Origin of the sequence: Streptomyces sp. ACA25 (assembly GCF_028200735.1) — a bacterium.
GTDB lineage: Bacteria > Actinomycetota > Actinomycetes > Streptomycetales > Streptomycetaceae > Streptomyces.
In genome coordinates this window covers 1-115343 of sequence record NZ_JAQKPV010000011.1, presented here as the reverse complement: position 1 = coordinate 115343, position 115343 = coordinate 1, and the positions used below count along the sequence as shown (strand labels likewise).

Below are 115343 nucleotides of genomic sequence, written 5' to 3'. Positions count from 1 at the left end.
CGTTCCCGGTGGAACGCGATGAGCTCGGTCAGGTCGAAGTCGGTGAGCGCGTCGCCGGAGATGACGAGGAAGGAATCGTCCTTCAGCGCCTCCTCTGCGTTTTTCACACTTCCCGCCGTGCCCAGCGGCTTCTCCTCATTCGCGTACGTCAGGTCCATCCCGAGCTCTTCGCCGTCCCCGAAGTAGTTCTTGACGAGGGAGGCGAGGAACTGCACGGTGACCACGGTCTCGGTGAGACCGTGGCGCTTCAGCAGCCGGAGCACGTGTTCCATGATCGGGCGGTTCACCACGGGCAGCAGTGGCTTGGGCATGCTCGATGTCATCGGGCGGAGCCGGGTGCCTTCGCCACCGGCCATCACGACGGCCTTCATATCGGAAGTGTCCTCCTTGCAGAGTCGACAGTCATGCCGACCGCGCCCGTCCGGAGGTCCCGGGCATTACGGGTCACGCGGCATGTGGACGCCAGGCCTCTGCGACGCTGCCAGGAGGCGGGCTCAGTCGGCCGTGGCGTCCGCCTTGAGCAAACGGCGGACCTGGACCACGTACAGAATCCCTGCCCACCAGTACAACGCTGTACCCCATCCGGCGAACGCCCATCCGAAAATAGCAGCCAGTGACGACACGGTTCCCGTGCCCTCACTCAGCAGGAGGAGCGGGAAGGCGTACATCAGATTGAAGGTCGCGGCCTTGCCGAGGAAGTTGACCTGTGGCGGCGCGTAGCCCTTGCGGTCGAGCAGCCACACCGTGACCAGCAGCAGCAGTTCCCGGGCCACCAGCAGGACGGGGAGCCACAGCGGGAGGATCTCCCGCCAGGTCAGGCCGATGAGGGTGGCCAGGATGTACAGCCGGTCCGCGGCGGGATCGAGCAGCCGCCCGAGGTCGCTGACCTGATTCCAGCGGCGGGCGAGCTTGCCGTCGAGGTAGTCGCTCACTCCGCCGGCGGCAAGCACCAGCAGCGCCCAGCCGTCACGGTTGGGCCCGTCGAACACGGGTGACAGAACCAGCCAGAGGAACACCGGCACGCCGAGGAGGCGGGCCATGCTCAGGATGTTGGGGATGGTGAAGACCCGATTCGTCTGGACGCGCGTCTCCTGGAGCTCCACCCGGACATCCTCCTGTTCTCATGTTCGGCTGTTCGGCTGTTCGGCTGTTCCGCTGTCCGTTCCGGTGCACCGCGGGGCCGCTTCTGACCCTACCGGCCGCCGCCCGGCAGGCACGGGGCGGGCCGCAGAGCGGTGTTTCCGACCGGACCGGAAGGTTCTTATGACTTACGCTCTTGTATGGCACGTCGTCCGGAAAGTGACGACTCACGGTGTGATCGTCTGCCTGGAAGGGCTGCTCATGACCACTGTCTCCTCACCTCTGGCCGGACGGGCCATCGGGCTTGACTGCGTTCCCGACCCGGTGTTCTCCGTGGGAATGGTGGGGCCGGGCACGGCGGTCGATCCGGTGCGGGAACCATGCGACGCGGTTGCCCCGGTCGACGGCGTCCTTGTCTCGTTCCACCCGCACGCCTTCGTGATCGTTGACGGGAAGGGCCCGGGGATCCTGACGCACCTGGGCATCGACACCGTGCAGCTCGGCGGTGCGGGCTTCGAACTGCTGGCGGCGAAGGGCGACACGGTGCGGCGTGGCCAGGCCCTCGTCCACTGGAATCCGGCAGCCGTGCGAGCAGCCGGGAAGTCCCCGGTGGTGCCGGTAGTGGCGCTGGAGACCCCCGCCGCCGGGCTGTCGGAGGTGGCCCGGGACACGGATGTCAAGGCGGGCGACAGGCTGTTCCTCCTCTGACATCGCACGGTGAACGGCCACTGCACGGACGGCGCGAGCACCGCGAACGGGTGGCTCCGCGCCACCGGGCAAGGGATCGACATGTCCCGCCGGCTCACTCCGGCGGTCCCCCGCGAAGGAGTTGCCGATGGACACCACGCTTCGAGGAGTCGGGGTAAGCCACGGGGTGGCGATCGGCGAGGTCCGGCACATGGGCACGGCCGCTCTCGAGCCCCCGACACACCGGATCGCCCCGCAGGACGCACCCCGGGAACAGGCCCGGGCGCGGCAGGCGGTCGAGGCGGTCGCCGCCGATCTGGTCGCGCGGGGCAACCTGGCGGGCGGCGAGGCACAGGCCGTACTGGAAGCCCAGGCCATGATGGCCCGGGACCCTGAGCTGCGATCCGACGTGGAACGCCGGATCGCTGTCGGCAGCACAGCCGAACGCGCCGTCTACGACGCACTCTCCGCCTACCGGGCACTGCTCGCCGGGGCGGGAGAGTACCTCGCCGGACGGGTGGCCGACCTGGACGACGTGCGGAACCGCATCGTGGCCCGGCTGCTCGGGGTGCCGATGCCCGGCGTCCCGGACAGCGACCAGCCCTACGTACTCGTCGCCCGGGATCTCGCCCCCGCCGACACCGCCCTGCTCGACCCGGCCCTCGTCCTCGGCTTCGTCACCGAGGAAGGTGGCCCGACCAGCCACAGCGCCATCCTGGCGCGGGCCCTGGGCGTTCCCGCGGTGGTGGCCCTGCCGGGCGCCGGGAAACTGGCCGAGGGCATCGTGGTGGCGGTGGACGGCAGCTCGGGCGAAGTCATGGTGGCGCCGGACGCGGACGAGCAGGCGGCGCTGGCCCGGGCCGCCGAGGAGCGCCGGGCCGCGCTCTCGGCCACCATCGGTCCGGGGGCGACCTCCGACGGACACAAGGTGCCGCTGCTGGCCAATATCGGAGGGCCCGAGGACGTGCCGGCCGCGATCGAGGCGGGCGCTGAGGGCGTCGGCCTGTTCCGCACGGAGTTCCTGTTTCTCGACAGCGGCGGCGCGGCTCCCTCGCGGGAACGGCAGACCCGGACCTACCGCGAAGTCCTCCAGGCCTTTCCCGAGAGCCGCGTGGTGGTCCGGGTACTGGACGCGGGCGCGGACAAGCCGCTGAGCTTCCTCGGCCAGGCCGAGGAACCGAATCCGGCGCTGGGTGTCCGCGGGCTGCGCACCCTGCTCCAGCACCCCGACGTGCTGCACGGCCAGCTGGCCGCTCTGGCCGAGGCAGCCGAGGGCCTGCCGGTCTATCTCGAGGTCATGGCCCCGATGGTGGCCGACCGGACGGACGCCCGGGCATTCGCGGAGGCCTGCCGGGAAGCAGGGCTGCAGGCGAAGTGCGGCGCCATGGTGGAAATCCCCTCCGCCGCGCTGCGGGCCCGCTCCGTACTGCAGGAGGTGGAGTTCCTCTCCGTCGGGACGAACGACCTGGCGCAGTACACCTTCGCCGCCGACCGGCAGGCGGGAGCGCTCTCCAGGCTGCAGGACCCGTGGCAGCCGGCGCTGCTCGACCTGGTGGCCCTGGCCGCCGAAGCGGGCAAGGCCGAGGGGAAGAGCTGCGGGGTGTGCGGCGAAGCTGCCTCCGATCCGCTGCTCGCCTGTGTGCTGACCGGCCTCGGAGTGACCAGCCTGTCGATGGGCGCGCCCGCAATTCCCTATGTGCGCAGCGCACTGGCCCAGCACACTCTGGCTCAGTGCGAGCGCGCCGCCGCCGCCGCGAGGGCGGCGGACAGCGCGGAGCAGGCCCGCGCGGCCGCCACCGGGGTGCTCTCCGGCGAGTGACCGCCGCCGGTCGCCCCGGTCAGCCGCACGGGTAGGGCGGGAGGCCGGTGCCCGGACGGTGGACGACTCCGGCCTCCGGTGGCACCGGCTCACCCGTCTGCGGATCTGTGCAGTAGGCCGCGAAGACCTCCGCCTCACTCAGTGCGCGCAGCCGGCCCCGCGTCAGACTCCAGCCGCGGACCGTCTCCCTCCCCGGGCCGGTACCCGGAACGGGACCGGACCTCAGGACCAGGCCGCCTGCGGCGCTGCTCGCCAGTCCTGCGGCCAGGACAGTGCAGAACACCAGCGCGTGCCGGTCGGGAACGAGCGGTGCCCCTTCCTCGGGAACCTCGGCGTGCAGGGCCGCGGTCAGTGGCTCCTCGCCGTGAAGGACCGTGCACACCGCGTGGTGCAGGCCGGGGCCGGCGCTGCCGACCGCGGCCGTCAGCACCCGGGTGGCGTGATCGAAGAGGCAGACGGCCCGCGACCGTCCGCACCCTGCGCACAGCCCGGCCCCGGCGAGCTCGGCCGAGGCGGACTCCCAGGCCAGCTGCCGGTCGTGCTCGGCGAGCAGCCCCGGGATCAGCCGGCCGATCCGCTGGCCTCGGTAGCGCACCGCAGCTCCGCGGTGGGCAGTCTCCGCGGTGTACCGGGCACGGCTCTCCGCCGAGTCGGGATCCAGCCGGAACTCCGCACAGTAGTCCGCGTAGTCGCCGGGGTCGAGCAGCACCACTCCGGTGTGTCCGCCGTGTGCGGTGAGCGCGCGCAGGTGAGCCTCCACATGGCGCAGGTACTCCGGGTGGTCGGTGAAGCGGAAGGAGCGGTAGCCGCGCATGCGGGCGAACCCGGCCTCATCAGCGACCACTGCCACCGTGCACGCTGTCTCCCGGAGCATCCTCCGGAGCGCCGGCGGACGGCGTCCCCCGCGTCTTCTTCCGTGACCCCGGCCGGCCGGCCCTGCGGTGCGTGCCATGGCGCCTCCCTGGAGCGAGCGGTGATCGATGAGCACTCACCGTAGTGACAGGTACTGACAGCCGCTCACGCTCCCGTTCGCCTCTCCCTGCAGGCACCTCCCGGGACCGGTGAACACCGCGTTGCGTGTGCATACTTAACCGTGGAAGCACACCGCCTACGGAGGGGAGCAGAGGGCATGGAGTTCATCTTCTTCATGACGCTGCCAGGCCTTGTCATCCTGTTGACGGCGGTGGCCTTCACCGAACAGCTGCTGCTGCGCGCCGGACGTGCCGGAATCATCCCGTGGCGGGGGAACGCGGACCGCGGCCAGCTGTCGGCGACCGGTTTCGAGATGCTGCACGTGAGCCTGCTTCCGGGCAAGGAAACCGAGCTGGCGCAGCGAGAGGTCACCCGGATGCTCAAGGACGAGGAGGGGGACGGGGCTCCGCCGCGGTCCCGGGTGGATCTGGACCTGGGCACCGCGGTGATCCGGCTGCGGGGCGGCGGCTGACCGGACCACCGCCCCGGACCGGGCCCTGCGTTCAGGAGGTGCGTGCGCGGCCCAGCCGCTCGAAGTGCCGCAGCAGCTCCAGGTCGTCCACGGAACCGGGATTGACGGCACGTTCCATCGGCACGCCCTGCAGCAGCCGCTTCACGGGAACCTCGATGCGCTTGCCCGTGAGGGTGTGCGGGACACCCTGGATTTCGAGGATCTCGTCGGGTACGTGGCGGGGCGAGAGCTCCGCCCTGATCGTGCGCCGGATGCGGTCCCGCAGGGAGTCGTCCAGGACCGCGCCCGCCGCCAGATGGACGAACAGCGGCATCCAGTAGCCCCCGTCCGGCTCCTCCACCCCGATGACCAGGGACTCGCGGACTTCCGGAAGCCGCTCCACCGCCTCGTAGATGTCGGCGGACCCCATCCGGACGCCCTGCCGGTTGAGCGTGGAGTCCGACCGCCCGTGGATGATGACACTGCCGCGCGAGGTCACGGTGGTCCAGTCGCCGTGCCGCCACACCCCTGGGTACATGTCGAAGTAGCTGTCCCGGTAGCGGGAGCCGTCCGGGTCGTTCCAGAACCGGACCGGCATGGACGGCATGGGGGTGGTGACGACCAGTTCACCCACTTCGTCGACGAGCGGGCGTCCCTGCGGGTCCCAGGCCTGCAGGTCGGTCCCCAGACCGGGGGCCTGAAGCTCACCGATGTGGACCGGCAGGGTGGGCACGGCCCCGGCGAAACAGCTGCAGACGTCCGTTCCCCCACTGACCGAGGCGATCCACAGGTCCTGGGCCACCTCGTCGTGCAGCCAGCGGAAGCCGTCCGGGGGCAGAGGGGAACCGGTGGTGGCCACGCACCGGGTGTGCGACAGGTCGAAGTCACGTCCGGGGTGCACGTCCGCCTTCGCACACGCCATCACATAGGCGGCCGAGGTGCCGAAGAGCGTGGGGCGGGTCAGCTCGGCCACCCGCCACTGCGCGGCGGTGTCCGGGTAGCCGGGACTCCCGTCGTGGAGCACGACGGTGGAGCCGACCAGCAGCCCGGAGACCAGGAAGTTCCACATCATCCAGCCGGTTGAGGTGTACCAGAAGATCCGGTCACCGGGGCCCAGGTCACAGTGCAGGCCGAGCTGCTTGAGGTGCTCGACGAGGATGCCGCCCTGGGACTGGACGATCGCCTTGGGGAGTCCGGTGGTCCCGGAGGAGTACAGGACCCACAACGGGTGGTCGAAGGGGACGTGCGTGAACTCCGGCTCGCGGCTGCCGGAGATGAGCGCCGCCCACTCCAGCGCTCCCCCGGGCGGCGGCGTGCCCAGCAAGGGGACGTGGACAACGGCACGCAGGCTGGGCAGGGCGCCCCGCAGCTCCGCCACGGTGGCGGTGCGGTCGTGCTCCTTGCCGCCGTACCGGTAGCCGTCGACGGTGAACAGCACGACGGGTTCGACCTGCTGGAAGCGGTCCAGCACGCTGCGGGCCCCGAAGTCCGGCGCACAGGAGGTCCAGACGGCCCCGACCGCGGCGGTGGCGAGCAGCGCGACGACCGCCTCCGGGATGTTCGGAAGGTAGCCGCTGACCCGGTCACCGGGTTGCACGCCCAGCTTCCGGAGCTCCTCGGCCAGGGAGCCCACTTGTCCCCGCAGCTCGGCCCAGGTCACTGCCCGGGGCTCCTGCCGCTCGTCCACGCACAGCAGCGCGGGTGAACCGGCCCGCTCCGGGTCCAGGCCTGCCCGGAGAGCATGCTCGGCGTAGTTGAGGGTGGCGCCGGGAAACCAGCGGGCGCCCGGCATGGACCGGTCTGCCAGCACGTCCTCGGGCGGGGTCGCGAAGGACACCCCGAACCAGGAGGTGACCGACTGCCAGAAGGTGTCGAGCGCGGTGACGGACCAGTGGTGCAGCGCCGCGTAACTCGCCCCGGGGTCGCCCGGCACCGGGGACGGGGCACCGTGCGTCTCCGCCGCCCAGGAGTGGAACCGGGTCAGCCCGGCCGCGGCGATCCGGTCCGGCCCGGGCTCCCACAGGGGCGTCGGTCCGGAGGGTGATGCGGCGTGCGCTGCGGTCATGGCGGCTCCCGGAAGGTACGCGTGGGTGTGCGTCATCTCCGCGCACGTGCGGGATGTGCGCGTGACGCGGCTCTGCGAGACGATGCCATGCCGGGCGCACGGGCACCAGGGTGGACCGCCCATATGCGCGGGTCCCGGCACGTGCGGCCGCCACACGCCGGAAGCGGCGAGCGGCGGAGGGGAGCAGCGGCGGTGCCGGGGCCACCCCCGTGGGTTCCGGACCGCCGCTGTCACTGCACTGGACGCCGCCCTCCGGGGGGCGGTTCGTCCCGGATCCGGCTGTCACGGGTTCGGTACACGGACAGGACACGCCGCGGGAAGCCGCGGCCGATCAGCGGGGGGCGGGGTCCGGCCGGGCCGAGCGGCTCAGCGCGTGTTCCACCAGGGCCACCAGAGCATTGCGGGCGGACGACCGCTGGCGGGCGTCGCAGAGCACCACGGGGACGTCGGCATCGAGGTCGAGCGCCTGCCGGACGGTCTCCGGCGGGTGCCGTTCGGCTCCTTCGAAACAGTTGACGGCCACGGCGAAGGGCAGCCGGCGGTGCTCGAAGTAGTCCACCGCGGCGAAGCTGTCCGTCAGGCGCCGGGTGTCGGCCAGAACCACCGCGCCCAGGGCTCCGCGCGCCAGTTCGTCCCAGAGGAACCAGAAGCGCTCCTGCCCGGGTGTCCCGAAGAGGTAGAGCACCAGCCGCTCGCTGAGGGTGATGCGCCCGAAGTCCATGGCCACGGTGGTGGAGCGCTTCTGCTCGACGCCGTGGAGGTCGTCGACCGGCCTGCCCGCCTCGGTCAGCAGCTCCTCGGTGCGCAGGGTCTTGATCTCACTGACCGCCCCGACCATCGTCGTCTTCCCCACGCCGAAGCCTCCGGCGACAAGGATCTTCAGCGCGATGGGGTCCGAGGGGGGCGGTGCGTCGCTGTCAGAGCGCACGGAGACCATCGATCACCTCTCGGAGTATGTTCTCGTCCGGCAGCCGGGCAGGGGGTACGGGGCGGCTGACCCGCACCAGACCGGCGTCGAGCAGGTCGCTGACCAGAACCCGCACCACGCCGACCGGAAGGTCGAGGCCGGTGGCCAGCTCGGCCACTGATTCGGAGGTCCGGCGGCACCGGCGCAGGATCTCCGCATGCTCAGGCACCGGGGCCCGGCCGGCCAGCACGGCCTCCGGAGCCTCCGGATCCTGACCGGCCGGTTCAGCGGTGACCAGTGCGATGAGATCCAGCGGCTCCCCCGTGCTTGCCCGGGTGCGGCCACGCGTCATGGCGTACGGCCGCACCACCGGCCCCGCGTCGTCGTCGAACCAGCCCTCGGTCATGGTGGCGCGCCTGGGGATCAGAGGCCGGCCGGGCCGTTGCGCGGGGCGGTACCGAGGTGGACGCCGACGCGCTTCACGAGCAGCGTCATCTCGTAGGCGACCATGCCGACATCGGACTCGGCGTCGGCAAGGACTGCCAGGCAACTGCCGGAGCCGGCCGCGGCCACGAAGAGGAAGGCGTCATCCAGCTCCACCAGCGTCTGCCGGACGGCACCGGCCTCGAAGTGCCGCCCGACGCCTTTGGCGAGGCTGTGGAAGCCCGAGGCCACGGCGGCGAGGTGCTCGCCGTCCTCCCGGCCGAGCGCTTTGGAGGTACCGCGGACCAGCCCGTCGCCGGAGAGCACCAGGGCGTGGCGTACCGGGGTGACCCGGGCCACCAGGTCGTCCAGCAGCCAGTCCAGCTCGCCGGACTTCCGTGCGGGAACCCCGTGCGGGGCTGCCTGCGATGCGGTCATGATTGCGTCTCCTCCGGTGTTGGTCCTGGCGGGCTGGGTTCCGACAGGCTGGTGGTCTGCTGCCGTCCACGCTGCCAGCCGCGCTGCAGCGAGGCCATGCGGGCACGGACCGCCTCCGGGTCCGGTTCGCTGCCCCGTCCCGGACCGGTCCCTCCGGCGGGGCCGGTGCCGCCCGGGGGTGCGGGGGTGTCGTCGGTCCGGTCGGGGCCTTGCTTGAGCTGCGGGGCCAGCCGGGCCTGCCGGACCCGACGTGGCAGACCCGCGACCGTGGTGGGCGGGGACGGCGGACCGGGGAGGTGATCCTCTGGAACGGTGCCGGGATCCGGGTCCGGTGCCCGCCCGACGGGCCGGCCGTGGTCGGCGACCAGCACGGGAGTGCGGCGGCGCGCCGGCAGGGGGCCGCGGTCCGTCTCCTCCCCGTCTTCCGGGCCGGCCGGGCGGGCCGGGTACTCCTCGGACCGGGCGTCACGGTTGTGCCGGTCCGCCGTCTCGTACCGGTCGTCCCGGTGGCGCGGGTTCACGGGTGCCTCGAGCTCCACCGGGCCGTCCACGGGGCCGTTCAGCAGGGCCGGCGGAGCGGGCCGGTCAGGCAGCGGGGAACGCTCCTGCGGCCCGTCGGCGGCTTCGCTGAGCAGCTCGTTGGGCAGGAGCGCGACCGCCGTCGTGCCGCCGTAGGGCGAGGCCCGCAGGGAGACCCGCACCTGCTGGCGGCGGGCGAGGCGGGAGACCACGAAGAGGCCGAGCCGGTCGGTGTCGGAAAGGTCGAACTCGGGACTCTCGGCCAGCTTGCGGTTCGCGTCCTCCATCGCCTGCGGTGCCATGCCCAGCCCACGGTCGTGGATTTCCAGCGAGAAGCCGTGCGGCACGCGTTCCCCGTGAACCTGGACTGCGGTGTGCGGCGGGGAGAACAGGGTGGCGTTCTCCAGCAGCTCGGCGATGAGGTGGGTGAGGTCGGCGACGGCGCCGCCGGCAACGGCGAGCGGCGGCATCCTCCGCACCTCGATGCGTTCGTAGTCCTCGACCTCGGCGACTGCCGCCCTCACCACGTCCATCAGCCGCACCGGCTTGCGCCACTGCCTGGCCGGGGTGGCCCCCGAGAGAATGACCAGCCCTTCGGCGTGCCGCCGCATACGGGTGGTCAGGTGGTCGATCCGGAAGAGGTCGGCGAGCTCGTCGGCGTCCTCGGTGCGGCGCTCCATGGTGTCGAGCAGATTGAGCTGACGGTGCAGGAGGACCTGATTGCGGCGGGCGAGGTTCACGAAGACGTCCGACACACCGCGGCGCAGGTCGGACTGCTCGACCGCGGCACCCACGGCAGCCCGCTGCAGAGTGTTGAGGGCCTGCCCGACCTGGCCCACCTCGTCCCGGCCGTAGCTCAGCCGGGGCGCTTCGGTTTCGACGTCGACCCGGTCGCCGTCGGCAAGGCGCCGCATGACGTCCGGCAGCCGGACCTCTGCGACTTCCCGTGCGTCGCGGGCCAGTCCGCGGAGCTCGCGCACCAGCCCTCGGCCGACCCGCAGCGAGACGATCACGGACAGGAGTACGGCGAGCAGCCCGAGAATGCCGGCGGCACCGGCCCGCAGCAGGACGGCGGTGGCTGCCGGGTCGACCTCCTTCTGGTACCGGTCCCCCGCCGCGGCCGCCAGGGCCCGCAGTTCGGTCATGGCGAGGGTGGTGGTCTCCTCCCAGTGATCGGGCCGGACGGCGGCGGTGCCGCCCTCCATGACACTCTCCTCGACCGTCTCCAGTTCCTGGCCGGTGCCGCTCTGCCAGAAGGCGTCATGGGCCTGCCGGTCCTCCCCCGGGAGGTCGGCGAGGTGCAGGCCGTAGGCGAGCCGGCGTTCGGCCAGCCGGTCGCCGAGCGAGCGGCGCTCCTTGTCCGTCATCCGTCCGGCCGCGAGCGTTCCGGCGACCAGCGCGTCGGAGCGCGACAGGTACTCGGCGGACTGGCTCAGGCCCACGACGGCCCGCCCGTGGCGGTCCAGTTCGACGTTCTCCACCAGGTGGAGCGCGGAAAGGAAGCGCAGACCGGGATCGATGACGCTGTTGTAGGAGTCCAGCGCGCCGCTGCGGGTGATGGTGTAGGACTCGATCCTGTGACGCAGCTGCCCGACCCGGCCGAGCCCTTCGAGAAGGGCGTCCAGCCGGGCCCGGGCACTGCTGTTCAGGTCGTTGCGGCTGCGGCCCGCCGCGTTCTCCCGGATCCGCGCCGCGGCCTCGTCGGTGGCCTCCCGGGTGCGTTGCAGCTCCGCCAGCGCGTCCGACCGCCTGGGGTCGGCCAGATGGACCAGGGTCTGTCTGCGCTCCTCCTGCAGGGCGTGCACGACCGCCTCGGCCGGCTTGCCCAGATTGCCGGAGACGGCGGAGACACCGAGCAACTGCCGGGCCTCGTGCGCGGTGATGGCGGTGGCGAACGCCCAGATGGACACGAGCGAGAACAGCGGCACCAGCAGCAGCACGACGATTTTCCGTCGGATCGACTTCCCGCGAAAGCGCATGCCCTCCCCTATGCCGTCCCGCCCCGCGCGGGTACCTCCCGGTTCCCCGGCACGGGCCCGGACTCCGGACACCCGTACGAACTACCGTGGTGACCGGCACCGGGCGTGGTCGTGCCGGAGCGCCCTCATCCTGATGCGTTCCCTACCGGCACGCAAGGCGTTCTACGATGGCCGCCAAGGACAAAACTGTCATGTCACCCTGCGCAGGGAGCTTCAGCGGTGTATGCCAGGCCCCGCATGCCCGATCCGGTGCGCGCCGCCGCGGTGCGCGCCGTCATCATTCTGGCACTGACCCTGGTGCAGCTCGTCGTCGTCCTGCTGTGCTCGCTGGCCGGCTCCTGGCTGGCCTACCCCATGCTGCTGAGCACTCTGGGGAGCACGGTCGTGGCCACCTGGGCGGTGCTGGACATCTGGGTGACGCGGCAGATATGGCGGCAGCGCAACGGCGTCGTCTCCCTGCCGAGCAGCGCGGCCCGGGACCGGCCGCGGCTGATCCGCCGTCACTGACCCGGGGCGTCCCCCGGGCGGCGGAACATGCGGGTCGAGGTGATCTCGCCGTGCACGGGCTCGGTGGCGGGGTCCTGCTGTGGCAGCCCGGGCCGCAGGTGTTCCTCCACGCGGATGTACTTGAGACCGGCTCGCAGGTCGGCGTCGTTGCGCAACCGGATGACCAGCGGGAACTCGGCGAGGGCCGTGGTGTCGAACAGGCCCGTGGTGTAGAGCAGCTGCACGCCGAGTGCGTCCGCGACGGCCCGCTGGAGCTCGAGCAGATAGGTGGCGTTGGCCCGGCCGATAGGATTGTCCAGGAACAGCGTCCCGGCGTGGCGGTGGCTGTCGCGTCCCCGGTCGTTGCCGCGGAGCGCGGCCATGGTGCAGTACAGGGCAATGGCGGCGGTCAGCAGTTGTCCACCGGAGAAGACGTCTCCCATCTGTCCGACCGGCACCCGTTCGGCGCGCAGCACAGCGTCCGGTTTGAGAATCTCCACGGACACTCCGCGGGGGCGGAGCGCGGCGTGCACGCCGCGCAGGAGCAGGGTCATGCCGTCGCGCCGGAGATCGGTGTTTCTCCGCAGGGCCGCGCGGGTGGTCTCGTCGATGACCTCACCGAGGGCGTCGGCGAGGGTCGCCGGGTCCGGTGCCTCGAACCGGATGCGCACGAACTCCTGCCCCGACCACTCCCCCAGCCCTTCGGGGAGCCTGGACAGCCGCTGCGCCGAGCGCAGGGTGGCGAGTGCCGCGTCCACGAGACCGCGCAGCCGGTCCACGATGCCGTCCCGGTTGCGCTCGAGCTGTTCGAGCTCGTCGCTGAGGACCCGGAGCCGGGGAGCGAAAGCCTCGGCCCAGGCGACGGCGTGCTCGGGCAGGGCTGCGGCGGGCAGCTCCCGGATCTGCTGGCGGGCGGGGGTGCGGACGTGCTCGAAGCGGACGGCGTTGGCGTGCCGGACGAGCTGGTCCGCGGACTCCCGGACCGCGGCGTCGGCCGTCGCGAGCTCACCGGCACAGCCGCGCAGGCTCCGGCGGACCTCGGCCGCGGACTCCCGGGCGTCGGCGGGGGACCCCTGGTACGGCTCCGCTGCCTCCTCGCCGCCGTCGGGCCCCGCCGCTTGGGGGTCGCGGAGCAGGTCCCGCAGGTGGGTGGCGGTTTCCTCCAGTGCGGTCGCGGTGTCCTCCGCGACGCGATGGTCCCGCAGCAGGTCCTCGTGCGCGGTGCGCGCCGCCGCCAGGGTCTCGGTTCGGGCGGCCAGTTCACCGGTGGCGGTCCGCAGCAGGCTCCTGGCCTGGCCGGCGTCGGAGGGCCGCAGGTGTGCGGGCAGCTCGGTGTGGACGTCCGTTCCCTCCGGGGCGAGCCGCTCAGCGTCGCCGCGGAGCCGGCCGAGCTGTTCGCTGGCGCCGGAGGCCCGGCCTTCCAGCAGCTGGACGTGTGCCTCGGCACGCGCGGCGGCGGCCTGCCGGGCCGGTCCGTCGGCGCCCTCCGCTCCTTCGAGGAGCCGGGCCGCACGGGTGCGCACCTTCGCCCCGATCCGGTCTAGTGCGGCCCGGGCGGCACTCTCGTCGCCCTCGGCGCGGGCCTGTTCGGCCCGCAGGTCGGCGCCGACGCCGACCTTCTCGTAAAGCTGGGAAGCGGCCCGGTAGGCCTCCCGGAGCGCGGGCAGCGGGGTGTCGGGGGCAGGGCCGCCGGGGAGATCCTCCGGAACCCCCGCGATCTCGGCACGCTCGGCGAGCAGGGCTCGCGCGGTGCGCCGCGCGTCGTCGGCGGCACGCTGCGCGGAGCGCCGGTCCTCATCGGCGGCCCGGGCGCCGGCGAGCAGCTCGGCGGCCCGGGCCTCGTGGTCCGTCGCCTCCTCGGCGAGCTCCCGGAGGCGGGACCGCCAGCGGGCGCGTTCCCGCAGCCGGAACGCCAGCCCGGCGAGCGCGTCGGCCGCACGGCGGGCCCGTTGAGCGGCCTCCTGCCGGTCGTCACGGATCCGTGATGCCTCTGCGGCGGCCTTCTCGGCCTCCGCGCGGACCGCGTCGGTCCCGGCGAGCCGCTGCTGCGCATCGGCCGCGGCAGCGCGGGTCTCCGCGGCGGCAGCTGCCAGCTCTCCCAGCCGGCCGGCCGGGCAGCCGGTGCGCCAGGAGGCCAGCCGGGCGGCGAGTGAACGGTCACCGGCGATCCGGGCCGCCAGCGCACTGATCTCCTCCTCGCGGGCAGTGGCCCGGCCGCGCAGGGCCTGGCGTTCGTCCTCGGCGGCCCCTTCGTCATGCATCGCCGGGTTCGGCGGGACCAGGAAGACGCCGCTCTCCGGGCCGCCGGGCGGCGGGGTGGGAGCCAGCAGGGCGGCGGCGGTGCCGACAGCGACGGCCGAGCGGGGCAGCAGCGCTGCTTCGGCCAGCACCTGCCGGGCCCGGGCGTGGCTCTCGGGATCGGTGATGACGACGCCGTCGACGAGCTCGGGCCTGGCGGCAAGCACCGCCGCGTGGTCGGCGGGCGCCACGGAGTGGGCGAGGTAGCGCCAGCCGGGCAGGGCGGGGACGCCGTGTTCGCCCAGGTACTCCACGGTGGCCAGCACGTCGGGCCCGGGCGGGAGCAGCCCGCCGTCGCCGAGGGCCGCGAGAATGCGCGCGTCGTCCGCGGAGGCCGTGCGCAGGCCGAACAGCCGGCGCTCGGCTCCGGCTACCCGCTCCTCGAGAAGCCCGGTCAGGGTGTCGGCGTTGCGGTCCAGGTCCTCCGCCGGGAGCGGCTCCCCGGCCGGGAGGGCGAGCAGTTCGGCGAGGCGCTGTTCCCCGCCGAGGGACTGTGCGGTGCGGTGCTCGGCGGCGTGCGCGTCCGACGCCGCGCGGGCCGCGTCGGCTGCCCGGGCGGCGGCCAGCTCGGCCCGGCTGTGCTCCCCGGCCGCGTCCGTGGCGCGCTCGGCCGCGCGCCGGGCCGATTCCCGGGCGGCGTCCAGGGCGTCCACGGCCGCCTGTTCCGCGTCGCTCGCGGCCAGTGCGGCCCTGGCGGGGTCCGCGTCGGGCACGGAGTCGTCCAGCCATCCGGCGCGCACCGCCTCGGCGGTCTCCTGCTCGACCTCGGCGAGGCGCTGACGCAGGTGGTCTGCCTCGCTGCGGGCCCGCTGCGCCTCCGTGGCGGCTGTGGTGGCGTCCCGCTGGGCGGCCTCCGCTTCCGCCTGGAGGGCGGTGGAGCTCTCCTCGTGGGCGGCGGCGGTGCGTTCGCCCTCCCCTGCGGCGGCGTGCAGGGCGCGGACGAGTTCGGCCGCGGCTCTGCTGCGGGCGGCCAGGGCGGGAGCGGCGTCGCGTTCCGCCTCCCGGATGGCGTCGGCCACCCGGGCCGCACGATCGGCGGCGGCGCGGTGCTGCAGCACCGTCTCGGCCGCCTGCCAGGCGGCGTGCAGGGTGCGGGCCTCGCTCAATTCGCGACGCTGGGCGGCAGCGGACTTCTCAGCGGCGGCCAGGGCGAGGGAAGCATGCCGGTAGGCCAGTTCGGAGGTGGTCAGAGCCGCGTGTGCGCGGGCCCGCTCGGCCTCGTCAACGGTCTGAGCTGCTGCGGCGACCCGCTCGGCGAGGCCGGTGACCCGGTCACGTTCGCCGGTCGTGCGGGCGGTGAGGCGGCGGGCCAGCGTCCGTGCCCGCCGCTCGGCCGCGGCGTGCACGGCCCGGGCCTCTGCGCGCCGCCGGGCGGCCTCGGCGATGCGTCTCAGCAGCTCCAGGGAGCCCGCGGTGAAGTCGCGTTCCGCGGTGAGCTCGGCACGGCGGCCCAGTTTGTGGGCGAAACCGTGCACCAGGGCGGCGAGCCCGTCGGTGTCGCGGGTGTCGGTGACGGCCCGCAGCAGGAGGTCGGTGAAGTCGGAGTCGTTCTTGACCGCGAACAGCCCGGCTGCCTCTCCTTCGTCGGCGTTCATCTCGCGCTGGTAGCGGAAGAGTTCCGGGTCCAGGCCGAGCGCGCCGAGGTGCTCGATCCAGCGTTCGTGGGTTTCCTCCCAGACGATGTCCAGGTTGGTGTACGCCCGGCCGGTTTCGGTCAGGATGTCCCGGAAGCCCTTCATCGTGCGCCGTCGGCCGCGTGCGCCGGAGACACCTTCCGCAGCGCTCCCCGGGGGGAGGCGGGGCCGCATCGCGGTGGACTCGGCGACCGGGAGGGAGTCCAGGCTCATGCCGGGCCCCGGGCGGAAGGAGTACCAGGCCTCGGCGAACTTCCGGGGGTCGCTGGAGACCTGCCGGCCGCGCCATTCGCAGACCTTGCCGACCACGACACTCTCCCCTGTGAGGGTGTGCTGCCACTCCAGGGCAACGTGTCCGCAGTCGTCGGCGAGCAGGAACTTGCGCAGAACCCCGGAGCTCGCACCGCCCAGGGTGTTGCGGTGGCCCGGCAGCATGACGGAGAAGATCAGCTTGAGGAGCACGGACTTGCCGCCCCCGTTCTCCAGGAACAGCACCCCGGCGGGCGCGGGACGGCGCGGCGGCCCGGTCGGCTCGTCCTCGAAGAAGTCCGCCTGCGCGGGCGCCGGGTCGGGCACCGGCTCACCGACTCCGCGCAGGTCCAGCACGGTGTCGGCGTAGCGCGCGCCGGCGGGCCCGATGGAGTAGAGGCGGACACGGGACAGCTCGTACATGGCGGACTCTCGTTGCTTGCGTGGCGGAGGCGGAGGCGGAGGCGGGGGTCGGTCAGCTGTGGAACGGCAGCCCGGCGCCCTCCACCAGCCCGGTATCCGCCGCGGGGAGCAGGCTGCCCGCGCCGTCGGGGACCGGGACGACCCCGAGAGCGGTCAGCTCGGACAGGGCGGCGCTGCCTGCCATGTCGCGCACCTGGAGCTGGTATCGCGCGGTGGTGCGGTACGTCCCGCCGGCGTCGTCCCCGGTGCGCTGGAGGAAGCCGGAATCGACGAGGAAGGCGACTGCCTTGCCGATGATGCCGGTGGTGGAGCCCGCCAGCCTGCGGGCGTCCTTGGTGGCTCCCGTGGCACTGCGTCTGCTGTACACCCGCCAGGCGGCTTCCAGCCCGGGAGCGGCACTGGCCGGGTCGGTGTTCTCGCCCTGTTCCGCGGCACGCTCCTCGAGCCGGCCGCACAGCTGCCGGACGAAGGAGTCCACACCGTTGACGGTGAGGCGCCCGATGTAGCCGTCGTCGGCGAGGTCCTGCGGGCGGGGGAAGGCAAGCACCGCGACCGCGAGGTGCGCCAGGCCGTGCAGGAACCGGTCGGCGGAGTCCGCGGTGGTCCGGCGGGCGTAGTCGCCCATGCGGACCGCGAAGAGGGAGTCCTCGGCTGCCGTGACCACCATGCCTGCCCGGGCGGACACCTCCAGGACCACGAGCCCGAGCCCGGTGGCCACCGCGTCGGCGAGCCGGCCGAAGCCGGGGTCCTCCTGGTGGCGGCGCAGCAGCCCGGCGTACTCGCTGTCCCGGGCCGGGGAGAGCTTGGGCTGGAGCCCGAAGGCGACCAGCCGGGCGGCGTCGGCGGCGTCGGCCGGGCTGAGGGGAGGCCCGGCCGCCCGTCCGGGGGTGGCGGAGTCCGGGGCGGGCTCCGCGCCGTAGTCGTCCACGGCTGCTGCTCCTGAGGGCGAAGAGGGTGAGGCGGCAGTCACCGTGCCGCCTCCGGACGTGACATGCCGGTGCCGGGGATGTCCAGCAGGGCGGTCCCGACGATGAGGTCGGCGCCTCCGAACTCGGGGTCGTCCAGCTCGGTGCCGTCGTCGACGGCGAACAGCAGGCGTTCTTCGCCCTGCCGGTGGGCGGTACCGACCGGGGGGCTCGCTGCGTGCACGGCCAGCAGCGCAACGAGGTACGGCAGGTCCGGGTCGCGGCGGCGGGCGTCCGCGAGCAGCCCGGACAGGCGTCGCGGGGCGTCCGGGGGAAGTCCGAGCAGGTCGGTGGCCGCGGCCAGCTGCGCCTCGCTGAAGCGGCTGTCGTCAGGGGTGGTGACGAGGTCGGGCTCGGGCAGCTCGGCGCCGAGGTGTTCGCGCGGGGCGGGCGGCGCGAGCAGCAGGCCGGTGAGGTCTCCGAGCCGTACGGAACCGGGGGTCCGCAGTCCGGTGCCGCGGGCGAAGAAGGCATCGGTGACGCGGGAGGCCTGCGCCACCGGAAGTGGCAGGACGGGGGCGAGCAGCTGGCCGTGGAGGTCGAAGCCGGCCCGGGCGGCGGGCGGGGCGAAGGCCTGCCGGTCCTGTTCGGCGCGGAACAGTGGGCCGGCCTCCAGGAGCCGGGACTGCAGGAGGGTGTGCCGGCGGATGCAGTCCTTGACGATGTCGACAAGCTCGGCGGCCCGCAGCTTGTGGTCGGTGCCCTTTGCCTCGTCACGGGCCCGGCGGATGTTGCTGAGAATGGCGTTCTCGTGCCGGTACCGGTCGGCGATGTGGTCCAGCGCCTCGGTGATCATGTCCGGGACGGTCCGCAGCCAGTCGACGGAACGGACATTGCGCCGGGTGGCCTCCAGGGTGCGGCGCAGCGCCTCGGAGTACTGCACGGTGCGGTAGCGGGCCTGCTCGGCGGCGAGCTGGGCATCGGCCAGCCGGCCGCGGCGGATGAGCACCTCGAGCTTGACCTCGGCGGCGATCTGGGCACTCGTCACGTCGGTGTCCAAGGCACCTACGAGTACATTGACCGCCTCGTCGGTGGTACGCAGGCAGACACCGCCGCCCGGCCCCGGGACCTCCTCGATGAGCTTGAAGTCGTAGTCCCGCCGCAGGTACGCGCCGTCGGGCCCGAAGGTGCCGTAGACGGCCCGGAAACCGCGGTCGACGCTGCCGACATTGATCAGACTCTCCAGCACCCAGCGGGCGACCCGCTCGTGCTCGGCGGCCCGGCGGTCCGGGGCCTGGGCGGCAACCCGTGGCAGCAGCCGGGTGATCACCAGCTCGTGGTCGGCACCGGTGTCGAAGTCCATGCTGAGGGTGATGAGGTCGATGGCCGCCAGGGCGACCTCGGCCATCGCGTACGTGCTGTACTCCCCCGCCAGGTTGGCCTTGCGGACGTCCAGGTCGTGCAGCGGGGCGGTGCAGGCGAGCGCGCGGAGCCGCCGGGCGAGCCCTTCGTCGCCGGCCGGCCCCGGGGCGGGCCGCGCCCCGGCAGGAGGCCGTCCGGCGGGAGTGGGCGGGCTGGTCGCCCGGGCTTGCTCGGTCACGACGCATACATTAGGCGGTGGTGACGACATCGGCCGAAATGGCCCGGATGCAGCCGCCTGGCACCGGTCACTCCGGCGGCGGCTCCGTGGTACCGGTCCCGTGGCTGCGCGCCAGGAGCAGGGCGACATCGTCCTGCGGCATCCGGTGCAGGGCTTCGAGCACGGCGTCACACATGTTCTCCAAGGGCCGATGGCCGTCTCCCAGCAGGCCGAGCAGCGTGCTCAGGCCGATATCGAGGGATTCCTGGCGGCTCTCCACCAGCCCGTCGGTGAAGAGGGCGACGGTGGTGCCCGGGGGCATGGGCCGCAGGCGCGCGGCGAAGGGCACGCCGCCCACGCCCAGGGGCACGGCGATGGGCAGATCCACGAACGCGGCTCTGCCGTCAGGGCCGACCATGACGGGTGGCAGGTGACCGGCGCTGGCGAACTCGACCAGCTGCCGGGCAGGGTCACAGACTGCGTAGACGCAGGTGGCGAGGGTGTCCCCGAGGGAGGACACGATCTCGTCGAGGTAGCTCAGCAGCCGGGCGGGAGGCAGGCCGAGCCGGGCGAACGCCCGTGTCGCGGTGCGCAATTGGCCCATGACCGCCGCCGCCCGGACGCCCTTGCCCATCACGTCGCCGACGATGAGTCCCACCCTGTCCTGCCGCAGCGGGAGGACGTCGAACCAGTCGCCGCCGACCTCACTGACCGCGGGCAGGTATCGCGAGGCGATGTCCACTCCCGAGCAGCCCGTCGGAGGAGCGGGGAGGAGGCTGCGCTGGAGAGTGAGCGCGGCACCGCGCTCCCTGCTGTACAGGCGGGCGTTGTCCACGCTGATGGCGGCCCGCGAGGCAAGCTCCACGGCGAGCGTGAGGTCCTCCTCCTCGAAGGGGCGGGAGGGGTGTGCCCGCAGGAGGCTGAGGGTGCCCAGCACGTCCCCGCGGGCGACCAGCGGCACCGCGATGTAGGAGTGTGCCCCCGCCCGGCGGAGGAGGGCTGCCGCCTCCTCGTTTCTGGCGATGCGCCGCATCATGGCGTCATCGATCCGGGGGAGGAGGATCGGGCGGGCTTCCCTGACGCACTGGGTGATCAGGCGCGCGGGCCCGTAGGAGGCCAGCTCTCCCACCCGGTCCGCGGCGGCGGCGGCCTCCCGGTTGTCCCCGGTGATCACGGCGAGGGCCCGGAAGCGGGCGGAGCCGTCGGACCTCACCGGCGCAGCCGTCCCGGTGAGCACGGAGTCCAGGACGTCCACCGCCACGAAGTCGGCAAGCCGGGGCATGACGACCTCGGCGAGTTCCTGGGCGGTCTGCTGAAGATCCAGGGTGGTTCCGATGCGGGCCCCGGCATCGGCGATGACCGCCAGGCGTTCGCGCGCCTCGGCCACCTCGACACCCGCCCGGTGGCGTTCGGTCACATCGACGATGGACGCGGCCATCCCCAGCGGGTGCCCGCGCGGGCCCTCCACCCGGTAGTAGGAGACGGACCAGACATGATCGTGATCGGGGTCGGCGGGGGTCCGGCCCCGGGTCATCTGGTCCAGCAGCGGCTCACCCGTCCGCACGACATGGCGCAGCGCGTTCTCGACGGAACGCACGTCCACGGCCGGCATCATCTCTTGGAGGCGACGGCCCAGCATCTCCTCGCCGGACAGGCCGTTGATGCGTTCCAGGGCGGGGTTGATGCGCAGCCAGCGCAGGTCGGTGTCGAACAGCGCCATGCCGACCGGTGACTGATTGATCAGGCTGTGCGAGAGAGCGAGGTCCGTCTCGAGTGTGCGGACGGTCTCCGCGTCGGCCGCCAGACCCAGGACGTGCAGGGCTCCGTGCACGTCGTGCAGCCGAATGTGGCGGAACTCCGCGGCGCGGGTCGTGCCGTCCTTGCGCAGCACCGGGAACACGCCCGCCCAGCTCGCTCCTTCCCTGACCTGGTCGAACAGCCCCTGCACCAGGGCCAGGTTCTCCTTGGCGACCAGGAGCCGGCCGCCGAGGCTGCCCAGTGCCTCCTCGGCCGGGTAGCCGAACAGCCGTTCGGCCTCGGGGCTCCACATCACCACGCGGCCCTCCTCATCGAGCACGAAGGCGGCGACCCGGAGCAGGTCGAGGAGGCCGCCCGGTGCGGCGCTGATGCCGTCTCCGTCCCGGCCGCCCACCAGGTCCGGGGACTCGTCGTCGTCCATGACAGACGCTCCCTTCCCTAGAAAGCTTCCGGTTCCGCTTCCAGCAGCTGTTCGGTCCAGATGGTCTTGCCCGAGTGGGTGTAGCGGCTGCCCCACCGGTGGGTGAGCTGGGCGATGAGGAAGAGGCCGCGTCCTCCTTCGTCGGTGGGCTGGGCCCGGCGAAGATGCGGCTGGGTCTGGCTGGGGTCGGACACCTCGCAGATCAGGGTCTCGTCCCTGATCAGACGCAGGACGACCGGTCCGCCGGCATGGCGGATGGAGTTGGTGACAAGTTCGCTGGCGATCAGTTCCGTGGTGAACGCCAGCTGAGGCAGGTCCCACTCGGCCAGCTGGGACGTGACCAGGCTGCGGGTCCGGGCGACGACAGCGGGATCGGCCGGGAACTCCCAGGTGGCGACGGTACCGGCCGGCATGGCGCGCACGCGGGCCACCAGGAGGGCCACCTCGTTGGCCGGAGGCTCCCCGGGAAGCAGGTCCTCGAGCACCATCCTGCCGATCTCGGCCGGGGTGCGGTCGTCCCGGGCGACAGCGGCCGCCTGGTCCCGCAACCGGATCATCCCCCGCTCAGGGCTCTCGCCGGCGTGCGCCATTGCTTCGTCGGTACCGAACACCAGGAGACTGCCTGGGTCCAGGGGCACCTCGGCGGATTCGAAGGGCAGCCCGCCCACTCCCAGGGGCGGACCGGGCTTGAGCGGGGCGAAGTCCGCGGCCCGCCGGGCGGCAAGCACGATGGGGGACGGCCGCCCGGCGCTGGCCATCGTGCAGCGCCCGGAGACCGGGTCATACACGCAGTACAGGCAGGTCGCCCCGAGGACACCACTGCCGGTCCCGGGGTCGTTCCGGGGTTCCGCGTCGGCCAGCCGTCCGGCGAGGTCGTCCAGCCGGGTGAGCAGCTCCTCCGGCGCCAGGTCGAGGTCCGCCAGGGTCAGCACCGCGGTGCGGAGTCTGCCCATGGCCGCCGTCGCCGTGAGGCCGTGCGCGGCCATGTCGCCGACCACGAAGGCCACCCGGCACGAGGACAGCGGGATGACGTCGAACCAGCTGCCGCCCGTGCCCGCGGCCGTCGCGGCCGGCACATAGGTCCCGGCCGTCTCCGCCGCGCTGAGGTCGACCACCGGCTGGGGCAGCAGACTGCGCTGCAGGGTCTCGACCGTGCGGTGCTCGCGGGCGTACCGCCGGGCGTTGTCCACGCTGAGCGCGGCGCGGGAGACAATCTCCTCGGCCAGGACGGTGTCGTCGGGCCCGAAGGACGGACGTTCCCCGACGCGCCAGAGGCCGACGGCTCCGAGTACCAGCCCACGGGCCCGGACCGGCACGATCATCAGGGAGGTGGCGGCGTGCGGGAGCGCGAGCCGGGACCGCCCGGGGTACTGGGCGAACTGACCGCGGACCCAGGTCAGGTCCGCCACCACGGCAGCGGAGTCGGTGCTCAGCGTCTCTCTCTCCACGTCCTGGATCCGGAAGGTCTCCCCCACCGAGTACACCTCCGGCGGCCAGCGGCCGTCGAATGCGGCGGTGGCGACCCGGCGCAGTTCGGAGTCCGCGCCGAAGAAGGCACCGGGTTCCTCTCCGGCGACCACTTCCGCGGTGAGATCCACCGAAGCGAGGTCCGCGAGATCGGGTACCAGGACCCGGGCCAGCTCCTCGGTGTTGGCGATGACGTCCAGCGTGCGCCCGAGCCTCGTGGAGGCGGCATGCAGCAGCTCCAGTCGGCGGCGGTTCAGGAACTGGTCGGTGACGTCGGCCGCGAACACGGCCACCCCCATGACCCCGCCTTCTTCCTTGTGCAGCCGGAAAGCCGAGTAGGCCACCCTCCGCTCCCGTTCCCTGGTCGTCACCAGGCGCGCCGACTGCTCCCAGTCGACCAGCGGCTCACCGGTTTCCGCCACCCGCCGCAGCTGCTCCTCCAGTCGGGCGGCGTCCTCCGGCACCATGAAGTCACCGACTCGCGCTCCCGGGCGCACCTGCGCGTACGACGTGCCGGGCGGCAGTTCGAGGCTGGGGATCATGTTGACCCGGATCATCCTCAGCTCGGTGTCGTGAATGGCCAGCCGGAAGCGGGTCTGGGAGAAGAGCGCGCGTACCAGGGCCTGGTCCTCCTCGCGGAGCCGCGCGGCGGAGGCGGGTGTGAGCATCACCAGCGCCCGGCAATCGCTCCCGGGGGAGAGCGGGAGCACGGTCAGCCGTACCTCGGCCGGCTCCCCGTCGGGTCCGCGAAGGGTGACGTTCCCGCCCGGGGGCATGCCCGCGGAGCCGGGGGCTTCCCCGGAGCCCCCGGCGAGAAGGTCCGCCATACGGTACCCGCGCAGTTCTTCCGCGCGGAGTCCGGTGAGCTCCTCCACCTCGCCGGTGCAGGTCAGAACGGTGCCACGGGCATCGAGCAGCACGATCGCCGCGGTTCCGTCCGGCAGGCGGCCGCTGTCCGAGGGATGCATGCTCGCACTCACCGTTCTCCTTCGCACCGGAGCCGTCGCAGCGTGCTGTTCCATTCAAACCCCGCAGGCCCGCGGGCGCACCCGCTGCCGTCCATCGGGGGCGGGGCCCGCCGCCCGTGCCATGGCCGCGTGTGACCCGGCCGTGATCCACGGGAAAGTTTGGTCCTTTCGGGCAGCGGAGACTCGGCACGGACAGATCAGTACGAGCCGGACCACCGGAGGGACTGTCATGTCCATTCCCCGTTTCCTCGCGGGCTTCGACTCGGCTTCGGCCATGCTGCGGGCCAACGCCGCGTTCCTGCGCGGGGAGGCGTTCCCCGCGCTGGGCGAGTCCCCGTCCTTGCGTCCCCTGGTGAAGGCCACCCGGGTCCTGCCTCCCGCACTGCGTGAGAAGGTCTTCATCGCCAGCGGTGCCACCGAGACGATCAGTCCGCGACGGGTCGGACGGATCGATACCGAGGACATCTCCCGGTGGGCCGACGAGGAGTACCCGAGGCGCCGCTATCCGGCCGTCGCCGTCGGGTCCGCCAGCGGAGCCCTCACCCACCTCTGGACCGCGATGGGCATCCCCTGGCTGCCCCAGACCTTCTTCATCCCGGTACGGCAGCATGTGCATCCGGACGACCCGGCCGGAGCGATGATCAAGGGCATTGAACCCGGCCGGGACCTGCTGCAGGCCAATCCGGACATTCAGCTGCACCACATGCACGATGCCAACCAGGACCGGCTGATGGTCCGGGCCCTCACCTACTTCCGCATCAAGCGGCGGACTCTGGGGCCCGGCTACGAACGGTTTCTCACCGAACGGCTGGAGCCCGGCGGAACGATCGTCATCCCCGAGTGCACCCGCAGCTGGGGCACCACCACTCTCGGTCCGCGCCATGTCTTCCAGCACGGGGCGGTGGGCGGCGCCACCGAGGAGGAGTTCCACCACGGCGGTGAGCGGGTCGCGGAGTACCTGGAGCGCTACCGGTCCCCCGTGCGCCGCTGGTACGGCCCCGAACCGGACAGCACGTCACCGGAGTCGGAGTGGGGTTTCGAGCCCGCCCTGCGCGAGGACATCGAGCGCTTCGCGCAGGAGAACGGCTACCGGGTCCGCCGGGTGGTCCACGACGAGCCCGACTCCCCCAGTCCGCTGGTCGCCGACCTGTACCGCTGGTGGTACGCCCGGCGCGGGATCGAGAGCACCCGCCTGTTCGTGGCCTCCTTCATCGTGATGGAACCCTGGTGGGTGCTGCGAACGGGCTCCGTGCCGTTCTGGATGACCTTCAACACCGATACCTCCTACCGGGAGCTGGAGAACTACCTGGAGGAGCGCGGGCCCTTCGACGAGATTCTGCTGACGCTGTTCCAGAACGGCGTCGAGGCGGTGGGGCTTCCCACCGTCGGGGACTGGCGGCGGCTGCTCGGCAAGGCCCGGGTCAGCGGCAGCTTCGCCGGACTGAAGGCGGAGGACCACCCCCGGGATCTCGCCCATTACGCGGGGTACGACAAGGCGCTGCGCAAGGTCCCGGAGCGCCACCCCATGCCCGATCCGCTGTCCCTGCGGGAGCTGGACGAGTTCCTCGCCGGTGCGGGCTCCTACCCGGGCGTCCGCTGGGAGTGATCCGGAAAACCCGCCGATCGGGGCCGGCGTACGCGCGCCGGCCTTCGCGCGTACGCCGGTAACCGGAGAGGGCGGCACCCGGTCAGCCGGGCGGGGGACCGTAGCCGCCGCCGCCCGGGGTGTGCACGACCAGGGTGTCGCCGGCGGCGACCTGCGCGGTGTCACAGCCGGCCAGCGGCTCGAGCCTGCCGTCCGCACGTTCGACGGCATTGCTGCCGAGTGCGCCCGGTGACCCGCCGGCCATCCCGTACGGGGGCACCCGCCGGTGGCCGGTCAGCAGAGTGACGGTCATCGGCTTCAGGAAGGTGATGCGGCGGCTGACGCCGTCCCCGCCCGGCCAGCGGCCGGCACCCCCACTGCCGGCGCGGATCCGGAAGTCCTGGACCCGGACCGGAAAGCGCCACTCCAGGATCTCGGGATCGGTGAGCCGGGAGTTGGTCATGTGGGTCTGGACAGCGGGAGTTCCCGCGAATCCCTCGCCCGCGCCTGACCCGCTGGCCACCGTCTCGTAGTACTGGACGTGGTCGTCGCCGAAGGTGATGTTGTTCATCGTGCCGGAGCCCTCGGCCTGGACTCCGAGGGCCGCGTACAGTGCCCCGGTGACCGCCTGGGAGGTCTCGACGTTGCCCGCCACGGTGGCGGACGGGTGGGCGGGGGCCAGCATCGACCCCTCGGGGATGCGGACCTCCAGCGGCTTCAGGCAGCCGCTGTTCAGCGGGATGTCATCGGCGACCAGGGTCCGGAAGACGTAGAGCACCGCCGCCAGGACGACGGAGCTGGGGGCGTTGGTGTTGCCGGGCTGCTGCCCCGAGGTGCCGGTGAAGTCCACCACGGCGCTGCGGGCCGAGCGGTCGACGCTGAAACGGACCCGGATGACCGCGCCGTTGTCGGTCTCGTAGCGGCAGGAGCCGTCCGTCAGGCCGGCGATGATCCGGCGCACCGACTCCTCTGCGTTGTCCTGTACGTGCCGCATGTAGGCCTGCACCACCTCCAGACCGAACTGGTCAATCAACGCGCGCAGTTCGGCGATGCCCTTCTCGTTGGCGGCGATCTGGGCCCGCAGGTCGGCGAGATTGGCGTGGGGATTGCGTGAGGGGTGGACCGCCCCCGTGAGCAGGGCGCGGGTCTCGGTCTCCCGCAGCCGGCCGTCCCGCACCAGCAGCCAGTTGTCGAAGAGCACACCCTCCTCCTCGATCGTCCGGCTGAAGGCGGGCATCGAACCCGGGGTGATGCCGCCGATCTCCGCGTGATGGCCACGGGAGGCGACCAGGAAGAGCAGCCGGCTGCCGTTCTCGGAGAAGACAGGGGTGACGACCGTGACGTCCGGAAGGTGAGTGCCCCCGTGGTAGGGGTCGTTGATCGCGTAGATGTCGCCGGGGCGCATGGTCCCCGCGTTCCGGCGCAGCACCTCCTTGATGGACTCCCCCATGGAGCCCAGGTGCACCGGGATGTGCGGGGCGTTGGCGATGAGGTTGCCGTCGGCGTCGAACAGCGCACAGGAGAAGTCCAGCCGCTCCTTGATGTTGACGGAGTGGGCGGTGTTCTCCAGGCGGACGCCCATCTGCTCGGCGACCGCCATGAAGAGGTTGTTGAAGACCTCCAGCTTGACCGGATCGACCTCGGTGCCCACCGCCACGGCGCCCGGGAGGGGGCGCACACGGGTGAGGAGCAGATGTCCGCGCTCCCCCACCAGGGCCTGCCAGCCGGGGGCCACGACCGTCGTCGCGTCGGCTTCGGCCACGATCGCCGGACCCTCGACGGTGGCCCCGGCCGGCAGGTCACTTCGCCGGTGCAGACAGGTCTCCTGCCAGCGCCCCTCGGCGTACATCCGCACCCGTCCGGGCGGTCGCGCCGGGGCGGCCCCGGCGCTTGCGAGAGGGGCGGGGGCGCCGTGCGGCCCGGCGGCACCCGCCGCCTCGACGGCGGCGGTGGCGACCACGAGCGGCTTGTCCATCAGGAAGCCGTACCGGGCGCGGTGGGCCCGCTCGAACTCGGCGGTCATGGCCTCCCGGCCGGCGAGCGCGACGGCCAGCACTGAGTCCGTGTCCGCGTAGCGCAGATGCAGCCGGGCCACGGTGCGGATGGCGGTGTCCGGAAGACCGTCGGCGCGCAGTTCTGCGCGGGTGCGTGCGGCCAGCCGGTCGCACACCTCGCGGATGTCGGGCAGGTCCTCCTCCGTCAGTTCGGTCTCGACGGACTGTTCCCGCAGGGCGGTGGCCTCCGCGACGCCGATCCCGTAGGCCGACAGCACTCCGGCCAGCGGCGGCGTGATGACGGTCCGGATGCCCAGCGCGTCGGCGACCGCGCAGGCATGCTGACCGCCCGCCCCGCCGAAGGCGGCCAGTGCGTAGCGGGTGATGTCGTGGCCGCGCTGTACGGAGATCTTCTTGACGGCATTGGCCATGTTGAGCACGGCGATCTCCAGGAATCCCGCCGCCACCTCCTCGGGGCTGCGGGTGTCCCCGGTCGCCCCGGCGATCTCCTCGGCGAGCCGCCCGAACCCTTCGCGCACGGTCTCCGCGTCCAGCGGCTGGTCGCCGCCGGGACCGAAGACGTGCGGGAAGTGGGCGGGCTGCACCCGGCCCAGCATCACGTTCGCGTCGGTGACGGTCAGCGGGCCTCCCCGCCGGTAACAGGCCGGCCCGGGGACGGCACCGGCGGAGTCCGGGCCCACCCGGTACCGGGCCCCGTCGAAGTGCAGGACGGATCCGCCGCCGGCGGCCACGGTGTGGATGTCCATCATCGGAGCACGCATCCGCACCCCGGCCACCTCGGTTCCGAAAACCCGCTCCAGTTCGCCGGAGCAGTGCGACACATCGGTGGAGGTCCCACCCATGTCGAAGCCGATGACCCGGTGATGACCGGCCTGCGCACAGCTGCGGACCATCCCGACCACTCCCCCGGCCGGCCCGGAGAGCACGGCGTCCTTGCCCCGGAAGTGACCGGCCTCCCGCAGACCTCCGTTGGACTGCATGAACATCAGCCGCACGTGCCGCAACTCGGTGGCGACCTGGTCGACGTAGCGGCGCAGCACGGGTGAGAGGTAGGCGTCCACCACCGTGGTGTCGCCGCGTGGCACCAGCTTGATCAGCGGGCTCACCTCGTGCGAGCTGCTGACCTGGGTGAAGCCGGATTCCCGGGCGATCCGGGCGACTTCCTGCTCGTGCGCGGGATGGCGGTAGCCGTGCAGCAGGACGACGGCCGCGCTGCGGAAGCCGTCCCGGTGGGCGGCGCGCAGGGAAGCGGCCGTCGCTTCCCGGTCGAGCTCGCGCACCTTCTCCCCGTGGGCTCCGACGCGCTCGGGAACCTCGACGACCCGCTCGTACAGGCTCTCCGGGAGGACGATCCGCCGGTCGAAGAGGTGGGGCCGATTCTGGTAGGCGATGCGCAGGGCGTCCCCGAATCCCGCGGTGGTGACCAGGACCGTGGGTTCGCCCCGGCGTTCCAGCAGGGCGTTGGTGGCAACTGTGGTGCCCATCTTCACGATACTGATCCGGTCGGCCGGTACCGGCTCCCCCGCGGGCGTGCCGAGCATCCGGCGGATACCGGCCACCGCGGCGTCCCGGTAGCGGCCGGGGTCGTGCGAGAGCAGTTTGTCGGTCACCAGTTCCCCGTCGGGCCTCCGGCCCACGATGTCGGTGAAGGTGCCGCCTCGGTCGATCCAGAATTCCCAGCGCCCGCTCATGCCGTCATCGTGCCAGCCCGGCACCGCCGCCGACAGTGACCCCGCGGTCCATCCGCGCCGGGCACGCCCGGCGCCCCAGGGGTCAGTCGCCGGCCGCCGGCCCGGCGAGGCGGCCGCGGACCGCGGTCTGCACCCCGTCCTCCTCCGCCGGATCGGCGGCCAGCCGGCGGAGCCGCTCCAGGACGCGGGCGTCGCCGGTGGTGGCGGACTGGGCGGCGACCTCCCGGGTGGACTCCTCGCAGTCCCAGAGGCATTCGATGGCGAAACCGGCCGCGAACGTCGGGTCGGTGGCTGCCAGCGCCCGCGCGGCGCGGCCACGCAGCTGGGAGGAAGCGGTCTCACGGTAGATGTGGCGGAGCACGGGGGCTGCGGACGTCACGGCGAGCCGTCCGGTGCCCTCCACCAGGGGCCAGAGCTCCTCGGCGTCGGTGCCCTGGAGCCGCACGGTTCGGCGCAGCGCGGCCAGCACCCCGGGGGAGTCTCCCGGATCACCCCGCTGAGCCAGCACCGCTGCGGCCGTGGAGCCGAGGCCGTCGTCACGGCGGGCCCAGCGGCGGGCGGCGGCGAGGGCGTCGGAACCGCCCATCCGGCGGAATGCGGTCAGCGCACAGCGCGCGACATCCTCGTCCGGGCCGGTGGCGGCAGCCTGTATGTGGTCCAGGATCTCGGCATCGCGCCGCTCGGCGAGGAACCTCAGGGCCGCCGCACGCGCTGCCGGCGGCCCTGAGGCGGCGGCGGCGAGCAGCTCTGTCCGGTTCTCCGGGCCCGCGACGGCACCGAGGCAGCGGGCAGCCGGCGCCTCCCGCCACTGCCGGGGCAGCTGTTCGTATCCTTGCTGCGCCCAGTCGAGCACCGCCCGCACGCTCCAGCCGGGCTGGGTCCGGACCGGCCGCAGCTGCCTCTGCCAGCTGTCGAAGGAGCCGTCCTCCCTCGCCCGGTCCAGCCGGGCACGCTGGCCGGGCCGGGCCGGGTCCTCGGCCCAGATCCGCCACGGGCGGGGTTCGTAGGAGTCACGGACAGCGGCCTTGAGCGCCTCGTCCCCGGCAGGGGTGCGGGGGAAGCGCGCAAGGATCTCCGGACCGAGCTCCCGGAGGCCGGCGTCGTCGTCGCGGACCGCCAGTTCGTCGAGCGCCCAGCGCCAGTTCGCACCGGTGACCGCGTAGCGGCGCAGCAGCCGCAGCGCCTCGGCATCTCCGTAGGACACGAGGTGGCCGAGCACCGACAGAGTGAGCCCGGTGCGTTCCTCGTCAGGAGTCTCCTCCGCCGCGGTTCCGCCGCGGTGCAGGTCGTCGGGGTGGAAGAGATGCGCCGCGAGGGCCTGCAGTCCTGCGTCGAGGTCCCGGTGGAGCCGGGCGTAGTACAGGGAGCGGTGCTCCAGCTGCCAGTCCCTGCGGGGGTCGTGGAGGATGCAGTGGTCCAGCGCGGCACGGGCTTCCGCACGGGGCACCGCGAGAGCGAGCAGTGCCCCGTCACCGCGGCCGCGCTGGAGCAGCCCCAGCAGGGTGCCGCTGGGCGCTATGTCTGTTTCGACGGGACTGGCGAACATATGAGTCAGCATCCGGGGGCAGGGGTTCCGGTGGCAACGGGATTTCCGCTGGCGGGCATCCTTGCCGAGCACAGCGTTTCTACACTGCCCGGTTCCCGCCCCGCCGGGCGGGCCGGTCTCCCGGACCGGCCGAAACCCTGCCGCTCCGTACCCGGCTGTGCGAGAGTCTGTAGTCGTCCGAGCCGCCCGCACCGCCGGGCCCGCCCGATCCGCGCCGCATCCGGGGACCAGTGATGCTCTCCTCCCAGCAACCGGAAGACCACTCCGACGACCGGCCCGGCCCGGGGACGGCGGAGGATCTCGTCCTGCTCGCCCGCCGGCTGCGGGACGGGGTTGCCGCTGTCTCCCAGGCGGAGGAGGCGGGCCCGGCGGGACCGCCCGGTCCGCTGCGGCGAGCCGCCTGGGAGCTCGCCTCCCGCAGGCTCGAGGAGGCCGGTGAGCAATTGGAGCGGCTTCGCGGGCCGCTTCTCCCCGACGGAAGGACAGCACCCGGGGAGTGCTCCGGCCGTGCGGAGTGGAGCCTGCTGACGGACGAGGCGCTCTGGTCCGAGGAGGTCTTCCGGATCCTCGGCAGGGCGGCCGGTGAAGGGCCGCTGACGCTCGACCAGCTGCCGTCGTGTCTGGTTCCCGAGGATCAGCCGGTGCTCACCTCCGCGGTCACGCGCATGCTGATCGACGGCAGGCCGGCCGAGTGCGAGTTCCGGGTCGTCCGGCACGGGGCGCGGCGGACGGTGCGGATGGCGGGCGAGCCGGTGCTGGACGAGAGGGGCAGCACGGTGGCGCTGCGCGCGGTGGTCCGGGAGGCCGACGAGCCGCCCGGGGCCGGTCCGGCAGGGGGCCGGGACGGGGAGCGGGCGTGCACGGGGGCCGGCGGCAGCCGGCCCGTGGCGGACCAGCGGGTACACCGAGCACTCCCCTGGCCGGCTCCGGGACAGGGCGGCGGCCGGACCGGTCCGGGGTCGCTGGATCTAGCGGCCGGTTGTCTGCCCGTCGGCGGATGCTCCCCCGGGGACGGCAAGTGGTACGACGCGATGGAGCTCCCCGACGGGAGCACGGTGCTGAGTGTGGGGGACGTCTCCGGGGGCGGCACCGCGGCGGCCGGGAATTCCGTGGCTCTCCGGGGTGCCCTGCGCGGGATCTGCCTGACCGGGGTGGGCCCGGCTGCCCTGCTGTCCCACCTGAACGAGCTCCTTGAGCACCACGCGTATCCGGTCCTGGCCGGGCTCGTCTGCTGTCGGTACCGGGCGGCGGACCGGACCCTGGTCTGGGCGCAGGCCGGTCACCCGGCCCCGGTTCTCTGCGGGCGGGAGGCGGGGCGCAGCGTGCCCCGGCCTGAAGGCACGCTGCTGGGTGCTTTCCCGGACGCCGTCTACGAGGAGCGGACCGACCGGCTGGCGCCCGGGGAGGTGCTGGTGCTGCACACCGACGGGCTGTTCCCGCCGGCTCCGGTGGTCCGCCCGGCCACCCGCGACCGGGCGGACCACCGGCTGGTGACGCTCGCTCCCCGGATCGCCGCCGCCGGCACTGCCCGGGGCGGACTGCGGCTGATCGTGGACGCCGGCAACGTCCTTCCCCGGGAGGACGATGCCTGTGTGCTCGTCGCCCGGGTGCGGTGAGGCCGGGGCCGCAGCCGCCCGCAGATCAGGCGGGAGCGTGCCCCGTGCGGACAGCGGGCAGCGCCAGCTCGATGTCGGTGCGGAGGCTCTCGACCCTGCCGTACCCGGCGTAGCGCCCGGTGAGGCGGTACATCTGGCGCAGCCGGTCCCACGTGCGGTGCGAGGAGGTCTCGCCGATGCTGACCAGGGCGAGCCGGGCGGAGCTCACCGCCTGTTCCGGCTCGTCCCCCAGGAAGCAGGCCGAGGCGAGGGAGAGGTGGTCGAAGATGCACGACCGCTGGCGTCCCTCCCCCCGCAGCTCCAGCGCCCGCTTGGCGTGCCCCTCGGCGGGCTTCGCCGCCGAGGGCCGGTACTCGGCAAGGGTCCGGTAGGCGAGTGCCTGCATGCCGTGCAGGTCGGCCTCGTCGAACATCTGCATCCAGCTGGGCGGCGGGGTATCACCCTTGTCCGAGACGAACAGCTCCTCGGCCTGTCCGAGAGCCCGCCGCATGGCCTGCTCCCGGCCTGCGGCTGCCTGTGCCCAGGCCTCGACGGTGCACAGCATGGCCCGGGTGCGGGGCAGGGCTTCCTCTCCGGAGCCCGACCTGGCGAGCTCCATCAGGTCGAGGGCGTCGTCGGGCCGCCCGAGGTGGACCATCTGGCGCGCGGCACGGGACAGCGCCTCCCCGGCGCGGGGCCGGTCCCCGCCCTCGCGGGCCGCGTGGGCGGCGATGACGAAGTATTTCTGCGCGGTGGGTTCCATGCCCACGTCGTGCGACATCCAGCCGGCGAGCACGGCCAGGTTCGCCGCCACGCCCCACAACCGCCGCTGGAGGTGCCCGGGATGCCGGTAGGCCAGCATGCCGCCCACCTCGTTGAGCTGACCGACCACCGCTTTGCGCTGGAGCCCGCCCCCGCGGGAGGCGTCCCAGGCCCGGAAGATCTCGACCGCCTGCTCGAGCGCAGCGATCTCCTCCGAGCCGACCGGGGCCGCCTCGTACCGGTCGAGGCCGGCCGGATCCGTGCCGGGGACGGGCAGGCCGGCCTCCGGAGCCGGATCACCGCGGAGCCAGTCGTGCATGGCGTCACTGAGTGCTGATCCTGCGGCGAGCGCGGCGCCCGCACCCACCATGCCGCGTCGGTTGAGCATGAGGTCCATTCCCGTGAATTCGGTGAGGACCGCGGCAGTACGCCGGGGAGCCCACGGCAGTCCGTCGACGGTCTGCCGACCGCCCGCTGCTCCTGGCCGGCGCAACCCGAGGTCCTCGATGGTCACGACACGGCCGAGTCGCTCGGTGAACAATGACGCCAGCACCTCGGGCACCGGATCCCGCGGGGTCTCGCCCCGGTCGATCCAGCGGCGGACCCGCGAGGTGTCCGTGGCCAGCTGCGGATGGCCGAGGGCCGCCGCCTGCCGGTTCACGAGCCGCGCGAGCTCGCCCTTGGACCACCCTGCGATTCCGAACAGATCCGCCAAACGGGTGTTGGGTCTCTTGGTCACGTCAAGCCCCCAGGATCTCGGCTGGGTCGACAGTAACCGCCGGACGGCGGTGCCGAGTCGGTTCGCCAGGGTCCGCCAGGGTCCGCCAGATGGTGTGCCACCCGTGCGCCGGGATGGAGTAGGGACGCGCCGCCCCGGTCCGGGGCCCGGCGGGCACTACCCCCAGGGTGCCCGCGGGTTCCTCGGCAGGACGGCGCACGCATCCTCTCGGCCGACGAAAGGACCCGGCTCAGCCATGTACTCAGCTCCCTCCGTCGCTTTCCCCCGGTCCCGTCCCCGATCGAGCGGCACGCTCAGCGGTGCACCGGCCGCAGTCACGGACGAGCGGCAGCGTCGGCCGGGCACCGGCCCCGAGCCGGCCGGTGGCCGGCTGGACGTCTCCGGGGTGCGGGGAGTCCGGCTGCGTTCCGCGCTGTCCGCGGTGCAGGACATCTGCCCGGAGTTCAGCCCGGTGCGGGTTCTCCGGGACAGCGGGCACACCCTTCTGATCGCCGGGAGGCTGGGACGGCGGACCGCCGTGGCGAAGTGTCTGCCGGCAGCCGCTCCCGTACCGGCCGGGCTGTTCCGCCGGGAAATAGCCGCCTACCGTGTCTTCGTCCGGCACCGGCCGCCGATCCGGGCGCCGCGTCTCATCGCGGCTGATCCGGGCAGCTGCACGCTGGTCGCCGAGTTCGTCCCGGGCCGGGCTGCCGCCGTCCAGCGGCACCCGCCGGGGTTGGACCTGCGGACAGCGCTGAACGGCATCTGCCGGCTGAATCACTGGCAGCCTCCTGAAGAGACCTTCGACGAGATGGTGAACTACTCAGCGCGGCTTGCGCGTTACCACGCCCTCGGGTTGCTGACGGACCGTGATGTGAGCGACCTGCAGGCCCTGCTGCACGGTCTGCGCGGCCGTTCCCGGCAGGAGCTGCCCCGCCAGTTCTGCCACGGCGACGCCCGCCCCGATCATGTGCTGCTGTCACCTGCCGGTCCGGCCATGGTGGGCTGGGGTGCGGCCGGCTGGTACCTCCCCGGCCACGATCTCGCCACGCTGTGGGCGGCGCTCGGCGACGTTCCGGCGGTCCGCCGGCTCATCAGCCGGACGGCGCAGGCGGGGGGACCGGAGGGCCGGGACGCCTTTCTGGTCAACCTGATGCTCGTGCTCGTCCGCGAAATCCGCCGGTGCGAGGAGGCGGTCCAGCACGCGATGCGGAAGCCGCCGCCGGAGGATCGGAGCACCGGTGAGGGGCCCAGCGACGCCATGCCGCCCGGCGAGCGGAAGCGTCTGCTGCTCCGCCGGCTGCACGACGACTGCGCCCTGGCCAGACAGGGGGTTCGGGCCGCTGTCGGCACCCGCTGACTTCCCGGTCCCGGGCGGTGTCACCGTCCCGGGGCGCGGCCGGGCGGCACCCCGGTCACTGGTGGAACATCTCGGCGGGCAGCGGCTTCAGGAGCTGATAGAGCTCGTCGGTGATCGGGCGGTCCCAGCTGGCGATGGTGACGAGGACCCCGTCACTGCGGTCGAACTGCACGCAGGCGATCCGGCCCTCCGAACAGCGGATCCGCCGGACGATGAGGAGGTTGCCCTCATGCATGACGGGAACCTCCTCCGTGCCGGTGACCCGGATGTCCTCCTTGTTCTCCAGGGCCGCGAGCAACTGCGCCACCTCGAAGGGGACTTCGGTATCGCCCAGATCGCGGGCGGGAGACCCTTCAGGAAGGTTACCGATCACCATCGCCGGGCCGCGCCCGCCGAACAGGTCGTACCGCAGCAGCACGCCCTGGCAGCTGCCGTCGGGGGCGGGCAGGAGGCCGGCACCCAGCACTCCCGGCCAGTCCCCCGGGTCCATGGCCAGCACGTCGAAGTCCGGCCCGGCGGGTGTGGCGGCACTGCGCCGACGGAGAAAGGACATGGCGCCCATGGTACGCGGACCTCCTCGCAGCCCTGTGCCGCGCTCCGGTGGGACGGCGCCCCGCCGCGGGGTCCGGCGGTCCGGCACCGGACGGCCGCCGGACCGGGCGTGAGGTGACGCGCCCGATCCGGCCCGTTCAGCTCCGCTGTCCGGCGGCCTGCGGTTCCGGGACGGGCGGACGGCGCCACAGTTCCGCGGCGAGCAGCGCGCAGCCGGCGGCGAACAGGAGACCGTGCGCGATCCGCAGAGCGGGCGGGCCGAAGAACTGCGGCAGGAACAGCACCAGCGCCGCGGCCAGTGGAACACCGAACCACGGCCGGGCCGTTCCGGCATTCCGGACCGCCCGGGCGGCGCAGACTCCCGCTGCGGCCAGCAGGATCATCCCCGTGCCGAACAGCAGTGCCGGCACGGCGCCGAACCTGATGTCCTCCGCCAGCTCGAGCAGGGCCACGTCACCCGCGCGGGCGGCCTCGGCGCTGATGGCCTGCAGCCCGAAGACCTCCACGCCGTAGTACGGCAGCACGGCTCCGGCTCCGAGCCAGCCGAGGAGAGCGCCGGCACCCGCCGCGCGCCGGCCGGGGGTCTCCAACAGAGCGGTGCGCAGGCCCAGCAGTCCCAGCGGCAGCAGGATGAGCGCGGCAATCGCGCACAGATGCGAGACCATCCACGCGTCGGAGGCCATGGCCGACGCTCCGTCGAGCGTGGTCTCGTCGGAATAGGGCCGCAGGGCGGGGTAGACGGCGAACAGCAGCCCGGCAGCCAGCAGGAGGCCGGCGCCCCAGCGGGCCGTCACCGGGCCTTCGTCGTGGCGGGTGCGGGTCGGGTTCCGGACGGTCTGTTCCACGCTGTCCTCTCATCGGGCCGGGCTCTGACGGCTCCGGCTGTCTGCAGGTACGCACAGTCTGCCCCGTCCGCGGGGCCCCTCCGGTCCGGCTGCCGTTCCGGCCGGAGGGGCGGCCGCTGGAGGCCGCGGTGCGTCCAGGGGTCACCGGTCGGGCGTCACCAGGTGACCGGGAGCTTCTCCAGCCCGTGGACAAGCATGCCGGTCTTCATCCGCAGGCTTCCGACATCGGTGGCCAGGCGCAGTGTGGGGAACCGGCGGAACAGACTGCCGATGGTGATCCGCAGCTCGGACCGGGCCAGTGCCGCTCCCAGGCAGTGGTGCACGCCGTGACCGAAGGCCAGATGAGGGTTGTGGTCCCGCTCCGGGCGGAACTCCTCGGCCCGGTCGAACACCTCGGGATCCCGGTTGGCGGAGCACACCGCCGCCATTACCGCGCTGCCCTTCGGAATGACGGTGCCGGCGATCTCGACGTCCTCCACCGCGATCCGCAACGGCCCGCCGTCGCCGATGGGGTTGATCCGCAGCAGCTCCTCGACCATGTCGCCCATGGAGTCCGGGTCCTCCTTGAGCCGGGCCAGTTGCTCGGGGTGCCGCAGCAGCGTCAGCACGCAGGCACCGATCATGCTGACAGTGGTCTCGTGACCGGCGACGAGCAGCGTCATCGCCATCACGATGAGCTCGACCTCGTCCAGCTTCCCCTCCTCCTCGTGCGCCACCGTCAGTGCGCTGAGGAGGTCGTCACCCTGGTCGTCCTTGCGCCGGATGATCAGCTGGTGGATATAGCCTGCCATCTCCATGCGCTGCTGGACCATCTCCTCCGGAGTGTGGGAGGTCAGCGAGACGATGGCGTTCGACCAGGCCCGGAACTTCTCGCGGTCCTCGAACGGTACGCCGAGCAGCTCGCAGATGACCTGCACCGGCAGCGGGAACGCGAGGGCCTGGTTGAGGTCGACCGGACCGCCCTGCTTCTCCATGTCGTCGAGCAGGGCATCCGTCAGTTCCTGGATCCGCGGCTCGAGGGCCCGCATCCGCCGGGCGGTGAACTCCCCCGTCACGAGCTTCCGCAGCCGGGTGTGCTCCGGCGGGTCGGTGGAGAAGAGGCTGTTGGGCGGCATCGGGGCGACGGTGAGCTGGGGCGCGCCCTCGGCCAGCATCGCCGCCCGGCTGAAGCGGGGGTCCGCCAGCACGAGTTTGGCGTCGGCGTGACGGCTGACGATGTATCCGAGGTCACCGCTGGGCAGCACCACCTGAGCAACCGGTTCCTCGGCACGCAGGTCCTGGTAGACCGGTGGCAGCTCGATGGCCGAGGGGCGGTGGAACGGGTACTGCCTCGGACACCCCGAAGCGGGCGCGGTGTCGGCCGGTGCGGTGGGGTTCTCGACGTCCATGCGGTCTCCCTGTGCGGCGGGTCGGTCGTCACCCACCCTGTCCCCCGCCGCTGAGCCCGTCCTTAGGCGGCGCTTTGCCGGAACGGCCTCCGGGCCCTCAGGAGCGCGACGACGGCCAGCCACATGAGCCCGAGGGTGAAACCCGGTGCGGCCTGCTGCTGCGTGTCGGGGAACACGGTGAAACTGATGAGCACCAGCACCGGGGGGACCGGATGGCACAGCCACCGGAGGGGCGGCAGCCCCGGCCGGCGCTCCTGCGCGTCCGTGGTGCGCGGGAGCCGCTGAGCAGCCGTGCCCGCGAGCGGCACGAGTGCTCCGAGCACGGCGAGCGGGATCACCCACCCGCCGTGCTTGACCACTTCGAACCCGGCGAAGGCAAGGAGGAACAGGGCCAGAAAGAGCCAGCCGGGGTACCACACCGGGCGTGTTGCCCGAGTGGCCGGCTGTCCGGGTCCGTCGATGGTCTCGGTCCTCTCGGGCGGCCGGCTCAGGCGGCCAGTTCGGGCTGCAGCTGGAAGTAGGCGGTGCACAGGATGCGCCGCTGCAGGAACGTACTCGCGTGCATGGCACGGTACAGCGCCGAGCGCGCGGCGACGGCCGGCCGGCTCCCGAGTGTGAACGCCCTTTCCTGGCGCAGCTGGAGGCTCCGGGAGATCCGCACGGCCTGCTGGCGCTCCGCCTGAAAGCGTGCGAGGGCCACCCCCACGAGGTCGGCGCGCCGCCCGCCCGCCGCCCGCAGCGGCCGGTCCAGCAGGCCGGCCAGGACGTGGCCGTCGATCAGCGCGTGGTTGACTCCCTGTCCCAGGATCGGGGTCAGGGTGTGCGCGGAGTCCCCGATGAGCGCCAGGCCGGGCCGCGACCACTGCGGGGTTTCCACGGTGAAGATGTCCAGAACAGTGGTGCCGGCCCAGTCGGTCACCGTCTCACGGACGGTGCCGGACAGCTCGGGAGCCAGCGTGTCGAGCGTGCGGTGCAGCGCACCGATACCTTCGCTCCGCAGCTCTCGCAGGCCGCCCTTGGGAATGTTGAAGCCGATACGGACATCGTCGGGGTGCGTGGGGATGAACAGTCCGTGCCGGGCTCCCTGCAGCCGGATGCGGTAGACCCCCCGGTCCCAGGCCTCCGGCCGCGGGGTGCGCAGCCAGACCACGTCCCGTTCCAGCGGACGCTTCTCGTGTGCCAGCCCGGACATGGAGCGGACCTTGCTGTAGCGGCCGTCGGCGCCGACCACGAGGGAGGCCCGGACCTCTCCGGGGCCGTCCGGGCCGCGGTAGCGGACTCCGGTGACGACGCCGGCCTCCTCGATGAGGCCGGTGCAGGTCCAGCCCCTGCGCAGGTCGAACCCGGGGTGGTCGGCGGCGGCATCGGCGAGGGAGGCCAGCAGCGTCGGCTGCGGGATCTCCATCGGGTAGCGGCGGGCATAGGCGAAATCTGCGAACTCGGTGCGCAGAACGGTCCTGGAGCCCTCGCTGATCTCCAGCCGTTCGACCGTGAGCGCCCCCCGGCTCACGACATCGTCCAGGACCCCCAGTTGGTCGAGCAGCCAGACGCCGTCGGGGGACAGTGACTCGCCGCGGAAGCTGCGGTCGAAGCGCGGGCTCTGTTCGAGCACCACGACCTGGTGGCCGTCGCGGGCCAGGCCCAGGGCGAGGGCCAGTCCGGCGGGACCTCCGCCGACCACGCAGACGTCGGTGGTGAGAGTGTTCATCGGGTTCTCCTGAGGGTTCGGGGTCTCACACGGGCTGAAGGTGGCTGCTGAGCGGGGCGGCGAGTTCTTCCAGCCGGTCCCGCAGCACGTCCAGCAGGCCGGCGGAGGCGTCCTGGACGAGGAAGTGACCGCCTTCGAGGATGTCGAGACCGAATCCGGCGGCGGCGTGCCGACGCCATCCGTGCAGCTGGCCGGCGTCCACCAGCGGGTCGTGCCGGCCACCGAACACATGCACGGGTACGGGCAGCGCGGGTGCGGCGATGAAACGGTGTCCGGCGCAGACGCGCAGGTCGGCGCGGACGGTTCCCAGGACCAGTCGCAGCCACTCCGGGCGGGCGAGAAGCTCCTGCGGGAGTCCGCCGAGGGCACTGAGCCGCTCGGCGAGCGTACGGTCGTCCACCCGGTCCACGTCCACTCCGGTGACCACCGACCGGGCCAGGTGGGGAGCGGCGTAGGCGGCTGCCAGGTATGCCAGCGGCAGCGGGGCGCCCCGGGCCATCCGGCGCTGCACCAGCCAGTAGCCGACGAGTGCGCCCATGCTGTGCCCGAAGATCATGTGCGGCCGGCTCATCAGGTCGTCGAGCTCGGAGTCGAGCGCTTCGACGAGGCTGCGCAGGTCGTCGTGGGCGCGCTCGCCGGTGCGGGCGTCCCGGGACGGGAGCGGCACCGCGTGCAGCTCGAACCGGGGGCCGAGGGCGCCGCGCCACGCGCGGAATGCTGAAGGGCTGCCACCCGCGTGGTGGAAGCAGAGCAGGGTGATCGGGTCTTCGGTCACCGGTGGAGGCCTTCCTGGTCGGCCCGGACGGACCGGCACGGAGCCGGGTCGCCCGGGAGGTGCACGTGGTCAAGGGAGCGTCCGCCGCCGGGCCGGGCGGTGGCGCAGAGCGGCGGCACGTGGTCACGGGGGCCCGCCGGGGGACGGCTGCGGCGGCTCATCGCGGGCGCAGAGGGCCGGTGGGCCGGCCGGCCCGGGTGCTGCCGCCGCGGGTGCTGCGACCGCGCACGGCCAGCGCGGCTCCCAGGAGCCGCGCACGGCGGTCACCGAGCTGTTCCATCACCTGCCGCAGCAGCCAGATCCGGGTGTCGGTGAGGTGGGCCGGCGAGCCGTGCACATCGTCGAACTCGACCCACTCCAGGTCGGGCACGTTCTCGGCGAGGATCTCCCACTCCCGGCGGGGAATGATCTCGTCGTGCCGGCTCGCCACGTAACGGACGGGGATGCGGAGCGCGGCGAGGTGTCCGGGGCTCAGGGCCATGGGTGCGAGGGTCTCGCGGGTCTCCTCCGGGCCGGTGCGGGTCAGGTGGGCGAGCGTCCCCGTGGTGGTGCGCGGCAGCGTCCGCCAGACGGCCGGATCCGCGAAGACGCCGGCGACCGGGGCGCCGACGGTGAGGATGCTGCTGATCCGGGAGTCGTCACGGGCTGCGGCCAGCGCGAGGTGGCCGGCGAAGCTCAGCCCGACGACGTGCACTCCGGGGGCGCACACGCGGGTGCCCAGCCGGTCCAGCAGCTCGGGGATCATTTCGGTCGCTTCGGGGCCGTAACGCAAGGTGTTCTCCCCCACGCCGGGCATCTCGGTCACGACGACGGAGACGCCGAGGCGGCGGGCGGCCAGCAGGAACGGCGCCCACTGCTCCTTGATGCTGACGATGCCCCCCATGACCAGGAGCAGCGGGCGGGGCCGGTCCCGGTCCAGTCCCGCGGTCCAGCAGGTCACCCGGCCGCCGGTGAGCTCAAGGGTGAGCCGGCCGATGCCTCCGCGGGAGCGCCGCCAGGCGTCGAACGCGGTGACGCAGCGGCGGGCGGCGCTCCGGCGGGGCTCGTCGCCCGCGAAGGGGAAGCGGGCGAGGTTGTAATGCCGGCAGGCGGCCAGGTGCCGGCCGGCGGCGAGGTGCCGGTCCCCGACCGCGGTCCACGCCTGCGGCCAGGCTGTCCGGTGGTCACCGGCAACGGAGTCGATGCCGGCCAGCACGCGACGGCAGGCCCGGGGGTCGATGCCCTGGGCACGGGCGTGCAGGACGACCAGGTCCGCGAGTTCGGACAGCGGGATGGCAGGGGGTGTCATGGGTGGTACTCCTCGTGGTCGGGCGGGGGGACGAGCACGGCCGCGCTCCAGTAGCCGGGACGCCCGGAGTTCGCGAGCCGGGCGGTGCCGACCGACCAGCGGGGCGGGAGGCCGGCCACCCGAAGTCGGCGGAAATCGAGCGCCAGGCCGCGGCCGTCGGCCTTGGCCGCGGCTTCCTTGCAGACCCAGAGCCGGGCGATGGCGTCGGTCAGCAGGGGTTGCGGAAGCCCGGCGAGCACGGCCTCCTCACTCGGGTGACAGATCCGGGTCAGCATGGCCGGGGTGGACGCGATGTCGCGGTCGGCGCGTTCGACATCGACCCCGATCCGGCCGTGCCGGCTCACCCCGAGAAGCAGCACGTCCGCGGTGTGGCTGAGGTTCATGTCCACCCCGAGCCGTACCCCGGTGTGCCGGTCCACCGCGTACGGCCTGCGGCAGCCGTCGCGTTCCAGACCGATCCGCGCCGGGTCCAGGCCGAGGAGCGCACCGAGCGTGGTGGTGATCAGCCGCCGCGAGCCGGGCCGGCCGGTGCCCCAGTCCCCGGCCAGGCCGTGGCCGACCAGATGGCCCTGCCGGTGCAGCTGCTCGCGCAGCACACTCCAGCGCCGGGCGGGGAGGCCGGAACGCAACGGCACGGGCGCGTCAACGGGTGGCATCGCCCGGCTCCGGCTCCGGCGGCCGTTCCAGAGTCTCGGCCAGGTCGTCGAGCACGTCGGCGGCGAGCGCGCCGTCGAGCACCCGGTGGTCGAAGGTCAGGGACAGCGGGAGCACGGGCGTGACTGTCACCGTGCCGTCGCGGACGACCGGACGGGGGGTGATCCGGCCGACTCCGATGGTGAGTGCCGTGCCGCCGGTGCTGAAGAAGCGCTGCACCCGCCGGTGCCCCAGCGAGGTGACGGCGACGGTTCCCAGGTGGCGGTGGCGGCGGCCCAGCCGGCCGGCCAGCGTGAAGGCCAGTCGCCCGGCCGGGAACGGGAGCCGCTGCAGCGCCCTGGCACCCGCGAATTCGGGCATCGTCGCGGGGTCACCGGCCCGCAGCCGGTCGATGCGGTGCTGGAGGAAGGAACGCGAGGCGCGGTCGGCGTCCGGCAGTACGGAGGTCAGCACCACCCGGGTGCCCGCGCTCTCGCGATCCATCGTCAGCTTGACGTCGACGAAGGGGTAGCGGATCCGGCGCGGACGCGGGCCCCCGCTGCAGGCGGCGTTGGCGTCGGGGTGCCGGTCCAGCACCCGGCCGACAGCCTGCACGACGTACGTCACCACGGACACCGGCCGCGGGTCGGCGGCCCGGTCGGCGAGCAGCGCGGCGGCATCCACCTCGGTGTCGAGGAAGACCGGGCTCGCGGACCGGGCGAAGGACAGGAAGTGCAGGGTGTGCCTGCGTTCGCGAGGCACCGGGGTGACGGCCGGCGTACGGGAAGTGCGCCGGCCCGGGGGATGTTCCCCGGACCGGCGTTCCTGCGCCCGGGGGGCTTCGGGACGGCTCACGCGGCCGGCACCCCGTTCAGCGCGGCGTGCACGGCGCGCAGATCGGCGGCCTCCAGGACGTCGATCATCGGTGCGGCGCGTCCGGTGAGCTGTTCGGCGGCCCCCAGCAGCTTCAGCAGCAGCACCGAGTCCCAGCCGGGCAGGTCGTCGAACGCGGTGTCCAGGTCGCTCTCGCTGTAGCCGAGGCCGAGTTCGTCGCGGAGCAGGCCGAGGAATCGGCCGGTGTCGAGGCCGGGGGTGGTCGGGGTCGTCACGGGGTTCCTCCGGAGAGTGCGGGTCGGGACAGGGCCGAGTCGACGGTCAGGTGCGGCAGCGGGCCGGGCAGTGAGGTCAGGTCGTGACGGAACCAGGAGGTGCCGTCGGGGTCGGTGGCCTGCGGGCGGAACCCGTGGTCGGGGTACAGGTCCGCGACCCGGCCGTTGCGCGGGGTCGGCCGGTAGGACCCGGTGACCGCGGTGAGGCCGCCGGCCGCGGCCCAGCGGAGCAGCTCGCCCAGCCAGGCCGACTCGATGCCGCGGCCCAGCACCCGGCAGGACATCACCAGGTTGTCGATGACCAGCTCCGTGCCGTGGCGGCGGGCGAACAGCACGCCGACCACACCGTGCCGGCCGAACCGGTCGCTCACCCGCACCGGTGCGACCACGGAGTCCGGGTCGGTCACGGCCGTGCGCACGCCTGCTGCGTCGAGCCGCCGGGTGGTGAGATTGAACTGGTTGGTGCGCTGGGTCAGCTGGGCCAGCCGGGCGATGTCCCCTTCGCCCGGTTCGAATATCTCGACCCGGGTTTCGAGCTCGGCCAGGTAGTCCTGGAGTGAGGAGAACCCGGAACGGAACTCGGCCCTGCGGGCCTCGGTCCGGTAGCGGCCGGCGCGTTGCCGGTCCTCCTCGGTGATCTCGGTGGTGTCGAACCAGCCGTCGGCCAGCAGCCGTGAGGCGTGCCCGGCCGGATCGGCGGCGTCCACCTCGATGACGGCGATCTCCGGCCGCCCGGAGCGGACCAGGCCGGCCTCCGTGCTGTTGTCGTCGACGAAGACCAGGCTGTCCGTGCCGATGCCTATGCGGTCCGCGATCGTCGCGATCGTGTCCACTTTGGGCGACCAGTCGGCGAGCACGGTGACGAAGGCGTCCTCGCGCAGCAGCAGGTCGGGGTGGGTGCGCAGCACCTCGGCGACTTCCTCGGGATCGTTCTTGCTGCACACCGCGAGCAGCACCCCCTGGGAGGCCAGCTGGGCGACGGCGCGCTGGAAGCCCCGGTGGGCCTCTCCCCGGTAGCCCTGGGCCATTTCCAGGCCGTCGGCGCCGGACTCGGCAAGCGTGCCGCCCCACAGGGTTCCGTCCAGGTCGAGCACCAGGCACTTGCGGAGGCGGCCGCACAGACCGCGGGCGAGGTGGCCCACCTGTCGGGCGAGTGCGTCGAGGACGGCGTCGGTGTGCGCGACATGGGCGTAGGTGGCCAGCCGGGGGTCCCAGGCCGGGCCGGTTCCGGACAACAGCGGGTCCAGGTCGAGCACACAGGTGTCCGGGGTGTCGGCCCCCAGGTCGAGGAGGGCGGCGGTGAACCGGCGCCAGACGGCGCCGAGCCGGGCCCGGTTGCGGAGGTCCAGGATCTGTGCGGGCCAGCGGGCGGGCAGCGGGGCGGTGGTCAGCAGGAGCAGACCGGAGCCGTGCTCGGTGTGCGTCCGGACGAGGCCGGTCAGCAGCTGCAGCAGGTCGTCGGCGGCGGCAGCCACGTCGTCCACGGTCCACGGGGCGTCACCGAAACGGTCGAAAACCGCTCCGGCGTCCAGTACGCAGAGGGTGAGGTCCGCGGTGGCCGGAACCGCGAGGTCGAGGGCGAACGCACCGGGGTCGCCCACCCGGACGCGGCCGAGGAGACCGTGCCGGGCGAGCTCGCCGGTCAGGGCGGGCACCAGGGGGGTGAGCGTGGAGCTCCCGGTCACCGCGATGTCGAGCACCGGGATGCCGGGGTGAGCGGCGAGCACCGTGTCCGCGGGCACGGTGGCCAGCAGGCTGCCCGCCCGCCTGACCTCGGCCGGGCCGGCCGCGGCGAGCGCCTGTGCCACCTCGGGGTAGCGGGCGGCCAGTCCGCCCGCGTCGTGCAGGGCACGGACCGGGTCGGAGCCGGTGGTCGTCGGGTTCATCACGTCACCTCCAGGGCGAAACCGGTGCGGATCCACTTGCTCGACTCGATGGCCACCGCCAGCACGCGGTCACCGGGCGCGAGCCCGGGGCGCGCCCGGTGCAGTTGCAGGAAGGGCAGCGCGTTGCCGTTGTTGCCGGTGTCGGCGACACAGCTGATCTCGGTGGCCTCCAGACCGAAGCGTTCGGTCAGGCCCGCGCTGATGCGGGCCGTCATCCGGCCGCCCAGTTGCGGTGGCAGCAGGTGGGTCACGGACCCGGCCGTCCATCCGGTGCGGTCGAGCAGTTCCTCGACCATGTCGGCGGCAAGCTCCGGCACCCCCGACTCGATCGCCTTGTAGTCCTCCTCGACGGGCTGGTCGGTGCTGTTCCGGTCGGCCGCGCCGAACCAGCGGATGACTTGTCCGGGTGCGCGGCCCAGGCCGACGAAGCTGTTGCAGACCGGACCGATCCGCACCCCCGGACCGTCCTCGGCGGCACCGATGACGGCGGCGCCCGCGCCGTCCCCGAAGATGACGTAGTTGACCAGCTCGCTGGGCGGGAGGGAGGGAAAGTCGTGGTCGAGGACCAGGTGCTTGGCGCACGAGTCGGCACCGATCACCAGGGCGGTGCGCCGGTCACCGCCGAGCATCCGGCGGGCCACGTCCAGTGCCTGGACGGCGCCCGCGCACCCGGACTGCAGCTGATAGGTCGGCACCTGGTGCATGCCGAGCCGGTCGGCCACCAGGTTCACCGAGGCGGGCATCAGCTGGTCGGGCGAGGCGGTGGCGAGGATCAGGACGTCGATGTCGCCGGCTTCGCAGCCGGCGTCCCCCAGGGCCGCCGAAGCGGCTTCGGTGGCCAGGTCGACGAGCGTGTGCGTCACCTTGCCGGTGGCGAGGTCGACCCCCAGGTGCCGGGTGCGGGTACCGATGAAGCGTTCCACCCAGCGGGGGTCGGCGCTGAAGCGCTTGCCGATCTCCTCGTTGTCGAGCGGGTCGCCCGGCAGGGCGGCGCCGGTGCCGAGCAGCAGCTCGGTCATGTGGGAACTCCTTCCGGGAGGGGCCGGCTTCGCCCGGCCGCTTCGTTTTCGCTTTCCAGATGCGCGGTCAGCGAGCCGACCGTCGTGAAGTGCGGGAGGAGGGCCTCCAGGTCGAGCCGCCCCAGCTGGGGCTCGAGCTGGTCGGCCAGCTTCATTGCCATGATCGAGTCGAAGCCCAGGTCCTCGTCGAGACGCACCTCCGGGTCGAGCCGGGACGCATGGTGGCCGCTCACCGCGGTGATCGCCGTGCGGACAAGACCGGCGATGTCGCCGGACGCCACGGAAGGGCCCCGCACCTCGGTCGACGGCTGTTGCCCAGCCCGTGCGGCCGTGGCCGTCGCAGCGGGCGCGGCGGGGGCATCGGGGGCGGCGGGGGCATCGGGGGCATCGGGCACGGCAGGGCCGGCGGGGGTGACGCCCGCGGCAGGGGTGACGCCCGCGGCGCGGGCGTCCGTGTTGCCGTTGGCCGCGAACCAGAAGCGGTTGCGGTCGTCGAAAACGTAGCCGGGCAGCCGCCGGTGCACCCGGTGCTGCGGCGCGTACCAGCGGGACCAGTCGGGATCGAAACCGTCCCGGTGCAGTGCCGCGACCACCTCGGCGAGTCCGTCTCCGGTCGCCTCCGGTCCGGGGTTGCACGCCAGGGCGGTGTGCGGGCCGAGCTGGTCGCGCAGCAGTGCGAGCAGCACCGGCCGGGGCCCGGCCTCCACCACGTGGGTGGGGGCGAGTTCGCGCAGCTGCCGGGCGGCCGAGGCGAACCGTACCGGCGCACACACCTGTTCGGTCCAGTAGTCCGCGTCGAGAGTGTCCAGTGGTCCGTCCCGGACCGTGGAGAGCATCGGTGTCCGGAGAGGACGGGAAGGGACGGACTCCGCGACGCGGGCCAGCCGTTCCGCGGCCGGTCGCATCAGCGCGGAGTGGAAGGCGTGGGACACGGTCAGCCGGGTGTGCCGCACGCCCGCTTCCCGCAGCGTGAGCACGGCCCGGTCCACAGCGGTGACGCTGCCGCTGAGAGTGACCGTCCGGGGGCCGTTCACCGCGGCGATGTCCAGGACCTCGTCCTCCTGCGCGCCGAGGCCGGTGCCCAGCAGGGCGCGCACCTCGTCCTCCGGGGCACGCACCGCGAGCATCGTGCCGCCCGGGGGGAGCTCCTGCATCAGTGCGCCACGGGCGGCGACCAGCCGGGCAGCCTCCTCGAGGGTGAGTGCTCCCCCGACGCAGGCTGCCGCGAACTCCCCGATGCTGTGGCCGAGCAGCGCCACCGGTTCCAGACCGAGGTCCAGGAGTGTGGCGGCCAGGGCGTATCCGACGGCGAAGAGCGCGGGCTGGGCGAGCGCCGTCGCGTCCAGCGAGGGGGCCGGGCCGGGTGCGGTCAGCAGGTCGACCACCCCGGCTCCGTCGTCCAGCTTGCCGAGCGCCGCGGAGGCGTCGTCCAGGTGCCTGCGATAGGACGGCGAACTGCGGTACAGCGCGCGGGTCATGGCCGGGTACTGACTGCCCTGCCCGGTGAACACCAGCGCGACGCGCGGTGCCCCGCGGCGGGCCGGCCGGGCGGGGCCGTCCGGGGCGGCGAGGAGCGCGTCGAGGCCCTGGAGCAGCCCGGCCCGGCCGGTGGCCGCCACTGCGGCACGGTGACGCAGACCGGTTTTCACCGCCGTGCTGCTCCAGGCGAGCTGGCCGATCCGGGCGGGGGACTCGGCCTCGACGGCTGCCCGCATCGCAGCCACGTTGTTCCGCAGCCCTGCGGGGGTTCCCGCGCCGACGGTGAGCACCAGCGCGTCGTCCACCGGTCCGCCCGGGGTGCGCCGGCGCGGCGCCGAGGAGAGCACCAGGTGCGCGTTGGTCCCTCCGAGGCCGAAGCTGCTGACGCCGGCGCGTATTTCTCCTGCGGGGAGCCGGGCGGCTCCTCCGGAGAGCCGCAGCCCGTGCTCGGCGAGCCGCAGTTCAGGGCTCTCCGCCCCTCCGGGGGTGGCGGGCAGGGTCCGGTGGTCCAGCGCCAGGCAGGTCTTGATCAGGCCGGCGATCCCGGCCGCTCCCTCCAGGTGCCCGAGGTTGCCCTTGACGGAGCCGAGCAGCAACGGCCGGGAGCGGCCCGCGTGCATGTCTCCGAGAGCCCGGACCTCGATCATGTCACCGAGCCGGGTGCCCGTGCCGTGGCCCTCCAGGAAGTGGAGGTCACCCGGTTCTGCGCCCGCGCGGCGCAGCGCGGTGCGCATGACCTCGGCCTGGGCGAAGCGGCTGGGCGCGGTGAGGCCGTTGCTGCGGCCGTCGGAGCCGACCGCGCCGCTCTCGATCACCGCGTAGACCCGCTGGCCGTCCCGCAGCGCGTCGTCGAGCCTGCGCAGGACGACGACACCCACTCCCTCACCCCGCCCGATGCCGTCCGCCGCGGCGGCGAACGGCTTGCACCGTCCGTCGGCGGCGGCGAGCCCCGCCTGGGCGTAGAACACCGACAGGGCGGGGGTGAGGATCAGGTTCACTCCCGCCGCGAGAGCCACGTCCGCCTCACCGGCACGGAGGGCAGTGCACGCCAGGTGGGCGGCGACCAGGGAGGACGAGCAGGCGGTGTCCACCGCCATGCTGGGGCCCCGGAGGTCGAGGTGGTAGGAGATCCGGTTGGCCGCCATGCAGTAGCCGTTGCCGGAGCCCCGGTGGGCGGTCATCTCGTGGTAGTCGTTGAGGTGCAGCGTGCCCCACTCGCTGGACATCATCCCCACGTGCACGCTGGTCTGGCTTCCGGCCAGGGAGCGCGGAGCGATGCCGGCGTCCTCGCAGGCGCGCCAGGCCGACTGCAGGAGCAGCCGCTGCTGCGGGTCCATCGCCGCGGCCTCGAGCGGGGACAGCCCGAAGAACTCGTTGTCGAAGGCAGCGGCGTCGTCGAGGAATCCGGCCGGGGTCGCGGATCCCTCCGGGGTTCCGGTGAGCGCGGCCGGGTCCCAGCGGTCGGCCGGCACCGGGCCGGCCGGGCCCCGCCCTTCGAGCAGCAGGCGCCAGAACGCCGCTGTGTCCGGTGCACCCGGGAACCGGCAGTCCATGCCGACGACCGCGACGGGCCCGGGTCCGGCGCTCATCCGCCCTGCCCTGCGGCGTCGATCTCCGCGTGGAGATGATCGGCGAGTGCTTCGACAGTGGGGTGGTCCCAGGCCACGGTCGGCTCGACCTCCAGGCCCCAACGGTCCTCGATGTCGCTGCACAGGCTCAGCACGTACACCGAGTCCAGCCCCAGTTCGGCGAGCGGGACCTCGGTGTCGATCTCGTCGGGCGAAACCTCCCGGTACTCCGCTACCCGGTCGACGAGCCAGTCGGCGACTGCGCCGCGGGTGACGGCGGGTGCGCCGTCGGCGCTCGGCTTGGTGCGCTCGGGGATGGTCATACTCGGTCCTCCGTGGCGGAATCGGGTGATCGTTCGGGCTATCGGACCAGCTGTCGGGAGACGTGGTCCGGGTCGAGGTCGAAGCTGGTGCCCGCGGCCGCGCGGGACTGGAGATCGGCGAGGAGCACCTCGTCGCTCTGGGCGGTGGCGGGCGTGGCCGGAAGCCGGCCGCTGCGCTGCCCGATCCGCTGCAGGAGAGCTCCGAGCATGCCGTCGGGCGCGTCCCTGCCCGGGCCGTGCCGGTACACGCCGAGACAGCTCGCCGCTGCGAGCAGCCAGGCGTAGCGGTCGGCCAGCCGCAGCGCGCGATGCCCCGCCGTGACGCCCCGCTCCCCGGGCGGCAGGGCTGCTGCCGCGGAGCGCAGAGCCCCGAGCTCGGCGAGCAGTCCGCTCCCCGGCCGGTGCGGCGCACCGTCGCCGGGGAGGGCCGCGATTTCGTCCGGGAGCGAGGCCAGCAGCGGATCCGCGCGGGTGCCGCGGAGCCGGAGTGCGCCGAGGTCGAGCGCGGGCAGCGGACCGGAACCGAACAGGAGGTGGCCGGCCGGTTCGGTCTCCGGGTCGAGACCGGGGAGTTCCGGCAGCACGGTGAGCCGGCAGGCCATTCCGCCCGCGTGCCCGATGCTCAGCCCGGCGATGTCGCGCAGGTGCCGGCCGACCACGGCGTACGGGCCCTCCCGCAGGTAGCTGCGGGCGCCGAGCAGGACCGCCAGGTCACCGAGCGCGTCCTCGACGAGGAGCGGCACGAGGTACTTCGCCGCCGCGGCGTACCGGCCGGCCGCTCCCGGGTACAGGTGCAGCGCACGGGCAGCGGAGCGCGCGAACGCCTGCGCAATGTGCAGGTCGGCGTAGGCACCGGCGAGCAGGGACCGGGCGTGCGGGAGGGCGGTGACCGGCCGGCCGTAGAGGACGCGTTCCCCCGCGAAGCGCAGGACGGCGAACAGCGCTCCCTCCAGCATCGAGGTTCCGGCACCCGCGGTGACGGCCCGGCTGACCTGGAACGACCGCAGCGCTACGGCGCTGCCCGCACCGGTTTCCCCGAGCAGCGCGGCGGCGGGCACCGGGCAGTCGTCGAAGGCCAGGCCACCCAGCCGGCACCCGGCGAGCCCGGAGGTCCGGAAGCGGGGCAGCCTGCTGAACCGGCCGGCCGGCAGGGCGTCCAGCTCGTCGAGCAGCAGGAGTGAGTGGTCACGGCCACCGGGAGGGCCGTCCGTCGCCGCGGTGCGGGCGAACACCACGGCGGCACGGGCCCGGCCCGCGTTGTTGATCACCTGCTTGCGGCCGTTCAGCAGGTAGCCGCCCGGCCCGGGGACGGCCCTCAGCGCGTTACGGGTGAGGTCGTTGCCGTGCGCGAGTTCGTGGTAGGCCACCGAGATCCGCTCACCGGTGAGCAGCAGCTTCGCGGTGTGCGCACGCTGGTCTTCGTCCCCCGCGGCCCAGACGTTCAGCGCTGCCATCAGGGTGGTGAGTCCGTGACCGAGGCCCAGTCCGGCGTCCCGGCGGAACACCGGGCGGAGCCTCCGCACCAGCTCATCGACCCCGTCCAGCCGGCCGCCGAGCGCGGTGGGCACGTACTCGGCGTTGGCGGACCACGAGTCCAGCACGGCCTCCCCCGCGCCGAGCGGTTCGCCACGGTCGTCCGCAACGCCGAAGGCGTCGTGCCCGGTGGGGTTGCGCGGGTCGTAGGGGTCACCGAGGAGGGCCTCCAGGGACGGCGGCCCGGGAACGGCGGGTGAGGAAGTGAGGCTCCGGGGCGCCGGGGCGGTCGGCGGCATCATGGCGTCGCTCCTGCCAGCCGGGCGGGGAGCAGCGAGGTGAGGCGCCCGGTGAGCACCTGCTCGTGCAGCACGTGGCCCAGCACGTCGTGTGCGGTGTCGAGGGCGGCCTCTTCTGCCGCGTCGCGGGGGTTGTCGGTGCCGTCCGGTCCGCAGCCCTCCAGCACCCGGTCGAGGACGGCGTGCAGCCAGACGCCGTCCCGCCAGAGCCGCCCGGAGGGTCCGTCCGGCTCCTCGGTGGGCTCGGTGAGTGCGGCGCGGCTGCCCAGCCACAGGGAGAGCGCGGCGGCACCGGCCAGACAGAGGGTGAGCCGGTGGGCGAGGACGAAGGCGTGGGCGGGCACGTCCGGCGGTACGATCGGCTGCCCGGCGATCTCCGTCAGCAGCGCGTCGGTGCGGCCGAGAAGCGTGCGGGCGGCACTCGCCACGGGGGCCAGCACGGGGTCGGCCCCGGCCAGCGCCTCGATGTGGGCGACCGCCGGTGCCAGTTGCTTCAGGACGCTCACCCGGCTCGACGCGACGAGCCGCAGCTTGCGGTGGTCGGCTGCGGGCAGTTCCGCGCTGAGGTCCGCCGCGAGGCGGAGGCCGGGGTTCGGGGCCGCCTCGGTCCGGGGAGTCCGGGCCAGAATCGGGAACTGGCTGATCAGCGCATTGAGATTGACGACGGTGTTTCCGTCGAACAGGGAGACGATCCGGTGGTCGCGTTCGATCTTCTGGAACGTTCCGGCGCCCTCGGCGAGGGTGTCCCCGTTGACATCCCGCAGCCAGGCGCGGGCGCCCAGCAGACGGCGGAGGCGGGCCAGGAGGTCCTCGGTGCGCACCGGTACCAGGTACTTGACGGCTGCGGACAGCACGCTGAGCTCGGCGGGCAGGGCCTGAATGCTCCGGGTCGCGAAGAGCGACAGCGCCTCGTTGAGCAGATGGTCGGCGTAACACTCGGTCAGCGTGCGGGCTGCTGCCGGGAGGCCGGCCAGTCTCCGGCCGTACAGTTCCCGCTCCCGCGCGAAGCCGACGGCCTCGCGCAGGCCGTGGTCCGCGGCCCCCAGGGAGAGCGCGGCGCACAGGGTGCGGGTCAGCTGGAGGGATTTCATGACCGTCTCGAGCCCGTGGCCCTCGGCCCCGACGCGGTCGGCCTCGGGGTCGGCGACCGCCCCGTGCAGGGCGAAGCCGCTGATGTCGGCACCCCGGATGCCGACGGTGGCGACCTTGGGCAGCGGGCGGAAGGCGCCTTCGGGCTGCCGGGACTTGTCGACGAGGAAGAGACTGAAGCCGCGGGGCCCGCCGGCCGGGTCGGTCCTCGCGAGCACGCAGACGATGTCGCCGCGGGTGGCATTGTTGATCAGCCACTTCTCGCCGTCGAGGCGGATGTGTTCTCCGTCCGCGGCGCCGGCCGGCCGGGCCCGCAGATCTCCGTGCACGAGATCGCTTCCGTGTTCCCGCTCGGTGAGGCCCCAGGACACGGCACGGCCCGCGGCGACATCGCCGGCGACGCGGGCGGCCTGTTCCCGGTCACCCGCGACCCACACGCAGACCGCGCCGAGAAAGGTCTTGCCGTGGGCGATCGCCACGGTGAGGTCCCGGCCGGCCACCGCCCGTGCCAGGGCCACCGCGGTCCCGTAGTCACGCAGCCTGCCGCCGTGTTCGACGGGAATGTAGTGCAGGTGCAGCCCGAAGTCCTGGAGAGCGGCGACCGCTTCGGTGGGGAACTCCCCGGCCATGTCGGCCCGGTCCCGCTCGGCGGCACCGGGGGCGGTCCCGGAAGGGCTGTCCGCGAGGTGGCGTTCGAGATCCTCCAGACCGGCCATGGGCTCGTACCGGAAGCCAATCCCCGACGCCGTCACCGGGTACCCGCCGCGGTACGGGGGGCGGCCCCGGTCCGGTGCAGCACCCGCAGTTCACCGGCGAGGAAGGCGCTGCGCATGGCACCGCGCTGGATCTTTCCGCTGGTCGTACGGGCGACCTGGCCGATCGGGACCAGCACCACGTCGCCGAGATGCAGGTCGTACTCGGCCCGCACCCGCTGCTGCAGTGCGGTGATGAGCTCGTCCGGGTCGGCGCCGTCGGCGCCGCGCAGGTCCTTGGGCCGGACTTCCTGGACGGCCACGGTACGGGTGACGGGTACCGGTCCGCCCGGGCTGTCGACGGTGAAGACGGCGGTCGCGCCCCGTGCGGTGGCGGCGTGCGTTTCCCGGATCGTCCGTTCGAGGTCCTGCGGGTAGAGGTTGCGGCCGTTGATGATGAGCATTTCCTTGATCCGGCCGGTCACGAAGAGTTCACCGTCCTGGAGGGTGCCGAGGTCCCCGGTGCGCAGGAACCGTGCCTCCGTGCCCTTGAGCTGGGCCCCGAAGGTGGCCTGGGTGAGGTCCGGGCGGCCCCAGTACCCGGCGGCGACCGACGGGCCGGCGATCCAGACCTCGCCGACCTCGCCGTCGGGCAGCTCGGTTCCGGTGTCCGGGTCGACGATGCGGACATCCAGGCTGACGGGCCGGCCGGAGCTGACCAGGCGGCGGGAGGGCCGGCCGGGGGCCGGCGGCCGCAGACGGTGGGCCTCCAGCTCCGCGGCGTCCACGTCGGTGCCCCGGTGCCCCTCCCCCGGCGGCTTGCCGGTGACGAACAGCGTGGCCTCGGCGAGCCCGTAGCAGGGCACCATGGCATCCGGCCGCAGACCGGCCGCGGAGAACCGTTCGACGAACCGGTCGAGGGTCGCCGCATGGATGGGTTCGGAGCCGTTCAGAGCGGCCCGCAGGCAGCTCAGGTCCAGCTCGGCGAGCTGTTCGTCGGTGGTGCGCCGGGTGGCGAGAACGTAGGCGAAGTCGGGCCCGACGGTGATCGTCGCCCGCAGGTCGCTCACCGCCTGCAGCCAGCGGTGCGGCCGCTTGAGGAAGGCCAGCGGTGACATCAGGTACACGGTCCCACCGCAGTGCAGCGGGCCGAGCAGCTGGCCGATGAGACCCATGTCGTGGTAGTGCGGAAGCCAGCTCAGGCACTTGACGTCCGGGGTGAGCTGCAGGCCCCGGGTCAGTTCGGCCTCGTTGTGCGCCAGGGCCGCGTGCGTGACCATGACGCCCTTCGGCTCACTGGTGGAGCCGGAGGTGTACTGCAGGAACGCGACCGCGGAAGGGTCGGGCGTCGGCAGGCCGGCCGGAGCGGCGGCCAGGTCCTCCTCGACGAGGCAGGAGACCCGCTCGGCGAGGCCCGCCTCATCGATCCACTCCCGCACCGCCTCCGTGGTCGATCCGGCGGTCAGCACGCAGGCGACCGCGGCGTCGTCGACGATGCCGGTGAGCCGGGACGCACCCCGGCCGCCGGCTCCCGGCAGAGGGGCAGGCACCGCGACGACTCCCGCGTGGAAGCAGCCCAGCAGTGCCACGGTGAACTCCTGTCCCGGAGGATGGAGCAGCAGGACCCGTTCGCCGGTGAGTCCCCGGCGTACCAGGCCGTACGCCACGGCACGCACCCGCCGGTCGAGCTCGGCGTAGGTGAGCACCGGACCGTGACACGGCTTGTCGAAGTTCTCGATAAAAACCAGCGCAGGATGGTCCGGGCGTTCCCGTACCCACCTCTGGAATTGATGGACGAAATGACCTGTGGCGTCACTCACCGACGAACCTCCTCGATCCGCGGAAAACGCTAATCCGACCCCTTGGGGCTATCTTTGCGTGACGCTGAAGCGCAACTTATGCCGCGCTGAACTCTTCGGTGAACGCCGCTCCGGGCAGCACCAGTTGCTGCTTGTGGCCGCTCGGTTGGCGAGGCGGACCGGCCTCAGCAACCGCGCAATGTGACGACTACCACCATTGCAGGAAGCGCCAATGACTCTTGCCCGAGCCCATTAGACCGTGTGAGGCTCGGCGAGCATCATTCGGTTCATTTGACCCTGCTCTCCGCACCACTTCCGAGGAAGTTGTGCGTCGCCGGCTTCATATTGACTCAATACATTGGGGAGTCCGAGGTGCGTTTCGAGGTACTGGGGCCGCTGTCCGTCACCGATCGCAGAGAAGGGCGGTCGCTGCTGCCCAGCGCGCCGAAGAAGAAGGCCTTACTGGCGGCTCTGCTCTCGCGGGTCGGCCAGGTGGTCTCGACCGCCGGCCTGATGTCCGAGCTGTGGGCCGGGGAACCGCCGCGCAAGGCCCGGGCCGCGCTGCACGTCTACATGGCGCAACTGCGCAATCAGCTCGCTGAGGGGTCCGGCACCGCCGGTATCACCACCGAAGGACCCGGGTACATGCTGCGGCTGGGTGATGCGGAGTTCGACCACCACGAGTTCACGACGCTGCTCGCGCAGGGCCGCACGCTGCAGCAGGCGGGGGACCTCGAGGAGGCCGCCGTCCGAGTGCACCGGGCGCTGGATCTGTGGCGCGGCCCGGCTCTCTCCGGGCTCACCGACGGACCGATGCTCGGCGTGTTCGCCACCTGCCTGGACGAGGAGTACATCGCCGGTATCGAGATGCGGCTGGAGATCGACCTCCAGCTGGGGCGGCACCGGGAAATCGTCACGGATCTCGTCCGGCTGGTGAACGATCACCCTCTGCGCGAGACCTTCTACCGGCAGCTGATGGTCGCGTTCTACCGCTCCGAACGGCAGGCCGACGCGCTCAAGTGCTACCACCTGCTGCGCGGCCGGCTCCAGGACGAACTGGGCGTTGAACCCTGCCGCTCCCTCCAGCAACTTCACCAGGCGGTCCTCCGTGCCGATCCGGTACTCGACCGCTACCGGCTCCAGGCTGTGTCCTGACCGGAGGCGGTCCGGTTCCGGTCCACCGCGGAACGGCCTCCCCCTCCGATCCGGAGCTGCCGTTACGTCACCGGGGTGTGCCGCCTCCGGCTGCGCCGCCTTCGGGCCCCGGTCCAGCGGACCGGGGCCCGCGCACACGGGCTCCGGACTCAGACCCTGGTGCCCCGGACCTCCTGAAGCAGCTCCCAGAGGGTGGCCGGAGTAGCGAACACCTCAGGGGCGAGGGCGTCATCGGGAATGGTGACGTCGTACGCCTCCTCGAGCTGGACCAGGAGCTCCACGAGGGCGAGTGAGTCGAGACCGGCTGCCCGCAGGCTGCTGTCCGATGTCAGGTCCGCCCCGGCGCCCAGCCGCGGCAGTACCGTGCCGAGAACCTTGGCGAAGCGCTCGTCCCACGGACTTCCGTCCACGGATGCGCCGTCCACGGATGCGCCGTCCACGGATGTGCCGTCCGCGGATGCGCCGTTCAGCACCACCGGTCCTGCGGCGGAGCGCTCTGCTCCCTCCGCGGGTACCGCAGCGTCCCCGGCACGGCCTGCTGCCCTGGCGGGAACCGCCACCCGGTTCAGCTCCAGACGGGTGGCGGAGACCGGCTCTCCGCCGAGAAGGACCACCTCCGCCGCGGCCGGCCTGCTGAGGAACCCGATCAGACTCGCCGTCGCACCGTAGGCGCCCACGTTGGGGATGGCGAGGGCCTGGCCGGGAGCCAGCGGAGGCAGTTCGGGGGCCCCGCGGCCGAGCGTGTCCGCCGGGGTGCACAGCGGGCCGACCAGCCGGACCTTCTCGCCCCGGCCGGCGGCGGCCGGTGCGCTGCCGGACCGGACCGGGACAGCCGACAGCGGCAGCAGGCGCCCGATCCCGGAGAGCCCTCCGAGGTGGTTGATGCCGGTGTCGAGCACGGCGAACCGGGTGCCGCGGCTGTCCTTGACGTCGCTGACCGTGCAGAGCAGCGTCCCGCTGTCCCCGACCAGGTGCCGGCCGCTCTCGAACAGTACGGTCGTGGATCCGTCACGCCAGCCGGGGATGTGTTCGTCGAGGGCCTGCTCCACCGGTGCCCGCAGTCCGGGGTAGCGGGGGCGTTCCCCCTCCTGGGCGAACGGGCAGGCGAAGCCCCCGCCCAGGTCCAGCAGGCGCAGGCTGATGCCCAGCTCGGCGCTCAGCCGCGCGGCGGCGCGGATGCTGCCCTGGATCTCGGCCACGAGCCCGGCCTCATCGGCGGCGTTGGTCAGCGGGAAGAAGTGGAAGCCGACGACCCTGGCTCCGTCGGTCTCCGGTGCGTGCAGCTCCGCCCGGCGCTCCAGGAGAACCTCGACATCGGTGCCGAATTGGGAGGACTCCCCCGTCATCCGCATCCCGGCGCTGCCGGGGGCGTCCGATCCGTTGACCCGCAGCACGCAGTCGACGGTCCGCCCGAGGCCGGAGGCGACTGCGGCCACCCGGCGCAGGTCGACCGGTGACTCGACGGAGAAGGTGGCCACCCCGGCGCTGACCGCCGTGGTGATCTCCTCCGCGGTCTTCCCGGGGCCCGTGTAGAAGACGTTCCCTGGCTCGCACCCGGCGGCGAGGGCCGTCGTCAGCTCGCCCGTGGAACTGACCTCGGCGTGGCAGCCGCCGGCGACGAGCGTCCGCACCACATCGATGTGCGGGTTCGCCTTGAGCGAGTACAGCAGGGTGCTCGGGGCGGGAAGCGCGGTGCGCAGGGAGTCGAGTGCCGCGTGCACCCGGTCCAGGTCGTACACGTACAGCGGGCTGCCGTAGGCGGCCAGCAGGGCCTCATGGTCGGTCACTGGGCGCTCCCGGTCTCGGGCTGCACGAGTTCCCGCAGCCGCTTCTTGTCAGTCTTGCCGTTGGGGGTGAGGGGCAGATCCTCGACGAGGTGGCAGCGGGCGGGCACCTTGCCGGGCTCCAGCAGTTCCCGCAGGCCGGCCAGCACGGCGTCGGCGGACCGGTCGGTCACGACAGCGAGCTCGAGGTCGTACTCCCCCTCGGGGGGCAGCGCCGCGGCCGCCCGGACGCCGGCCACGCCCGCGGCCGCGGTCTCGATCTCGATCGCACTCGTCCGGACACCGCGCCGCTTGAACTGGTCGTCGCGCCGGCCGTGGAAGTACAGGTGACCGTCCGCGTCCAGGTGCCCGTAGTCGCCGGTGTGCAGGCGGGGTTCTCCCGACTCGGGGTCACGGTCGAACCGCTCCGCGGTGAGCTCCGGGGCGCCTCGGTACCCGGACATGACGTGCGGTCCGCTCACAACGATCCGGCCGGGCTCTCCCGGGCCCACCGGCCGGCCCGCCTCGTCGAGGATCCGCACGGTGGTGCCCGGCAGGGCGGTTCCCACCGTGCCGGGGCGCTCCCGGTCGGCATCCGGCCCCGCGACCGTGACGCGCTTGCACTCGGTGATGCCGTACATGGAGACGACCGCCGAGCAGGGGAACGTCGTACGCAGCGCCTCGATGTCGGCGGCGGTGAGGGCGGCACCGGTGTTGGTGAACATCCGGACATGACGGGGCGGCTCGCCACGCCTGGCCAGCCGCACCAGCATCCTCGCCGTGGAGGGCACGATCGGTACGACGGTCGCCCGGCTCGCCCGGAGGGTGCGGAGCATGCCGATCGGGTCGTCGGCGTCCGTGAGAACCAGCTCCGCACCCGCCAGGGCGGACAGCAGGATCTGGTAGAGACCGTAGTCGAAGGACATCGGGGAGCCGACCAGGATCACGTCGTCGGCCCGGTAGTCCAGCCGGGCGGCGATGGCCCGGGCGGCGAAGTCCACCGCCCGGTGCGGGCAGACCACTCCCTTGGGGGCGGCCGTGCTGCCGGAGGTGTAGATGAGCAGCGCGGTGCCGTCGGGTGAGGCGGCGTCCGGGCCGCTGCCCTGGGCCGGGCCGGACACCGCGTCCTCCAGGCTGATGACCGGGCAGTCCACGGTGGGCAGCGCGGAGCGTCCGTCGGCGGGGGCCAGCAGCGCGGCGGGGACCGCGTCGGCAAGCACCGACGACAGCCCGGCGGGGGGCAGGTGCGGACTCAGCGGGACCAGGGCCGCCCCGGCCCGCGCCGCCCCGAACAGGACCGCGGGCAGTTCGCGGCGGTTGCGCGAGTGCAGGGCGACCCGGTCCCCGGGCCGGACTCCGGCCCGGATAAGGCTGTGCGTGACGGAACGGGCGGCGGTGTCCAGCTCGGCGTAGGTCCAGGCACCCGTGGCATCACGCACGGCCGGGGCGTGGGGGGTGGCCCGCACCGCGTCGTCCAGGACTGCGGTGACGGACCCGGCGGTGGTCACCGGTGCCGGGGTCACTGCGGCCACGTCCGCTCGGTCGCGGCCGGAAGTCCGCCGAGAATCTCGACGACGGCGCAGGTGCAGGTCAGTCCGGCGCCGCCGCCCACGATCAGCACGCGGTCGCCGGCGGTGACCACTCCCTCGACGAGCAGGTGACGCAGCCCTGCGAACTGGTCGCCGGCACCGAGGTGGCCGTGGGTCCGGGCGAACGGCCACGTCGTCTGGTGCTCCTCGACGCCGACGAGTTGGCTCAGCTGCCAGTCGAGCTTCGCGCGTCCGGCGGCCGGGATCACCACGCCGCCCAGTTGCGACAGCTCGGTCTTGGAGTCGGCGAGGGCCTGGGTGACGGCACTGCGGACCGCGTCGGCCAGGCGCACCGTGGAGGCACGCATGCCCCCGTGGTTCTCGAAGTGATGGGCGATCCGGCTGCTGATGTCGAGCGGGCCGGGCTGGTACGTGTCATGGAAGCGGGGTCCGCGCAGCACCTGCTCCAGGCCGTTGTCGGACACTGTCGCGGTCGACAGCAGCCGGGCGAAACCACCCTCGGTGGACAGCACCATGGCGGCGCCGCCGTCGCCGTACGGAAGTCCTTGCTCGGTGCGCCAGCGGTCCACGCCCGGCAGGCAGAACCGGTCACCGGTCGTCAGCAGAGCGGCACCGCCCTGCTCGAAGGCCAGCCGGGAGGCGGCGAGGTCCATGGCACCGACCCCGGCGTTGCATTGCTGCTGCAGGTCGAAGGCAGTGGCCAGGTTGCCGACGGAATAGCGCGCGACGTAGGAGGCCGCGGGCCACATGTCCACCCCCTGGTACCAGAGGCTGGAGTGGAAGACCAGGGAGACGTCGGAGGGTTCGACCGTCGAGTGGGAGAGGGCGTCGCGGGCGGCGAGCACCGCCATCTCGGGGGCGGCCTTCTCCTTCTCGACCAGCACCGAGATGATGCCGTTGGCCTCGGACTCCTCGGCGTCGTACTCGCCTGCGGCGACCGCGTCGGCCGCAGCGACCGGCTCGGGGAGGTAGACGCCGAGACCGGCGATGTAGATGTTGTCCCATTGCATGTCGTGCTCCTCAGCATCGGACCGGCGCGGTGGCGCGTATCGGCTGCCGGTCCAGGATCGGCGGGACGGCTAAGGCGGGTCTTAGGGCTCGCCTGCCGCGTCGCGAAGGCGGTGCGGGGGCGGACACCCGCGTCGCCTTCGGCAGAGCCCTCAGGCACCCCGGTCCCGGCCGGCCGACGGGAGCAGGCGCACGGCGATCAGCGTGCCGGCGGCGGTGACCACAGCGGCCAGCGTGAGCGCGACCGCCCCGGACCGGTCGAACGCCGCTCCGGCCTGCTCGGCGATTTCCGCGCCGGCCGGGCCGCCGAGGAGCTCAGCGGTCGTGAGGGCTTCGTACAACGTGCTCCCTCCGCCCTCACCGGCCGCCGCGAGATACCACCGGTTGAGGGTGGCACCGATCACCGCGATTCCCAGGGCGAAGCCGATCTCCTGCATGGTGTCGTTGAGCGCCGCCCCGGAGCTCGCCCGGTCCTGGGACACCGCGGAGACCAGCACTGCGGTGGCCACCGGGGCGGCCAGGCCGAAGCCGATGCCCACGGCGACCAGACCGAGAACGATGACCGGATAGTCGTGCCCCGACCAGCCCAGTGAGAGGAAGCCGGCGGTCGCCAGGGCCATACCCGCACCTACCGCGTACCGCGGGCCGATGCGGCGGGCGAGCCGGGGCGCGCAGGCCGAGGCGGCGGCGACGGTCAGCGCGATCGGCCCCACCGCCAGGCCCGCGGTGAGCGGGCTCATCCCCAGCTGGAACTGCAACCGCTGGGTCAGCACGAACAGCGACCCGGCCAGGCCGAAGAACAGCAGCATGTTGCTGATCGCCGCGCCGACGAACCGCCGGTCGCGCAGGAGCGAGAGCTCGATCAGCGGATACCGGGCGGAGCGCAGCCGGAGCACGACGGCCGCTGTCGCCAGCAGGGCGAGCGCCGCAGAAGCGGACACGATCCAGCCCGGGGTGTCCGGCGCCCCGAACTCGATGACGGCGAACACGAGCGCGCCGATCGCCACCACCGAGAGCAGCGCGCCCAGGACATCAACCGGACGGCGGTGCGAGTCGGCGGACTCCCGCACCAGCACGGCCGAGGCGATCAGGACCCCCCCGACCAGCGGAACGTTGAGCAGGAAGACCGCGGACCAACCGGCTCGCTCGACCACCAGGCCGCCCAGAATCGGTCCGAGCGCGATCCCCAGCGCGGCGATTCCGCTCCACACCGCGATCGCGAACGCCCGTTCCTGCTTGCTGAAAGCGTGCAGGAGGATTGCCAGGGTGCCGGGCATCACCAGCGCAGCCGCGGCGCCGAGCAGGCCGCGCAGGGCGATCAGCTGCCAGGCCTCGGTGGAGAAGGCCGACAGCAGCGATGCCGCGCCGAACACCAGAAGACCCGCGAGGGTCATGCGTTTACGGCCCCAGCGGTCCGAGCAGGCACCCGCCAGGATCAGCAGGCCGGCAAAGACGATCGAGTAGCTGTCGATGATCCACTGAACCGTCGGCAGATCGGCTTCCAGGTCCCGCATCATCGCGGGGATGGCCACGTTGAGCGCGGAGTTGTTGAGCACCACGACGCAGAGAGCGAGTCCCATCAGCGCCAGTACCGCCCAGCGACGGCGGTCCTGGAACGTGTCCGTGGGGGTGGGGAGGGTTACGGCAGTCGTCGTCACCACTGAGCTCCTCGTCAGCATTGCGGAGGGAAACCCCATGGCCCCACACGGTGCTTAGGCGGTACTTGCGCCCTGGCGGGCGGTACGGCGCGGAAGGTGCCGGGCAGCCCGAGGGTCCGTAGGCTGGGGACGGGCGCCGGGCGCAGCGGCGCTCCCGCCGCCGCCCGCGCAGCGCGGCGCACGGCACCCGCCACGCTGTCCGTCACTCCACCGGCCCATCGACCCCGCACCGGTCCACCGGCCCGGTGACCGTCCGGAGACCTGCTGACGTCCTCCCCGCCCGGAGCGGGAGTTCCCCTTCAAGGAGAGACCGATGAAGATGCTGATCAACGGGCCGGAGCACGTGGTCTCCGACGCACTGCGGGGGATGGCTGCCGCCCATCCCGACCTGACGGTCGATGTCGAGAACCGTGTCGTCGTGCGGCGGGACGCCCCCGTGCCCCGCAAGGTCGGACTGGTCTCCGGGGGCGGCTCGGGTCACGAGCCGCTGCACGGCGGCTTCGTGGGGAGAGGCATGCTGGATGCCGCGTGTCCGGGAGAGGTGTTCACCTCACCGGTCCCCGACCAGATGGCCCGTGCGGCAGCCGCCGTGAACAGCGGGCAGGGCGTGCTCTTCGTGGTCAAGAACTACACCGGTGACGTGCTGAACTTCGACATGGCCGCCGAACTCGCGGAGGACGAGGGTCTCCAGGTGGCCAAGGTGCTGGTGCACGACGACGTCGCGGTGATCGACAGTTCGTTCACCGCCGGACGGCGGGGCACCGGGGGAACCCTCTTCGTGGAGAAGCTCGCCGGGGCTCTGGCCGAGGAGGGCGCCCCCCTGGACCGGGTGACGGCCGTGGCCCGCCAGGTGTCGGAGTCGTGCCGCAGCTTCGGGGTCGCGCTGAGCGCCTGCACCACACCGGCAAAGGGCGGCCCCACCTTTGACCTCCCGGCGGACGAACTGGAGCTGGGCATCGGCATCCACGGAGAGCCCGGACGGGAGCGCAGGGCCATGATGAGCTCCCGCGAAATCGCCGATGCCGCGGTGGAGGCGCTGCTGGCCGACCTGCAGCCGGACGGGCCGGTGCTCGCCCTCGTGAACGGCATGGGTGCCACTCCGCTGCTGGAGCTCTACGGCTTCAGCGCGGAAGTCCACCGGGTGCTCGGCGAGCGCGGTATCCCGGTGGCCCGTACGCTCGTCGGGAACTACGTGACATCCCTGGACATGGCGGGCTGCTCGGTGACGCTGTGCCAGGTGGACGAGGAGCTGCTGCGTCTGTGGGACGCCCCGGTGCGCACCGCGAGTCTGCGCTGGGGCTGTTAACGGGCGGGACGCCGCCATGGATGGTGACAACGGTTCGTGGGACCGAGGAGGACGAGAGGTGAGCGGGATGCCGGAGATGGACGCGCGTTTCTTCCTGCGCTGGCTCGAAGCGATGACGGCGGCCGTCGACCGGGAGGCCTCGCGGCTGACCGAGCTCGACTCCCCCATCGGCGATGCGGACCACGGCAGCAACATGCGGCGCGGCTTCACCGCGGTGGCCGTCTCCCTGACGCAGACCCCGCCCGCCACCCCGGGCGAGGTACTCAAGGAGGCCGGCAGAACACTGGTCGCCAAAGTCGGCGGGGCCTCCGGACCGTTGTACGGCACGCTGCTGCGCAGCACCGGCAAGGCGCTGGGCGATGCGGAGCGGGTCGACGGGCCCGGCCTCTGCGCCGCCCTGCGCGCCGGAGTCGATGCGGTGGGGCAGCTCGGTGGCGCGGTTCCGGGGGACAAGACCATGCTGGACGCGCTGACTCCCGGGGTGGACGCGCTGCCGGAGTCCGTCGAGGCGGCACGCGAGGCGGCCGCGAAAGGCTCGGAGGCGACGATCCCCCTGCTGGCGCGTCGGGGACGGGCGAGCTACCTCGGTGAACGGAGCATCGGGCACGAGGATCCCGGCGCCGCCTCCTCCGCCCTCCTGTTCGCGACCCTGGCGGAGGTGGCAGCGGATGTCCGGTGAAGCGGTTGCGGGAGCGGCGCCGACCTCCGGGGGCCCGGAGCCGGGTCTGGTCGGCATCGTCCTCGTGTCGCACAGCAAGGAAGTCGCCGAGTCCGTGGCGGCGCTGGCCCTCGGGCTTGCCGGTGGGGGCAGGAAAGCGCCGGTGACCGCTGCGGGCGGCGCCCCGGACGGTGGTCTGGGCACCAGCTCGGAGCAGATCACCGCGGCGGCACGCGAAGCCGACCGGGGAGCAGGGGTCACGGTCCTGGCGGACCTGGGCAGCGCGGTCCTGACCGTTCAGGCGCTGATCGCGGAAGGGGACGAACTGCCTCCCGGCACGAGGCTGGTGGACGCGCCCTTCGTGGAGGGGGCGGTGGCTGCTGTGGTGACCGCCTCCGCGGGCGCCCCGGCGGAGGCGGTGGCCGCAGCCGCCGGGGAGGCGTACGACTACCGCAAGACCTGAGCCCTCCGGCTGCGGGAGCGGTCAGCTCCCGTAACCGGCGGGTTCGAACCAGACGTGGTCGTCGGCGGTGGCAAGCTTGATCCGGGTCAGGGCGAACTCCGCCAGCGGGGGCAGCGCGCCGAGCGTGAACCAGCCCACCTCCAACGATTCCTCGTCGTTGACCCGCGCTTCGCCGCCGACCGCCCGGCAGCGCAGCGCGACGTCCACATACTGGCAACGGTCACCGTTGGGGTACTGCACCGGTTCCAGGGTCTGCACCATGAGGACCCGTTCCGCCACGCAGCGCACCGCGGTCTCCTCGTACACCTCGCGCACCGCCGCCTCGGCCGGCTGCTCACCCGGCTCGGGGATGCCCCCGATGACCGACCAGCGTCCATTGTCCGCCCGTCTGCCGAGGAGCACCCTGCCCGTGCCGTCGAGCACCACGGCGCTGACCCCGGGCAGAAAGAGCAACTGGTGACCGACGCGTTCCCGCAGCCGGCGGATGAACCCGGGGGTAGCCATGCCTTCGAGCTTAAGGGCTGGGCTGCCGCTGGACACCCGCTCCGGTGCCGCTCAGCCGCCGGCAGTGGACGGGGCGGGGCTGCCCGGCAGCAGCAGCCGGCCCTCGGCATAGGCCAGTACCGCTTCCGGCAGCGTCCCCGGAAGGCCGCCGGCGAGGGTGACCAGGCCGCCGGTGGACGGTGCGTCGGGGGCTGGAGCGGCTCCGATGCGGCGCAGCGCCTGTGCGGCGACCGCCTCCGCGGAACCGCGCAGGGTGACCGGACGCAGCGTGACCGTGCCGAGCTGCTCGCGGATCCGGGCTGCGACCAGCTCGTAGTGGGTACAGCCCAGGACGAGCTCCCGCGTCCCTGCCGGGGTCAGCGCCGCGGCGGCCTTCACGGCCAGCGCGACGGCGGTGCCGTCGGCGCGTTCGACGGCGGCGGCCAGCCCGTGGCACGGAACCTCCGCGGTGGGTGCGCCGGACGCGAAGTCCTCGATGAGCCGGCGCTGGTACGGACTCCCGGTGGTCGCGGGCGTCGCCCAGATGGCGAGCGGGCCGCCCGCCGCAGCGGCAGGCTTGACGGCCGGCACTGTTCCGATGACCGGTATCCGGGGCTCCAGCTCCGCCCGGAGCGCGGGCAGCGCGTGCACGGAGGCGGTGTTGCAGGCCACGATCAGAGCATCGGGCCGTTCCGCGGCGGCGGCTCGGGCGCACCGGACGGCCCGGGCGGTGATGTCCTCGGGACTCCTGGGCCCCCACGGCATGCCGTCCGGGTCTCCGGAGAGCACGAGCGTGGCGTCGGGCCGCAGCCGGCGCACCGCGGCCGCAGCGGCGAGCAGCCCGATACCGGAGTCGACAAGCGCGATCTTCACGCAGTGAAGGGTACGCGGGTGCGGGTGCGACCCGGCATCCCTGCCGCTCCCCGGCACCGGCCCGCGGGCTGAAAGCGGCCTGACCGCCGGTGGACGTTCCAGGGCTTGTCGCCCACCGATCCGGCCGCAACTTGCCTCTTTTTCAGTATTTCACTCGTTTTGTCAGCGCAGGAGCTGCCCGACCCCCGGAAATGAGGCGTCGGCCGGTCTCCCCAATCAGCACATCGTGGGCTTAACTTATGGAACATGACCTCCCCGCGCTCGTCCTACGCCGGCGGCTACTATTCCCCGCCCCCGCCCTTCCCGGACACCCCGATCTACGACAGCCTGGTGGCAGAACGAGGGACCCCGCAGATAGCTCCCATCCGGGTGCCCTCCGTGTACGAACCGGCCGCGTACCAGGCCCCCTCGCACGTCGCCCTGCCCGCGCTCCCGGCACTGCCGTCGGGACCGTCGCAGCCCGCGGCGCACTACCCCGGGCAGCAGATGACCGCCGCCCGGCCGTCCTTCCCCGCGCCCCAGCCGCAGGCGCCGTACGTGCCGCAGCAGCAGGCGGCCCCGCGGTCCTACGCGTATCCGGCGCCGCAGGCACCCGCGTCGCAGCAGGCGATGCGGCCGGCCGCCCCGCGCCCCGCACCTCCGCAGCAGATGCCTTCCTCCTACCCGGATCCCTACGGCCAGCAGCCGTACCCGCAGTACCAGCAGCGGCCCGGCTACGGCTACTGATCGTCCCGCTGCCGGGGAACGGAGCGGCTCGCAGCCGTTCCGGTCATCCCATCTGCCCGGCGCACGCTACGGTGGTCCCTCAGCAGGCGTGACAACGCAGCACGCGCGAGAACGTGTTCGGTTCACAAGAGGTTGGGGCACAACGGTCCATGGCACAGGGCTCCGTGCAGGTGACGCACACCGGAACATCACGATGGCGGCGCCGGACCGCCCTCTACGACTCGGTCACCGAAGCCCTGTCGGCTGCGGCGGACGGTGACGTACTGGTCCTGTCACCGGGGGTCTACCGGGAGAACCTGGTCATCGAGCAGTCGGTCGTCGTGCGCGGTCCTGAGGACGCCGGGGAAGGAGCCGCCCGGATCGCGCCCGCCGACGGGGTGCCGCTGACCGTGCGCAGCTCGGCCACGGTCGAGCAGCTGCGCATCGAGGGACAGGACGTCGCCGTACCCGCCGTGCTCATCGAGAACAGTTCCCCGGAGCTGGCCGGGATCCGGGTGCACACCTCGTCCGCCACGGGCATCGAGGTCCGCGGGGACGCCCGGCCGACGGTGCGCCGCAGCACGGTCGACAACCCGGCCGGTACCGGTATCGGGGTGGCCGGTGGAGCGGGAGGGCTTTTCGAGGAGTGCGAGGTCACCGCTGCCGGTCAGCCGGGCATCGCGGTCCGCGGGCCGGCCCGGCTGCGACTCGAGCGCTGCCGGGTCCGGCGGGCCGTCGGTGCCGGGCTGGCCGTGACCGGCGAGGGCAGCACGGTGGACGCGGTGGGCTGCGAGATCAGCGGGATCAAGGGCACCGGGGTGCAGCTGGCCGACCGCGCGACCGCCCACCTCTCCGACTGCCGGGTGAGCGGGACCTCCGGCGACGGCATCACCATGGACACCGATTCGGTGCTGACCCTGACCGACAGCGAGGTGCACGACATCCCGGAGAACGGTCTGGACCTGCGGTCGCGTTCGGTGCTGACGCTGGTGCGTTCGAGCGTGCGCAGATTCGGCCGCAACGGCCTGTCGGTGTGGGACCCGGGCACGCATGTGGACGCCCATCACTGCGAGATCCAGGAGAGCACCGGGGACTATCCGGCGGTCTGGGTGAGCGACGGGGCCACCGTGGTGCTTGAGGCGTCCCGGGTGCGCCACGTCCCGGACGCGCTGTTCCTGCTGGACTCCGGCTCCCGGGCGGATGTGGTGGACAGCGACATCAGCAACGTGCGCGGTTCCGCCGTATCGGTCAGTGACGGGGCCGCGGTACGTCTCGACGCCTGCCGGATCCGGGAGGTCGGCACAGGAGCCTGGTTCCGCGACCCGGGCAGCGGCGGCACGGTGATCGGCTGCACCGTCGAGGACGCCACGACCGGTTTCATCGTCACCAAGGAAGCCGATCCGGCCGTGGAGAACTGCACGGTCACGGCTCCGGGCGAGGCCGGGGTGTACGTCTCCGCCGGAGGCCGGGGCTCCTTCACCGACTGCCGGATCACCGGCTCGCGCGGGTACGGCTTCCACATCATCGACGGTTGCCGCACCGAGCTCACCCGCTGCCGTACCGAACGCTGTGCCCGGGGTGGTTACGTCTTCGCCGAGGACAGCCCGGTGCTGGCTGACTGCCGCAGCGACGAGAGCGGCGCCCCGGGCGAGGAGGCGCGGGAGCGCGCCCGCCCGGTCGCCGCGCCGGCGGCCTCGGGCGGGATACTGACCGCGGCTCCGGAGACGGCCCCGCCGGCCGCGGTCCCGGCCCAGGCCGGCCCCACGCCCGCGGGCCCGGGGGCTCCGCGGAGCGCACCGGAGCACCGGCCGTCCCACGAGGTGCTGGCGGAGCTGGACTCGCTGGTGGGTCTCGACACCGTCAAGCGCGAGGTGCGCGCCCTGATCGACATGATCGAGGTGGGGCGGCGGCGCCTCGAGGCAGGGCTCAAGGCCGCATCGGTCCGGCGGCATCTGGTCTTCACCGGATCACCCGGCACCGGCAAGACCACGGTGGCGCGGCTGTACGGGGAGATCCTGGTCGCCCTGGAGGTGCTCAGCAAGGGGCATCTGGTCGAGGTGTCCCGGGTCGACCTGGTCGGCGAACACATCGGATCCACCGCGATCCGGACCCAGGAGGCCTTCGGACGGGCCCGGGGCGGGGTGCTGTTCATCGACGAGGCCTACGCGCTCTCCCCCGAGGACGCCGGCCGGGACTTCGGACGGGAGGCCATCGACACCCTGGTGAAACTGATGGAGGACCACCGGGACGAGGTGGTGGTCATCGTCGCCGGGTACACCGCCGAGATGGAGCGCTTCCTGGCCGTCAACCCGGGCGTCGCCTCCCGCTTCTCCCGCACCATCACCTTTGACGACTACTCTCCTGAGGAACTGCTGAGCATCGTCCGGCAGCAGGCCCGGGAACAGGAGTACGACCTGGCAGAGGGGGCCGCGGAGGCGCTGCTGAAGCACTTCGCCGCGCTCCCCCGCGGCCCTTCCTTCGGCAACGGCCGGACCGCCCGTCAGACCTTCGAGTCGATGGTGGAGCGCCACGCCGGCCGGGTCGCGCAGCTGCCGGACCCGAGCACCGCGGAGCTGACGCTGCTGTACCCGGAGGACCTCCCCGGACAGCACCCGCAGTGACGTGTCAGCCCGGCCGTTCGCGGGCCTGTTCCGGCACGGACTCCGCTCCCGGGCACAGCCGCCGGTAGAGCCGGGCGCGCTCCTCCTCGTACGCGGGATGGGCCGCGTAGTCGCTGTGTCCCAGCAGCGGCTCGGGGAGTGGACGGAGCAGGTTGCGGCCGTAGTACAGCGGGTCGAGCAGCGGGTCGTGGTCGACCTCCGGGCAGCCGTCACCCGGGCCGACCCGCACCGGTCCGCCGATCGGGTCGGTGGCCCGCCACAGGTTCCGCCAGCACGGCACGTCCGCCCGCAGCGCCCGGAGGGCGGTGGGACCGAAGTACTTGGGGAACCAGCGCCCGTACAGCCGCTCCAGCGGGGACCCGTACGTGAGCAGGGCGATCCGGCTGCGGGTGGGGGCGTCGAGCTGCCAGACCGCCGCCGCGGCCAGCACACTGCCCTGGGAATGTCCCGAGATGATGATCCGGCCGCCGGTGGTGTCCACCCAGGTGGCCATCCGCCACGACAGGTCCGGGACGGCCCGCTCGGCGTAGCAGGGCGGCGCGAAAGGATGAGCGGCCCGCGGCCAGAACGTCCCCACGTCCCAGAGAATCCCTACGGTGCGGCGGGCCGAGGCGTCCCGGTAGGCACGGCGGCCCATGGTGAGCAGGAGCAGCACGCCGAAGCCCAGCAGCCAGGAGCCGACAGCTTGGGAGAGCGCGGCGAAGCCGGAAACCGCGGCCGGGACCCGGGCCAGCTCCCCGGGGGTGCGGCCGGTCAGCCCGGCCCCGGCCACCGCGGCCACTCCGAGCAGCAGAGAGACCGCACAGGTCCAGCCCACCAGCCCGGGGGCCGAGTCGGTGAGCCCGGCCCTGGCGGTGGCCGCGGCCACCCGCGCGCTGCGCTCCTCGTCCGGCCGGACGGGCTCCCCCGGGTATCTCTCCGGGATGCCGGGCGCCAGCCGGCGGGTGGCCGCTGCCACCTTGGCCACGGCCACCGACGCGAACACCGCCACCACCAGAAGCAGGGCCGGTACGACGGCGGCCTGCCAGCTGAGCAGGACCGGAGGACCGGCGATCCCTGTCTCGGAACTGCCCGCCACGGCACCGGGGTCGAGCCAGGCAGCGCAGCGCTGGACCACGCCCGCGGTGAAGACCCCGGCAAGCGCGCAGGCCATCATGGCGACCGCGGGCCCGCCGAGACCGTACAGGGCCCCGCGGTCCTCCTCCGGAGCCAGCCGGTGCAGCCTGCGGGCCGCCGCCGCCAGCCCGATGACCAGCGCCCCCTGGAGGACGGTGAGGGCGGAGAAGACCTCACCGCCCGGATGACCGCCCCCCGCCTCCCAGCCGGGGCGATCCCAGCCGGTGTGCACCAGGACGAGCGCCAGCAGGGCCAGAGACGCCCGGGGAAGCCCCCTGGCGGCGGCGGGGAGGGGCTGCTCGTCGAGCTCCTTCTCGGTACGGCCGTGCCGGGAGACGAGCAGCACCACCCCCGCCCAGCCGAGCAGTAACAGTATGCCCAGGACGAGGCCGGCCGCCGCTGTCACCGGGGCTCCGTGCGGTCCGCCGTCGTACTGCCGGGTGGCGGCCAGCAGGGCGGTGGACACGGTCAGCAGTCCGGCCGCGGTGTGCGCGGCGCGCAGGCGGGAGACGATGCCCCGGCCGTACCAGAACCCGGGAAGGCTCAGGCCGGCGGCGCGCTTCTCGCCCCGGCCGCGGTCCCGCACCGGCGGGTAAGCCGACTCGTAGGCGCTCCACGTGCGGTGCGAGAGCCACCACAGCAGGCCGGTCAGCAGGACCGGCAGGGCGGCGGCGACGGTCAGCCGGCGGCCCGGCTGGGCCCACCAGCCCTCCTCGGCCTCCAGGGAGGCCAGCCACGAACTGTCCGCGGCGCACCGCAGGGACCCGGCGCACTGCCAGGCGACGAGGTCGAGAGCGACGGCACAGGCACCGGCGACCATCAGCACGGTGAGCGAGAGCGCGGTGAGCCGTACCAGAACGTCGTAGACGTGGTGCGTGCGGTGATGCCCGCGGGTCGCCGGCCGCATCCAGTGCGCCACGTTGGCGATCATGAAGGGCAGCAACAGCAGCCACAGGGCCCGGGCTCCGTTTCCCGACGTCAGGTTGGACCAGGAGTAGGCCTCGCGGAGCGGTTCGCCGTTGTCCCAGGGCCGGTCGGCACGGTCGTCGGTGCGCCGGTGGATGCTGGCCGTGCCGTCTCCGGTGATCCGGGTGGTGCGAGGGTCTCCCAGCATGTCCTGCGGGGTCGCACCGCCGACTCCGTGCACCAGGAGCTCGAGCGCGGGCGGCGGTTTCCGGCCTGTTCCGCTCAGCGGGCCGGCGTCGTCCTGCCGCGGTGCCGCACCGTCGGTGCTCATTGTTGCCGCCCTCCCCCTGCTTCCCCGTATCCCCGCTGTTCCCCACGCCAGCATGGCAGTTGGCCGCCCGGCGGGGCCACCCGGGCCGCGGGGAGTGGGCCGGGCGGCCGGTCGGGCGCGGGGTGCCGCGGCATGCGAGGATGTGCCCGCGGTCGGGGCCTCGCGGCGGAAGGACGGAGTCACGGTGAGCGACAACCAGAACCTGCTGGCCGGGCAGCGGCGGGCGCTCATCCTGGACGAGGTGCGCCGCAGAGGCGGCGTCCGGGTCAGTGAGCTGACGCGGATACTCCAGGTCTCGGACATGACAGTCCGCCGTGACCTGGACGTGCTGGCCCGTGAGGGCTCGCTGGAGAAGGTGCACGGCGGGGCCGTGCCGCTGTCCGAGGGCCGCACGCACGAGCCGGGGTTCGAGGCGAAGTCGGCGCTGGAACTCTCCGCGAAGAGCGACATCGCCCGCGCTGCGGCCTCGCTGGTGGTGCCGGGGAGCGCGGTCGCGCTGTCCGGCGGGACCACCACGTTCGCGGTCGCCCGCCTGCTGCTCGAGGTGCCGGATCTGACCGTGGTGACCAACTCCGTGCGGGTGGCCGATGTGTTCCACGACGCCGCGGCGCGGCCGCAGGGCGGACAGCGGACGGCGCCCGGGCCCACCGTGGTGCTGACCGGCGGCGTGCGGACACCGTCCGATGCCCTGGTCGGGCCGGTCGCCGACGCCGCGATCAGCTCCCTGCACTTCGATGTGCTGTTCCTCGGAGTGCACGGCATCTCGGCCGAGGCAGGCCTGTCCACTCCCAACATCGCCGAAGCCGAGACGAACCGGCACTTCGTGCGTGCGGCGCGCCGGGTGGTGGTGGTGGCCGATCACACCAAGTGGGGGACCACCGGGCTGAGCTCCTTCGCCACACTGGACCAGGTGGACGTGCTGGTGACCGACGCCGGGCTGTCGGCGGAGGTCCGGGCGGAACTTGCCGACCGCCTGCCCGAGCTGGTGATTGCCGGCACCGGGCCCGGCTGAGCGGCGCTCAGGCCGCCCAGCCGCCGGTGGTCAGAAAGGTGCTGATGGCCGCCGCGTGCGGGCGGATGTCCAGGCCCTGGTCCGCCAGCCAGGCGTCCGAGTAGTACTTGTCGAGGTAACGGTCCCCCGGATCGCACATCAGGGTGACGACGGAACCGGTGCGTCCTTCGCTGAGCATCTCCGCCACGATTCTCAGCGCGCTCCACAGCCCGGTGCCCGTCGAGCCGCCGGCTCTACGCCCCATGGCCTGTTCCAGTGCGCGCACCGCGGCGATGCTCGCAGCGTCCGGGACTTTCATCATGCGGTCGACCGCGCAGGCCAGGAAGCTGGGCTCCATGCGGGGCCGGCCGATGCCCTCGATCCGCGAGCCGCAGTCGCTGACGGCACCCGGATCTCCGCTCACCCAGCCGTCGAAGAAGCAGGAGTTCTCCGGATCGGGGACACACACGCGGGTGTCGTACTGCATGTAGCGCACGTAACGGGCGATGGTCGCCGAGGTCCCGCCGGTGCCGGCGGTGGCCACGATCCAGGCGGGCTCCGGATACCGCTCCCGTTCGAGCTGCTGATAGATCGACTGGGCGATGTTGTTGTTGCCCCGCCAGTCGGTGGCCCGTTCCGCGTAGGTGAACTGATCCATGTAGTGGCCACCGGTCTCCGCAGCCAGCCGGGCGGACACCTCGTACACCGTGCGCGGGTCGTCCACCGAGTGGCAGCGGCCGCCGTGGAACTCGATCAGCCGGGTCTTTTCCGGACTGGTCGTCCGCGGCATGACGGCGATGAACGGCACCCCGACCAGGGCGGCGAAGTACGCCTCGGACACGGCGGTGGAGCCGCTGGACGCCTCGATCACGGGACGGCCGGGGCGAATCCAGCCGTTGCACAGTCCGTACAGGAAGAGCGACCTCGCCAGCCGGTGCTTCAGGCTCCCCGTGGGGTGGGTGGACTCGTCCTTGAGGTAGAGGTCGATCTCCCAGCTGTCCGGGAGCGGGAAGTGCAGCAGGTGCGTGTCCGCGCTGCGGTTGGCGTCGGCCTTGACGCGGCGCACTGCTTCCTTCAGCCAGGCCCGGTACTCGGGATCGCTGCGGTCGACGTCAAGGGTGTCCGGGGCGGCTCCGGCACGGGAGGGCTCGCTCCCGCCTGCCCGATCTGTGTGCACCCGACGAGCATAACGACCGCCGGAAGCCTGAGGTCCGGTGCGGTGGGCGGCATCTCAGGCGGGCGATCCCCCGCGGGGCTGCATCACGATGCTCACGGCCGCCTTTCGGACCGCAGGTCCTCGTCAGCGGCCGAAGCGGCTGTCGGTGGCCGCTGGCACACTGCTGCCATGAGCCAGGAGCCGCTGCCGCCGGACAGGTGGGCACTGGCGGAGTATCAGGACGGAGAGGTCAGGTTCTGCCCCGTCGACGGCCGGGGCCGGCCCGCAGGGCCGGTCGAAAGGGCCGCCGGGCCGGTGGAGGCGGTGCGTTCCCGGCCGGGCGCCGGGCGATGGATCTGGCGGTCGACGGCCGGGCCGTACCCCCGGCTGCTGGACGCCGGGCTCCGGGTGCAGCGGTGCTACGACATCGAGGCGGCCGAGGCTCTCCTGCTCGGCCACGAGGGAGCGCACGGCAGCCCGCGGTCGCTGCCGGCCGCCCGGGCCCGGCTGCGCGGTCTGCCGGTTCCGGCGGATGCTCCCTCCCGGCTGCCGGATTCCGCCCAGTCCGCGCTGTTCGAAACGGGGCCGGTGCCCCTGCCGCCGGACGCCGACCCCCTGGAGTCACTGCTCGAGGTCTACGCCGCCCAGCTGACCCGTACCGAACTGACCGCGCATCCCGGCCGGATGCGGCTGCTGGTCGCCGCCGAGTCGGCGGGCGCCCTGGTCGCCTCGGAGATGAGACGGGCCGGGCTGCCGTGGCGCGCCGACGTGCATCGGCAGGTGCTCGACGAGCTGCTCGGACCACGGTACGCCGGAGGACAGGAACCACGGCGGCTGGCAGAGCTGGCGGCACAGGTGGCGGATGCCTTCGGGGAACGGGTGCGCCCGGACCTGCCTGCCGACGTGGTCACGGCCTTCCGGCGGGCCGGTTTCGCGGTCACCAGCACCCGGGCCTGGGAGCTGCGGGACATCGATCATCCGGCGGTCGAGCCGCTGTTGGAGTACAAGAAGCTCTACCGGCTGTACACCGCGCACGGCTGGACCTGGCTGCGGACCTGGGTGCGCGGCGGCCGGTTCCGCCCGGAGTACGTCCCCGCGGGGGCTGCTTCGGGGCGCTGGACGACCAACGGCGGCGGTGCCCTGCAGATCCCCCGGGTCCTCCGCCGCTCCGTGGTGGCTGACCCGGGGTGGTGCCTGGTGGTTGCCGACGCTGACCAGCTGGAGCCGCGCGTGCTGGCGGCGATCTCCCGCGACCCCGGGCTCATGGAGGCGGCAGGCAGCACGGGCGATCTGTACACGGCCCTGTCCGGCCGGGCGTTCACCGGTGACCGGGAGGAGGCCAAGCTCGCCCTGCTGGGGGCGGTCTACGGGCAGACCCATGGGGGCGGTCTCCGCCATCTTTCGCAGTTGCGCCGCCGGTTCCCCGCGGCGGTCGCCCTGGTGGACGACGCCGCACGAGCAGGTGAGCAGGGCCGACTGGTACGTACCTGGCTCGGCCGGACGTGTCCGCCGCCCGGCGGTGAGCCCGGCGCCGGGGAGACGGCCCCGGAGGGGGCTTCTCCGGGCGGCTCGGCAGCCGGCCGGGCCAGGGGCCGGTTCACCCGGAACTTCGTGGTGCAGGGCAGCGCCGCCGACTGGGCGCTGCTGATGCTGGCGGCACTGCGCCGGTCGCTCACCGGCATGCGCGCCGAGCTGGTCTTCTTTCAGCACGACGAGGTGATCGTGCACTGCCCGGAGACGGAGAGCGCGACGGTGGCGGAGGCGATCGCGGCCGCGGGGGACACGGCGGGAGACCTCACGTTCGGCCGGACTCCCGTGCGGTTCCCGTTCAGCACGGCGGTGGTGAAGCGCTACTGCGACGCCGCTTGAGGGCCCTGCCCCCTGCGGGGCAGGGCGCGGCACCGTGGGTACCGGCCGGCCGCTCCCCGAGGACGGCCGACACCGCCCGTCGCCGGAACCACGCGACGCAGCGGTGTGACGGCGGGCGCGTCCCGCTCCGGGGAACGGCTTCGCGGACTCACCCGGCCAGGGCGGCCGACGGGTCGTCGAGTACCGGCTGCCAGGCCAGTTCGGCGGCCCCCACGAGGCTGTTGTGGGCCAGGCTGCACGGCAGGATCGGCACGCTGCCACTGCGGCCCCACAGGCTGTGGTCGGCGACCACCGCGCGCAGCCGTTCGGCGTCGGCCTCCAGCAGGGCGCGGTGCAGACCGCCGAGAATGATGCGGTCCGGGTTGAAGAGATTGACCAGCGCGGCAAGGCCCCGGCCGAGCCGGTCTATGACGGTACGGACGGCGGCGCGCACCCTCTCGTCCTCGGCACACCCCGCCCGTACCAGGGCGCCGGCCTGGTCCAGCAGGGAGCCCTGTGGGCCCGGCTCCCGCCCGGCGGCCTCCAGCAGGGCCAGCGGATCGGTCTCGACGTCCAGGCAGCCGCGGCTGCCGCAGTGGCAGGACCGGCCCTGGGGGTCGACCGTGAGGTGGCCGACCTCCAGCGCGAGTCCGGAGCTCCCGCTGTGCAGGCGGCCGTCCACCACCAGTGCGCCGCCGACTCCCCGGTGCCCGGTGGCGACGCACAGCAGGTGCTGGGCAGCCTGCCCGGCCCCGTGCCGATGCTCCGCCAGAGCACCGAGATTGACGTCGTTCCCGCAGTGCCCCTCCGCGTCGATGCCCGCCTCCGCCAGGCAGCGGTGGAAAACCTCCCGCACCGGTGCGCCCGCCGGCCAGGCGAGGTGCAGCGGGTTGAGCGCGGTGCCCTCCGGCTCGGCGACCGCCGAGGGCACCGCGAGGCCGGCGCCGATGCAGCGCCGTCCGGTCTCCCGGAGGAGGCGGACTCCTGCCTCCACCACCTGCCCGAGCACCTGCGCGGGATCGGCGTCCACGGTCACACAGCCGGGTGCGGTGGCGACGATCTGCCCGCCGAGCCCGACGAGCGCCGCCCGGAAGCCGTCGGAGTGCACCTGGGCGGCGAGCGCCACCGGCCCGTCCGCGGCGATGGTCAGCCGGTGGGAAGGCCGCCCCTGGGATCCGGCCGCTGCTCCGGGCCGGGGGTCCACGGTGATCAGGCCGAGCGTCTGGAGCTCCGTCGCGACCGCGCCGGCCGTCGCCCTGGTCACCCCGAGTTCAGCGGTGAGAACCGCACGGGTGGGAGCCCGGCCGGTGTGCACGAGCTGCAGAGCGGGGCCGAGTGCGCTGCGGCCTCTGTCCGGCCTGATACGAGTCTGGGTCACCCGCCCATTCTCGCTTCGTCTCTCTCCCGAGGACCGCCACCCTCGCTCACCGGCCCCATCCGCCCCGAGCGACATGGTTGGCGCTGCATCGCCGTGTGGGCTGGGCCGGGAGGGCACAGATGCCGGGGCACGAGCAGAAGGCCGCAGCGGCTTCAGGACCCCGCACGGTCGCCGGGGACCGTGCCGGTGCCCGGACCGGACAGACCGGCCCCCGCGGCCAACTGCGCGACGGCACTGGCGAAAAACGCGTCCCGGGCATCGACCATCCGGTGGAACTGGCCGAAGATCTCGAAACTGATCAGGCCGAAGAGCCCTGCCCAGGCCGTGATGAGTCCGGCGGCGGTCCCGGCGGGCAGATCCGTACCCAGCAGGGCGGTGAGGCGGTCCATGTCCCCTCGCACCGCCGGGGGGAGCGCCGGCGCACCGTCCGGCTCGCGCAGCACCCCGTCGGCCCGGGCGTCACCCACGATGCCGGCCAGGACGAGACCGACGCGGGAGGCAGGACCGACGGTGGCCTGCGGGGCGGAGTAGCCGGGGACCGGCGACCCGTAGATCAGCGCGTATTCGTGCGGGTGCGCCACGGCCCACCCGCGCACGGCACGGCAGACCGCGGACCACCGCAGGACGGCCGGCGCCGTGCGGCCCGCCGAGCGCAGGGCCTCCTCCGCCGCGGCGCCCAGGGCGTCGTAGGCCTCGATGATCAGCGCGGTGAGCAGGTCGTCACGGCTGGGGAAGTAGCGGTAGAGCGCCGAGGAGACCATCCCCAGTTCCCTGGCGACCGCCCGCAGGGAGAGCTTCGCCGCCCCCTGCTCCGCAAGCTGCCGCCGCGCTTCCTCCTTGATGGCCGCGGTGACCTCGGCCCGGGCCCGCTCCCTGGCCCCTCTGAGCACTGTCATGCGGCCAGTGTGCCACCGATCGGATCAGCAGCCCAGAACGAGAGCACTGCTCTTGCTCCGGGCGGCCGCAGGTGCCACACTGCTCCACAGAGAGAGCACTGCTCACATTAGGGAGGTCGGCAGTTGAAGTCCGATCATGTGTACGCCGGAGCCACCACTCCCACCATCAACCGCATCGTCATGTGGTTCGCGCGCCGCGGAGTCAACCTGTGGGGTGCCCAGGTGCTGACGGTGCGCGGCCGCAAGAGCGGTGAGCCGCGGACCACGCCGGTCAACCCGCTGACGCTCGAAGGCCGCACCTACCTGGTCGCCCCGCGGGGACACGTGCAGTGGACGCACAACATGCGGGCGGCGGGCGGCGGCGAGCTGCGGATCGGCAGAAAGGTCCGCAGGTTCGACGCCGCCGAGGTCCCGGACGACGAGAAGCCCCCGGTTCTGCGCGCCTACCGGGAGGCCTGGAAGTCGGAGGTCGGGCGCTATTTCGAGGGCCACGGCATCACCGCGGAATCCACTGACGAGGAGTGGCGCGCAGTGGCCCGCCACTATCCCGTCTTCGCCGTCATCGACCGGCTCTGACCCGGGGTCAGGAACGCTCCCGGGCAGCCAGCAGCCGCCGGGCCGCCGGGTGGGTACGGACAATTCCGGCCAGGGTGGTGGAGCCCCGGGTGATCCGGGCGAAGACCGCCCAGGCGGGGCGGAAGCCGATCAGGGCGGCATGCAGCATCCGGGGGCGCTCAGCGAAGACCTCCCGCAGCCGCCTCCCGACACCCATCTCCGTTTCCAGGTCCCGCTTGATGCCGCTGGAGTAGTGGAGGGCCAGGCGGCGGGCGTCGACGGCATCGTGCGCCTCGGCGACACGTACCGCCCACTCCCCCGCCATCCGCCCGGACCGCAGTGCGAAGGAGATGCCCTCCCGAGTCCACGGCTCCAGCAGCCCCGCGGCGTCCCCGCACACCAGGACCCGTCCCCTGGACAGCGGTGAGTCATCGGTGCGGCAGCGGGTCAGGTGGCCCGACGTGACGGCGGGCTCGAATCCGGCCAGCCCGAGGCGAGCGACGAAGTCCCGCAGGTACCTCTTGGTCGCGGCTCCTTCGCCCCGGGCGGATATCACCCCGACGGACAGGACATCCCCCTTGGGGAAGACCCACCCGTACGACCCCGGCATCGGGCCCCAGTCGATGAGCGCCCGGCCCGACCAGTCCCGGGCCACCTCGGCCGGCACCGGGATCTCCGCCTCCAGGCCGAGATCCACCTGCTCCAGCCGGACACCGACGTGGGTCCCGGTCCGGCCGGCGCTGCCGTCGGCGCCGACCACACAGCGAGCGAGCAGGGTTTCACCGCTGGAGAGCACCACGGCGACGGTGCGCCGGTCGGGGACGGCGGGGCCGTGCTGCGCGATCCGGGACACCATGGCCCCGTCACGGAACTCCGCTCCGGCGCCGACCGCCGCCTCGACCAGCCGCCGGTCGAACTCCGGCCGGTCGACCAGCCCGAAGAGCATCTGCTTCGAGCGGCGGGTGCGCACCATTCTGCCGTTGAGGGAGAACGTCACCGCGTGCACGCGCTCCCGCAGGGGCAGTTCGAAGCCCGGCGGCAGGGCGTCCCGGGAGGGGCCGATGATGCCGCCGCCGCAGGTCTTGTGACGCGGCACACGGCTGCGCTCCAGCAGCAGCACCCGGCGCCCGGTCTCCGCCGCCGCCCGGGCGGCCGAGGCACCCCCCGGCCCCGCACCCACAACCAGCACGTCCCAGATCACGCCGTTTCCGGCGGTGCTCCCGCTGCTCACGATGTCCTGTCGCTCCCGCTGGATCTCTGATCGGCCGCCGCAGGGCATCCTACGGCTCCGGGGAGACTGCACAACGGGATATGAAATGATCTGCCGCACCCCGGTCCCACCCGTGCGCGCCGGACGCGTCCCGCGCGCGCAACACCGCGCCCACAAGGAGCGTTCCCGATGGAACTCAGCACCGAGCACACCGAACTCGCCGGCACGATCGCCTCGCTCATGCCCCGGGCCAGGGACGAACTGGCTGAACTCGTGGCCTTCCGCTCGGTGGCGGACCCGCAGCAGTTCCCCCGGAGCGAGTGCGAGGCGGCGGCCGGGTGGGTCGCGGACGCGCTGCGCGCCGAGGGCTTCACGGAGGTCGCCCTCCTGGACACCCCGGACGGCACCCAGTCCGTCTACGGCCTGCTGCCCGGGCCCCCGGATGCTCCCACCGTGCTCCTCTACGCGCACTACGACGTGCAGCCGCCGCTCGACGAGGCGGCCTGGACCTCACCGCCTTTCCGGCTGACCGAGCGTGACGGCCGCTGGTACGGCCGCGGCGCGGCGGACTGCAAGGGGAGCGTCATCATGCACCTGCTGGCCCTGCGGGCGCTGAAGGCGGCGGCCGGCGGTGTCCCGGTCACGGTGAAGGTGATCGTGGAGGGCTCCGAGGAGCAGGGCACCGGCGGGCTGGAACGCTACGCCGAGCAGCACCCCGACCTGCTGGCGGCGGACACCCTCGTCATCGGTGACACCGGCAACTTCCGGGTGGGGCAGCCGACCGTGACTGCTGTCCTGCGCGGCATGACGATGGCCCGGGTGCAGGTCGACACGCTGCGGGGCAACCTGCACTCGGGGGCCTTCGGCGGGGCCGCGCCGGATGCCTTGGCCGCCCTGATCCGGGTGCTCGACTCGCTGCGCGACGAGGACGGGTCAACCGTCGTGGACGGGCTCCCCGCGGACGGGGCCTGGGACGGCACCGCCTACCCGGAGGAGCAGTTCCGTCAGGACGCCAGGGTGCTGGACGGGGTCGGGCTGACCGGCTCGGGAAGCATCGCCGACCGGCTCTGGGCCCGTCCGGCCGTGACCGTCCTCGGGATCGACTGCCCTCCGGTGGTCGGAGCCACCCCCTCGGTGCAGGCCAGCGCCCGCGCACTGGTGAGCCTGCGGGTGCCGCCGGGGACGGACCCCGGAGAGGCGGGCCGGCTCCTGGCCGCGCACCTGGAGTCCCGGGCCCCCTGGGGAGCGCAGGTCACCGTCGAGGCAACCGGTGAGGGCCGGCCGTTCCGTGCGGACACCACGAGCCCGGCCTATACCTCCATGGCCTCGGCGATGCGGGAAGCCTACGACGGTGCCCGGATGGAGATCATCGGCCAGGGCGGGTCGATTCCCCTGACCAGCACGCTGGCCGGACTCTACCCGGAGGCCGAGATTCTGCTGATCGGGCTCAGCGAGCCGGCCGCACAGATCCATGCCGTGGACGAGAGCGTCTCACCCGAGGAGCTGGAGCGGATGTCGGTGACCGAGGCCCTGTTCCTGCAGAAGTACGCGGCAGCCCTGCGCTGACATGCCGGTGCCCCGCCGGGGGCGGCACGACGGGCGCGGGACCCCCGCGGGGAAGCCGGGCCGGGCGGTGCCGTCCCACCGAGGCGTCAGGAGGGCACTCCCGGCGAGCGGCGGCGGTGCAGCAGGTACATCCCGAGCAGCGCCGCGACACTGATCCCGGCCCCGGTCACGACCGTCGAGGGGTCACCGGTCCGCTGCCCGGCCGCGCCGGCCTGCGGAGCGCCGGGGGCCGCGGGCGCCGGCTCCTCCGGTGCCGGCCCGGAGCTCTCCGGGAGGACGGAGCCTTCCGCGATCACCAGCTGAGCGGTGCCGGTCCGCTCTCCGCAGGTGAGAACGACGTCGTACTGCGCGCCGGGCCTGGTGTCCCCGGAGATGCCCACCCGCGTGCTCTGCAGCGGGCCCGGCTCTCCCAGAGCGGTCGCGGCGAAGGCGCCGGACCGTGCGGTCGCCCCGTGGTCGGTGCAGCCGGTGACCGTCAGATCCACCGATCCGCCCGCCCGGACGGTGTGCGGTGAGACGCTGTAGCCCAGGGTGGTGCTGTCCGGCCGGCCGGGTGAGGCGTCCGGGAGCGGGGTGTCCAGGGCGAGCGACGCCGGCGCGCTCCCTCCGAGAACTGTCACGCTCAGCCCGAGCGTTGCCAGGGTCGTGCGCAGTGTGCTCATGGACAGCCCTTTCCTCCCGAGCGGTGACAGCCCCACGCTAAGCACACCGGCGGCCGGGCACGGCCCGGAACGCGGCAAACAGGTCACCCCGGACGCCGGGCGGGGGACGGTCCGGTGATCCTCGGCTGATCCCGGCTCCGGGGCGCGCCGGGAGCCGGCGGTCGTCAGCCGACCGGAACGCCCGCTTCGAGGTTGCGTGCGCGGCCCTCGGCACGGGCCCGCAGCGCCCACTGCAGCCGGCTGAAGTGCCCGGGTGAGAGCAGCTGCTCGGCGTCCTCGGCGCTGACGAAGCGCCAGTCCCGGAGTTCCGCGCAGGGGAGCAGCACCTCGCTCAGCCGCTCGCGGCCGAGACGACCGCCGTCGAAGAGCATCCGCAGCCCGCCGTGGAGCGGCGGGCGGGGCGGCTCCCAGTCCACCACCAGCAGCCCGGGCTCGCCGTCGAGGCGGAGGCCGAGCTCCTCCGCCACCTCCCGGACGGCAGCCTGCACCGGTGACTCGCCGGGTTCGACGATCCCGCCGGGAAACTCCCAGCCCGGCTTGTAGGTGGGATCGACGAGGAGCACCCGCTCGCGCTCGTCGAACAGCAGCATCCCGGCGGCCACCGTCTCCCCGGCCGGCGGTGGTGTCCGGACGATGTCGCACTTGCCCGCGCCGCTGCCGACCGCCTCGGCGATCCGCTCCGCGGTCCGCCGGGGGCTGAGCCGGGACATGTCGATCGTGTACGCGTCGGCGCCGATCCAGGACAGGGCCCTGCGGTAGTGCGGTACCTGCTCCAGACACCAGCTGCGCACGGCGGCGCTCGCCTCCGGATCACCGGGGTTCTCCTCCCGCCGCGCTATCCGCTCACGAAGGATCGTTTCTTCAACGTGCAGAAGCACGTGCCGCACGGGAAGCCCGCGGGCCGCGAGGCCCCCGAACACCTCGTCGCGGTGCTCCTGGCGCAGCACCGTCATCGGAGCCACCAGAGTGCCTCCGGTCTCCCGGTGCACCGCGGCGGCGGTCTCCACCACGAGCCAGCGCCAGGCAGCCAGGTCCTGATGCCCTGCCAGTGCCTGCAGCCGCTTGCCGGGCAGCGTCCGGCGCAGCAGGTCGCCGACGAGCTCCGGATCGAAGTACGTCGTGTCCGGCAGCAGCTCGGCAAGCTCCCGGGCGGCCGTGGTCTTACCGGCCCCGAACGCGCCGTTCAGCCAGATGATCACGCATCCCCCTCCTCGTTCGCCCTGAAGTCAGTTGCCCGCTGGAACAGGTGCCGGAAACGTGCCGGAGGCGGAACGGCAGGCCGCTGCCGCCCCCACCAGGCCGGCACCGGTGCCGAGCTCGGCGGGGACCACCTCGATGTCCCGGACGAAAGCGAGCGTGGCGAACTCCTTGAGCGCCCGGCGCAGCGGCCCGAAGAGCACCTCGCCCGACTGGCTCACGCCTCCTCCGATGACCACGGCCTCGATCTCCACGAGGGTCGCGGTGGCCGCGATTCCGGCTGCCAGAGCACGGGCGGCCCGGTCGAAGGCCGCCACGGCCACCGGCTCGCCACGGAGAGCCGCCTCGGCCACTCCCGCCGCTGTGGCATCACCGCCCGGCTCGGCGGGCCGCCATCCGGCCTCCCGGGCATAGCGGGCGATACCGGTACCGCTGGCGATGCGCTCCACACAGCCCCGGCTGCCGCACGGACACGGCTCACCGTTGTAGTCCACCGAGATGTGGCCGATGTGGCCGGCGTTCCCGGTGGGGCCCGAACGGAGCGCACCGTCGAGGATCAGCCCGCCGCCCACCCCGGTGGAGACCACCATGCACAGGACGTTGTCACGGCCGCGGGCGGCACCCCGCCAGTGCTCCGCGGCGGCGATGGCGGCTCCGTCCCCGATCAGGGTGACCGGGAGCCGGCCGGTGAACGGGCGGACCTCCCTGAGGAGTGGGAACTCCCGCCAGCCGGGGATATTGACCGGGCTGACGGTGCCGGCCCGGGCATCGACGGGACCGGCGCTGCCGATCCCGACGGCGGTGACCCGGCCCCAGTGCGGTCCGGCGGCCAGCCGGCCGAGAACGTCGGCCACCGTCCGCAGAACATGGTCACTCGGCTCCCCGGCGGGGGTGGGGAGCTGGAGGCGCTCCAGAAGGGCGCCCGTACCGTCCACGAGGGCGCCCGCGATTTTGGTCCCGCCGATGTCGACGGCTGCGACGAGGTCAGAGGTCATGGGCATGAAGCCTCACCCGCCGCGGCGGGTGTTGTCCAGTCCGGCCCCGCCGGCGGACCGCGGCGGTCCGCCGGGGCCGGGAGGCCGCCGGCCGGCGGGGTTCAGCGGCCCGTGTGACGGCCGGACAGCTCTTCCAGTTCCTCGCGGACCAGCCCTGTCGCTGCGCTGACCTCAGAGCTGTCCAGCGCCCCGCAGTCCAGCCCGCGCAGCAGGAACCCGACGAGGGCCCGTGCGGTGGCCGGCTCGTCCAGCACACCGTCGCCCGTGCCGCCCCGGTAGGCCGCCAGCCGGCCGGCGGCCTGCGCGAACCCTTCACGGTAGAAGGCGTAGACGGCCGTGTACCGCGTCACCAGGTGCCCGGGGTGCATGTCCCAGCCCTGGTAATAGGCGCGGGCCAGTGAGCGGCGCACCAGCCGGTGATGGAGGCGCCAGGCATCGTGCACCCGGGCGGCGGACCCCGTCGGCAGGACATTGGTGGACCCGTCGGAGAGCCGGACGCCGGTACCGGCCGCGGCCGCCTGCATGACGGCCTTGGCGTGGTCGGCCACCGGGTGTTCCAGGGACTGATGAGCGGCACTCACTCCGCAGCAGGCGCTGTAGTCGAAGGTTCCGTAATGCAGCCCCGTGGCCCGGCCGTCGGCGGCCTCGATCATCCGGGCGACCGTGGCCCGGCCGTCCGCCCCCACGATGGCCTGGGCCGTCTCGATCTGGATCTCGAACCCGAGCCGTCCGGCCTCCAGCCCCCGGGCCCGCTCGAACGCCGCACACAGCTGCACCATCGCCGCAACCTGCTCGGGGGAGCTGACCTTGGGAAGCGTGAGAAGAAGGCCGTCCGGCAGCCCTCCGGCGTCCATCAGGGCGGTCAGGAAGATGTCCAGGGTGCGGATGCCGCGGTCCCGCACGGGCTTCTCCAGGCACTTCATCCGGATGCCCGTCCACGGCGGGCGGGTGCCCTGTGCGCGGGCTTCCGTCACCGTCCGGGCCGCCCGGACGGCGGCCGCGTCCTCCTCGTCGTCCGGCCGCCGGCCGTAACCGTCCTCGAAGTCGATCCGCAGGTCCTCCACCGGCTCCCGCGCCAGCTTGGCCCGCACCCGGGCGTACACCGGGCCCGCCAGCTCCGTGGGCAGGCCGAGGACGGCCGCGAGGGCGGCGGCGTCGGGGGCACACCGGTCGAGGAGAGCGAGGGCCTGCTCGCCCCACGCACGGGCGGTGTCCGCGTCGGCCCGGTCGGCGGGGACGTACACAGTGTGCACCGGCTGCCGGGAGGCGGCGTCCCCGGGGTACCGGCGGGCGAGCTCCGCGTCGACGGGAGCCAGCCGGGCCTCGATGTCCTCGCGCACGGACCGGGCCAGGCTGGTCGCGGGCCGGTACTGCTGCCCCATCGGCTCCGCTCCGCCCTCCCGCCCGTCCGGCGGGTGTCCCGACACGTCGTGGAGGAAGCTAACCCGCTGCCGGGGACCGGCACAACCGGCCGGGTCCCGGCGTCACCACGGCCCGCCCCGCCGGCGCCGGTGGCGCGAGCGGTGCGGGCCGTTGCTGCCGCGGTCCGGGGGCTCAGCCCTTGCGGGTCCTGACCTCTTCGGTAAGTGCCGGGACGATCTCGAAAAGGTCCCCCACGATGCCGTAGTCGACCAGGTCGAAGATCGGCGCCTCGGCATCCTTGTTGACGGCCACGATGGTCTTGGAGGTCTGCATTCCCGCCCGGTGCTGGATCGCCCCGGAGATGCCGGCCGCGATGTACAGCTGCGGCGAGACGCTCTTGCCGGTCTGGCCGACCTGGCTCGAGTGCGGGTACCAGCCCGCGTCCACCGCGGCCCGGGAGGCGCCGACCGCCGCGCCGAGCGCGTCGGCGAGGTTTTCGATGACGGCGAAGTTCTCGGCGCCGTTGACCCCGCGCCCGCCGGAGACAACGATGGCGGCCTCCGTCAGCTCGGGGCGGCCGGTGGCCTCGCGCCGGGTACGGGAGACGACCTTGGTGCCGGTGGCCAGCTCACCGAAGGACACCGTCAGCTGTTCGACGGTGCCGGCGGCGGGCGCGGACTCCGGGGCCGCGGAGTTGGGCTTGACGGTGATCACCGGGACGCCCTCGGTGACGCGCGACTTCGTGGTGAAACCGGCGGCGAACACCGACTGGCGGGTCACCGGGCCCTCATCCCCCGACTCCAGGTCGACGGCGTCGGTGATGATGCCGGAACCGAGCCGGACCGCGAGGCGCGCGGCGATCTCCTTGCCCTCGGCCGAGGAGGGGATGAGCACCGCGGCCGGGGACACCGACTCGGCGGCGGCCTGCAGGGCGTCCACCTTGGGCACGACCAGGTAGTCGGCGAACTCGGCGGCGTCGGCGGTCAGCACCCGCACCGCCCCGTGCTCGGCGAGCACCGGGGCGGCGGTGTCAGCGCCGGGGCCGAGGTGCACGGCGACCGGGTCACCGATGCGGCGGGCCAGGGTCAGCAGTTCGAGAGTGGGCTTGCGGACGGCGCCGTCCAGGTGATCGACGTAGACAAGTACTTCAGCCATGACACAACTCCTGCGCGGGATTCCCGGACTGGGGCCGGGGGAAAGGGCGAATGCTCTGCCGGGCTCCGGGGCGTGCCGCCCGGCACCGGTGAGGGATCAGATGAACTTCTGCGCGGCCAGGAACTCGGCCAGCTGCTTGCCGCCCTCGCCCTCGTCCGTCACGATCTCGCCCGCTGTGCGTGCCGGGCGCTCGACCGCCTCGTCGACCTTGGTCCAGGCCCCCTCGAGGCCGACCTGCTCCGCCTCGAGGCCGAGGTCGTCCAGGTCCAGCGACTCGACCGGCTTCTTCTTGGCCGCCATGATCCCCTTGAAGGAGGGGTAGCGGGCCTCTCCCGACTGGTCGGTCACCGACACGACGGCGGGGAGCGCGGCCTCGAGCTGCTCGGTGGCGGCATCCCCGTCACGCCGGCCGGTCACCCTGCCGTCGGCGACGGCGACCTCGGACAGCAGGGTCACCTGCGGAACGGCGAGGCGCTCGGCGAGCATCGCGGGAATCACGCCCATGGCGCCGTCGGTGGACGCCATACCGCAGATGACCAGGTCGTAGCCGGTCTTCTCGATCGCCTTGGCAAGCACCAGCGAAGTCCCGAGGGCGTCGGTGCCGTGCAAGTCGTCGTCCTCGACGTGCACGGCCTTGTCGGCCCCCATGGAGAGCGCCTTGCGCAGTGCGTCGTTGGCGTCCTCGGGGCCGACAGTCAGCACCGTGACCTCGGCGTCGTCGGCGTCCCCGGCGATCTGCAGCGCCTGTTCCACCGCGTACTCGTCGAGCTCCGACAACAGGCCGTCGACCGCTTCCCGGTCGGTGGTCAGGTCCTCGGTGAAGCGCCGGTCACCGGTGGCGTCGGGCACGTACTTCACACAGACAACGATCCTCAAGCTCACGCCGGCTCTCCTACTATCGGTTCATCCTGGCTGCTCCACCGGGCAGCATATGCGCCCAATGAGCGGAATCCGGGCGGGGCGCACAGAACCCGCCCAGCTTTGTTACTCATCAGTACATCGTAACGCCTGGCACGCCATCAAGCCGTTCGCACTGTGACCTTGCCGACGACCCGGCCGACGGGACCCCTCCACGGAGGTCAGGGAGGGTCCTCCGCACTCTCCTGCCGCAGACCGGCGTACCGCCCGCCGTGGTAGAGCAGTGGGCGACCACCGCGGGACGTGTGTCCCTCCACGACCTCGGCCAGCACCACCCGGTGACTGCCCGCGGGCACCCGGGCGATCACCCGGCACACCAGGGAGGCGGGCACACCCTCCAGCATCGGCACCCCGTGCGGTCCGGAGTACCAGCGCGTCGGGGCCGCGAAACGGTCGGCCCCGCTGCGCGAGAACCGTACCGCCAGCTCCCGGTGCTGCTCGGCGAGCAGGTGGACGCCGACCCAGCGGGCTCCGGCGAGCGCCGGCCAGCTCGACGACATGGTCCCGGCGCCGAAGGAGACCATCGGCGGCTCGGCCGACACCGAGGCGACGGAGGTTGCGGTGAACCCGGCCGGACCGTGCTCGCCGTCCACGGTGATCACGGCAACCCCTGCCGCGTGCCGCCGGAAGGCGGCACGCAGGAGGGCCGGTCCGGTGCCCACCGGACCGGTCGTCACTGACGCGCTCATCGCCCGGCTCCTGACCACACCAGGCCAGCGTGACGACGCTCGGTGACCAGCGTCAAGGCCGTCCGGCGAGATGCGAGACGGATCACTCCGCGGAACTCAGCGGACCGCCGCGCCGAGGGCGGCGATGACGTCCGCCCTGCGCGGCTGCCCGGTCGCCCGGCGGACGATCCGGCCGGCTGCGTCCAGGACGAGGACCGTGGGGGTGCGCTCGATGCCCAGGGCGCGGACGAGTCCCAGCCGGGCTTCGGCGTCGATCTCGACATGGCTCACCCCTTCAGCCATCGCGGCCACCTCCACCAGGACGCGCCGGGTGGCCCGGCAGGGCTGACAGAACGCGCTGGAGAAGTGCACCAGGGTGGCCAGCCGCCCCAGCCGTCCGACCCCGAGCGCGGAAGCGCCCAGCGCCGCCGCTCCGTCTCGTCCCGACACCTCTGCTCCCCTGCCCGGGACGGTCCGGCCGTCCCCTGGACGGTGCAGCGCGCACCGGTTGCGGTTCATTCCCGGCCGTGTCAGGTTACGGCAGCGTAGGTTAGGGTCCCGAACAGGGAACACCTCCCGTCCGGAGCCCGAAGGAAGAAGGATCATCCCCCATGGCAGAGCTCGTATACCCGCCGGTCATCGGCGCTGCCCGCACCATGTTCAAGGTGCTCGACCTGCGCTTCGACATCGACGGCAGCGAGCACGTCCCGCGGCACGGGGGCGCGGTCCTCGTCAGCAACCACATCGGCTACCTCGACTTCGTCTTCTCCGGCTTCGCCGCACTACCGGCGAAGCGGCTGGTGCGCTTCATGGCGAAGGACGCGGTGTTCCGGCACAAGATCTCCGGCCCGCTGATGCGGGGCATGAAGCACATCCCGGTGGACCGTTCCCAGGGCGAGCACGCCTTCGAGCACGCGCTGCGCTCCCTGCGGTCGGGAGAAATCGTCGGGGTCTTCCCCGAGGCGACGATCTCTCCCTCGTTCACACTGAAGAAGTTCAAGTCCGGCGCAGCCCGGATGGCGCAGGAAGCGGAGGTTCCGCTGCTTCCGGTCGCCCTGTGGGGCACCCAGCGGGTGTGGACGAAGGGCCGAAAGCGGGACTTCGGCCGCAACCACTTCCCCGTCACCATCCGGATCGGCAAGCCGATGACCGCGGATCCCGGCGAGTCGGCGGCCAAGGTCACCGAGCGGCTGCGTGAACGGGTGCAGGAACTGCTCGAAACCGCTCAGCGGGACTACCCGGGCGAGCCCCGGGACCCGGCGGACACCTGGTGGCTTCCGGCGCATCTCGGCGGCACGGCCCCCGAGCCCCCCGGAGGAACGAACTAGGCGGGCCCTGGCTGACGCTGGACCGCCCCGGGCGGGCACGCCGGGGGCGGGGTCCGGTGTCAGGCGGTCATTTCCTCACGGAGGGCGGCAAGGAAGCCGTCGACGTCGTCCGGAGAGGTGTCGAAGGCACACATCCAGCGCACGTCGCCGGTGCTCTCGTTCCAGAAGTAGAAGCGGTAGCGCTTCTGCAGCCGCTCACCCACCTCGCGCGGCAGCCGGGCGAACACGGCGTTGGCCTGCACCGGGTGCAGGATGTCCACCCCCTCCACGGAGCGGACCCCGGCAGCGAGCCGCTCCGCCATGGTGTTGGCGTGCCGCGCGCTGCGCAGCCACAGGTCACCGGCGAGCAGCGCCTCGAGCTGCACCGAGACGAAGCGCATCTTGGAGGGGAGCTGCATGGACAGCTTCCGCAGATGCTTCATGGCACGCACCGCGTCCGGATTGAGGACGACGACGGCCTCGCCGAACAGCATCCCGTTCTTGGTGCCGCCCAGGGAGAGCACATCGACCCCGGCGACATTGGTGAAGGCCCGCATCGGTACGTCCAGCGCGGCGGCGGCATTGGCGAGCCGCGCACCGTCCAGATGCACCGTCATGCCCCGCTCATGAGCGTGGTCGCACAGGGCCCGGATCTCGTCGGGCGTGTAGAGAGTCCCCAGCTCGGTGCTCTGGGTCAGGGAGACGACCTGCGGCATGGCCCGGTGCTCGTCGTCCCAGCCGTGCGCCTCGCGGTCGATGAGCTCGGGGGTGAGCTTGCCGTGCTCGGTGGGGACGGTGAGCAGCTTCAGCCCGCCCACCCGCTCGGGCGCGCCGCACTCGTCGACGTGGATGTGTGCGGAGTCGGCGGCTATCACGGCGCCCCAGCGGTCGGTGAGGGCCTGCAGCGCGACGACGTTGGCGCCTGTCCCGTTGAACACCGGGTAGGTCTGCGCGAGACCGCCGAAGTGGCTGCGCACCACCCGCTGAAGGTGCTCGGTATAGGCATCCTCCCCGTAGGCGGCCTGGTGTCCGCCGTTGGCCAGCGCCAGGGCGGCGAGGATCTCCGGGTGGGCACCCGCGTAGTTGTCACTGGCGAAGCCGCGCACCGCGGGGTCGTGGCGGCGTTTGGCGTCGGTTCTCAGGGCTGGGGTGTGAGCCACAGGCGCTGTCCGTTCACTTCCTGGGTGGGCTGGTTCCATACTCCGCAGACGGCCTCGGCCAGCTCCCGGACATCGGTGAACCCCGGGAACCTGGCCTGCGGGCGTTCGGCCCGCATCGCCTCGTGGACCAGGGCCTTGACGACCAGGATCACGGCCGCGGCCTGCGGGCCGCTCTCCCCACCGGTCTTCCGGAAGCCGTCCGCCAGGGCCAGGGTCCAGGCCTCGGCTGCTGCCTTGGCGGCGGCGTAGGCGGCGTTGCCGGCCGTGGGCCTGGCGGTACCGGCCGCGCTGACCAGTACGAAACGGCCGTTGCCGGTCCGGCGGAGCGGCCCCTCGAAGGCCAGGGAGGTGTGCTGCACCGTGCGGATCAGCAGGTCGTGCAGGAGGTTCCAGTCGGCGAGGTCGGTCTCGGCGAAGGAGGCCGAACCGCGCCAGCCTCCGACCAGGTGGACGAGGCCGTCGACCCGGCCGAACTCGGCCTCGGTCCTCCCGGCCCAGGCGCGGGTCGCCTCGGCGTCGAGGAGGTCGACAGTGTCACCGGTCACGGTGGCGCCGCCGTGAGCGAAGCGCGCCGCGTCCACGCCTTCCGCCAGTCGGGCGGCGTCCGCGTCGGCGGCCACCACGGTGGCGCCCGCCTCGGCCAGCCGCAGCAGCGTGGCATGCCCGGCAGGGCCTCCCGCGCCCGCCACGGCCACCACCGCGCCCTCGAGCCTGCTCTCGTCCCCGCCGTGGTCCTCGGTCATGCTGCTCATGCCCATCGCCTCCTCAGTGATCCATGATGCCGCGCGGCGCCCGCCGGGGCGCTGCGCAGCGAAAGATCCCCCGGGCGGGACGCCCGGGGGATCCTCGCAGAACGGTGTCAGGCCGCGACGGCGGAAGGGCTCTCCGCCGTGATGCCGCGGGTCGATTCGATCACTTTGCGGAGCTTCTTCGCCAGGGCCTCGTAGAACAGGCTCAGCGGGAATTCGTCCGGCAGCACGTCGTCCACCAGCTTCCGGGGCGGGAGGGCGAGGTCCAGCGCCTCGGGCCCCTTGGCCCAGGTGGAGCCGGGGTGCGGAGCGAGATAGGCCGAGACCAGGTCGTAGGCCTTGAGCCAGTGCACGAGTTTGGGCCGGTCGATGCCGTCCCGGTAGAGGGTCTCGATCTCTCTCCGCAACTGCACGGTCACCTCACGGGCGCGGTCCCAGTCGATGCTGAGCTTGTTGTCCGTCCAGCGCAGCGCGTCGTGGCGGTGCAGGTAGGCGAAGAGCAGCTGGCCGCCCAGGCCGTCGTAGTTGCGGTGGCGCTCACCGGTGACCGGGAAGCGGAACAGCCGCTCCAGGATGACGGCGTACTGCACGTCACGGCCCTGCGGGAAACCGTCCGCCTCCAGTTGCACGGCTTCCTGGAAGGCGGTCAGGTCGCAGCGCAGCTCCTCCAGCCCGTACATCCAGTACGGCTGACGCTGTTTGATCATGAAGGGATCGAACGGGAGGTCCCCGTGGCTGTGGGTCCGGTCGTGCACCATGTCCCACAGCACGAACGTCTGCTGGCTGCGCCGCTGGTCACCGAGGAGCCCGAGGGCCTCCTCGGGCAGGTCGAGCCGGGTGACCTCGCAGGCGGCGCCGACCACCCGGCGGAAGCGCGCGGCCTCCCGGTCGCAGAAGATCCCGCCCCAGGTGAACCGCTCGGGCACCTCACGCACGGCGATGGTCTCGGGGAACAGCACTGCGGAATGGGTGTCGTAGCCGCTGGTGAAGTCCTCGAAGGTGATCCCGAGGAAGAGCGGATTGTCGTAGCGGGTGCGCTCCAGCTCCGCCAGCCAGCCGGGCCACACCACGCGCAGCACCACGGCTTCCAGGTTGCGGTACGGGTTGCCGTTCTGGGTGTACATGGGGAAGACCACGAGGTGCTGGAGGCCGTCCTGGCGCTGCTGAGCGGGCTGGAAGGCGAGCAGCGAGTCGAGGAAGTCCGGGACGCCGAAGTCCTCCTCGGCCCAGCGGCGGAGGTCGCCCACCAGGGCCCGGTGGTAGGCGGCGTTGTGCGGCAGCAGGGGAGCCAGCTCCTGGACAGCGGCAACCGCCCGCTCCAGCTCCCGCCGCACCGCTGTCCGAGAGGGCGCGTCCTCGGCGCCGAAGTCGATGGATCCGTCCTTCGACTGCGCCGGGCGGATCGCCTCCACCGCCCGTTTCAGCGCGGGCCAGGCAGGGTGATCGGCCACGCGGGGGGCCGGCGCACCGACACCGTTCGCAGCGGCGGGAACAAGAGTTTCCGTCATGACCCATCCTCCACAGGAGATCCTTTCGCCTTTGCACCGTATCGACAACAGGTCTCCCCAGCAACCGCAGCGGCCGCAAATCTTCCGGCGAGAGGCTTCTCACACTCGCGTTTTTTCGGCAGACAGGCCCATTCGTGTCGGATTCGGCTGCCTTCCACTCCCTGGCCATCCGGCGGCCACCGGCCCGGGCTAGGGTCTGTCGCCGACAGACCACCCCAGGGCCGCCGGACCGCACCGGCTCACCCGCGCGCGAGAGGCACCGGAAAAGCCATGCCACTGCTGACCGTCGGACACCGCGGGCTGATGGGCGTCGAGCCGGAGAACACCCTGCGCTCGTTTCTGCGGGCCGAGCGCGCGGGGGTGGACGTTGTCGAGCTCGACTTGCATCTGAGCCGGGACGGTCAACTGGTGGTGATGCACGACGCCACAGTCGACCGCACCACCGACGGCTCCGGGCGCATCGCCGACCTGAGCCTCCCCGAGCTGCAGAAACTCGACGCCGGGGACGGGGAGCGGGTGCCGGTCCTGGAGGAGGTGGTGGACGCGGTCACCTCCCCCCTGCAGACGGAGATCAAGGACGTGGCCGCGGCCCGGGTGCTGGCCCGGCTCATCCGCAGGAGCGCGCTGCGCCACCGGGTGCGGGTCATCTCCTTCCATGACGAGGCACTGCGCGAGGTCCGTGCCCTGCTCCCGGACATCCCGCTCGGGCTGGTCACCGGCAATTCCACCGCCTCCGCACCGGAACGTGCCCGGGCACTGGGTGCGGACCTGGTCTCCTGTGCGCTCCCGGAGCTGACCTCCGGAGTCGTCGGCCGCTGCCACGCGGAAGGCATCGCGGTGATCAGCTGGACCGTCAACACCCACGAAGACCTGACGCGAGCCCGGCAGCTGCGGCTGGACGGCGTGGTGACCGACTCGCCGGAGATCGTGGCCCGGCTCAGGCCAGCGGCTTGACCAGCAGTTCGGACCGCAGATCCGGCCGTCGCGGAATGCCGAACCGCTCGTCCCCGTAGGGGAAAGGGCTCATCCGGCCGGTGCGGGTGCAGCCCCGGCGCTCGTACCGGGCGAGGAGCTCCTCATGCGCGGAGATCACCGTCATGCACATCTCCCGGGCGCCCCGGCAGGTCCGGACCGTGCGCTCGGCCTCGGCGAGGACCTGCCTGCCCGGTCCCGCCCCCTGGCGGGCGGGACTCACCGCGAACATCCCGAAGCGGGCCGCCGAGCCCCCGGCCGGACCCTCTCGGCGCTCCAGCCCGGAAGCGCACATCTCCTCGTCCGGTCACAGCACCGCATGCTACTCGCCCCGAAGCGCCGCTGTGCGCTCCGGTGACCGGCGGCCACGGCGGGTATTCTCCCGGAAGGCCGAACCGGGGAGGTGTGCCGTTGCACGGGCCGGCACTGCTGGGATGGCTGCTGGTGGCCCTGTGCGGGGGGACCGGGCTCTACTGCCTGTGGTGGGCGCGGGCCGGGCCGGCTCCGCAGCGGCGGCCGGCGGGGCTGGAGGGAGCCATGGGGCTGAGCATGGCCGCCATGGCGGTGCCTGCCCCCGTGCTGCCGCCACCGCCACCGCTGCTGTTCGCCGCCGTATTCATGGTGATCTTCGCCATCGCCGCAGGGGCCCCGCCCCCTGTTCTGCGCATTCGCGCGACCCACCAGGCCCATCACCTCATCGAAGCGCTGGCGATGTTCTACATGTCCATGGCCATGACCGGGCACTCCGGTCCGGGGACGGGCGGGGAGCCTCTGGTGACAACTGCTCTCCTGGGCTACTTCGCGGTGTACGGAATCCACGCCGGCGCCCGGCTGCCGGCCGGTCCTCAGCTCCGGCGCCGGCCCCCCGCCGCCGGACGGCAGCCGGAGATGGCGACGGCCTGCAGGCTGGCGCTCGCCCTCGGCATGGTCGCGATGCTGCTCACCCTCTGACGGTGCCGCGCGGGCAGGCCGGGCCGTCCGTCCGGCACCGGAATGCCGCGCGCGTCATCGGGGCCGACCGGCCCCTGCCCCCCGGCCGGCGAGGAATTAGGGTGACGGCATGCTCACCGCGCTCATCCTGCTCGTCCTGGGCGGCCTCACCGCGGCGATGGCGCCGCGGATCCTGGCCCGCAGCTCCTGGCCGGACCGGGAACCCGTGCTCGCGCTGTGGGTGTGGCAGTGCGTCGTCGTCGCGGTACTGCTCTGCGCGGTCCTGGCGATGGCGCTGGCCGGATCGGCCGCCTGGAACTCCGTGCGCGAGCACCTCTTCGCCCCCGCCCCCAGCCGGGTCGTGGAGGCATACTCCCTGCGTCCGGACGGACAGCTGTGGGCCGCCGCGGTGGCCGTCCTGCTCGCCTGCGGGGGCCTGTGGAGCGCCTGGATGCTTCTTGGAGAGGTGCGGACCTCCCGCGCCCGGCGTCGTCGCCGGCGCGACGGGCTGCTCTCCCGCTCTCCCCGACTGCCCGGAGAGGGCCCGTCCTCGGGCGACCGGCTGGTGATCGTGGAGGACGACCGGCCGGACGCCTGGCTGCTCTCCGGCCCTCCGGAACAACTCGTCATCAGCACCGGTGCCCTGCGCCGGCTGAAGGGCCGGCAGCTGGACGCCGTCCTCGCCCATGAGCAGGGGCACGCGCGGGCCCGCCATGACTGGCTGCTGCACTGCTCCGGTGCCCTGGCGCGCGGGTTCCCCCGGGTGCCGGTTTTCGCCGCGTTCCGGGAGCAGGTGCACCGGCTGACCGAGATGGCCGCCGACGACGCCGCCTCCCGGCGCTTCGGCAGACTGACGACCGCGCTGGCCCTGGTGGGCCTCAACGAGGACCGCGGCGTCTTCGGCCCCTGCCCCGGGCAGGCCCACGTACCGGTCAGGGTCCACCGGCTCCTCGCTCCGGCCGGACGGATGTCGGTGCCCAGGCGGCTGCACACCACGGCCGTCGCCGCTCTCGTTCCGGCAGTGCCTCTGCTGGTGGCCTTCGCTCCCGGCCTGACCGCACTGCGCTGACCGCACGCCCACGGAGGACACCGGTGTCGGACGGTCCCCCGCTCCGTCCGACACCGGCACCGGTCTGTGCCGGCGCCCTCACGGGCGCCGGCAGGCCGCGGCGCCCCCGGCCACGCGGCAGGCTGCCGAGTATACTGGCTGCCAGCCAATCAAAGCAGGAGCTCCAGGATGTCCCCTCGTAGCCCGGCGGTCAATGAAGAGCTCCGCAGGCGGTCCCGGGAGCGGCTTCTGCAGGCGGCCGCCGAGCTGGTCGGCGAGCGCGGCTACGAGGCCAGCACACTGGGGGACATCGCCGACCGCGCGGGCGCAGCACGCGGTCTGGTTTCCTACTACTTCCCCAGCAAGCGGCAGCTCCTGCAGACGGCTGTCCACCGGCTGATGCACCGCACTCTCACCCAGGCCTTCCAGCGCCCGCCGCAGCCCTCCGTGCCCCTGGCGGGGGACGAACTGATGGCCCGCGCCATCGACGCGATCCTCGGCCTCGCCCAGGAGCGGCCGGTCCTGATGCGTGCCCACATGGCGGGCCTTCTGCAGCAGGAGGGCTTCATAGAGTGCACCGAACAGCAGCAGCTCGCCCTCCTGCTCCGCGAGGCCGTCGCCCGGCACGGTTCGCTGGACCCCGAAGCCGACTACCGCCTGCTGCGGGCCCAGCTGATGGGCTCGGTGGTCGCTCTGCTGCTGCCCGGCGCGCCGATGCCCCTCGCTCAGCTGCGCCGCGAGCTCTTCGCCCGCTACGGGCTCGCCTGGCACCTCGGCAGCCCTCCCGGCCCCGGCCCGCTGCCGGGCGGGGAGCTCGGCCCGGCCGGGTCCGGGCGGCCCGCCCGCTGCTGAGGGCCTGCCCGCGACGGGCGACCCACGACCGGGACCCCGGCGGATCCGGCCCTCCGCTGTCCCGCCGGCGACCGGCCTGACGCTGGGGCGCCCGGAGCAGGCAGATCCCCGGCGCACCCTCCCGGCGGCTGCCGTTCGGTGACATGCTGTGGGGCACCGGCACGTACCTCCTGCCTCGTGAGGAGCCCTGGAATGCTGCGCGTTGCGGTCGTCGGATCAGGGCCGAGCGGTGTGTACACCGCCCAGGCCCTGACAGAACAGCAGGCCCTTCCCCGAGGCCGCGTGACAGTGGACGTGCTGGACCGGCTGCCCTGCCCGTACGGTCTGGTGCGCTACGGCGTCGCCCCGGATCATCAGAAGATCAAGTCGCTCCAGCAGACACTGCGCAAGGTCCTCGAGCAGCCCGCCGTCAGGTTTCTGGGGAATGTCACGGTGGGGCACGGGGGCATCGCTCCCCGGGAACTGCTCGGCCTCTACCACGCGGTGGTCTACTGCGTGGGCGCCAGCGCCGACCGGAAGCTCGGCATCCCGGGTGAAGGTCTGGCCGGCAGCTGCTCCGCCACCGATTTCGTCGCCTGGTACAGCGCGCATCCGGACGCGGCCGGCCGGCACTTCCCGCTGGACTGCGGCAGTGCCGTGGTGATCGGGGTCGGCAACGTCGCCCTCGACGTGGCGCGCCTCCTGGTGCGCGGCGCGGACGAACTGCGCGGCACCGACATGCCCCAGGGCCCGCTGGATGCCCTGGCCGCCGGCGCGGTCACGGACGTCCACCTGGTGGGCCGGCGGGGGCCCTCCCAGGCTCGTTTCACCACCAAGGAGCTGCGGGAACTCGGCCATCTGCCCGGCGTGGGTCCGCGGGTGCGTGAGGAGGAGATCCTCGCCGACCCCGGCTGCAGCGATCCCGGCGGCCTGCCCACCGGCGCCCGCCGGAACGTCGCGGTCCTGCGTGGCTGGGCACAGCAGCCACCCTCCGAGCCTGCCCGCCGGATCAACCTGCGCTTCTTCCTCCGCCCGGTTGAGCTCCTCGACGACGGCACCGGCGCGGTCCGGGCGGTGCGGTTCGAGCGCACGGCCCCGGACGGGCGGGGCGGGGCCGTCGGCACCGGAGTGCACGAGGAGATCGACGCGCGGCTGGTGCTGCGCTCGGTCGGCTACCGCGGGGTGCCCATGGCCGGGCTGCCCTTCGATCCGGGCAGCGGTACCGTGCCGCATGCCGAGGGAAGGGTGCTGCGCGACGGAAACCCCTCACCCGGCGAGTACGTGGCCGGGTGGATCAAGCGCGGGCCCACCGGCGTCATCGGCAGCAACCGGCCCTGCGCGAAAGAGACCGCCCGCTCCCTGCTCGCCGACGCAGTGCTGCTGGCGGGCCGCGAGGTGACCGGCCAGGACCCGCTGCGGGCCTTGCGGGAGGCCGGCCAGGAGGCGGTCGAGTGGCCGGGCTGGCTGAGCATCGAGGCGGCCGAGGCCGCACTCGGGCGCCGGCTGTCCCGAACAACCGTGAAGCTCTCCGACTGGGACACGCTGCTGAGGGCCGCTCGGGGCACCGGTACGCCCGTCTGACCCAGCTCACCGGCTCGCCACCGGGCCGGTGTCAGTGCCGGCGTGCAGACTGACATTTCGGAATGGAGAGCTGTCGTCAGTCAAGCATGCGGAGGTGGCCGGGATGGCCGATGTCCTGCTCGCGGTGGGTACCAGGAAGGGCCTGTTCCTCTCCCGCCGCCCGGTCGGCCGGCGGGCCGGTCCGGGGTGGGAGCTCGAAGGGCCGTACTTCACGGACCAGGCCGTGTACGCGCTCGCGATCGACCTGCGGCCGGCCGCAGGTCCCCGGCTGCTGGTGGGTGCCGACAGCGCCCACTGGGGGCCGTCGGTCTTCCGCTCCGACGACCTGGGAGCAAGCTGGCAGGAGCCGGCCAGGCCCGCGGTCAGATTCCCGGAGGACACCGGGGCCTCCCTGGAACGCGTGTGGCAGCTCCAGCCCGCCGGCCCCGGGCAGCCGGACGTGGTCTACGCGGGCACGGAGCCGGGGGCGCTGTTCCGCTCCGAGGACGGCGGCACCTCCTTCGCCCTGGTCCGCTCCCTGTGGGACCACCCCACGCGGCGCAGCTGGCAGCCGGGCGGCGGCGGGCTCGGGCTGCACACCGTGCTCACCGACCCGCGGGACGACCGGTCCCTGACCGTCGCCGTCTCCACCGGAGGCGTGTACCGCTCGCCGGACGGCGGCGCGACCTGGCACCCGTCGAACAGCGGGGTGCAGGCAACCTTCCTGCCGGATCCGCATCCGGAGTCCGGACAGTGCGTGCACAAGGTGGCCAGGGACGCGGTGCACCCGGACCGGCTCTACCTGCAGAACCACTGGGGCGTCTACCGCAGCGACGACGGTGGCGGCGCCTGGACCTCCATCGGGGAAGGGCTGCCGTCCGACTTCGGGTTCCCCGTGGCCGTGCATCCGCGGCGGGCCGGCGTCGCCTACGTCTTCCCCCTCAACGGCGACTCCGACCGGGTTCCGGCCGGGCGGCGCTGCCGGGTGCACCGGACGGAGGACGCCGGAAAGAGCTGGCAGTCGTCGGGCCCCGGCCTTCCCGACGCCCCGCACCACGGCCCGGTGCTGCGGGACGCGCTCTGCACCGACGACGCGGATCCGGCCGGGGTGTACTTCGGTAACCGCAACGGCGAGCTCTACGGCAGTGCGGACGACGGCGACAGCTGGCAGCAGCTCGCCCGGCACCTCCCGGATGTGTTGTCCGTACGGGCCGCGGTCATCTGAGGAGACGTCAGTTGCCGGGAATCGGAGCAGACGGGAGCCTGGGCCAGTAGGGTGACCGATCGTGGCAGCACGACCATTGCATGAGATCGTCGAACCGGGCTGGGCGAAGGCGCTGGAGCCGGTGGCCGGCCGTATCGCCGCGATGGGGGACTTCCTCCGCGCGGAGATCACCGCGGGGCGCACCTACCTACCGGCCGGCCGCAACGTTCTGCGGGCCTTTCAGCAGCCGTTCGAGGAGGTCCGGGTCCTCGTCGTGGGCCAGGACCCCTATCCCACGCCCGGCCACGCCATCGGCCTGAGTTTCGCGGTGGCGCCGGAGGTCCGGCCGTTGCCCGGCAGCCTGGAGAACATCTTCCGGGAACTGCACGGCGACCTGGGGCTGCCGCGGCCCTCCACCGGGGACCTCACCCCGTGGGCCGGTCAGGGAGTACTGCTCCTCAACAGGGCACTGACCACGGCGCCGGGAAGGCCCGCGGCCCACCGCGGCAAGGGCTGGGAGGAGGTGACGGAGCAGGCCATCCGGGCGCTGGTCTCCCGGGGCAAGCCGCTGGTAGCGGTGTTGTGGGGCCGCGATGCCCGCAACCTTCGGCCTCTGCTGGGTCCGGTCCCGAGCGTGGAGTCGGCGCACCCCTCCCCGATGTCCGCCGACCGCGGGTTCTTCGGGTCCCGGCCCTTCAGCCGGGTCAACGCGCTCCTGCAGGAGCAGGGGGCCGCCCCTGTGGACTGGAAACTGCCATGACCACGGCCGGCTCCGGATGGGTGCTCGGGGTCGACTCCGGGGGCTCCGGCCTCCGTGTCGCGCTCGCCCGGCCGGAGGACGCCACCCGGCCGGGCCGGAGGCTGGAGGCTGCCTCCGGAGCCCCCGTGCGCACCGGGCCGGCCGGCCTCGACGCCGCGCACCTGCTGGAGCAGTTGCTCCCCGCCGTCCGGGCACTGCTGCGCCGCGGTGGCGGACCGCAGCAGATCACCACTGTCTGCGTGGGAGCGGCCGGGATGGACACGCTCGGGGGCCGGCTGCGTGCCGAGCTGCCCGCCGCGCTCGCCTCGGAGCTGGGGGTACGGCGTCTGGTGCTCGCCGCGGACGCCGTGACCGGCTATGCCGGGGCCCTCGGCGAGCGGCCGGGAGTCGTGGTGGCCATGGGTACCGGCCTGATCGCCCTCGGAACGGACCTGAACCACTGGCGCCGGGCCGACGGCTGGGGCCATCTGCTGGGCGACTGCGGCAGCGGCGCCTGGATCGGCCGGGCCGGGCTGGAAGCCGCGCTCCGCGCCCATGACGGCCGGGACGGTGGATCACGTCCGCTGCTGGAGCGGGCGGAGGCACTGTTCGGCCCGGTCGGTGGACTGCCGGCACAGCTCTACCCGCGCACCGACCGGCCCGCTGTGCTGGCCTCCTTCGCCCCCGAGGTCGCGCGGTGCGCGACCGGGGCGGAGGACCCCGTGGCCACCGGGATTCTGCGCGAGGCCGCCCGGGAGACGGCCCGGACAGCGGCAGCCGTCCACCCCGCGGTGCCCGGTGCCGCGCTGGCGCTCACCGGCGGCTTGCTGCAGCTCGGGGAGGTGCTGCTCACTCCGCTGAGCGCGGAGCTGGCGGCCCGGCTGCCGCAGACGGACGTGGTGCCCGCGGCAGGAGATCCGCTCGACGGTGCCCTGTTCATCGCCGCCCGGCTGGCCACCGGCACCCTGCGGCTGCCGTCCGATCCCACCTTGCTGGCCCTCGGCCGACCGGACCGGGACGCAGGACCGAGCACGAGGTGACGCGGGCCGGGAGGCCCTGAGGTGGCCATCGGTGGCCCGGTTCGGCAACACGCCGACAAAGCTGGACAGAAGCGGACTGCCCGACCCCGGCTGAGCAGCGGACGTCACCAAGGCATTAACATGCGGCGACATGAGCTCCTCGACAGGGCCAGGATCCGGCCTGCCAGTACGAATGCCGCGAGTCCGCCAGAGCGGACGCCACCGGAAACCGGAGCCCGTCAGCGCGCCGGACGGTGCGCCCACCCTGGTGCTGGCCGTCCCCGGCACGCCCTCGTCGGCGAGCCGCAGTCTCGCTGACGAAGTGGTCAGCATCGCCCGCTCCGAGCTGCCCGGGCTGAACGCCCGCACCGGGTTCGCCGAGGGCGGGGACGAGGAATTCCCGGGTCTTCAGGAGGTTCTGACGCAGGTGGCCGCCGAGCGCGGTGCTGCGGACGAGCCCGATGACGAGCCCGCCGCCGTGGTGGTCCCGCTGCTGGCCGGGCCGGACAGCGCGCAGCTGCGAGTGATCCGCCAGGCGGTCCTCAACAGCGGATCCGGCGCCGAGTTGACGGATGTGCTGGGGCCGCACCCGCTGCTCGCGGAAGCCGTGCACGTGCGGCTCTCCGAGGCCGGCCTGGCCCGGGCGGACCGTGCCCGGCTGTTCACGGTCGCAACCGCCGCGGACGGCATCATTCTCACCGCGATGGGCGGTGAGGAGGCGGTACAGGCTGCCGGTATCACCGGCATGCTGCTCTCCGCCCGGCTCGCGGTCCCGGTCCTGGCCGCGGCCCTTGACGAGGAGGGCTCGGTGGCTGCCGCCGCCCGGCAGCTGCTGGATTCCGGCTCGCACCAGCTCGCGCTGGCTCCCTGCCTGATCGGCCCCGAGGTGCCGGAGGGCCTGCTCGCGGCCGCCGCCGCGGAAGCGGGCTGCGCCGCGGCCGAGCCCCTGGGGGCGTATCCCGCGGTCGGCAAGCTGGTGCTCTCCGCCTATGCCGCGAAACTCGGCATCACCCCGGAGCGTTCCGCCGGGGCTCCCGCGCACTGAAGGAGGCGGGCCCGCCGGTCAGCGCAGCACCACGCAGCTGACCGCCGGTGCCCGCAAGGTCCCGGCGGGCCGCGGAACACCGCCGGGTGCGGAGAGGTCGAACCAGGTGACGTCCCCGGACCTCTCGTTCGCCACGTAGAGATGCCGTTCCGCAGCACCGAGTGCGAGGGCCCGCGGCCAGACACCGCCGCAGGGCACATGCGTTCGCAGTCCGGCTCTGCCGTCGGCCGGGTCCAGCGACAGGACGGCGATGCTGTCGTGTCCCCGGATCGCGGCGTAGGCCCGGCGGCCGTTCGCGGTGACGACAAGGCCGGAAGGATAGTGGTCGCCACTCGTGTCCGGCGGCAGGACCGGGGTGTCCTCGAGAGGCGTCAGCGTTCCGTCCGCGGGCTCCCACCGGCAGCGGGTGAGAGTGGGCTCCAGCTCGTTGAGGACGTGGACGGCTCGCCCGCCGGGGTGGAAGGCCAGGTGCCGGGGACCGCTGCCGGGCCGGAGCCGTACCTCCGCGTGCGGACGGGGAGTGCCGTCCGCCGCGTCCAGTGCGTAGACCCGCACCGAGTCGGTGCCCAGGTCCGTGGCGAGCAGCCAGGCACCGTCCGGGGACGGCACAACGGCGTGCGCGTGCGGCCCGTCCTGCCGGCCGGCCACCGGGCCGCTGCCCCGGTGCGCGTGCACCACGGGAGACCCGACCGGCGCCCGGTCCGGCCCCAGCGCCAAAGCGCTGATGCTGCCGGAGGTGTACTGGGCGGTGTAGAGCCGGTGCCCGGTCACAGCCAGGTGGGTGGGACCGGCGCCCTCCACAGGGACGGCCGGGCGCAGGAGAACGGGCCCGTCGGGACCAGCCAGGGAGAACGCCGCTGCCCGGCCGTCCGCCGTCTCGCTCACGGCGTGCAGCACCGCTCCACCGGTGTCCATGCCGAGGAAGGTCGGGTCCGGCAGGGCGTCGGTGTGGTGCAGGACGCGCAGCGCACCCGTGCCGGGATCGACCGCGGCCGTGGTGATCCCGCGCCCACCCCGGGAGGTGAACGATCCCAGATACGCCCGCCCCGTCCGCTGTTCGTTGCCGTGCACCGGTCCGCCTCCTGGGTCCGCGTGGTTCTCCGCCCGAACGGTAACAGCTGACCCATGTGGTCTGGACCAGAAGACCGGAAGTCCTGGAGGACCCCGGACCTGTCTGCCGGGCGAAGGTCAGACCCGCGCGAGGGGCGCCCTCGGCGGGCTGTGCAGCGGCGGCGCCAGGCGGCCGAGAGACCTCTCCAGCGCCCTCAACTGGGCCAGGGTGCGGTCCGTGTCCCACGAATGGTCCGGGTCGGCGGGCAGGTGAACCGACGGCACGGTCACCACTGTGCCGCGCGGGGGAGCGGACGGATCGAGCAGGGCCTCCACGGCGGCTTCCACCCGGCGGCAGGCCGCGGTGAGCCGGACGTCCCGCGAGGTGTCGGGGTCCGCTGCCAGCACAGCCAGGGCACGTACCCGGTCCGCGCAGTCGTCGAGGAGGGTCATGATCTGCCGGGCCCTGACCCGGCGGGCACGCAGCGGGTTGAGCGGGTGGAGCAGCGGGGCCAGGGAGAGGCGCACCCGGTCGAGAAGCGGGCCCAGCTCAGCGACCCGGGCCCGGGGGTCTGCGGCCGGGTCGCCGGCAATCCGCCGGCCGGCCTCGGCGGTGCAGGCCCGCACGCATTCCAGCGTCCGGTGAATCCAGGCCACCGTGGCCGCGTGGGTGGTGACGGGCAGCACGGCCGCCACGGCGAGGGCGGCGGCGAGGGCGCCGACGGCCGTCTCCTGCAGGCGCAGCCCCAGCAGTCCTGGGTGGAGAACGCCGAGCAGCCCGTAGAGCAGGCCGACCATGACGGTGACGAAGAACATCATCCAGGAGTAGGAAACCGGCGCGGTGTGGAAAATGCCGAAGACGCAGACCGCGAGAAGCGCGGCGGTGGGCACCGGGGCGCCGTCCAGGGGCAGGGCGACGAAGACCCCGGCCGCGAGGCCGGTGACGGTCCCGACGACCCGGCGGAAGCCGCGCACCAGCGTCTCCCCTCGCGAGGCGGTGTTGACGAAGATCCACCAGGCCGTCCCGACCGCCCAGTACCAGCGCTCCGGTGACACCTGCTCCCCCACTGCCAGCGCGAGCCCGCAAGCGGCCGTCACCTGCACGGCCTGGCGGGTGGTTGCCCGGCGCAGTCCCCGGGCGGGCCCGCCGGCCGGCCCGACGGGTCCGGCGGGCGGGCTTCGCCGCTCGATGCACCACACACCGAAGCGGACCAGCGAGGCGCAGCCGAGAGCCAGCAGCACCGCCAGGAGGATTCCGGGCAGCTCTGCGGGCCCCGCCTGCAGGAACTGCATGAGGAAGAACATCATGAAGGCGAAAATGCCGAGCGCGTTGCCGCGCGTGCCCCAGCGGCGGGCGTAGGCCCCCAGGAAGACGATCGCCAGCAGGACGGCGTTGCGCAGCCCCGGGGTCTCGTGCAGCACCGTGGCCAGCGCGAGGACCGGGAGGCCCGCCACCGGCAGCCAGACGGTGGTGACCGCCTGACGCCGCACCGTCGGGTCGGTCACCGTGTACAGCGCGAGCAGAGCGGCCACGCCGCCCGTGAGAGCGGGCACCAGCTCCAGCCCGGCGAGCAGCGCGGCCGTCACCGCGAGGCCGGTGCCGAGCAGCCCGCGCAGCGCGGTACGGAGCCGGAGCAGTCCCGGGTCGGGCGCGTGGAACGTCCGCCTGAGGACCGACGCACTTCCCGTTGTCCGCCGCGCCACCGCTCGCTCCCTGGGTCTCTGCTCCGCTCTGCCGTCCACCCGAGGAAAGCACCCGTTGGCCTATACAACCAAATCGGAGGGTCCCGGCATGCCGCCGAACGGACGGGCCGCATCGGTCAGCCGAGAAAGGACAGCCGGACCTGGCGCCGCGGATTGTCCCGGTTGGTGTCGATCACGCACACCGACTGCCACGTTCCGAGAGCCATCTCTCCGCCGACGACCGGGACGGTGGCGTGCGGAGGCACGAGCGCGGGCAGGACATGGTCCCTCCCGTGCCCCGGGCTGCCGTGCCGGTGCTGCCAGCGGTCATCGGGCGGAAGCAGGTCGCGCAGGGCGGCCAGCAGGTCCTCGTCGCTGCCCGCGCCGGTTTCCAGGATCGCGAGACCGGTCGTCGCATGGGGCGTGAAAACGTTCAGCAGCCCGTCCCGCCCCCGGGCCACTTCCCGCAGGAAGGCGGCACACTCCCGGGTGAGGTCGCGCACCACCTCTTCCGTGCCCGTTTCGAGGTGCAGCAGTCGTGTGGTGAATCCCTCGCTCATCCCTCCATCCTCCCGGACCCGGACCCGCCCGCCGGCCGCACCCCGCCCACCGGCTCCGGAGCGTTCACCGCTGTCGACGCCTCCCCGGGACGGGCGGCTGCCGCGGGCGCCCGCGGCAGCAGGCTGGACTCGCGGACGACAAGCTCCGGCTCCAGGACGATCCGCTGGTGCCGGTGACGGTCCGCCGCCTCTCCGGTCTCCTCCATCAGCAGCTCCGCGGCCTGGCGCCCCATACGGGCGGCCGGCTGTCGTACCGAGGTCAGCGGCACCGCCGCCGCGGCGGCGAACTCGATGTCGTCGTAACCGACGAGCGCGACCTCCTCGGGCACCCGGACACCGGCCGCGAACAGTGCCTGCAGAACCCCGAGGGCCAGCAGATCGTTGGCGCAGAAGACGGCGGAGGGGCGGGGAGCCATCTCCAGCAGCCGGGCCCCGGCCGCCCGCCCGGCCGCCACATCGAGCCGACCGGCCTCCACCACCCGCAACGCGGCGGCCGGCAGACCCGCCTCAGCGAGGGCGGCAAGCGCGCCGTCCCGCCGGTCCTGGCACTGCTGGAGCGACAAGGGGCCGCTGACGTAGGCGACGTCCGTGTGGCCCTGCTCCGTCAGGTGCCGCACCGCCAGGGTGCCGCCGAGTACGTCGTCCACCGAAACGGAGCACCCCTCAGCACTGGGCAGCACCCGGTCCACGAAGACGAACGGGATGTGGTGCCGCCGGAAGTCCGTGAGGTTCCGGCCGCTCATGTCGGCAGGTGTCACCAGCACGCCGCGGACCCGCTGTTCCGCGAAGAGCGAGAGGTAGGCCGCCTCCTCGGAGGCGGACTGCGCGCTGTTGCAGAGCATCACGCCGAGGTCGGCGGCCCGGGCCACCCGTTCGGCGCCGGTGGCCACCTCCACGAAGAAGGGGTTCGCCATGTCCAGCACCAGCAGCGCGATGATGCGGCTCTGCCCGGCACGCAGTTGCCGCGCGGACTCACTCCGGACATAGCCCAGAGCCACGATCGCCGTCTGCACCCGCAGCCGGGTCTCCTCGGCCACCATGTGCGGACGGTTGATCACGTTCGAGACGGTCCCCACCGACACCCCGGCCTGCCGGGCCACCTCTTTGATCCCCACCGTCTGCGCCATCTGCCGTGCCCCGTCCGTCCGTCGCCGCGCCCTGCCACCGCTGGCACATGGTATGCACCTCCGGGACCGGCAGGGCCCACGGCGGTGTCAGGCGAGGTGGAACACCTCGGTGAGCGGCCGCATGGCACGATCCGGGCGGGTACCGTCCAGCTCCTCGAAGAACTCCGCCATCTCCGCCTGCCAGCGGGCGTTGACGTCCGTCTCCGCCATGGCCCGCTGTGCGGCGGCGAAGTCCTCCGTCTCGAGGTAGCCGACGAGGAGCCCGTCCTCCCGCAGGAACAGCGAGTAGTTCCGCCAGCCGGCGCCGGAGAGCGCCCGCAGCATCTCCGGCCACACCTCGCTGTGCCGGCGACGGTACTCCGCCACCCGTTCCTCGCGCACCTTCAGAAGAAAGCAGACCCGCTGCACGGCTGTGCTCCTCACTGACGGCATGAAAGGATTCACTCGGTCCCGGCGCAAGCTACGCAACCGGCGCGCACGACGTCAAGCGCTCCTGCCCGGCCCGCACAGCCGATCCCTTGACAGCACCCCCGAAGACTCTTAGCGTCACCCTTGGTGAAACGATTCATAACGGTGTTCAGCCCCCGGGAGCCTGATCGCATGACCGCCCCACCCGCCGTCACGGCGGCCCTGGCCGCACAGGCCATCGAGACCCCGTCCTGGGCGTACGGCAACTCCGGCACGCGCTTCAAGGTGTTCGCGCAGCCCGGTGTGCCCCGCACCCCGCAGGAGAAGCTCGACGACGCCGCACAGGTGCACCGGCACACCGGAGTCGCCCCGTCCGTCGCCCTGCACATCCCCTGGGACAGGGTCGAGGGGCCCGGCGGCTACACCGGGCTGGCCCGGCACGCCGAGAGCCTCGGCCTGCGCCTCGGCACCATCAACGCCAACGTGTTCCAGGACGACGACTACCGGCTCGGCAGCGTCTGCCACCCCGAGGCCGCGGTACGGCGCAAGGCGCTGGACCACCTGCTGGAGTGCGTGGACATCATGGACGCCACCGGTTCCCGGGACCTGAAGCTCTGGTTCGCCGACGGCACCAACTACCCCGGGCAGGACGACATCCGCGCCCGCCAGGACCGGCTGACCGAGGCACTGGCCACGGTCTACGAGCGGCTGGGCGAGAACCAGCGCATGCTGCTGGAGTACAAGTTCTTCGAGCCCGCGTTCTACACCACCGACGTGCCGGACTGGGGCACCGCCTACGCACACTGCCTACGGCTCGGCGGGAAGGCGCAGGTCGTGGTGGACACCGGCCACCACGCCCCGGGGACCAACATCGAATTCATTGTCGCGCTGCTGCTGCGGGAGGGGAAGCTGGGCGGCTTCGACTTCAACTCCCGCTTTTACGCCGACGACGACCTGATGGCGGGGGCCGCCGACCCGTTCCAGCTCTTCCGGATCATGTACGAGGTGGTACGCGGCGGCGGCCTCACCTCTCAGGTGGCCTTCATGCTCGACCAGTGCCACAACATCGAACCCAAGATCCCGGCGATCATCCGCTCAGTGATGAATGTCCAGGAGGCCACGGCCAAAGCGCTGCTGGTGGACCGCCCGGCGCTGGCTGCCGCGCAGGCGGACGGCGATGTCCTGGGTGCCAACGCGGTGCTGATGGACGCCTACCACACCGATGTGCGGCCGCTGCTGGCCACGGTGCGGGAAGAGAGGGGCCTGGACCCGGATCCCATGGCGGCCTTCCGGCGCTCCGGCTGGACGGAACAGACCACCGAATCCCGCAAGGACGGCCGGCCGGCCGGATGGGGAGCGTGAACGGCATGACCACGGGAAACCTGCCTGCGACACCGCGGCACGAGGCCGTCGAAGCGCTCCTGGCGCGTTCACACCGGCTCGGCGCGGACCCTCGCAACACCAACTACGCGGGCGGCAACACCTCCGCCCAGGGCACGGTGACCGACCCCGTCACCGGTCAGGACCTGGAACTGCTGTGGGTCAAGGGCTCCGGCGGTGATCTGGGCACCCTGCGGCCCGACGGGCTGGCCGCGCTGCGGCTCGACCGGCTGCGGGCGCTGACCGCGGTCTACCCCGGAGTGGAGCGCGAGGACGAGATGGTCGCGGCGTTCGACTACTGCCTGCACGGCAGGGGCGGAGCCGCTCCCTCCATCGACACCGCCATGCACGGCCTGGTGGACGCCGCCCACGTCGACCATCTGCACCCGGACTCCGGCATCGCCCTGGCGTGCTCGGCGGACGGTGCGGCGCTGACCGCCGAGTGCTTCGGGGACCGCGTGGTGTGGGTGCCCTGGCGGCGGCCCGGGTTCCAGCTCGGTCTGGACATCGCCGCGGTCAAGGAGGCGAATCCGCAGGCGATCGGCTGCATCCTCGGCGGCCACGGCATCACTGCCTGGGGGGACACCGGCGAGGAGTGCGAGCGCAACTCCCTGCACCTCATCCGCACCGCGGAGACATTCCTCGCCGAGCGTGGCCGCCCGGAGCCGTTCGGAGCGGTCCTGAAGGGCTTCGAGCCGCTGCCCGCGGAGGAGCGCCGGGCCCGCGCAGCGGCACTTGCCCCCACCGTCCGGGCACTCGCCTCGGCGGACCGGCCCCAGGTCGGTCACTTCACCGACTCCCCCGAGGTACTGGACTTCCTCTCCCGCGCCGCTCACCCGCGGCTCGCGGCGCTCGGCACCTCCTGCCCGGACCACTTCCTGCGGACGAAGGTCCGGCCACTGGTTCTGGACCTGCCCGCCGCCGCACCGCAGGCGGAAGCGGTCGCCCGGCTGCAGGAACTGCACGCGGAGTACCGCGCGGAGTACCGGGCCTACTACGAGCGGCACGCCGGGCCGGGCTCTCCGCCGATGCGCGGGGCCGACCCGGCGATCGTGCTGATCCCGGGCGTCGGGATGTTCTCCTACGGGCGCGACAAGCAGACCGCGCGCGTCGCGGGCGAGTTCTACGTCAACGCCGTCAACGTCATGCGCGGCGCGGAGGCGGTCTCCTCCTACGCCCCCATCGGGGAGGCCGAGAAGTTCCGGATCGAGTACTGGGAGCTGGAAGAGGCGAAGCTGCGGCGGATGCCGCCGCCGAAGCCACTGGCCGGCCGGATCGCCCTGATCACCGGCGCAGGCTCGGGCATCGGCCGGGCCACCGCGGAACGGCTGGCGGCCGAAGGCGCCTGCGTGGGGGTGGCGGACCGTGACCCGGAGCGCGCGAGGGAGACCGCCGCCGCACTCGGCGGCCCGGACCGCGCCGTCGCGATACCCATGGACGTCACCTCCGAGGAGCAGGTTCGGGCGGCCTTCGACACCGCCCTGCTCGCCTTCGGCGGGGTCGACCTGGTGGTCAACAACGCGGGCATCTCCCTGTCCCGGCCGCTGACGGAGACCACCGCGGCGGACTGGGACCTGCAGCACGGCATCATGGCGCGCGGCTCCTTCCTGGTCTCCCGGGAGGCCGCCCGGGTGATGACCACCCAGGGCCTCGGCGGGGACATCGTCTACATCGCCTCGAAGAACGGGGTGTTCGCCGGGCCGAACAACGTCGCCTACGGGGCCGCCAAGGCCGACCAGGCCCATCAGGTACGGCTGCTGGCCGCGGAGCTCGGTGCCCACGGCATCCGGGTCAACGGCGTCAACCCGGACGGCGTGGTGCGCGGTTCGGGCATCTTCGCCGGCGGGTGGGGCGCCGAACGGGCGGCCGTGTACGGGGTGCCGGAGGACGAGCTCGGCGCCTTCTACGCCCAGCGCACCCTGCTCAAGCGGGAGGTACTCCCGGAGCACGTGGCCGCCGCGGTGTTCGCCCTGACCGGAGGGGAACTCACCCGGACCACCGGCATGCACATCCCGGTCGACGCGGGGGTGGCCGCCGCGTTCCTGCGCTGACCCCGCCCGTCAGCTCCTGCCCGGCCCGCGGCCCGTCGCGCCCCGACGGGCCGGGCAGGCCCTCCGTCCGCCTCCGCCACCGGATCCGCTTCCCGCTGCTTCCTTCCCGCCCGACCCGTCCTTTGAGGTGAGACGTGCCGTCAGCCCCCGCCCGCGGGCTCCACCGCTTCGCAGCCGTCGACCTGGGCGCCTCCAGCGGCCGGGTCATGCTCGGGACCGTCGGCGACGGAGAGCTGGCACTGCGCGAGGTGCACCGGTTCCCCAATCGCCCGGTGCGCGTCGGCAACACCCTGTACTGGGACATCCTCGCTCTCCACCAGGGAGTGCTGGACGGGCTGCGGGCGGCCGGAACGGCTGCCGGGGGCCGGCTGTCAGGGGTGGGCATCGACTCCTGGGCCGTCGACTACGGACTGCTCGACGCCTCCGGTGCGCTGCTGGGCAACCCGGTGCACTACCGCGACGCCCGGACCGAGGGAGCCGCCGAACGGGTCGCCGACACGCTCCCCCCCGATGAGCTGTACGCAGCCACCGGGCTGCAGCAGCAGCCGTTCAACACCCTCTACCAGCTGACCGCTGCCCGGGGCACTCCGCAACTGGCTGCCGCCCGGCGGCTGCTCATGATTCCCGACCTGCTGTCCCACTGGCTCACCGGCGAGCAGGGCACCGAGCTCACCAACGCCTCCACCACCCAGCTGATCGACCCGCGCACCGGCACCTGGTCGCAGAAGGTGGCGGACGCCGCGCACATCGACCTGGGGCTGTTCGCCCCGCTCCGCAGCCCGGGTGATCCGGCAGGCCGGCTGCGCCCCGAGGTGCTGGCGGAGACCGGGCTGTCCGGCCCGGTGCCGGTGACCGCGGTGGGCTCGCACGACACCGCTTCCGCCGTGGTGGCCGTCCCCGCCGCGGACGACCGGTTCGCCTACGTCGCCACCGGCACCTGGTCCCTGGCCGGCCTGGAACTGCCCGCCCCGGTGCTCACGGAGGACAGCAGACGGGCCAACTTCACCAATGAGCTGGGAGTGGACGGCACCGTCCGCTACCTGCGCAACATCATGGGCCTGTGGATGCTCCAGGAATGTCTGCGCAGCTGGCGGGCCGAGGCGCCGGAGCAGCTCGGGCAGCTGCTCGAGGCCGCCGCCGCGGCGGCTCCACTGCGTTCGGTGGTCGACGCCGGGTCTCCGGAGTTCCTCGCCCCGGGGCGGATGCCCGACCGGATCGCCGCGGCCTGCCGGCGCACCGGGCAGCCGTTGCCGCGCGACGCTGCCGAGACCGTCCGCTGTGTCCTGGACTCGCTCGCCCTGGCGCACCGGAGGGCCCTCACCGAGGCCCGGCGCCTCTCGGGCCGTCCGGTGGACACCGTGCACCTGGTCGGCGGCGGTGCCCGGAACGAGCTGCTGTGCCGGCTGACCGCCGACGCCTGCGGCCTGCCGGTGATCGCCGGGCCGGCCGAGGCCGCAGCGCTGGGCAACATCCTGGTACAGGCCCGGGCCGCCGGGGTGCTGACGGGCGGGCTCCAAGACCTGCGGTCGGTGCTGCGCGCGACACAGCCGCTGCGGCACCATGAGCCCATGGGTGAGCAGCGTGACTGGCAACGGGCGGAGGAGCTTCTCCATGGGTGAGGTCAGCAGACCCGGCGCCGGCCTGCGGGTGGCCCTGTTCGTCACGTGTGTCAACGATGTGCTCCACCCGGGCACCGGGCGCGCGGTGGTGACGCTCCTGGAACGGCTGGGCGTGGAGGTCGCCTTCCCGCAGGAGCAGAGCTGCTGCGGCCAGCCGCAGTTCAACAGCGGATACCGGCGGGGGACGGAGCCCCTGGTGCGCCGGTATGCGGCCGCCTTCGCCGGCTACGACTTCATCGTCACGCCGTCGGGCTCCTGCGCGGCGATGGTCCGGGACAACTACCCGCGGATCGATCCCGCGGGCACCGCGGAGGTCACCGCCCGGACCTATGAGCTCACCGAGTTCCTGGTGGACGTGCTCGGCGTCACCGACGTGGGCGCGTACTACCCGCACACCGTCACCTACCACCCCACCTGCCACGGACTGCGGATGCTCGGCCTGGGCGAACGGCCCCGGCGGCTGCTGGAACAGGTGCGCGGCCTGCGGCTGGTGGAGCTCCCGGACGCCGAGGAGTGCTGCGGCTTCGGCGGCACCTTCGCGGTGAAGAACCCGGCGGTCTCGGCCGCCATGGGGGCGGACAAGGTCAGGAACATCACCGGCACCGGCGCCGGGACCGTCTGTGCCGTCGACAACTCCTGCCTGCTGCACATCGGCGGAACCCTCTCCCGGCTCGGCTCTCCGGTCCGGCCGGTGCACCTCGCCGAGATCCTGGCCGCCACAAGAGAGGAAGCCGCATGAACGGGACCTACCTGGGCATGCCGTCCTTCCCCGAGGCCGCGGACTCCGCCACCCGGAACGCGACGCTGCGCGCCAACCTCCGGCACGCCACCCGGTCGATCCGCGCCAAGCGCGCGGCCGCCGTGGCAGAACTGCCGGACTGGCCCGAGCTGCGGGCAGCGGGTGCCGCGATCAAGGACCGTGCGCTGCACCGGCTGGACCACTACCTCGAACAGCTGGAGGAATCCGTCACCGCGGCCGGCGGGCAGGTGCACTGGGCGGCCGACGCCGCGGAGGCCAACCGCATCGTCACCCGGCTGGTACAGGACACCGGCGAGCGGGAGGTGGTCAAGGTCAAGTCGATGGCGACCCAGGAGATCGGCCTCAACGAGGCGCTCGCGGAGGCCGGTATCAGCGCCTGGGAGACGGACCTGGCCGAGCTGATCGTGCAGCTGGGCGACGACCTGCCCTCCCACATCCTCGTCCCCGCCATCCACCGCAACCGGGCCGAGATCCGCGACATCTTCCGCGACCGCATGGCCGCTTGGGGCCGTCCCGCCCCGGAAGGGCTCACCGACGAGCCGGCCGACCTCGCCGAAGCGGCGCGGCTGCACCTTCGGGAGAAGTTCCTGACCGCCAGGGTGGGCATCTCGGGGGCCAACTTCATGGTGGCCGAGACAGGCACCGTGGTGGTCGTCGAGTCGGAGGGGAACGGCCGGATGTGCCTCACCCTGCCGGAGACGCTGATCTCCGTGGCCGGCATCGAGAAGGTGATCCCGACCTGGCAGGATCTGGAGGTCTTTCTGCAGCTGCTGCCCCGGTCCTCCACCGCCGAGCGCATGAACCCCTACACCTCGATGTGGACCGGTACCACCCACGGTGACGGCCCGCGCACCTTCCATCTCGTGCTGCTCGACAACGGACGCACCGACGTGCTGGCCGACCGGGTGGGCCGGCAGGCGCTGCGCTGCATCCGCTGCTCGGCCTGCCTGAACGTCTGCCCGGTGTACGAGCGGGCCGGCGGTCACGCGTACGGCTCCGCCTACCCGGGCCCGATCGGAGCGATTCTCACACCGCAACTGCGAGGCACGGACAGTGCGCTGGACGCCTCTCTGCCGTACGCCTCATCCCTGTGCGGCGCCTGCTACGAGGTCTGCCCGGTGGCCATCGACATCCCGGAGGTGCTGGTGCATCTGCGGGAGCGGGTGGTGCAGGGCGGCGAGACGACGGTGCGCGGCACCCGGACCCGGATCAAGCCGGCCGGAGGGCACGCCGCGGAACGGGCCGCGATGCGAGCCGCCGGGTGGATGCTGGACCACCCGCGGGCCCTGCGGGCCGGTCAGCGACTGGCGGCCCGCACCCGGCGGTTCCATCCCCGGCGGCTGCCCGGCCCGGGCCGGGCGTGGTCGGCGACCAGGGACCTCCCGGAGGTCCCCGCCGAGTCCTTCCGCGACTGGTGGCAGCGCACCCGCGGCAACGGGGAGGGCCGATGAGCAGTCGCGAGGTGGTGCTGGCCAGGATCCGCCGGGCGCTGTCCGGAGCGGGCGCTCCGGACCCGGCGGAGGCACCCCCGGCGTACCTGCGGACCCACTCCCCCGCCGACCCCACCGCCCTGCTCGCGGAGCATCTGGCCGAGTACCGTGCGCGGGTCCACCGCACGGACGCGGCCGGGCTGCCGGACACCCTCGCCCGGCTGCTGGCCGCCCGGTCCGCCCGGACGGTCATCGCACCCCCCGGTGTCCCCGACGCGTGGCTTCCGGCCACGGTGCGGCGGGTGCACGACTCCGCGGCCCTCACCGCGCACGACCTCGACGCCGTGGACAGCGTCGTCACCGGCTGCGCGGTCGCCGTGGCCGAGACGGGGACACTCGTCCTGGACGGCTCCGCGGATCAGGGCCGCCGCCGGATCACCCTGGTTCCGGATCACCACATCTGCGTGGTGCGGGTGCCCGAACAGGTGGTGGACTCGGTGCCCCAGGCCCTTGAGCGGCTCGATCCGGCCCGTCCGCAGACCTGGATCTCGGGCCCCTCGGCCACCAGTGACATCGAGCTGGAAAGAGTGGAGGGCGTACACGGTCCGCGCGCGCTGGACGTGGTACTCGTCGGCTCATGAGACCCGCGCGCAACACAAGGTGGTGCTGCACATGAAACTGCCCGAGGCTTTCGATCAGGCACGGCAGGAGTTCGGCCGCCGGGTGCACCAGGTGCGGCACGACCAGTGGCAGGCCCCCACTCCGTGCTCCGACTGGTCGGTACGTGATCTGGTGAACCATCTCGTCGGGGAACAGCTCTGGGCGCCCTGGCTGCTGCGCGGCGCGACACTGGAAGAGGTCGGTGACCGTTTCGACGGTGACGTGCTGGGCGGGGACCCGGTGCGGGCCTGGGACCAGGCCGCCCGGGAATCCTGGGCGGCCTTCCACGCTCCGGACGCCCTGGACCGGCCGGTGCAGACCGGCGCGGGGCCGACGCCGGGTGACGAGTACGCCCGCCAGATGACGCTCGATCTCACGGTGCACGCCTGGGATCTGGCCCGCGCCATCGGCGCGGACGAGCAGCTGGACGGGAACCTGGTCTCCGCGGTGCACGACTACGCCGCGACCCACCTCAGCAGCTGGCAGCAGTCCGGCCTGTTCGCCGCGCCGGTGCAGGTACCGGACGACGCCGGGCCGCAGGACCGCCTGCTTGCCCTTCTCGGCCGGACGCCCTGACCGGGGCTGCCGCGGCGGCAGGGGCCGGTGCGGCCGGCGCCCGTGCCCGCGAGGCGTCAGGCGCGAACACCCGGGAGACCCCCGTGCCG

At 73.1% G+C, this 115343-nt stretch carries 94 protein-coding genes and 1 pseudogene (1 of these 95 running past the window's edge); 34 read left to right on the top strand and 61 right to left on the bottom strand.

Annotation, left to right across the window (positions count from 1 at the left end; genetic code table 11):
* A protein-coding gene (locus PJ985_RS17585) for a mannose-1-phosphate guanyltransferase (protein WP_271684756.1) crosses the window boundary here: on the bottom strand, positions 1–371 show its beginning. The gene continues 2125 nt to the left of window position 1, outside the view; 371 of the gene's 2496 nt are visible here — the first part of the coding sequence; it begins with the start codon at positions 369–371; its stop codon lies beyond the left edge, outside the window.
* Between the two features lie 123 nt (positions 372–494).
* Positions 495–1103, bottom strand: a complete 609-nt coding sequence (locus tag PJ985_RS17580; RefSeq protein ID WP_271684755.1) for a CDP-alcohol phosphatidyltransferase family protein — start codon at positions 1101–1103, stop codon at positions 495–497.
* Between the two features lie 238 nt (positions 1104–1341).
* Between PJ985_RS17580 and PJ985_RS17575 the strand changes: the two genes are divergently transcribed.
* On the top strand, positions 1342–1788 hold the full coding sequence (locus PJ985_RS17575; protein WP_271684825.1) for a PTS sugar transporter subunit IIA: 447 nt from the start codon (positions 1342–1344) through the stop codon (positions 1786–1788).
* Between the two features lie 127 nt (positions 1789–1915).
* Positions 1916–3586, top strand: coding sequence for a phosphoenolpyruvate--protein phosphotransferase (gene ptsP, locus PJ985_RS17570; RefSeq protein ID WP_271684754.1), 1671 nt, complete (start codon positions 1916–1918; stop codon positions 3584–3586).
* A 19-nt stretch (positions 3587–3605) separates the two neighbouring features.
* Here ptsP and PJ985_RS17565 read toward each other — a convergent pair whose 3' ends face one another.
* A complete protein-coding gene (locus tag PJ985_RS17565) occupies positions 3606–4436 on the bottom strand; it encodes a hypothetical protein (protein WP_271684753.1) in 831 nt (276 codons plus the stop codon).
* 279 nt (positions 4437–4715) lie between these two features.
* Here PJ985_RS17565 and PJ985_RS17560 point away from each other — a divergent pair, with 279 nt between their 5' ends.
* Positions 4716–5030, top strand: coding sequence for a DUF6191 domain-containing protein (locus PJ985_RS17560; RefSeq protein ID WP_271684752.1), 315 nt, complete (start codon positions 4716–4718; stop codon positions 5028–5030).
* A gap of 31 nt (positions 5031–5061) precedes the next feature.
* Here the strand turns inward: PJ985_RS17560 and PJ985_RS17555 are convergent, their stop codons facing one another.
* The 5 genes from PJ985_RS17555 to PJ985_RS17535 form a co-directional block, all read right to left on the bottom strand.
* Positions 5062–7074, bottom strand: a complete 2013-nt coding sequence (locus PJ985_RS17555) for an acetoacetate--CoA ligase (protein ID WP_271684751.1) — start codon at positions 7072–7074, stop codon at positions 5062–5064.
* 331 nt (positions 7075–7405) lie between these two features.
* A complete protein-coding gene (locus tag PJ985_RS17550) occupies positions 7406–8002 on the bottom strand; it encodes a GTP-binding protein (protein ID WP_443033509.1) in 597 nt (198 codons plus the stop codon).
* The gene (locus tag PJ985_RS17545; protein WP_271684749.1) at positions 7992–8387 is read right to left on the bottom strand and encodes a DUF742 domain-containing protein; all 396 of its coding nucleotides are present in this window, start codon (positions 8385–8387) and stop codon (positions 7992–7994) included. The genes PJ985_RS17550 and PJ985_RS17545 overlap by 11 nt, the downstream gene beginning before the upstream one ends.
* 17 nt (positions 8388–8404) lie before the next feature.
* Positions 8405–8842, bottom strand: coding sequence for a roadblock/LC7 domain-containing protein (locus PJ985_RS17540; RefSeq protein ID WP_271684748.1), 438 nt, complete (start codon positions 8840–8842; stop codon positions 8405–8407).
* On the bottom strand, positions 8839–11340 hold the full coding sequence (locus PJ985_RS17535; RefSeq protein ID WP_271684747.1) for a sensor histidine kinase: 2502 nt from the start codon (positions 11338–11340) through the stop codon (positions 8839–8841). The genes PJ985_RS17540 and PJ985_RS17535 overlap by 4 nt, the downstream gene beginning before the upstream one ends.
* Before the next feature lie 237 nt (positions 11341–11577).
* On the opposite strand from PJ985_RS17535, the gene PJ985_RS17530 reads away from it, so the two are divergent.
* Positions 11578–11847: a hypothetical protein gene (locus PJ985_RS17530; protein ID WP_333909872.1), complete on the top strand. Its 270-nt coding sequence runs from the start codon at positions 11578–11580 to the stop codon at positions 11845–11847.
* Here the strand turns inward: PJ985_RS17530 and PJ985_RS17525 are convergent.
* The 5 genes from PJ985_RS17525 to PJ985_RS17505 are packed head-to-tail and all read right to left on the bottom strand — an operon-like array spanning position 11841 to position 23540.
* A complete protein-coding gene (locus tag PJ985_RS17525) occupies positions 11841–16430 on the bottom strand; it encodes a hypothetical protein (RefSeq protein ID WP_271684745.1) in 4590 nt (1529 codons plus the stop codon). The two genes, PJ985_RS17530 and PJ985_RS17525, sit on opposite strands and share 7 nt — an antisense overlap.
* Before the next feature lie 52 nt (positions 16431–16482).
* On the bottom strand, positions 16483–17358 hold the full coding sequence (locus PJ985_RS17520; protein ID WP_271684744.1) for a hypothetical protein: 876 nt from the start codon (positions 17356–17358) through the stop codon (positions 16483–16485).
* A gap of 38 nt (positions 17359–17396) precedes the next feature.
* Entirely contained in the window at positions 17397–18965 is a 1569-nt protein-coding gene (locus tag PJ985_RS17515) for a hypothetical protein (RefSeq protein ID WP_271684743.1), read from the bottom strand.
* A gap of 37 nt (positions 18966–19002) precedes the next feature.
* Positions 19003–21093, bottom strand: a complete 2091-nt coding sequence (locus tag PJ985_RS17510; protein WP_271684742.1) for a SpoIIE family protein phosphatase — start codon at positions 21091–21093, stop codon at positions 19003–19005.
* Between the two features lie 17 nt (positions 21094–21110).
* On the bottom strand, positions 21111–23540 hold the full coding sequence (locus PJ985_RS17505) for an ATP-binding SpoIIE family protein phosphatase (RefSeq protein WP_271684741.1): 2430 nt from the start codon (positions 23538–23540) through the stop codon (positions 21111–21113).
* Between the two features lie 217 nt (positions 23541–23757).
* Between PJ985_RS17505 and PJ985_RS17500 the strand changes: the two genes are divergently transcribed.
* A complete protein-coding gene (locus PJ985_RS17500; RefSeq protein WP_271684740.1) occupies positions 23758–25134 on the top strand; it encodes a hypothetical protein in 1377 nt (458 codons plus the stop codon).
* Between the two features lie 82 nt (positions 25135–25216).
* Here PJ985_RS17500 and PJ985_RS17495 read toward each other — a convergent pair whose 3' ends face one another.
* The gene (locus PJ985_RS17495; protein ID WP_271684739.1) at positions 25217–28819 is read right to left on the bottom strand and encodes a hydantoinase B/oxoprolinase family protein; all 3603 of its coding nucleotides are present in this window, start codon (positions 28817–28819) and stop codon (positions 25217–25219) included.
* Positions 28820–28901: 82 nt separating this feature from the next.
* Complete coding sequence (locus PJ985_RS17490; protein ID WP_271684738.1) at positions 28902–30365, bottom strand: HEAT repeat domain-containing protein; 1464 nt, start codon at positions 30363–30365, stop codon at positions 28902–28904.
* A 233-nt stretch (positions 30366–30598) separates the two neighbouring features.
* Here PJ985_RS17490 and PJ985_RS17485 point away from each other — a divergent pair, with 233 nt between their 5' ends.
* Entirely contained in the window at positions 30599–31981 is a 1383-nt protein-coding gene (locus PJ985_RS17485) for a SpoIIE family protein phosphatase (protein ID WP_271684737.1), read from the top strand.
* 25 nt (positions 31982–32006) lie between these two features.
* On the opposite strand, the gene PJ985_RS17480 is transcribed toward PJ985_RS17485, so the two are convergent.
* On the bottom strand, positions 32007–33461 hold the full coding sequence (locus PJ985_RS17480) for a DNA-binding protein NsdB (protein WP_271684736.1): 1455 nt from the start codon (positions 33459–33461) through the stop codon (positions 32007–32009).
* A 235-nt stretch (positions 33462–33696) separates the two neighbouring features.
* On the opposite strand from PJ985_RS17480, the gene PJ985_RS17475 reads away from it, so the two are divergent.
* Positions 33697–34800: an aminoglycoside phosphotransferase family protein gene (locus PJ985_RS17475; protein ID WP_271684735.1), complete on the top strand. Its 1104-nt coding sequence runs from the start codon at positions 33697–33699 to the stop codon at positions 34798–34800.
* A 55-nt stretch (positions 34801–34855) separates the two neighbouring features.
* On the opposite strand, the gene PJ985_RS17470 is transcribed toward PJ985_RS17475, so the two are convergent.
* The 17 genes from PJ985_RS17470 to PJ985_RS17390 form a co-directional block, all read right to left on the bottom strand.
* Positions 34856–35353 carry a hypothetical protein gene (locus tag PJ985_RS17470; protein ID WP_271684734.1) on the bottom strand — a complete coding sequence of 166 codons (498 nt, stop codon included), beginning with the start codon at positions 35351–35353 and terminating at the stop codon, positions 34856–34858.
* A 136-nt stretch (positions 35354–35489) separates the two neighbouring features.
* A complete protein-coding gene (locus PJ985_RS17465; RefSeq protein ID WP_271684733.1) occupies positions 35490–36197 on the bottom strand; it encodes a hypothetical protein in 708 nt (235 codons plus the stop codon).
* Positions 36198–36352: 155 nt separating this feature from the next.
* On the bottom strand, positions 36353–37585 hold the full coding sequence (locus tag PJ985_RS17460; protein ID WP_271684732.1) for a cytochrome P450: 1233 nt from the start codon (positions 37583–37585) through the stop codon (positions 36353–36355).
* Positions 37586–37647: 62 nt separating this feature from the next.
* Positions 37648–38004 carry a hypothetical protein gene (locus PJ985_RS17455; protein ID WP_271684731.1) on the bottom strand — a complete coding sequence of 119 codons (357 nt, stop codon included), beginning with the start codon at positions 38002–38004 and terminating at the stop codon, positions 37648–37650.
* Between the two features lie 68 nt (positions 38005–38072).
* Positions 38073–39293 carry an FAD-dependent oxidoreductase gene (locus PJ985_RS17450; RefSeq protein WP_271684730.1) on the bottom strand — a complete coding sequence of 407 codons (1221 nt, stop codon included), beginning with the start codon at positions 39291–39293 and terminating at the stop codon, positions 38073–38075.
* Positions 39294–39318: 25 nt separating this feature from the next.
* Positions 39319–40068 carry a thioesterase II family protein gene (locus tag PJ985_RS17445; RefSeq protein ID WP_271684729.1) on the bottom strand — a complete coding sequence of 250 codons (750 nt, stop codon included), beginning with the start codon at positions 40066–40068 and terminating at the stop codon, positions 39319–39321.
* A 157-nt stretch (positions 40069–40225) separates the two neighbouring features.
* Positions 40226–41356, bottom strand: a complete 1131-nt coding sequence (locus PJ985_RS17440) for an alpha/beta fold hydrolase (RefSeq protein WP_271684728.1) — start codon at positions 41354–41356, stop codon at positions 40226–40228.
* Complete coding sequence (locus tag PJ985_RS17435) at positions 41353–42012, bottom strand: 4'-phosphopantetheinyl transferase family protein (protein ID WP_271684727.1); 660 nt, start codon at positions 42010–42012, stop codon at positions 41353–41355. Before PJ985_RS17435 ends, PJ985_RS17440 begins: the two co-directional genes overlap by 4 nt.
* Positions 41999–42844: a 2-oxo acid dehydrogenase subunit E2 gene (locus PJ985_RS17430; protein WP_271684726.1), complete on the bottom strand. Its 846-nt coding sequence runs from the start codon at positions 42842–42844 to the stop codon at positions 41999–42001. Before PJ985_RS17430 ends, PJ985_RS17435 begins: the two co-directional genes overlap by 14 nt.
* On the bottom strand, positions 42841–43098 hold the full coding sequence (locus PJ985_RS17425) for an acyl carrier protein (RefSeq protein WP_271684725.1): 258 nt from the start codon (positions 43096–43098) through the stop codon (positions 42841–42843). Before PJ985_RS17425 ends, PJ985_RS17430 begins: the two co-directional genes overlap by 4 nt.
* Positions 43095–44984: an HAD-IIIC family phosphatase gene (locus PJ985_RS17420; RefSeq protein WP_271684724.1), complete on the bottom strand. Its 1890-nt coding sequence runs from the start codon at positions 44982–44984 to the stop codon at positions 43095–43097. Before PJ985_RS17420 ends, PJ985_RS17425 begins: the two co-directional genes overlap by 4 nt.
* Positions 44984–46003, bottom strand: coding sequence for a 3-oxoacyl-ACP synthase III family protein (locus PJ985_RS17415; protein ID WP_271684723.1), 1020 nt, complete (start codon positions 46001–46003; stop codon positions 44984–44986). Before PJ985_RS17415 ends, PJ985_RS17420 begins: the two co-directional genes overlap by 1 nt.
* On the bottom strand, positions 46000–49071 hold the full coding sequence (locus tag PJ985_RS17410) for a type I polyketide synthase (protein WP_271684722.1): 3072 nt from the start codon (positions 49069–49071) through the stop codon (positions 46000–46002). The genes PJ985_RS17415 and PJ985_RS17410 overlap by 4 nt, the downstream gene beginning before the upstream one ends.
* Positions 49068–49373: an acyl carrier protein gene (locus PJ985_RS17405; protein WP_271684721.1), complete on the bottom strand. Its 306-nt coding sequence runs from the start codon at positions 49371–49373 to the stop codon at positions 49068–49070. The genes PJ985_RS17410 and PJ985_RS17405 overlap by 4 nt, the downstream gene beginning before the upstream one ends.
* Before the next feature lie 38 nt (positions 49374–49411).
* Positions 49412–51148 (bottom strand): acyl-CoA dehydrogenase, encoded by a 1737-nt coding sequence (locus tag PJ985_RS17400; RefSeq protein WP_271684720.1) that lies wholly within the window; start codon positions 51146–51148, stop codon positions 49412–49414.
* Complete coding sequence (locus PJ985_RS17395) at positions 51145–52950, bottom strand: acyl-CoA dehydrogenase family protein (RefSeq protein WP_271684719.1); 1806 nt, start codon at positions 52948–52950, stop codon at positions 51145–51147. Before PJ985_RS17395 ends, PJ985_RS17400 begins: the two co-directional genes overlap by 4 nt.
* A 32-nt stretch (positions 52951–52982) precedes the next feature.
* On the bottom strand, positions 52983–54746 hold the full coding sequence (locus tag PJ985_RS17390; protein WP_271684718.1) for a fatty acyl-AMP ligase: 1764 nt from the start codon (positions 54744–54746) through the stop codon (positions 52983–52985).
* 351 nt (positions 54747–55097) lie between these two features.
* Between PJ985_RS17390 and PJ985_RS17385 the strand changes: the two genes are divergently transcribed.
* Entirely contained in the window at positions 55098–55880 is a 783-nt protein-coding gene (locus PJ985_RS17385; protein WP_271684717.1) for an AfsR/SARP family transcriptional regulator, read from the top strand.
* A gap of 149 nt (positions 55881–56029) precedes the next feature.
* Here PJ985_RS17385 and PJ985_RS17380 read toward each other — a convergent pair whose 3' ends face one another.
* From PJ985_RS17380 to PJ985_RS17365, 4 genes are all read right to left on the bottom strand, one after another.
* Positions 56030–57667, bottom strand: a complete 1638-nt coding sequence (locus PJ985_RS17380) for a phosphopantetheine-binding protein (RefSeq protein ID WP_271684716.1) — start codon at positions 57665–57667, stop codon at positions 56030–56032.
* A complete protein-coding gene (locus PJ985_RS17375; protein ID WP_271684715.1) occupies positions 57664–59175 on the bottom strand; it encodes a class I adenylate-forming enzyme family protein in 1512 nt (503 codons plus the stop codon). Before PJ985_RS17375 ends, PJ985_RS17380 begins: the two co-directional genes overlap by 4 nt.
* On the bottom strand, positions 59163–60203 hold the full coding sequence (locus PJ985_RS17370) for a ketoacyl-ACP synthase III family protein (protein ID WP_271684714.1): 1041 nt from the start codon (positions 60201–60203) through the stop codon (positions 59163–59165). Before PJ985_RS17370 ends, PJ985_RS17375 begins: the two co-directional genes overlap by 13 nt.
* Positions 60204–60353: 150 nt before the next feature.
* Positions 60354–61859 carry an MFS transporter gene (locus PJ985_RS17365; protein ID WP_271684713.1) on the bottom strand — a complete coding sequence of 502 codons (1506 nt, stop codon included), beginning with the start codon at positions 61857–61859 and terminating at the stop codon, positions 60354–60356.
* Between the two features lie 313 nt (positions 61860–62172).
* Here PJ985_RS17365 and dhaK point away from each other — a divergent pair, with 313 nt between their 5' ends.
* From dhaK to PJ985_RS17350, 3 genes are all read left to right on the top strand, one after another.
* Positions 62173–63165 carry a dihydroxyacetone kinase subunit DhaK gene (dhaK, locus tag PJ985_RS17360; protein ID WP_271684712.1) on the top strand — a complete coding sequence of 331 codons (993 nt, stop codon included), beginning with the start codon at positions 62173–62175 and terminating at the stop codon, positions 63163–63165.
* Positions 63166–63232: 67 nt separating this feature from the next.
* Positions 63233–63844: a dihydroxyacetone kinase subunit DhaL gene (gene dhaL, locus PJ985_RS17355; protein ID WP_271684824.1), complete on the top strand. Its 612-nt coding sequence runs from the start codon at positions 63233–63235 to the stop codon at positions 63842–63844.
* Positions 63834–64286 (top strand): PTS-dependent dihydroxyacetone kinase phosphotransferase subunit DhaM, encoded by a 453-nt coding sequence (locus tag PJ985_RS17350; protein WP_271684711.1) that lies wholly within the window; start codon positions 63834–63836, stop codon positions 64284–64286. Before dhaL ends, PJ985_RS17350 begins: the two co-directional genes overlap by 11 nt.
* Before the next feature lie 21 nt (positions 64287–64307).
* On the opposite strand, the gene PJ985_RS17345 is transcribed toward PJ985_RS17350, so the two are convergent.
* Both PJ985_RS17345 and PJ985_RS17340 read right to left on the bottom strand, forming a co-directional pair.
* Positions 64308–64790, bottom strand: coding sequence for an NUDIX hydrolase (locus PJ985_RS17345; RefSeq protein ID WP_271684710.1), 483 nt, complete (start codon positions 64788–64790; stop codon positions 64308–64310).
* Positions 64791–64841: 51 nt separating this feature from the next.
* Positions 64842–65642: a glutamate racemase gene (locus PJ985_RS17340; protein ID WP_271684709.1), complete on the bottom strand. Its 801-nt coding sequence runs from the start codon at positions 65640–65642 to the stop codon at positions 64842–64844.
* A 246-nt stretch (positions 65643–65888) separates the two neighbouring features.
* Between PJ985_RS17340 and PJ985_RS17335 the strand changes: the two genes are divergently transcribed.
* On the top strand, positions 65889–66368 hold the full coding sequence (locus PJ985_RS17335; protein WP_271684708.1) for a DUF6643 family protein: 480 nt from the start codon (positions 65889–65891) through the stop codon (positions 66366–66368).
* Positions 66369–66517: 149 nt separating this feature from the next.
* A complete protein-coding gene (locus tag PJ985_RS17330) occupies positions 66518–68968 on the top strand; it encodes a right-handed parallel beta-helix repeat-containing protein (RefSeq protein WP_271684707.1) in 2451 nt (816 codons plus the stop codon).
* A gap of 4 nt (positions 68969–68972) precedes the next feature.
* On the opposite strand, the gene PJ985_RS17325 is transcribed toward PJ985_RS17330, so the two are convergent.
* A complete protein-coding gene (locus tag PJ985_RS17325; RefSeq protein WP_271684706.1) occupies positions 68973–71321 on the bottom strand; it encodes a hypothetical protein in 2349 nt (782 codons plus the stop codon).
* A gap of 184 nt (positions 71322–71505) precedes the next feature.
* On the opposite strand from PJ985_RS17325, the gene PJ985_RS17320 reads away from it, so the two are divergent.
* On the top strand, positions 71506–72333 hold the full coding sequence (locus tag PJ985_RS17320) for a DeoR/GlpR family DNA-binding transcription regulator (RefSeq protein WP_271684705.1): 828 nt from the start codon (positions 71506–71508) through the stop codon (positions 72331–72333).
* A 7-nt stretch (positions 72334–72340) separates the two neighbouring features.
* Here the strand turns inward: PJ985_RS17320 and PJ985_RS17315 are convergent, their stop codons facing one another.
* Positions 72341–73489 (bottom strand): PLP-dependent cysteine synthase family protein, encoded by a 1149-nt coding sequence (locus PJ985_RS17315; protein WP_271684704.1) that lies wholly within the window; start codon positions 73487–73489, stop codon positions 72341–72343.
* Between the two features lie 168 nt (positions 73490–73657).
* Between PJ985_RS17315 and PJ985_RS17310 the strand changes: the two genes are divergently transcribed.
* Positions 73658–75337 carry a bifunctional 3'-5' exonuclease/DNA polymerase gene (locus tag PJ985_RS17310; protein WP_271684703.1) on the top strand — a complete coding sequence of 560 codons (1680 nt, stop codon included), beginning with the start codon at positions 73658–73660 and terminating at the stop codon, positions 75335–75337.
* 148 nt (positions 75338–75485) lie between these two features.
* Here PJ985_RS17310 and PJ985_RS17305 read toward each other — a convergent pair whose 3' ends face one another.
* Both PJ985_RS17305 and PJ985_RS17300 read right to left on the bottom strand, forming a co-directional pair.
* Positions 75486–76694 carry an ROK family protein gene (locus PJ985_RS17305; RefSeq protein ID WP_271684702.1) on the bottom strand — a complete coding sequence of 403 codons (1209 nt, stop codon included), beginning with the start codon at positions 76692–76694 and terminating at the stop codon, positions 75486–75488.
* Positions 76695–76846: 152 nt separating this feature from the next.
* A complete protein-coding gene (locus PJ985_RS17300) occupies positions 76847–77590 on the bottom strand; it encodes a TetR/AcrR family transcriptional regulator (RefSeq protein ID WP_271684701.1) in 744 nt (247 codons plus the stop codon).
* A 180-nt stretch (positions 77591–77770) separates the two neighbouring features.
* On the opposite strand from PJ985_RS17300, the gene PJ985_RS17295 reads away from it, so the two are divergent.
* The gene (locus PJ985_RS17295; protein ID WP_271684823.1) at positions 77771–78166 is read left to right on the top strand and encodes a nitroreductase family deazaflavin-dependent oxidoreductase; all 396 of its coding nucleotides are present in this window, start codon (positions 77771–77773) and stop codon (positions 78164–78166) included.
* A 7-nt stretch (positions 78167–78173) separates the two neighbouring features.
* On the opposite strand, the gene PJ985_RS17290 is transcribed toward PJ985_RS17295, so the two are convergent.
* Positions 78174–79424 (bottom strand): geranylgeranyl reductase family protein, encoded by a 1251-nt coding sequence (locus tag PJ985_RS17290; RefSeq protein WP_271684700.1) that lies wholly within the window; start codon positions 79422–79424, stop codon positions 78174–78176.
* Between the two features lie 120 nt (positions 79425–79544).
* Here PJ985_RS17290 and PJ985_RS17285 point away from each other — a divergent pair, with 120 nt between their 5' ends.
* Positions 79545–80921, top strand: a complete 1377-nt coding sequence (locus tag PJ985_RS17285; protein WP_271684699.1) for a dipeptidase — start codon at positions 79545–79547, stop codon at positions 80919–80921.
* Between the two features lie 86 nt (positions 80922–81007).
* On the opposite strand, the gene PJ985_RS17280 is transcribed toward PJ985_RS17285, so the two are convergent.
* From PJ985_RS17280 to PJ985_RS17245, 8 genes are all read right to left on the bottom strand, one after another.
* Complete coding sequence (locus tag PJ985_RS17280) at positions 81008–81583, bottom strand: hypothetical protein (RefSeq protein ID WP_271684698.1); 576 nt, start codon at positions 81581–81583, stop codon at positions 81008–81010.
* Positions 81584–81747: 164 nt separating this feature from the next.
* Complete coding sequence (locus PJ985_RS17275) at positions 81748–82782, bottom strand: NUDIX hydrolase (RefSeq protein ID WP_271684697.1); 1035 nt, start codon at positions 82780–82782, stop codon at positions 81748–81750.
* 27 nt (positions 82783–82809) lie between these two features.
* The gene (locus PJ985_RS17270) at positions 82810–83775 is read right to left on the bottom strand and encodes an ROK family protein (RefSeq protein WP_271684822.1); all 966 of its coding nucleotides are present in this window, start codon (positions 83773–83775) and stop codon (positions 82810–82812) included.
* A 101-nt stretch (positions 83776–83876) separates the two neighbouring features.
* Positions 83877–85157, bottom strand: a complete 1281-nt coding sequence (locus tag PJ985_RS17265) for a DUF6986 family protein (protein WP_271684821.1) — start codon at positions 85155–85157, stop codon at positions 83877–83879.
* A gap of 172 nt (positions 85158–85329) precedes the next feature.
* Positions 85330–86292, bottom strand: coding sequence for an electron transfer flavoprotein subunit alpha/FixB family protein (locus PJ985_RS17260; RefSeq protein WP_271684696.1), 963 nt, complete (start codon positions 86290–86292; stop codon positions 85330–85332).
* A 96-nt stretch (positions 86293–86388) separates the two neighbouring features.
* Entirely contained in the window at positions 86389–87174 is a 786-nt protein-coding gene (locus PJ985_RS17255; protein WP_271684695.1) for an electron transfer flavoprotein subunit beta/FixA family protein, read from the bottom strand.
* Positions 87175–87371: 197 nt separating this feature from the next.
* Complete coding sequence (locus tag PJ985_RS17250; protein ID WP_271684694.1) at positions 87372–87899, bottom strand: flavin reductase family protein; 528 nt, start codon at positions 87897–87899, stop codon at positions 87372–87374.
* Positions 87900–87995: 96 nt separating this feature from the next.
* Complete coding sequence (locus PJ985_RS17245) at positions 87996–88328, bottom strand: TlpA family protein disulfide reductase (RefSeq protein WP_271684693.1); 333 nt, start codon at positions 88326–88328, stop codon at positions 87996–87998.
* A gap of 161 nt (positions 88329–88489) precedes the next feature.
* Here PJ985_RS17245 and PJ985_RS17240 point away from each other — a divergent pair, with 161 nt between their 5' ends.
* Positions 88490–89206: a lysophospholipid acyltransferase family protein gene (locus tag PJ985_RS17240; RefSeq protein WP_271684692.1), complete on the top strand. Its 717-nt coding sequence runs from the start codon at positions 88490–88492 to the stop codon at positions 89204–89206.
* A gap of 59 nt (positions 89207–89265) precedes the next feature.
* Here the strand turns inward: PJ985_RS17240 and PJ985_RS17235 are convergent, their stop codons facing one another.
* The 3 genes from PJ985_RS17235 to PJ985_RS17225 all read right to left on the bottom strand — a co-directional run bounded on the left by PJ985_RS17235 (position 89266) and on the right by PJ985_RS17225 (position 92602).
* Positions 89266–90384 (bottom strand): threonine aldolase family protein, encoded by a 1119-nt coding sequence (locus tag PJ985_RS17235; RefSeq protein ID WP_443033508.1) that lies wholly within the window; start codon positions 90382–90384, stop codon positions 89266–89268.
* Complete coding sequence (locus tag PJ985_RS17230) at positions 90324–91097, bottom strand: SDR family NAD(P)-dependent oxidoreductase (protein WP_271684690.1); 774 nt, start codon at positions 91095–91097, stop codon at positions 90324–90326. Before PJ985_RS17230 ends, PJ985_RS17235 begins: the two co-directional genes overlap by 61 nt.
* Positions 91098–91204: 107 nt before the next feature.
* On the bottom strand, positions 91205–92602 hold the full coding sequence (locus PJ985_RS17225; RefSeq protein ID WP_271684689.1) for a DUF6421 family protein: 1398 nt from the start codon (positions 92600–92602) through the stop codon (positions 91205–91207).
* Between the two features lie 270 nt (positions 92603–92872).
* Between PJ985_RS17225 and PJ985_RS17220 the strand changes: the two genes are divergently transcribed.
* Positions 92873–93556, top strand: coding sequence for a glycerophosphodiester phosphodiesterase (locus PJ985_RS17220; RefSeq protein WP_271684688.1), 684 nt, complete (start codon positions 92873–92875; stop codon positions 93554–93556).
* On the opposite strand, the pseudogene PJ985_RS17215 reads toward PJ985_RS17220, so the two are convergent.
* Positions 93540–93827, bottom strand: a pseudogene (locus tag PJ985_RS17215) (GNAT family N-acetyltransferase); the annotation flags it as partial. The gene PJ985_RS17220 and the pseudogene PJ985_RS17215 sit on opposite strands and share 17 nt — an antisense overlap.
* 152 nt (positions 93828–93979) lie before the next feature.
* Here PJ985_RS17215 and PJ985_RS17210 point away from each other — a divergent pair.
* From PJ985_RS17210 to PJ985_RS17175, 8 genes are all read left to right on the top strand, one after another.
* On the top strand, positions 93980–94525 hold the full coding sequence (locus PJ985_RS17210) for a DUF5134 domain-containing protein (protein ID WP_333909868.1): 546 nt from the start codon (positions 93980–93982) through the stop codon (positions 94523–94525).
* Positions 94526–94634: 109 nt separating this feature from the next.
* Entirely contained in the window at positions 94635–95573 is a 939-nt protein-coding gene (locus PJ985_RS17205) for a M56 family metallopeptidase (RefSeq protein ID WP_271684686.1), read from the top strand.
* 168 nt (positions 95574–95741) lie between these two features.
* On the top strand, positions 95742–96404 hold the full coding sequence (locus tag PJ985_RS17200) for a TetR/AcrR family transcriptional regulator (protein WP_271684685.1): 663 nt from the start codon (positions 95742–95744) through the stop codon (positions 96402–96404).
* A 192-nt stretch (positions 96405–96596) separates the two neighbouring features.
* Positions 96597–97964, top strand: coding sequence for an FAD-dependent oxidoreductase (locus PJ985_RS17195; RefSeq protein WP_271684684.1), 1368 nt, complete (start codon positions 96597–96599; stop codon positions 97962–97964).
* A 103-nt stretch (positions 97965–98067) separates the two neighbouring features.
* Complete coding sequence (locus PJ985_RS17190) at positions 98068–99168, top strand: WD40/YVTN/BNR-like repeat-containing protein (RefSeq protein WP_271684683.1); 1101 nt, start codon at positions 98068–98070, stop codon at positions 99166–99168.
* A gap of 61 nt (positions 99169–99229) precedes the next feature.
* Positions 99230–99907: a uracil-DNA glycosylase gene (locus PJ985_RS17185; protein ID WP_271684682.1), complete on the top strand. Its 678-nt coding sequence runs from the start codon at positions 99230–99232 to the stop codon at positions 99905–99907.
* The gene (locus PJ985_RS17180; protein ID WP_271684681.1) at positions 99904–100926 is read left to right on the top strand and encodes an N-acetylglucosamine kinase; all 1023 of its coding nucleotides are present in this window, start codon (positions 99904–99906) and stop codon (positions 100924–100926) included. The genes PJ985_RS17185 and PJ985_RS17180 overlap by 4 nt, the downstream gene beginning before the upstream one ends.
* A 130-nt stretch (positions 100927–101056) precedes the next feature.
* Positions 101057–101950, top strand: a complete 894-nt coding sequence (locus tag PJ985_RS17175) for a sirohydrochlorin chelatase (RefSeq protein WP_271684680.1) — start codon at positions 101057–101059, stop codon at positions 101948–101950.
* Between the two features lie 18 nt (positions 101951–101968).
* Here PJ985_RS17175 and PJ985_RS17170 read toward each other — a convergent pair whose 3' ends face one another.
* The 5 genes from PJ985_RS17170 to PJ985_RS17150 form a co-directional block, all read right to left on the bottom strand.
* The gene (locus tag PJ985_RS17170; RefSeq protein WP_271684679.1) at positions 101969–103021 is read right to left on the bottom strand and encodes a lactonase family protein; all 1053 of its coding nucleotides are present in this window, start codon (positions 103019–103021) and stop codon (positions 101969–101971) included.
* A 117-nt stretch (positions 103022–103138) separates the two neighbouring features.
* Positions 103139–104704: an FUSC family protein gene (locus PJ985_RS17165; RefSeq protein ID WP_271684678.1), complete on the bottom strand. Its 1566-nt coding sequence runs from the start codon at positions 104702–104704 to the stop codon at positions 103139–103141.
* Between the two features lie 116 nt (positions 104705–104820).
* Complete coding sequence (locus tag PJ985_RS17160; RefSeq protein ID WP_271684677.1) at positions 104821–105243, bottom strand: YjbQ family protein; 423 nt, start codon at positions 105241–105243, stop codon at positions 104821–104823.
* Positions 105240–106370 (bottom strand): LacI family DNA-binding transcriptional regulator, encoded by a 1131-nt coding sequence (locus tag PJ985_RS17155; protein ID WP_271684676.1) that lies wholly within the window; start codon positions 106368–106370, stop codon positions 105240–105242. Before PJ985_RS17155 ends, PJ985_RS17160 begins: the two co-directional genes overlap by 4 nt.
* Positions 106371–106457: 87 nt before the next feature.
* Positions 106458–106778, bottom strand: coding sequence for an L-rhamnose mutarotase (locus tag PJ985_RS17150; protein ID WP_271684820.1), 321 nt, complete (start codon positions 106776–106778; stop codon positions 106458–106460).
* 192 nt (positions 106779–106970) lie between these two features.
* On the opposite strand from PJ985_RS17150, the gene rhaI reads away from it, so the two are divergent.
* The 7 genes from rhaI to PJ985_RS17115 all read left to right on the top strand — a co-directional run bounded on the left by rhaI (position 106971) and on the right by PJ985_RS17115 (position 115254).
* Positions 106971–108140: an L-rhamnose isomerase gene (gene rhaI / locus PJ985_RS17145; protein WP_271684675.1), complete on the top strand. Its 1170-nt coding sequence runs from the start codon at positions 106971–106973 to the stop codon at positions 108138–108140.
* A 5-nt stretch (positions 108141–108145) separates the two neighbouring features.
* Positions 108146–110209, top strand: coding sequence for a bifunctional aldolase/short-chain dehydrogenase (locus PJ985_RS17140; protein ID WP_271684674.1), 2064 nt, complete (start codon positions 108146–108148; stop codon positions 110207–110209).
* A 134-nt stretch (positions 110210–110343) separates the two neighbouring features.
* Positions 110344–111828, top strand: coding sequence for a rhamnulokinase (locus PJ985_RS17135; protein ID WP_443033507.1), 1485 nt, complete (start codon positions 110344–110346; stop codon positions 111826–111828).
* Positions 111829–111850: 22 nt separating this feature from the next.
* Positions 111851–112567: a (Fe-S)-binding protein gene (locus PJ985_RS17130; RefSeq protein ID WP_271684818.1), complete on the top strand. Its 717-nt coding sequence runs from the start codon at positions 111851–111853 to the stop codon at positions 112565–112567.
* A complete protein-coding gene (locus PJ985_RS17125; protein WP_271684673.1) occupies positions 112564–114039 on the top strand; it encodes a LutB/LldF family L-lactate oxidation iron-sulfur protein in 1476 nt (491 codons plus the stop codon). The genes PJ985_RS17130 and PJ985_RS17125 overlap by 4 nt, the downstream gene beginning before the upstream one ends.
* On the top strand, positions 114036–114659 hold the full coding sequence (locus tag PJ985_RS17120) for a LutC/YkgG family protein (RefSeq protein ID WP_271684672.1): 624 nt from the start codon (positions 114036–114038) through the stop codon (positions 114657–114659). The genes PJ985_RS17125 and PJ985_RS17120 overlap by 4 nt, the downstream gene beginning before the upstream one ends.
* 31 nt (positions 114660–114690) lie before the next feature.
* Positions 114691–115254, top strand: coding sequence for a TIGR03086 family metal-binding protein (locus PJ985_RS17115; protein WP_271684671.1), 564 nt, complete (start codon positions 114691–114693; stop codon positions 115252–115254).
* Positions 115255–115343: the final 89 nt, after the last annotated feature.

What these genes read in the sequence shown, in the direction of transcription:
- PJ985_RS17575 (WP_271684825.1), top strand. Translation starts at nt 1,342, where the DNA reads ATGACCACTGTCTCCTCACCTCTGGCCGGACGGGCCATCGGGCTTGAC.
- ptsP (WP_271684754.1), top strand. Translation starts at nt 1,916, where the DNA reads ATGGACACCACGCTTCGAGGAGTCGGGGTAAGCCACGGGGTGGCGATC.
- PJ985_RS17560 (WP_271684752.1), top strand. Translation starts at nt 4,716, where the DNA reads ATGGAGTTCATCTTCTTCATGACGCTGCCAGGCCTTGTCATCCTGTTG.
- PJ985_RS17555 (WP_271684751.1), bottom strand. Translation starts at nt 7,074, where the DNA reads ATGACCGCAGCGCACGCCGCATCACCCTCCGGACCGACGCCCCTGTGG.
- PJ985_RS17545 (WP_271684749.1), bottom strand. Translation starts at nt 8,387, where the DNA reads ATGACCGAGGGCTGGTTCGACGACGACGCGGGGCCGGTGGTGCGGCCG.
- PJ985_RS17540 (WP_271684748.1), bottom strand. Translation starts at nt 8,842, where the DNA reads ATGACCGCATCGCAGGCAGCCCCGCACGGGGTTCCCGCACGGAAGTCC.
- PJ985_RS17535 (WP_271684747.1), bottom strand. Translation starts at nt 11,340, where the DNA reads ATGCGCTTTCGCGGGAAGTCGATCCGACGGAAAATCGTCGTGCTGCTG.
- PJ985_RS17530 (WP_333909872.1), top strand. Translation starts at nt 11,578, where the DNA reads ATGCCCGATCCGGTGCGCGCCGCCGCGGTGCGCGCCGTCATCATTCTG.
- PJ985_RS17525 (WP_271684745.1), bottom strand. Translation starts at nt 16,430, where the DNA reads ATGTACGAGCTGTCCCGTGTCCGCCTCTACTCCATCGGGCCCGCCGGC.
- PJ985_RS17515 (WP_271684743.1), bottom strand. Translation starts at nt 18,965, where the DNA reads ATGTCGTCACCACCGCCTAATGTATGCGTCGTGACCGAGCAAGCCCGG.
- PJ985_RS17510 (WP_271684742.1), bottom strand. Translation starts at nt 21,093, where the DNA reads ATGGACGACGACGAGTCCCCGGACCTGGTGGGCGGCCGGGACGGAGAC.
- PJ985_RS17500 (WP_271684740.1), top strand. Translation starts at nt 23,758, where the DNA reads ATGTCCATTCCCCGTTTCCTCGCGGGCTTCGACTCGGCTTCGGCCATG.
- PJ985_RS17495 (WP_271684739.1), bottom strand. Translation starts at nt 28,819, where the DNA reads ATGAGCGGGCGCTGGGAATTCTGGATCGACCGAGGCGGCACCTTCACC.
- PJ985_RS17490 (WP_271684738.1), bottom strand. Translation starts at nt 30,365, where the DNA reads ATGTTCGCCAGTCCCGTCGAAACAGACATAGCGCCCAGCGGCACCCTG.
- PJ985_RS17485 (WP_271684737.1), top strand. Translation starts at nt 30,599, where the DNA reads ATGCTCTCCTCCCAGCAACCGGAAGACCACTCCGACGACCGGCCCGGC.
- PJ985_RS17475 (WP_271684735.1), top strand. Translation starts at nt 33,697, where the DNA reads ATGTACTCAGCTCCCTCCGTCGCTTTCCCCCGGTCCCGTCCCCGATCG.
- PJ985_RS17470 (WP_271684734.1), bottom strand. Translation starts at nt 35,353, where the DNA reads ATGTCCTTTCTCCGTCGGCGCAGTGCCGCCACACCCGCCGGGCCGGAC.
- PJ985_RS17460 (WP_271684732.1), bottom strand. Translation starts at nt 37,585, where the DNA reads ATGGACGTCGAGAACCCCACCGCACCGGCCGACACCGCGCCCGCTTCG.
- PJ985_RS17450 (WP_271684730.1), bottom strand. Translation starts at nt 39,293, where the DNA reads ATGAACACTCTCACCACCGACGTCTGCGTGGTCGGCGGAGGTCCCGCC.
- PJ985_RS17440 (WP_271684728.1), bottom strand. Translation starts at nt 41,356, where the DNA reads ATGACACCCCCTGCCATCCCGCTGTCCGAACTCGCGGACCTGGTCGTC.
- PJ985_RS17435 (WP_271684727.1), bottom strand. Translation starts at nt 42,012, where the DNA reads ATGCCACCCGTTGACGCGCCCGTGCCGTTGCGTTCCGGCCTCCCCGCC.
- PJ985_RS17420 (WP_271684724.1), bottom strand. Translation starts at nt 44,984, where the DNA reads ATGAACCCGACGACCACCGGCTCCGACCCGGTCCGTGCCCTGCACGAC.
- PJ985_RS17415 (WP_271684723.1), bottom strand. Translation starts at nt 46,003, where the DNA reads ATGACCGAGCTGCTGCTCGGCACCGGCGCCGCCCTGCCGGGCGACCCG.
- PJ985_RS17410 (WP_271684722.1), bottom strand. Translation starts at nt 49,071, where the DNA reads ATGAGCGCCGGACCCGGGCCCGTCGCGGTCGTCGGCATGGACTGCCGG.
- PJ985_RS17405 (WP_271684721.1), bottom strand. Translation starts at nt 49,373, where the DNA reads ATGACCATCCCCGAGCGCACCAAGCCGAGCGCCGACGGCGCACCCGCC.
- PJ985_RS17400 (WP_271684720.1), bottom strand. Translation starts at nt 51,148, where the DNA reads ATGATGCCGCCGACCGCCCCGGCGCCCCGGAGCCTCACTTCCTCACCC.
- PJ985_RS17395 (WP_271684719.1), bottom strand. Translation starts at nt 52,950, where the DNA reads ATGGCCGGTCTGGAGGATCTCGAACGCCACCTCGCGGACAGCCCTTCC.
- PJ985_RS17370 (WP_271684714.1), bottom strand. Translation starts at nt 60,203, where the DNA reads ATGCAATGGGACAACATCTACATCGCCGGTCTCGGCGTCTACCTCCCC.
- dhaK (WP_271684712.1), top strand. Translation starts at nt 62,173, where the DNA reads ATGAAGATGCTGATCAACGGGCCGGAGCACGTGGTCTCCGACGCACTG.
- dhaL (WP_271684824.1), top strand. Translation starts at nt 63,233, where the DNA reads ATGCCGGAGATGGACGCGCGTTTCTTCCTGCGCTGGCTCGAAGCGATG.
- PJ985_RS17350 (WP_271684711.1), top strand. Translation starts at nt 63,834, where the DNA reads ATGTCCGGTGAAGCGGTTGCGGGAGCGGCGCCGACCTCCGGGGGCCCG.
- PJ985_RS17345 (WP_271684710.1), bottom strand. Translation starts at nt 64,790, where the DNA reads ATGGCTACCCCCGGGTTCATCCGCCGGCTGCGGGAACGCGTCGGTCAC.
- PJ985_RS17335 (WP_271684708.1), top strand. Translation starts at nt 65,889, where the DNA reads ATGACCTCCCCGCGCTCGTCCTACGCCGGCGGCTACTATTCCCCGCCC.
- PJ985_RS17330 (WP_271684707.1), top strand. Translation starts at nt 66,518, where the DNA reads ATGGCACAGGGCTCCGTGCAGGTGACGCACACCGGAACATCACGATGG.
- PJ985_RS17325 (WP_271684706.1), bottom strand. Translation starts at nt 71,321, where the DNA reads ATGAGCACCGACGGTGCGGCACCGCGGCAGGACGACGCCGGCCCGCTG.
- PJ985_RS17310 (WP_271684703.1), top strand. Translation starts at nt 73,658, where the DNA reads ATGAGCCAGGAGCCGCTGCCGCCGGACAGGTGGGCACTGGCGGAGTAT.
- PJ985_RS17300 (WP_271684701.1), bottom strand. Translation starts at nt 77,590, where the DNA reads ATGACAGTGCTCAGAGGGGCCAGGGAGCGGGCCCGGGCCGAGGTCACC.
- PJ985_RS17295 (WP_271684823.1), top strand. Translation starts at nt 77,771, where the DNA reads ATGTGGTTCGCGCGCCGCGGAGTCAACCTGTGGGGTGCCCAGGTGCTG.
- PJ985_RS17290 (WP_271684700.1), bottom strand. Translation starts at nt 79,424, where the DNA reads ATGCCCTGCGGCGGCCGATCAGAGATCCAGCGGGAGCGACAGGACATC.
- PJ985_RS17285 (WP_271684699.1), top strand. Translation starts at nt 79,545, where the DNA reads ATGGAACTCAGCACCGAGCACACCGAACTCGCCGGCACGATCGCCTCG.
- PJ985_RS17280 (WP_271684698.1), bottom strand. Translation starts at nt 81,583, where the DNA reads ATGAGCACACTGCGCACGACCCTGGCAACGCTCGGGCTGAGCGTGACA.
- PJ985_RS17270 (WP_271684822.1), bottom strand. Translation starts at nt 83,775, where the DNA reads ATGACCTCTGACCTCGTCGCAGCCGTCGACATCGGCGGGACCAAAATC.
- PJ985_RS17265 (WP_271684821.1), bottom strand. Translation starts at nt 85,157, where the DNA reads ATGGGGCAGCAGTACCGGCCCGCGACCAGCCTGGCCCGGTCCGTGCGC.
- PJ985_RS17260 (WP_271684696.1), bottom strand. Translation starts at nt 86,292, where the DNA reads ATGGCTGAAGTACTTGTCTACGTCGATCACCTGGACGGCGCCGTCCGC.
- PJ985_RS17250 (WP_271684694.1), bottom strand. Translation starts at nt 87,899, where the DNA reads ATGAGCGCGTCAGTGACGACCGGTCCGGTGGGCACCGGACCGGCCCTC.
- PJ985_RS17240 (WP_271684692.1), top strand. Translation starts at nt 88,490, where the DNA reads ATGGCAGAGCTCGTATACCCGCCGGTCATCGGCGCTGCCCGCACCATG.
- PJ985_RS17235 (WP_443033508.1), bottom strand. Translation starts at nt 90,384, where the DNA reads ATGGAACCAGCCCACCCAGGAAGTGAACGGACAGCGCCTGTGGCTCAC.
- PJ985_RS17230 (WP_271684690.1), bottom strand. Translation starts at nt 91,097, where the DNA reads ATGAGCAGCATGACCGAGGACCACGGCGGGGACGAGAGCAGGCTCGAG.
- PJ985_RS17225 (WP_271684689.1), bottom strand. Translation starts at nt 92,602, where the DNA reads ATGACGGAAACTCTTGTTCCCGCCGCTGCGAACGGTGTCGGTGCGCCG.
- PJ985_RS17220 (WP_271684688.1), top strand. Translation starts at nt 92,873, where the DNA reads ATGCCACTGCTGACCGTCGGACACCGCGGGCTGATGGGCGTCGAGCCG.
- PJ985_RS17205 (WP_271684686.1), top strand. Translation starts at nt 94,635, where the DNA reads ATGCTCACCGCGCTCATCCTGCTCGTCCTGGGCGGCCTCACCGCGGCG.
- PJ985_RS17200 (WP_271684685.1), top strand. Translation starts at nt 95,742, where the DNA reads ATGTCCCCTCGTAGCCCGGCGGTCAATGAAGAGCTCCGCAGGCGGTCC.
- PJ985_RS17195 (WP_271684684.1), top strand. Translation starts at nt 96,597, where the DNA reads ATGCTGCGCGTTGCGGTCGTCGGATCAGGGCCGAGCGGTGTGTACACC.
- PJ985_RS17190 (WP_271684683.1), top strand. Translation starts at nt 98,068, where the DNA reads ATGGCCGATGTCCTGCTCGCGGTGGGTACCAGGAAGGGCCTGTTCCTC.
- PJ985_RS17180 (WP_271684681.1), top strand. Translation starts at nt 99,904, where the DNA reads ATGACCACGGCCGGCTCCGGATGGGTGCTCGGGGTCGACTCCGGGGGC.
- PJ985_RS17175 (WP_271684680.1), top strand. Translation starts at nt 101,057, where the DNA reads ATGAGCTCCTCGACAGGGCCAGGATCCGGCCTGCCAGTACGAATGCCG.
- PJ985_RS17160 (WP_271684677.1), bottom strand. Translation starts at nt 105,243, where the DNA reads ATGAGCGAGGGATTCACCACACGACTGCTGCACCTCGAAACGGGCACG.
- PJ985_RS17155 (WP_271684676.1), bottom strand. Translation starts at nt 106,370, where the DNA reads ATGGCGCAGACGGTGGGGATCAAAGAGGTGGCCCGGCAGGCCGGGGTG.
- rhaI (WP_271684675.1), top strand. Translation starts at nt 106,971, where the DNA reads ATGACCGCCCCACCCGCCGTCACGGCGGCCCTGGCCGCACAGGCCATC.
- PJ985_RS17140 (WP_271684674.1), top strand. Translation starts at nt 108,146, where the DNA reads ATGACCACGGGAAACCTGCCTGCGACACCGCGGCACGAGGCCGTCGAA.
- PJ985_RS17125 (WP_271684673.1), top strand. Translation starts at nt 112,564, where the DNA reads ATGAACGGGACCTACCTGGGCATGCCGTCCTTCCCCGAGGCCGCGGAC.
- PJ985_RS17120 (WP_271684672.1), top strand. Translation starts at nt 114,036, where the DNA reads ATGAGCAGTCGCGAGGTGGTGCTGGCCAGGATCCGCCGGGCGCTGTCC.
- PJ985_RS17115 (WP_271684671.1), top strand. Translation starts at nt 114,691, where the DNA reads ATGAAACTGCCCGAGGCTTTCGATCAGGCACGGCAGGAGTTCGGCCGC.